We start from the raw sequence: 109,216 nt of genomic DNA, 5'->3' as shown, positions 1-109,216 counted from the left end.
TCTTGTGGGCCCCACACGCAGGGGCTCCCACGAGGGCCACCCCATGAGTGGGGTTGGACCCGACCCCCGACGCCGGCGCCGGCGTCGGCTGACGCGCTACTCACGGCCCACAATCAGTCTGACAAGCCGCCGCTCCCCCCAGGGTGCGGTGGTTTTGCCGTCTCCGGCCCAGGGGAGGGCGAAACCGATGCAATTCGCCGGCACACCGAAGTGCCCTCGCGAGTACCAGGAGAGTCATGTTGACGACTGCACGTACGTGCGTGCCCATCACCATTTCCCGACAGGAAATCGAGCGCTGGCCCAATACGCCCTCGGCTCGCGCATTGACCGACGCGGGGCCCGGATCGCGCACCATCACCTTCCGGCTCCCGGCTGTGGACCGAGCCGTCCCGGTCTGCCGGAGCCTCACGCGTTCATGGCTCGACCAGCAACATCTGACGGACGAAGACATTCGCCATACGGCACTGCTGATCGCCACGGAACTCGCCACGAATGCCATCGTGCACACCGGCAGCGCCGTCATCAGCGCCAACCTGCAACGAAATAAGAATCACTTACGGATCCAGGTACGTGACCAAGGGACGACAATGTCCGCCAAGCACTGGCACAACGCCCCCGGGTTCGGCCGCGGCCTTGGCATCGTCGCCAGCTCCGCCCGAGCGCTCGGCACACGCATAGAACGAGACGGCACCCGATCGATCTGGGCTACCGTCCCCCTCACCTGAGTCAGTGCCGATCATCATGCCGAATGGGTGAACCATCACCATCATGACAGGTCGGCGTCCCTTTTCGTAGGAGCAAAGGCACAGCTCGCGCGCATTGTCCGGGCCACTGGGGTCTTTCAGAATCGCCGTCATGAATCTTTCGGGGAACGTCGATGAACGTGACGGGTGGGACGCGTTGTCCGAGGGGGCGCGGCCCTCCGAGTACGTGGCGGAGGCATGGCTGAGAGGTCTCGGGCGGAATCGGGAGGCGCCTGTGGAGGTGCTCGTCCGTCTCCTTGACGCGGGGCAGGTGTGGTTCTTGTACCGCGAGGGCCTTCCTCCCGGTGTCCTGGACGCAGCTGTCGAGCACCCAGCCAGGAGGGTCCGGTTGACGGCCGCCGAATCGGGGCGGCTCTCGCCCGCACAGTGGGACCGGCTTCTGGCGGTCACACCCGGCCAGGCACTGCGCGAGGTGCTCGAAGAGATGGCAGCGGAACAGGCCGTACGCCGCCCGTGGACAACCGTGGGAAGGGGCATCGAGCGCCCGCCGCATCCCGATGCGCAGCCGCCCACGACGCCGACCGAGATCGCCGCGCTTGCCGACGCGGTTCCCGATGTCGGTCAGGACGACACGACGTACGCGCTGTGGTGGGTCGCCGCCCTGTACGAAAACCCGGACGCCATGCGGCAGTTGGCGGCATACCCGAAGCGATGGATCCGCCGCAGCGTGGCCCGCGCGCCGCGGCTGCCGGAGGACGTGGTGAGCCTTCTTGCCGGCGACGAGGACCGCGTCGTACATCTCTTTCTCGCCGAGTCCTGCGACGACGCTCCGGCGGAGATGCTTCTCGATGTGTGGACGTGGTGGTCGGGCAGCTTTTCGTTCCCTGGCCGCCCCCGCAACCACCCCAACTTTCCCCGGCGCGATCTGCTCCGCTTCGCGGACGACCCGCGGCCGCGCGTACGTCTGCTCGCGCTCGACGATTCCGATTCGCCGGACGAACTGGTCGAGCGGTTCAGCCATGACCCTGACCCCGACGTGCGCGCCCGCGCTGCCGCTGATCCGCGTCTGTCCACCGCATCCGCCGTCCGGCTGGCCGGAGACACGGAGTACCGCGTCCTCCAGCAGGCCTGGCGAAACGCGGTCCTGCCGCCTTCGGTGCTCGTCCCGCTGCTCCTCGACGAGCGCAGTGCCGAGGAGGCGTCCCAGAATCCGGCGATCCCCGTGGCCGGCATGCACCGGATGATCACGGCGGCCAGTTCGCCGAGCTGAGCTTCCGAGCTTGGCACGGTATCGGCGCCCGACGGATGAGCCGGACGCCGATACCTGCCGTCGGTCAGCTGTTAGAAGACGCCCGCGTTGAGGGCCTTCTGGAGCTGGCTGGTGGTGCTGGTGTCCCAGGTGTCCTGGGGCGTCAGTCCGAGGTGCTTGTTGAGGGCGGTGGTGGTGGCGGGGCCGGTGATGCCGTCGGCGGTCACGTGCAGATACGTCTGCAGGGCCTTGACGGTCAGCGGTCCGAAGGCGCCGTCGACCTCCAGTCCGGCGGACGCCTTGGTGTTCAGCACCCGCTGCAGGGCCGCGCAGGTGGCCGGCCCGAACTGGCCGTCCACATCGAGGAGTACCGGCACGACGACCAGCGCCTTCGGCTTGATCACGCCGGTGTGCCCGGCGAGAGCTGCCTTCATGACGGCGGCGGTGTGCGGGCCGTACTCGCCGTCCACGGTGAGCTTGTGCTTGGCCTGGAAGGTGCGGACGGCCTTGTCGGTGGCGGGCCCGAACCGGCCGTCGACGGTGAGGCCGGCCTTCTGGACGGTGTTGAGGTTCTTCTGCAGGGTCTTGACGGCGTTGCCCGTCGAGCCCAGGCGCAGGATGCCGTCGTGGCTCGGCATCGGGGCGGCGTTGTCGTAGGCGGGGCGGCCGTAGCCGACCACGCAGGCGCGGCCCCGGACCCTGCGGCGAAACGCGTCGGAGGTGTTGCCCTCCAGGGTGGTGATGGTGCCGTTGGAGTGGACGGCCTCGACCAGGCCGACGTGCTTGATCGAGCTGATGGAGCGGCCGCCGGAGAAGTCGAAGAAGACGACGTCGCCGGGGCGGATGCCGCCGATGCCGTAGTGCCAGCGGCCGTGGGACTGGAAGGCGCGGGCGTGGGCGGTGGTCAGGGCGAACTTGCCCATGACGGCCTTGAGGTTGTCGGAGTGTGCGGCCTCGTAGCTGATCGACATGTCGCACCACGGTCCCGAGAAGCCGTACCAGGACGTGATGAGGTTGTGGTTCGAGCCGGGCGGGTGCTCGGTGGTGCCCAGCAGCTTACGGGCGGCGGCGATCATTCCCTTTGCTGTTCCCATGGCGGCGTCAGAGCTCCATGTCGTCGGGGAGGGCGTCGAGGTCGGAGGTGACCTCGTGGTCGGGGTCCTGGCTGATGCCGGACTGGTCGGGGTCGACGTCGAAGATGCCGGCGCCGCCCTCCGGGTACGGCGGGGTCTGCTCGTTCTCGCTCATGAACACTGACTCCTTGTCGCTGTCTCGGGTGAGGGGCCGCCGCGCCTCCGGTCGGCCCGGCACCACCACCTGCTCGTGGTGAAGCCGGCACCGGGAGGCGGGGCGACCGCCTTGCACCACCGAGTTCAGCGGGCCCGGAATTGAATGGGCAGCCGGTTCCACCACCCTGATCAATGGCCGCACCGCAGGTCATGGGGCCGGCGGCCGGCCGCTGACCAAAGACGGTGCCCTTGTCGATGGCGGGGCGGCCGCAGAGCCCACCGGATCCGAGCGCGGGACCCGTCCTGGGAAAGGGGGAATCGCCCGGCGGAGATGGTGGGCGTGGCCTTCGGGGTGCCGGTGGCGCACCGGCGGTGACGGCCGGCCGCTCGCCGATGCCTTCACAGAGGACATCCGGGGCTTGGCGTCGGTCGCCCACGGAGCGGTTCACCTCGGGCAGTCCCCCCGGGGCCGGGGACGCTGGCTGGCCCTGGCTGACGCCGGTCGGACAAGCCCGGTGTTTCCGCAGGAGCCAGTGCTTACGAGGTCGTGGATCCTACGGTGACGGCTGCACGTGGCTGATCGTTTGCTCCGGATGTGATGAGGAGTTCGGCAGTCTCGGGGTGGGGGCCGTTGTTCGCCCAGTCCAAGGGAGACCAACCCGTTCCGGAATCTTCACGAAGGTTCGGGTCGGCGCCGTGCGCCAACAGCTCGCGCACTGTCTCGGTGTGTCCCCAGCACGCGGCCGCGCACAACGGTGTGCCCTCCGAACCGACTCCCCTGCTCTCGGTGTCAGGGGAGGCCCCGGCTTCCATGAGCAAACGTGCGACCTCGGCTTCTCCCTGCAGCCGCTGCTTCATGGTTGGCAAGGCTAGCGATCGTGAGCGGCTCGTCATCGCAGGATGTGATGAGGATCTGCCGATCATTTACGGGCAGAAGGCCGTCCGCGGCTGGGATTTCATCAACTGGTGGTGTAAATAAGTCAGTTGTTGCGTCTCATGCACGCGACAGGCGGTGATCGCGGTGGGTGTTCTGTCGCTTTGCCTGTGATCGCCGACCCCCCTCATGCACAGCGAAAGGCAACATGTATGGCGAACAACCGCATGATGCGCCACGGCGGACGGATGCTGGCGCTCTCGGCGGCTGCCCTGGGCGTGGTCGCGGCGATGGCCGCCCCGGCCTCGGCCGATGACCAGCCCACCCGGGCGCAGCTGATAGCCGACTGTGACTCGGGTGTGGGCAAGTGCACCTTCAACGAACCCCAGTTGGGCGAGGCGTACCTCGGAGACTTCCACCGGGTCTCCGACTCGCTCTACAACTGCAGCACCTCGGCGGCCACCCAGTCGATGACCTGGTCCGACACGGTCGGTTCCACGGACTCGGCGGGCGTGTCCGTGACCGTCGGCGGCAAGATCGCGGACCTCATCGATGTCAGCGTGACGGCGACTTACAGCCACACCTGGTCGAGCTCGCACTCGGAGACCAGCTCCATCAACATGACGGTGAAGCCCGGTGAAGTCGGCTGGATCTCCCGTGCGCAGGTGATGCAGACGGTCTCCGGCACCTGGCAGACCCACTACGACGACCGGAAGTGGGGCCACTACTTCTGGTTCGTCCCCGACGTCATCACGGGGCCTGCCCCGAACGGAACGGACGGCGAGAGCAACGCGGTGGTCGTCAAGTCCCGGAAGATGACCGCCAAGGAGAAGCAGTCCTGCTCCAGCCGGTCCGGTAAGGCCAAGACGTTCATAGTCCAAGGCTGACAGGGCCTACAAGCCTGACAGAGCCGACAAGGCCGACAAGGCCGATCCACCGATCGCACCCCCGGCTGCCTCGCGGACGCAAACCCGCGGGGCAGTCGGGGTAGTCGGAGCAGTCGGAGCAGCTCAGCGGGCGGTGAGCCGATCCCGATCTACAACGGCGCCGGCGAAGAAGCCCCCGCGATCAGCAGGCGAGGAGCCCCCGTGCCGTTCGCGGGCACGCTCCACAGGTCGCTGCTGCCGACCTTGCCATCGGTGGGGAGGGCATAGGCGACGGTGCGGTCGTCGAGCCAGGTGGCCTGGTCGTCGACGCTGTGGCGTTCGGCGAGTGCGGTCTCCTTGAGAGTGCGCAGGTCGAGGACGTACTCGTGCCAGAGTGAGGTACCGGACAGGACCCGCTTCTTGAAGGCGACACGGGTCTCGTCGGGGGAGAGCGACGGACACTCCACGTTCTGGATCAGTGTGGTGACCGTATGCCGGGAGAGTGAACCGCGTACCAAATACGTCTGGTTGGCGGTGTTGAGGGTGGCGTAGAAGGTGTCGTCGTCGGAGGCGAAGGTGACGCCCCAGAAGTTGATGTCCGAGGCGTGGTAGGGCTTGCCGTCCTTGACGATGGAGAACGTCTCCAGGCTGGGAGTCAGCCGCATCGTGCGGGTGTCCAGGATCGAGGTCCGGGTGGAGAAGAAGGCGGACGAGTAGGACTCGCCGGAGACGAACACGGTCCAGGCGACGAAGCGGCCGCTGGGCGAGACCCGGGCCCGGCTGGGCGTGCCCGCGAGCGGGAAGGTTCGCAGGGTGCGTAGGTCGGCGTCCAGGAGCAGGGCGCGGTTGCTCTGCTTGAGGACACCGGTGACGGACTGGAGGCAGACGCCTGTGCCGGCCGCCGCGTAGAAACGCGCGCACTTCAGGCTCGTGGCGATCCGTCCGCCCCCGGGGTCGGCGGACGGGACCGAGGCGACCGCGGTGCGGTGCGGGCCGGCGGCCGCGTTGAGGAAGGCCAGGCGGCCTTTCTGGCCGAGCGTCAACTTGCCTGCGGTGACGGCGGGTCCGCCCGCCTGTGGCTGGTTCGCCCGATCCGCGCGGGCGGCGGCGTGGAGGACCACACCGGTCCCCAGCCCCGCGAGGAGCAGCACCGCCGTGACGAGTATGAGAAGGCGGCGGCGCAGCGGTGTCATCCGGATCCTTGTGGGGGTGGTGGTCATCGGGCTTCTTTCGTCGGCCGCAGCACCATGCCCGCCACGGCCGCGCAGCACAGGAGGCCGACGGCTGCGCCGGCGAGCGCCCGGCCGTCTCCCCACGTCGTCCAGGCGGCGCCGAAGGCCAGCGAGCAGCAGAACCGGGCCAGCGCCTGGCTGGTGCCGACGATGGCGAGGCCGCTGGCGCGCAGCTGCGCAGGCACGAGGCCGGCGAGGGCGGCGGGGAGCACACCGTCGGTGGCCGCGTAGAAGGTGCCGTGCAGGGCGAGTACGAGACAGGGGAGAGCCGGCGTGGCCGGGGCCCACAGCAGGAGGGCGTAACCCGTGAGCAGACCTGCGTGTCCGGCGAGGAACACCCTGTGCCGTCCGACCCGGTCGGCCAGTGCGCCGACGGGCACGGCCAGCAGCAGGAACACCGCGGCGGTGCCGAGCGGCAGCAGCGGGAACCACTCCTCGCCGATGCCCACGCGCCGTTGCAGGAGCAGATAGACGAAGGCGTCGCTGACCGTGGTCAGGCCGAGCAGCGCGGCACAGCCCGCGAGCGCCCGCAGCCTCGGCAGGCGCAGCAGCGCCAGCGCTTCACGTAGGCGGACGGGCTGTCTGCCGTCCGGTGCGCCTGCTTCGTCCGTCCGCGCTCTTTGCCGTCTGCCGGGTACGAACAGCACCAGTACGAGCACGCCGAGCACGGCGACGCACGCGCTCACGCCGAACACGGCGTCGTAGCCGTCGGCGGCCGCGCGCAGGATGAGGAAGGCCGCCAGCGGGCCGAGCATCGCGCCGGTGGTGTCCATCGCGCGGTGTACGCCGAAGGACCGGCCCTGGTTCTCGGGCGGCGTGGACAGGGAGATCATCGCGTCGCGCGGGGCGGTGCGCAGGCCCTTGCCGGTCCGGTCCAGGGCGAGGACCGTGCCCAGCGTGCCGAGGCTGCTCGCGAGCAGGAGCAGCGGCTTGCACAGTGCGGACAGGCCGTAGCCGAGCCCGGCCATCAGCTTGTGGTTGCGCACCCGGTCGGCGAGATGGCCGCCGGTCAGCTGGACCAGCGCGCTGACGCCGTTGTAGACGCCGTCGAGGGTGCCGAACCCCAGCGGGCTGAAGCCGAGGGTGGTGACGAGGTACAGCGGCAGGACAGCGGTGACCATCTCCGAGGAGATGTCGGTGATCAGGCTGACCGTGCCCAGCACGAGCACGACGGGGGCGACTTTGGGCCGAAGGCCGCGTCTTCGCCCCGGCTCGGAGTCGGCCGCCGGCGGCGCGGAGCGGTCGGTGAGATACATGATCAAGGCTCCAGGTACGGTGCGATCAGTTCTGCCGGCTGCTCTCGTCCCGTAGCCAGGTGCCGAAGTCCTGTGCCCGGATGGCTTTTCGAGCCCCGCGCCGGGCCGTGACCGCAGCCGCGACGAAGACCACGACAGCCGCGAAGAGCCTCGGCTCCCTGCGGAGCAGCGCTTTGAGATCTGCCGTACTCGTGCGTGCCGAGGCCTCTTGCGGGCTCTGGTGCTGTTCGACCTGGGCGGTGGACACCGCGGCCCGGATCCGCCGTTTGATCAGATCCCGCCATGTGCGCGGCGGATGGACCACGACTCGGGCCGATTCGACCACCAGCCGCTCCTTGGGAGCGAAGGCCAGGGACGCGGCCAGGTCGTCCGCCATGAGCGGCGGCAGCGCGGCGATCCGGTCGTGCCCGGCCTTGGAGACGGCGATGACCCCTCGCCCGAACAAACCCTCGCGTACGGCCGGCAGTTGCTGCCACACCCGGTAGTAGGCCCGGACCCGCCGGGCGCAGGCGTCCAGCGGAATCTGCCGTTCGGGGGCGGTGGCGAGGATGCCCGAGGTGTCGTCGGTCAGGGGCGCGGTGAGCGCTCGTACGTCGGCGCCCGCGATCACGATGTCGGCGTCCACATAGACGCGGGGGAAGCCGCGCGCATGATCGTCTCCGGTCCGCAGGGCGGTGTGCTTGGAGGGGACGGGGATCTCGACCACCCGCACGCGTGGGCCGCGTGCGGCCGCGATCCGCGCGGTGTCATCCGTGCAGCCATTGCATACAACCACGATGTCCGTCTCGTCCTGGGAGGTTTCGCCCTCGGAGGTATCGGCCAGCAGCGAATCGAGGAGCCGTCCGATGACTCGCGCCTCGTTGTGGGCCGGTATCACGATGCTCGTCACCTGGGCAGTATGCCGTCGGTGTCGCTATTGCGATGTGTGTTTCGTCCAACTGTTCCCGCGGCTGCGTCCCGTGGTCTAGATTGAGGTTCGCCGGACCGGTTTGGGTGGGGAACTGGTATTGACTGTTTGTCACGGTTCGGCTTGTTGAGTGTTTTTGAACAGTCAGTAACCAGCATGCTGGGGGCATGAGGCGGTTGGGGACCGCTGATGCTTCCTCGCTTTCCGGTGCCGCTGAGTGAAGGGCACTTCGGTCAGGGGTAGCCGCGCATGTGGTGGGGGGAGCATGACCATTGAGGTCACGCATGAGCAACTGGTTGTGGAGCGCAGGAGTCCGGAAGCGCGCCGAAGACGTTGGGAACAGAAGTACCGGATCGTCCTGCTGGTCGCGGACGGATTAGCGGCCGCTGCCGCGGCCTTCCTGATCCACGCGGCCTATGGCCGCTGGACGGTGGCCCTTGCGCTGCCCCCGACGTGGATCGCGGCCATGCTCGCTCATCGCTCCTACGACCGCAGCGCTCTGGGCGTGGGAACCGAGGAGTACCGACGGGTGCTTCGGGGCGGTGTCGCACTGCCGGCCCTGGCCGCGTGTGCGTACTACCTGTTCACGCGGGACTCCGGACTCCTCCATGACATGACCATGGCCGCAGCGCCGGCCACCGCGATCGCCCTGCCGGTCCGGTACACGCTGCGCCGACGGCTGCACAGACGCTGGGCACGGGGCCGGGACCGGAGCGCGACGCTCCTGGTCGGGCCATCGCGCGGCATCATGGAGCTGGTCGCCGTGCTACGACGCGGCAGTGTACAGGAGCTCCAGACGGCCGGAGTGTGCCTGACCGATCCGGAGAACGCCAGGGACATCCGCAGGTTGGGGCTCCCCGTCCTCGGCGGCGTCGGGGACATGAACGACGTGGTCCGAGCCCTGGGCATCAGCACCGTGCTGGTGCTGCCGGCACCCGAGTACGACGCCTCCGTCCTGCGCCGGATGTCCTGGACGGCGGCCGTGCAGGGAGTCGACTTCCTGCTGGCCCCCGTGCTGGCCGACGTCTCCGCCTCCCGGCTGGCGGTACGGCCCACCAACGGGGTGCCGCTGGTGCGGATACAGGCACCGAACCTCTCCCGGGTCTCCCGGCTGCCCAAGGAACTGCTGGATCGTTCCTTCGCGGGGGCGCTCCTGGTCCTCCTCGCGCTGCCCATGCTGCTGATCGCCCTGATCGTGCGGCTCGACAGCTCCGGCCCCGCGCTGTTCAGACAGCAGCGGGTGGGCCGGTACGGCGACCACTTCACCATGCTCAAGTTCCGCACGATGCGGCAGGACTCGGAGGCCCTGAGGGCGGAACTGGAGCACCTCAACCAGAACAGCGACGGCCTGCTGTTCAAGGTGAAGGAAGACCCACGGATCACCCGGGTCGGCTCGTTCCTGCGGCGCAGCTCGCTGGACGAACTGCCGCAGCTCATCAACGTGCTCAAGGGCCATATGTCGCTCGTCGGCCCCCGCCCGCCGCTGCCCGAGGAGGTGGAGGAGTACACACCGGACATCAAGCGCCGGTTGCTCGTGAAGCCCGGCCTCACCGGGCTGTGGCAGGTCAGCGGCCGCTCCGACCTGCCCTGGGACGAGGCGGTCCGGCTCGATCTCGGATACGTGGACAACTGGTCGATGGGCCTCGACCTGTCGATCCTGCTGCGCACCGGGTCCGCGGTGGTGCGCGGAACGGGGGCGTACTGATGGACCGACGGAAGAGGAGTCAAGTGACGCAGACCACGGAGCCGTTGGGGGTCGCGGTCGTCGGGGCCGGCTACTGGGGACCCAACCTCGTACGCAACTTCCAGGCCGGCGAGCAGTTCCGGCTGCGCTGGCTGTGCGACCTCGATGTGGACCGGGCCCAGCGGGTCCTCGGCGGCTACTCGACCGTCCAGGCGACCTCGGACTACGCGGCCGTCCTCGCCGATCCCTCGGTGGCCGCCGTCGCCGTGGCCACGCCCGCCGGAACCCACCTGGACATCGCCCTGGCCGCCCTGCGCGCCGGCAAGCACGTCCTCGTGGAGAAGCCGCTCGCGGCGACCTACGCCGACGGGATGCGCCTGGTGTCCGAGGCGGAGGAGCGCGGGCTCACCCTGATGTGCGACCACACCTACTGCTACACGCCCGCCGTGGGCCGCATCCGCGAACTCGTCCGCTCCGGCGAACTCGGCGAGATCCACTTCGTCGACTCGGTCCGCATCAACCTCGGGCTCGTCCAGAAGGACATCGACGTCATGTGGGACCTGGCCCCGCACGATCTGTCGATCCTTGACTTCATCCTCCCCGACAACGTCGAGCCGGTCGCCGTCGCCGCCCACGGGGCCGACCCGATCGGCGCGGGACAGGCCTGCGTGGCCTATCTGACGCTCCAGCTCAACACGGGCGCCATCGCCCATGTGCACGTCAACTGGCTCTCCCCGACCAAGGTGCGGACCACCATGGTCGGCGGCGCCAAGCGCACCCTCGTCTGGGACGACCTCAACCCCGTCCAGCGTGTGGCGATCTACGACCGGGGCGTGGACCTGGCCGCGCCGCAGGAGATCGGCGCGGACGAGCGCAGGGAGATGCTCGTCTCGTACCGCTCCGGGGACATGGTCGCCCCGGCGATCGGTGAGAAGGAAGCGCTGCGCAGCATGGTCGAGGAGTTCGCCGACGCGATCAGGGAGCGGCGGGCGCCGCTGACCGACGGCCGGGCGGGCCTGCGGGTGCTGGACATTCTTGAGGCGGCGTCCCGGAGTCTGGAATTCCGGGGTGCGGTCGTCGGCCTGCGTGCCGGGCGTTGACAGTCCTATTCCACTGAGAGGGCAAGGCAGTTGAGCAGCGTACGAGGCAAGAAGATCCTGGTCACCGGGGGAGCGGGCACCATCGGCTCCAACCTCGTCGACCTCCTGGCCGAGGGCGGCGCCCGCGAGATCGTGGTGCTGGACAACTTCGTGCGCGGGCGGCGGGCCAACCTCGCCCAGGCCCTGCCCAGCGGCGTCGTGGAGGTCGTCGAGGGCGACGTCCGGGACGCCGCGACCGTACGGAAGGTCACCGAGGGCACCGACCTGGTGTTCCACCTCGCCGCGATACGCATCACCCAGTGCGCGGAGGAACCCCGGCTCGCCAACGAGGTCCTGGTCGACGGCACCTTCAACGTCCTGGAGGCGGCGGCCGAGGCCGGGGTGGGCAAGGTGATCGCCTCGTCCTCCGCGTCCGTCTACGGCATGGCCGAGACCTTCCCGACGACCGAACGCCATCACCCGTACAACAACGACACGTTCTACGGCGCAGCGAAGGCCTTCAACGAGGGCATGCTGCGCAGCTTCCACGCCATGTACGGACTGGACTACGTGGCCCTGCGCTACTTCAACGTCTACGGCCCCCGGATGGACATCCACGGCCTCTACACCGAGGTGCTGATCCGCTGGATGGAGCGCATCGAGGCGGGCGAGCCGCCGCTGATCCTCGGCGACGGCACGCAGACCATGGACTTCGTCGACGTCCGGGACATCGCCCGGGCCAATGTGCTGGCCGCCGAGTCGGATCTCACCGACGAGGTGTTCAACATCGCCAACGGCACGGAGACTTCGCTGCTCGAACTCGCCCAGGGCCTGCTGGAGGCGATGGGCGCGTCGGATCTGGCGCCGGTGCACGGGCCCGCCCGCACCGTGAACGGCGTCACCCGGCGGCTCGCGGACACCACACAGTCCGCCGAACGGCTCGGCTTCACCGCGCGGATCGACCTGCGTACGGGGCTGCGGGACCTGGTGCGGTGGTGGCGTGCGGAGCGCGCCGCCGACGCCGTGGCCGGGGAGACCTCGCGATGAGCGCCGACCGCATCCCCGTGATGATCCCCTGGCTCGGCGAGGAGGAGGCCAAGGCCGCCTCCGACGCGGTGCTGTCCGGGTGGGTCGCCCAGGGGCCCCGGGTCGCCGCCTTCGAGCGGGCCTTCGCGGAGCGGGTGGGCGCCGAGCACGCCGTCGCGGTCAGCTCGTGCACCACCGCCCTGCATCTTTCGCTCGTCGCGCTCGGACTGGGCCCCGGCGACGAGGTCGTGGTGCCCTCGCTGTCGTTCATCGCCACCGCCAACGCCGTGCGCTACGTCGGGGCCGAGCCCGTGTTCGCGGACGTCGACCTCGCCACCGGCAATCTCACCGCGGCCACCGTGGACGCGGTCCGTACCCCCCGTACCAAGGCCGTCCTCGCAGTCCATCAGGGCGGAGTACCGGCCGATGTGCACACCCTGCGTGCCGCCTGCGCCGACTGGGACCTTCCCCTGGTCGAGGACGCGGCCTGCGCCATCGGCTCGACCGTCGGCGGCAAGTCCGTGGGGCACGGCGCGCTGATCGCCGCCTGGTCCTTCCACCCCCGCAAGGTCGTCACCACCGGCGAGGGCGGCATGGTCACCACCGACGACGCCCAGTGGGCGGCACGCCTGCGCCGGCTGCGCGAGCACGGGATGAACGTCTCGGCGGCACAGCGCCACGCAAGCAACAAGCCCGTCCTGGAGAGCTACCTCGAAGTCGGCTACAACTACCGGATGACGGACGTCCAGGCCGCCATCGGCCTGGTCCAGCTCCAGAAACTCGACGCGATGACCGTCCGCCGCCGCGAGCTGGCGGCCCGGTACGACGCACTGCTGCAGGGCGTCCCCGGCCTCACCCCCGTACGCGACCCCGCGCACGGGCAGAGCAACTTCCAGTCCTACTGGGTGCTGTTGGCCGAGGACTTCCCGGTCGGCCGCGACGACCTGCTCGCCGCGCTCGCCGAGGCCGGTATCTCCGCCCGGCGCGGGATCATGGCCTCGCACCTCGAACCCGCCTACGAGGCCCACCCCCGCGCCCCGCTGCCGGTCACCGAGCGGATCAGCCGCGACTCGCTCATCCTGCCGCTGTTCCACACGATGACCGAGGCCCAACAGGACCGCGTCGTCGCCGCACTGCGCGAACAGGCCCGAAGATGAGCGGGCTCCTGATCATCGGCGCGGGCGGCTTCGCCCGGGAGACCGCACAGGCCGTACGGGACGCGGGCGACACCGTGCTGCTCGGGCACCTCGACGACAACGCCGCCCTGCACGGCACCGAGGTGGACGGCGTGCCCGTGCTCGGCGGCTGCGACCTGGTCCACGAGCTGCCCGACGCCCGGGTGGTGATCTGCGTGGGCAACCCCAGGGACTACGCCGCCCGTGCCCGTCTGGTCCGCAGGCTCGACCTGCCGGCGGACCGCTACGCCACCGTGATCCACCCGACGGCGGCGGTGTCGGCGACCTCGCAGGCCGGGCCCGGCTCGGTCCTGCTCGCGCACTGTGTGCTCACCGCCGCCGTGCGGGTGGGCGCGCACGTCGCGGTGATGCCGCATGTCGTCCTCACCCATGACGACGTGGTCGAGGACTTCGCCACGCTCGCCTCCGGTGTCCGCCTGGGCGGGGGCGCACGGCTGGAGCGGGGGGCTTATGCGGGCTCGGGGGCCCTGGTCAGGGAAGGCACGACGGTCGGCGCCTGGTCGCTGATCGGCATGGGGAGCACCGTTCTCGGCGATGTGCCGCCGGGCGAGGTCTGGGTGGGGAGCCCGGCCCGGCGGCTGCGCGAGGCGGCCGCCCCGGCGCTCGACGAACTTGCGACGCGAACAAGGGGGGGAGTCGTCATATGAACCGGATTCCGTTGGTGGACCTCAAGGCGGCCCACGAGGAAGTCGCCGACGACGTACGGGCCGGATTCGAACGGGTCCTGGCCCACACCGCGTTCGTCGGAGGCGAGGAGGTCCGCCGATTCGAGCGCGAGTACGCGGACTTCGGCGGTGTCGCGCACTGCGTGGGAGTCGCCAACGGCACCGACGCCGTCGAACTCGCGTTGCGCGCGGGCGGAGTCGGGCCCGGTGACGAGGTCGTCGTGCCCGCCAACACCTTCATCGCCACCGCGGGCGCGGTGGCCAGAACCGGGGCGCGACCGGTGCTGGCGGACTGTCTGCCCGACACTTACCTGCTCGACCCCCAGGCCGCACTGGACGCGGTCGGCCCGGCCACCCGCGCGGTCGTACCCGTGCACCTCTACGGGCAGTTGGCCGATGTGACGGAGCTGACCGGCCGGCTTCCCGACCGGGTACGGGTCGTCGAGGACGCAGCGCAGTGCCAGGGCGCCACCCGCGACGGACGCTCGCCGGGCAGCGGCGGGATCGCGGCCACCAGCTTCTACCCGGGCAAGAACCTCGGTGCCTACGGCGACGCGGGCGCGGTGCTGACCGACGACGAGGAACTGGCCGGCCTGGTGCGCGCCATCGCCAACCACGGCGGCGTCGCCAAGTACCGCCACGACGTACCCGGGTTCAACAGCCGCCTGGACGGGCTGCAGGCCGTCGTCCTGCGGGCGAAGCTGGCGCGGCTGGCGGACGGCAACGCGGCCCGGCGGGCGGCCGCGGCCCGCTACGACGCGCTGCTCGCCGATCTGGCGGCCGCCGGCCGGGTCGTGCTCCCGACCACGGCGCCGGGCAACGTCCACGTATGGCACCTGTATGTCGTCCAGGTCGCCGGGGCGGACCGCGACGACATCGTGGGCAAGCTCAACGCCGAGGGCATCGGTGCGGGCGTGCACTATCCCGCCCCGGTCCACCTCACGCCCGCGTACCGCCATCTCGGCCACGCCCGGGGCGACTTCCCGAACGCCGAGAAGGCGGCCGACCGGATCCTGTCACTGCCGCTCTACCCGCAGATCACCCCCGACCAGCAGCAACGCGTCGTGGACACGCTCGCCGACGCGCTCGGAAGCTGATCGGCCACCGGTTTCACGCTCCACCCCGACCGTCACGGGTCGGTCCTGCACAGCACCGCTGAGAGGTACACATGAACAGATGGAGCAGACGGATCCGGGGCAGCCGCCTCGCCGTCGTAGCAGCACTGATATGGGCGGTGCTCCCGCAGGCCGGGCCCGCGCTCGCGGCATCCGATCCGTGCGGAGCGGGCTCGAACGCGATCGTCTGCGAGAACTCCAAGCCGGGCAGCCCGAAGTCCGACTGGTTCTCACCCAACGCCTACGGTGACATCCAGGGTTTCACCACCAAGGAGAGCGTCCAGGCGGGTGACACCGTCCAGTTCAAGGTCCAGTCGAAGGTCTCGTACCACATCGAGATCTACCGTCTGGGCTGGTACGGCGGTGACGGTGCGCGCGAGATGTCGACAGCGGCCCAGGCCGCGGTGACCTATCCGGCCAACTACTCCACGAACCCGGCCAGTTGCACCAAGAAGAGCGGCACCGGGCTGGTCGACTGCGGCAACTGGCCCGTGACCGCGAGCTGGACGGTGCCCAGCGACGCCGTGTCCGGCCTGTACATCGCGAACATCACCCAGACGGACGGCGACGGCCTGATGCCGTACCCGTTCGTCGTCCGCAAGGACTCCAGCACCTCCGACGTCGTCGTACAGACCAGCGACCAGACCTGGCAGGCCTACAACGACTACGGCGGCCAGGACCTGTACGGCGGTGCGGGGCCAGCACCGGACGGCCGCGCCTACGAGGTCAGCTACAACCGGCCGCTGGACATCGGCGGCGACAACGGCATCTACGGCTCCGAGTACATGATGCTGTCCTGGCTGGAGCGCAACGGCTACGACGTCAGCTATCTGTCCGGCGTGGACGTGTCGGTCAACGGCGGCACCCTGCTGAAGAACCACAAGGTGTATCTGTCCTCGGGCCACGACGAGTACTGGACGCAGAGCCAGTACTCCAATGTCCTGGCGGCCAGGAAGGCCGGTGTGAGAGAGGCCTTCTTCAGCGGCAACGAGGTCTTCTGGAAGACACGGCTCGCCCCGAGCATCGACGGCACGAACACCGCGAACCGAACCCTGGTCTGCTACAAGATGACCAAGATGGCCCAGAACAACGGCATCGCCGACCCCAGCGGCGTCTGGACCGGCACCTGGATGGACCCGACCAGCACCGACTACGGGCAGGACTACCAGCCGCCGAACATCCTCACCGGCTCCATGTTCCAGGTGAACGGCTACCGCAGCGACGCGATCACGGTGCCCGGCTCGTACGGCAAGAACCGGCTGTGGCGCAACACCTCCATCGCGAACCTCTCGTCGAGCCAGACCGCCACCTTCCCGGCCGGCACACTCGGCTACGAGTGGGACAGCGACCTCGCCAACAGCACCAGACCCGCCGGGGCGATCGACCTGTCGTCCACGACCGTGGACGTCAACGACGGCAAGTACCGCCTGGACTGGGGCAACACCTACGGCAACGGCACGGCGACACACAATCTCGTCGAGTTCCGCGACCAGGACTCCGGGGCCCTCGTGTTCGGCGCGGGAACCGTGCAGTGGTCGTGGGGCCTGACCAACATCCCGACGTACAACCCCGCCGACACGGTGGTCACCGAGGACGCCCGCATGCAGCAGGCGACGGTGAACATCCTCGCCGACATGGGCGTGCAGCCGCTGACCCTGCAGAGCAATCTGAACGCCGCCTCGGCCTCCACCGACTCCACCGGCCCGGCCGTCACCGTGACGAGCCCGGCCTCCGGGGTGACCGTCCCGGCGCTGAAGCCGGTCACCATCACCGGCACCGCCAGTGACTCCGGCGGGGGCGTGGTGGCCCGCGTGGAGGTGTCCACGGACGGCGGAACGACCTGGAAGCCCGCGAGCGGTCTGACGTCCTGGAGCTTCAGCTGGACCCCGACGACCCCGGGCTCGGCGTCCATCAAGGTCCGCGCGGTCGACGACAGCGTCAACATCGGCGCCGTCACCACCATCCCGGTGACCGTCGGCCCCCAGGCCTGCCCCTGCACCGTCTGGCCGGCCTCGGCCGTTCCCGGCACCGTCAACGCGGGCGACGGCAGCTCGGTGGAGCTCGGCGTCAAGTTCCGTACCACGGCAGCCGGTTCGATCACCGCCGTACGCTTCTACAAGTCGCCCGCCAACACCGGAACCCACACCGGCAGCCTGTGGAGCGCCTCCGGCACCCGCCTGGCCACCGGCACCTTCACCAACGAGACGGCCTCCGGCTGGCAGCAGCTGAACTTCGCCACCCCGGTGAGCGTCAAGGCCAACACCACCTATGTCGCCTCGTACTTCGCCCCCAACGGCGGATACTCCTACGACGGCGGCTACTTCTCCGGCGGCGACGCGGGCCTGGCCCCGCTCACGGCCCTGAAGTCCGGCACCGACGGCGGCAACGGCGTCTACCGCTACACCTCGACGAGCGCCTTCCCGTCCTCGCAGTCCTCCGGCAGCAACTACTGGGTCGACGTGGTGCTGGACACCTCTGCCGCCAGCACCACCCCGCCCACCGTCACCTCGACCTCCCCGACGTCCGGGGCGACCGGCGTGTCGATCACGGCACCGGAGTCGGCCGTCTTCAGTTCCGCCATCGACGCCGACACCCTGACGTTCACCCTGAAGGACGCGAACGGCACCGCCGTGCCGGGCACCAAGACGCTCCCCGCGTCGAACAAGGCGACCTTCACACCGTCGACCGAACTGGAACTGCACACCACGTACACCGCGTCCGTCCAGGCCTCCGACGTGTGGGGCAACGCCATGGCGGACCCGGTGACATGGACCTTCACCACCAGTTCCACCCCGCCCGCGGTCACCTGTCCCTGCATGCTGTGGAACTCCTCCACCGTGCCGGCCACCACCGACATGACCGGTGACACCAACTCCGTCGAGTTGGGCACCCGGTTCACGTCCTCGACAAGCGGCTGGGTCACCGGCGTCACCTTCTACAAGGGCACCGGCAACACCGGCACCCACACCGGCAGCCTGTGGTCCGACACCGGCACGCTGCTCGCCACCGGCACCTTCACCGGCGAGACGGCCTCCGGCTGGCAGCAACTGACCTTCGCCACTCCGGTGGCCATCACCGCCGACACCCCGTACGTCGTCTCCTACCACGCGCCGAACGGCAACTACGCGGTGGACGGCGGCTACTTCACGGCAGCCCACCAGTCCTATCCGCTGACCGCCACCGCCGACACCACCGCCCACCACAACGGGCTCTACCGGTACGGCGCGGACTCGGCCTTCCCCAACAGCTCCTACGGCTCCGCGAACTACTGGGTCGGCCCCGTCTTCACCGCCGACAACCCCAGCGGGTCGCTGACGACGGCCACCGCCTCGGAGGAGGACGCGTCCACGGTGACGCACACCGCCGACGCGGGCAGCCCCCTCGTCACGACCCTGCCCGCTTCCGTCAAGCTGTCGTCCGTCAAGGCGACCGTGACCATCCTGCCCGGCCCCCACGCGGCCGCCGCCAGGAAGCTCCACGTCACGGCCGTCACCTCCTACGACCGGGCCACCCACAAGGTGTCCGTCCATCTGTCCTTCCCGCTGCCGGACGGCACCCGGTTCAAGGTCACGGTCACGGCGAAGGACAAGAACCGGCACCCGGTGAAGTCCCAGAGCTGGACCCTGACCAGCAAGACCGTCCGCAAGAAGAAGAACTGACCGACCAGAACCCACCGGTGGTGGTCTCCCGCGAAGTCCGACGGAGACCACCACCGGGGATTGGCTTCCTCATCGATGAGCACCGTCAGTGTTGTGATCCCCTGCTACAAGTACGGCCATTTCCTCGCCGACTGCGTGAGCAGCGTCCTGGACGAGCAGGACGGCGTTGACGTCCGGGTACTCATCATCGACGACGCCTCGCCCGACGACTCGGCGGAGGCCGCGCACAAACTGGCCGCCTCCGACCCGCGCATCGAAGTACGCGTCCACGCAACCAACAAGGGCCACATCGCCACCTACAACGAAGGCCTCCTGGAATGGGCCGACGGCGACTACGTCGCCCTCCTCTCCGCCGACGACCGGCTGGTCCCGGGCGCGCTGGTCCGGGCCGCCGCCCTGCTGGACGCCCATCCCGAGGCGGGGTTCGCCTATGGACGTCCCCTGCGCTTCCAGCACGGCGGCCCGCTCCCGTCGGCCCGTACACGGAGCACCGGTTCGGTCGTCTACCCCGGGCAGTGGTGGCTGGAGCGCCGCTTCCGCGAGGGCACCGGCTGCATCACCTCGCCGGAAGTCGTCGTCCGCACCAGCCTCCAGCACACGGTCGGCGGCTACGACCCGGCCCTGCCCCATGCCGGCGACATCGAGATGTGGATGCGGCTCGCCGCACACGCCGACGTCGGCTACATACGCGGAGCCGACCAGGCCTTCTACCGCGTCCACGGCAAGAACATGTCCACGACCGACTTCGGCGGTCAGCTCGACGACCTGCGCCAGCGCCTGGTGGCCTTCGAGTCCGTGCTCGCCAAGTGCGCCGACCGGCTGCCCCACGCCGACCGCCTGGCCGACGAGGTCCACACCCGGCTCGCGCGCTTTGCGCTGCGCCGCGCCTACCGGGCCTACGACCGAGGTCGCACAGCGGTCGTACCGGTCGATGAATGCGTGGCGTTCGCCGAGCAGTGCCTGCTGGGATACGCGGCACTGCCCGAGTACCGCGCGCTGCGGCTGCGCAGACGGATAGGTCCGAAGGCCATGCCGTATCTGCAGCCACTGGTGTGGTCCGCGGTGGCCGAGCGCGGGCGCGAGTGGCTCTGGTGGGAGTCGTGGAAGCGCCGCGGCATCTGATGTCCCGTCGGTTCAGCTCAGTTGGCCGCGGGAACCGGACCGGACTGCCGGCGGCGGCCCGGCGGCATCCCACGGCGCCTCATGGCGTACTGGTCGAGCCACAGCGCGCCGAGAACGCCGGCGGAGCCGCCCAGCAGGGCCGCGCCCGCCAGACCCCGGGCCTTGTCGCCCCGCACCTCGGAGGCGCTCGGCGAGGTCAGGACCGAGGCGGTGATCCGCCCCCCGGTCGGCACGTGCTGGGCCGTCTGCATCTGGTCGACATGCCGGGTGTACACGTCGATGATGCGGCGTACCGCCGTGACGGCGGCGTCGGGGTCGGACGCCTGCGACTGCACCTGCAGGGACGGGATCAAATAGCGAGGCGTCGCGCTGGTGCCGCTGTTGCGGGGGACGAGGTGGTAGGTGCCGTCGACGCCCGCCGCACGCAACTCCCGGGCGCCGGCAGGGGATTCCAGCTGCCGGACGACCGCGTAGGAGACCACGGCGAGCGGCGGCTGCAGATTGGTCAGCTGGTTGGGCTGGTTCTGCGTCACCGGCGGCTTGAGGACGACCACCGCGGAGCCGACGTACTGGCGGGCGGGCCGCACCACGTGGTACGCCCCGGCGGCCGTCAGCAGCAGCGCGACCACCACGACGTACCAGCGACGGAGCAGCGCATCGGCGACGTTCCCGGGCGACATACGAGTTCCTTCCGTCGCCCCCGATACTGGCAGGATGCGCGGTGGGACGCCACCGAATGGAGGGATGGTTCATGAGTCTTGGTGAGATATGGGCCATCCTGCGCAGACGTTGGTATTTCATGGTGCCCTTCACCCTGCTCAGCCTGGTCGGCGGCGGCTATCTGTATGTGACCGTCCCCGTCTCCTACCAGTCGCAGAGCTCGGTCGCGCTACTGGACTCCTCGGCCGTCTCCCGGCTGGCCCCCACCTTCGGCAACCCCATCTCGAATGCGGGTGGTTCGCTCATCGTCACGGCCGACGTGCTGATCAGAACCCTCGAATCGAACGACGCCGCCAAGGAGTTGAGCAGCCGGGGCGTCACGGACCCCTACACCGCCGGCTTCGCGCCGGCCAGCGAGAGCCCGCTGCTCCTCCTCAGCGTCACCGGAACCGACCGGGCGAAGGTGCTCAGGGAGACCAACGTCCTGACCACCTTCGCCGGTGAACAACTCAGCGCCCTGCAGGCCGCCGCCAAGGTCCCGCACGCGTACTTCGTGCAGACCGCGCCCGTCGTACTGCCGCAGACCCCGGTGGCGAAGTCGAAGAGCCGCTACCAGGACATCGCTGCCGTCGTCATCCTGGGCGTCGTCAGCGCGTTCTTACTGTCCATCCTGATGGAGGGCGTCGCGGTGGTCCGCCGCCGGCGTCGCGTCGCGAACAGCGTCGCCGTGCGGCCCAAGCAGGCCCGCGCGCCGAACCGGGTACGGGCTGGGTGGCTGAGCCGACGGGTCGACGCCATCGCGATCCTCACCGTCTATCTGGTGCTGGCCTTCTTCATCCCGTCGAACCTGGCCCTGCCCGCGCTCGGCGGAGTCGGCACCCCGGCCAATGTCTTCGCCCTGCTGGGGCTGTTGTGGTACCTCGCGACCTGGCTCGGCGGGCGCATCCTTCCCGCGCCGGGCACCAGACTCGTACGGGTCGCGCTGTGCCTGCTCGGGGCGGCCGTCCTGGCGGCCTACATGTCGGACGCGATGCGCGAGAGCTCGCACCAGGAGGTCCTCGGCGCCGACCGCGGACTCATCGGATTCCTGGTGTGGGTGTCCTTGGTCGTCCTGACCTCGGCGGGCATACAGGAGCGCGGCCGGCTGGACGTGCTGATGCGCCGGGTGGTGATCATGGCGTCCGTCGTCGCCGCGATCGGCTTCTACGACTTCTTCGCGGCCACCAACATCGCCGACTCCATCCACATCCCCGGACTCCAGACCAGCGTGGCCCAGGTGAGCGTCATGGACCGCGGCGCCTTCACCCGGCCCCGGGCCACCACGGCCCAGCCGCTGGAGTTCGCCGGCATGCTCGCGATCCTCCTGCCCTTCGCGATCCAGCAGGCCTTCGATCCCGTACGCCGCCACCTCCACGTGGCCCGCCGCTGGGGGCCGGTGGCGCTGATGGCCGGTGCGCTGCCGCTGTCGGTGTCGAGGACCTCGATCATCGGCCTGCTGCTGGTGGCCCTGGTGATGGTGCCGCGCTGGAAGCCGGCGCGACGCTGGGCCGCGATCGGCGTGATGACGGCCTCCGTCGCCGTCTTCAAGGTGCTCGTTCCCGGACTGATCGGCACGATCACGGGCCTGTTCGCGTCGTTCCTGTCCAACTCCGACAGCAGCACACAGGCACGTACGGTCAAGTACAGCGCGATCGTTCCCTATCTGAAGGAGCATCCGCTGTTCGGACGGGGCTTCGGCACCTTCACACCGGATCTGTACTTCTTCACGGACAACCAGTACATGCTGGCCCTGGCCGAGATGGGTCTGCTAGGGCTCGTCGCCCTGCTCGCCCTGTTCATCACCGGAATCCACCAAGGCGGCGCCGTCCGGCGGCTGGCCCGCACCGAAGCCGACCGCGAACTGGGCCAGGCGTTCTTCGCCTCGGCGCTGGTCGCCCTCGTCAGCAGCGCCACCTTCGACTCGCTCAGCTTTCCGATGTTCGCCGGCATGTTCTTCCTGATGCTGGGGGCGGGGGCCAGCTATCTGGGGTTCGTCCGGCGCGCGGCGGCCGCCGCGGTCCCGGCCCCGCACAAGCCCTCCAAGGCCCAGGTTCCCCAACTCGTGGAGGCCCGATGAGCCCCGTCGCCGTCGTCATCGTCACCTGGAACAGCGCCCCGGTGCTCCCCGGATTCCTCGCCGCGCTTCCGGATGGCATGGCCGGCCTCGACTGGCGGCTGGTCGTCGCCGACAACGACTCCGCCGACGACACCGTCGAGGTGCTCCGGACGCTGGCCCCCGATACCACCATCGTCCAGACCGGCCGCAACGCCGGGTACGCGGCCGGCATCAACGCGGCCCTTGGGGCGGCCGGCGAGTGGGACGGCGGATTCGAGGCCGTGGTGATCTGCAACCCCGACATCCGTATGCGGCAGGGCTGCGCCAAACGCCTCGTCGACACGCTCGGCGACGAAGTGGGGATCGCCGTCCCGCTCCTGTACGAAGACGGCCGGGACGCACCCCTGTTCTCGCTGCGCCGCGAGTCGAGCGTGTCCCGCGCCCTCGGCGAGGCCGTCATCGGCAACCGCCGGGCCGGGCGCTTCCCACGCCTGAGTGAACTCGTCACCGACCCCGCCGCTTATCAGCGACCCACGCGTGCGGACTGGGCGACCGGCGCGCTCATGGCCGTCTCGGCGAACTGCCTGACCGCCTGCGGTCCGTGGGACGAATCCTTCTTTCTTTACTCGGAGGAGACCGAGTACTGCCTGCGTGCGCGAGACCGGGGGTACGTCACGCAACTGGAGCCGGCGGCCGAGGCCGTTCACCTGGGAGGCGACTCCCGAGTATCGCCCCGGCTGTGGACCCTGCTCACGCTCAACCGCGTGCGGCTGTACGGGCGGCGCCACGGCGCCGTCGCCACCGCCTGCTTCCGTGGCGCCGTGCTGTTGCGCGAGACCTCGCGGGCCCTCCTCGGCCGGAAGGCCAGCCGCGCGGCGGCCGCCGCCCTGCTCAGGCCGGGCTCGCTGCGGGCCACTCCGGGGCCGTGACGTCTGGCGGGGGCGGCGGCACTGCCGTCAGACAGTGCCGTCCCACGTCGTGAAGAAGCTCTCCGGGTTCACCAGGTACCGCACGGTGGCGTGCGGCACGTGGCGCACTCTGTGGTTACGGCTGTACCGGTGGACGAGCTCCCAGTCCTCACGCGGAAGCACGTCCGGGGTACGCCGCAGACGACTGAAGCGCAAGGCCCCGTTGCGCCGCGCGACGAACGCGTTGGTGTCCAGGAAGGACTCCCGGGCTGCCCGGTGGCGGTCGAACGGCACGGACAGGATGTCCCGCTCGGTTCCGTCCGGCAGGACGCGGCGCAGCGCCGTGTAGACGCCGTCGGGCCCATGAGGAGACTCCAGGACCGCCAGCGCCCGTTCCAGATGGTCCGCTTCCCACAGGTTGTCGTCGTCCAGGAAGGCCACGTACCGCGAGCGACTGAGGCGGATGCCCACATTGCGCACGACGCCGGCAACGCCCGTGTTGCGCGCCAGCGAGACGGCGAACAGCCTTGGATCGTCCGGTAGTTCGGGGAGGCCGGCGCCGTCGTCGACGACGACGACCACCTGATCGCGAACGGTCTGGGCCAGGGCCGACCGGACGGCGGCCCGCAACTCGTCGGGGCGGCGGTGAGTGGCGATGACCGTGGCGACGAGCGCGGCGGGCATGGCGGCGGTGACGGCCGAGAGGCGTCGGGTCTCGGCTGCTTCGATGCGGCGGAGCCGCAGCGCGGAGGGGGCGAGGAGGACCTTGTTGCGGAGCTCGAAGAGCACGAGCCAGCCGAAGGTGCGCTTGAGCAGCTCCCAGGGGGCGCGGGCGATGCGTCGCATGATCCTCTTCCTCAGCCGGCCGGTTCGGGGGTGATCGGGGTGCCGTCGGAGAACCGGTTGCCGCGCCAGACGTTGCCGGCACCGTCGGCGTTCCAGGCGGTGACCGCTCCGTAGTGGCCGGCATTGCGGTGGTAGCGGGTGGAGAAGACGTTGTTCGTGACGGTGATCCCGGTGGCGCCGTCGCCACCCCCGTAGAGGGCGTAGGCGCCGCCGGCCAGGAGGTTGCCGTCGACGACGGTGTTGGAGACGTGTCCGGTGTCGGAGAACAGGCCGATGCTGGCGGACGCTCCTCGGTCGACGGCTACGGGGTTGAGCAGGGTGTTGTGACGGATGATCAGCCTGCCCTTGTTGCCGCCGCCGCTGATCACCGCGTCGGTGTGCTGCCACTCGCCGCCGGTGTTGCGGAAGGGCACGAGGTCGTGGACGTAGTTGTCGTGGATGTAGCCCTGGCCCATGGAGAGGGCGTTGCCGAAGACGGAGATGTCGCTCCAGCCGACCTCGATGGAGCTGGTGCCCATGTTGGACACGGCGTAGTCCACGCCGCCGTTGTCGGGTCCTTTGCCGGGGACGGCGGTGATGGTGGTGTGCAGGACCCGCAGTCCGGTGTAGCCGGGGCGCAGGTTGATGCCCCACCAGTTGGTGGACGTGATCTTGGTGTCGACGATGGTCACGTCGTTCGCGTAGATGTCGAGCGAACCGGTGATGTCCCACCCTTTGATGACGGTCCCGTCGGCCTTGACGCTCATGTTCCCCGTGGCGTGCGGCGTGAGGGAGATGCGGGGGCCGGTGCTGCGGGCATCGGGGAATCCTGCTTCCCGGGGTGCCGCAGGGGTGGCGTGAGCGGTGCCATGGCTGCCATGGGTGCCGGTGGGGGCTCCGGGGCCCCGGGCGGGAGGGGTGGGGTCGGAACCCGCGGAGCAGGCGGTGGCCAACGCCAGCGCCAGGACGGCGAGCAGACGGCGAAGCCTGGTCATACGGTCTCCACTGTCCGGGAGCCGAGCAGGAAGCGGCGGCTGGGCAGTACGCACACCACATAGCAGGCCAAGGCAGCCGTACCGGTGATGAACAGAGCGAGGGTACCGTCGCCGAGGAGCCACTTCGCGGAGAGGATCACCAGGGTCATCGCCGTTCCCCCGAACAGGGGCCAGGCGCAGGCCCTGGCGATGTGGCGGAGGCTGATCCCGGCCTGGCGGAGGGCGTAGAGGAAGGCGGGGACGACGAGGGCGGCGGCGACCAGGACGTGGCCCTGGGAGACGCCGACGATGCCGCCGAGGCGGGCGCCGACGACGAGGACGGGGATGAGGGCGACGACCCAGAGAGCCTGGACGAGGACGAGGGCGCGGCGCTGTCCGGTGGCGACCAGGCAGTCGTAGGCGAGTTCGCAGCCGATCCGGATCAGGCCGAGGGCCATCAGCCACGGCAGCGCGTCGGCGGCGGGCAGCCATCGGCTCCCGTAGACGAGCTGGACGACCGGGCCGGCGAGGCCGGCGAGCAGCACGCACAGCGGGACGGTGCCGGTGACCAGTACCCCCACGGCGCGGCTGAAACCCTGGGCGAGCGCCCTTGGGGAGTCGGCGAGGCGGGAGAACCCGGCGAAGGAGACGCGCCGAGCCGCCTCGGAGATGATGCGCACCGGCCAGCCGGACATGTTGAACGCCAGGACGTAGAAGCCGAGGGCGACCTGGCCGAGCGAGGAGCCGACGACCATGGTGTCCACATTCACGACGGCGAGCGCGAGGAGGCTCGCACCGGCCAGGGGGAGTCCGAACTTCAGCAGCGCGCGGGCCTGTTCGGGGTCCCAGCCGAACCGCAGGGTGCCGGGGGCGGCCAGCGCGCAGCCTATGAGGGCGGCGATGTTGCCCGCGACCGCGCCGCAGGCGAAGCTCATCGCGCCCCAGCCGGTGAAGGCCAGCACCAGGGTCACGGCCGTGCTGAGCACGAAGTTGAGCGCGTCGATGACCATGCGCTTGCCCTGGGCGAACTCCCGGGTCAGGAAGCCGGCCGGGACTTGAGCCACCCCGTCCAGCACCAGGCACAGGCACATCACCCGCAGTACGCCCGAGGCGTCGGGTGAGCCGAGCAGTCCGGCCACCGTCGGTGCCGAGAAGAAGATGGCGGCGTACAGCAGGCCGCTGGACGCGGTGCCGAGGGTCAGTACGGTCGGTGCGAAGCGGCGGGGGTCACCGTCCCAGCGGATGATGGCCAGGCCCACGCCCAGTTCGTTGGCGGAGAGCAGGACCAGGAGCACGGTCTGGGCGATGCCGTACACGCCCCACTCCGCCGGTCCGAGGGCGAAGCGTGCCAGCAGGATGCCCGTGCCGAAGTTGCCGAGGCGCATGACAACGGTGTTGATCAGGCTCCAGCGGGCCGCCGAACGGACCTTCCTGCCAAGGGAGTCGGGAGTGTGGGCGTCGTTCGCCTCAGAGGTCTCGCTGTCCGGTGTGCGAACGCTGTCCATGAGTCGACTCCTCGTCGAGCGGCTCGGCGGCAGGCGTCACGGCCACGGCGGGCCGTCCCGCCCTCGCCTCTGCGGCGGTCCCGTTGTCGGCGGACCGCGACCAACTGGGCGGCGACCGGAGGGCCATCGTCTGTTCCACGACAGGTTCCCCGGCCGCGGATTCGGGGGCGGAGTCCGGCTGTGCGCGTTCTTCCGGTTGCGCCGACGCGTGTGAGCGGCGGCGCGCCTCCACGTAGAAGACGGCGACCAGGCTCAGCACCAGGCCCAGGACACCGGCCATGACCATGTATTCGAGCCGGGTCTTGGTCTGTGCCACCGGGTTCTGCGGGGGCACGATGGTCGTCATGCGGATCATGGCCTTCGGCGCTACCGACTGCTGCTGCTGGAACTGCTCCAGCCGATCCTTGGCATAGGTCGTCAGGATGCGGTCCGAGGCCAGGACGGCGGTCTTGTCGGTGCCGGTGACGGTGAGCCACATGAGCGGACCCTGTGCGTTGTCGGCGAGCTTGGCCTCGAATGTGCCGGTGGCGCCACGGGACTTGAGTTCCCGGACGGAGACATCGGAGTTGAGGTTGCGGGCCAGGCCGTCGGCCATGCCGGTGAGCGAGGTCTGGGTGCTGAGGAAGGGGTTGCCGTCGTAGGCGACGGTGGCCTTCTGTGAGTTCAGCAGAACCACTGTGCTCTGCGACTGATAGGTGACCGGAACCACCAGGGCCACGGCGACCGTCAGGCCGGCCGTCAGCAGCAGCCCGGGCAGCAGGGCGTACCAGCGCCTGCGCATGACCCGGAAGATCTCAGCGAGATCCATGGTGGCCCCCCTCGCGACCAGACGTTCGACGAGCATATGTTGCAAGCGGATCATACGGGGAAGGTTCGGTCGGTGGGTCTCGGTCGGGTACTCGCGGTGCCTCCCTCCAGCAGTACGTCGGCGATGCGTTCGCTCGCGCGTCCGTCCCACAGTTCCGGCCGGCGCGGCGCGGGAGGCTCGTCCAGGACCCGGTTGACGATGGACACGATCCGCGCCGGGTCCCGGCCGGCCAGCACGTTGGTGCCCTGCTCTACGGTGATGGGCCGCTCGGTGTTGTCCCGCAGGGTCACACACGGCACGCCCAGCGCGGTGGTCTCCTCCTGAATGCCGCCGGAGTCGGTCAGTACGACGCGGGCGGAGTCCTGCAGGGCGATGAAGTCCAGGTATCCGGCGGGCGGTACGAGCCGGATGCCTCCCGGGACGCCGATGTCGGCCAGCCGTCCGGCCGCGCGCGGGTGCACGGGCAGCAGGAGCGGGCAGCGGCCGGCGATCTCGCCCAGGGCTTTCAGGAGCGCTGTGAGGACCTCGGGGTCGTCGACGTTGGCGGGGCGATGCAGGGTGACCAGGCCGTACTCGCCTCTGTCCAGGCCGTATCGGCTGAGGATGTCCGAGGCCCTGGCCCGTTCCAGGTTGGCCAGCAGGGTGTCGATCATGACGTTGCCGACGAGGTGGATCTGATCGTCCCGGTACCCCTCCGCGTGCAGGTTCTCGGCGGCGTCGGGGGAGGGGGCCAGCAGATAGTCGCTGACGCGGTCGGTGGCGACGCGGTTGACCTCCTCCGGCATGCTCCAGTCGCGGCTGCGCAGACCGGCCTCGACATGGGCCAGCAGCGGTCCTGCCTTGGCGGTGACCAGGGCGCAGGCCAGGGTGGAGTTGATGTCTCCGACCACGACGACGATGTCCGGTGACACCTCGTCGAGGAGTGGCTCGAACGCGGTCATCACGCGTCCGGTCTGCTCGGCGTGGGTGCCGGAGCCGACCCCGAGGAAGCGGTCGGGCGGACGGATGCCGAGGTCGGTGAAGAACACGTCGTTCATGGCCGGGTCGTAGTGCTGGCCGGTATGGACGAGGACCACCTCGGTGCCCCGGCGCTCCAGGGCGTCCATGACCGGTTTGATCTTCATGTAGTTGGGTCGCGCCCCGGCGACGCAGATGATCCGCGGCATGGTTCAGAGCACCTCGATCGTGGGTCCGGACGGCAGCCGCCGACGGCAGTCGAGGACGAACGGGGCGTGCTCGGCGATGAGTTCGTAGTCGAAGCTGTCGTGGTCGGTGAGCAGGACCACCACATCGGCGGCCGCCAGCTCGTCCGGTGCCGGTTCGACCCGGACCAGCCGGGCGTCCACCGGCAGGGTCTCGACCACGTGCGGATCGGCCGCCCTCACCTGGGCCCCCATGTCGAGCAGCAGTTGGGAGATGCGCAGGGCGGGCGACTCACGGGCGTCGCCGGTGTTCTTCTTGTACGCCAGGCCGAGCAGCAGGATGCGCGAGCCGTTCACGGAACGACGTCTTTCGTTGAACAGGTCGCTGATGCGGCGCGTCACGTACTCGGGCATATGGCTGTTGATGTCGTTGGCCAGCTCCACGAAGCGGAAGCTCTGGCCGAGTTCGCGCTGCACCCGCCAGGACAGGTACGAGGGGTCGATCGGCAGGCAGTGACCGCCGACGCCCGGCCCGGGCGTGAACTTCATGAAGCCGAAGGGCTTGGTGGAGGCGGCGTCGATGGCCTGCCAGACGTCGATGTCCAAGTGGTGGGCGAACATCGCGATCTCGTTGACCAGCGCGATGTTCACATGCCGGAAGGTGTTCTCCAGCAGCTTGGCGAGCTCGGCCTCCTTGGGCGAGCGCACCGCGACGGTGGTGTCGACGAGTTGCGCGTAGAAGTCCTGAACGGCCTTCAGGGAGGCTTCGTTGACGCCGGACACGACCTTCGGGGTCTGCTGGAAGCCCCAGACGGTGTTTCCGGGGTCGATCCGCTCGGGGCTGTAGCCCAGGTGGAAGTCGGTGCCCGCGGTCAGGCCCGAGCCGTCCTCCAGGATCGGGGCGAACAGCTCCTGGGTGGTGCCGGGATAGGTGGTCGACTCCAGGACGACCGTGGCTCCCGGGCGCAGATAGCGGGCCAGGGCGACCGCCGATTCCTGGATGTAACGGAGGTCGGGAGTGCCCTCGTGCAGCGGCGTCGGTACGGTCACGACGGCGACGTCGAATCCGCCGCAGTCGCGGGCCACATCGCTCGGGCGATAGGACCCGCGGTCCAGTGCCGCGCGGATCCGCTCGGAGGAGACGTCCTCGACGAAGGACACACCGGCGGCAAGGCTCTTGACCCGCCGGGAGTCGACGTCGTAGCCGATCACCTCGTGTCCGACCTCCGCGGCGCGGATGGCCAGTGGCAGGCCGACGTATCCCTGTCCGACCACGACGACGCGCATCAGTGACTCCTGTTCGCGGAGGCGGGTGACGGGGTGAGCCGGATCAGCTCGCGCGCCGTCATGAGGAGGAAGGCAGCATTGGTGGTGACATAGCGCCGGCCCAGGCGGCGCGGCTCCTGCAGCGCGCGGTAGAGCCACTCCATGCCCCACCGCTGCCAGGACTCGGGAGCCCGCTTGGTGACGCCCGCCAGGATGTCGAACGAGCCGCCGACCCCGTGCACGACGCGGGCTCCGGTCTGTGCGCCGTGGGCGGCGGTGAAGATCTCCTTCTTCGGCGAGGTCATGCCAAGGAAGAGCATCTGGGCGCCGCTGTCCGCGATCGCGTCGGCGATCGCCTCCTGCTGGGAGTCGTCGAAGTAGCCGTTGCGGCTGCCGGCGACCTTCAGGCCGGGGAAGCGCTCGGCCACCCGGCCCACCATGCGCTCCAGCACGTCCTGCTTCGCGCCGAGGAAGTACACGGACAGGCCCGCCGACTCGGCCTCGGCCAGCAGCCGCAGGAACAGATCGATACCGGCCACCCGTTCCGGCAGCGGGGCACGTAGTAACCGGCCGGCCCAGACCACGGCCTGGCCGTCGGCGAGGACGAGATCGCAGCCGGACACGGCCGCGGCGAGCCGGGGGTCGCGCCGCATGTTCACCAGCTTCGCGGCGTTGACCACCCCGATTTCGAGCTGTCTGCCGTCCCGGACCGCATCGAGGCAGCGCTCCACGGTCTCGTCCATGGTCAGCGGGTCCAGTTCGACCCCGAAGAGAGACTGACGCCCGCTCATATGCGGCCCCCCTGCCAGGCGTAGAGCATCCAGCCGAATTCGTACGGCCTGCACTCGCGGTCCACGAAGACCGGGCGGTACACCCGGTCCAGGGACTTCAGCCGGAGGCTCGGCGCGATCCGGGTGCCGAGCCCCCGTGCGGCCCGTACGGCCTTCTTCGGATCGCCGCGGTAGACCTTGCGCCAGGTGACGCCGAGCTGGTCGAGGATCAACGGCTCCCGCTTCTCCGGACGGGCGGCCAGTTCGGGTACGTCCGTCATCCACCGCAGGCCCCGGCGGATCGACCGGCCGAAGTCGGTGCCGCCCGCGTCCGCGAGATCGAACAGGGCGGTCGGCGCCATCGCGTGCTGGTGGACGCTGTAGACCGGGTAGCCCTCCACGACACGGCCGGTACGGGCGTCGTAGTGCCACCACCACTGCCCGCCGTCGCCCTGCAGCTCGCAGATGCGCGCCGCGCAGGCCTCGGACGCGGCCAGCGCCTCCGGATCGCCGTCTCCGTCGCCGCTCGCGTGGGCGCGGGCCAGGGCCTGGATCGGGTACGTCTGGTCGGCGAAGCAGCTCACGTGCGCCCGGTACCAGGGCACCAGGCCGGGCCCGGTGGCGTGCGGGAACAGCGGGCTGTCCCCGATCCGGGCCCGCAGCAGCCGGTCGCGGGCCGCGGTGAAACGTCTCTCCACATCGACCGTGTCCCGCGCCGCCGCAAGGGCGGACAGCACCCACGCCGCCTCGACCGTGTACTGCGGGCGGCCCTCCTCGTCGAGGGCAGTCACCCGCTCCACGGCGTCGGACAGTTTGGGGTGCCCGGTCTCGGCGGCGGCCCAGGCGATCAGCGCCGCGTCACCGAGATTGGTCACCGCGGGCAAGGACTCGACCAGCAGACCCGTGAACTCCTGGGCCGTACGCCCCCCGAGCACCGCGCGCTGGCGGTCCTCGGGGAGGAACTGGGCGCCCAGCGCGGTGATGGCCGCGTACCGGGTGCTGGTCCCGCGCCGCTCCGAGGTCCAGGAACCGTCGGGCGCCTTCCGTCCGGCCATGGTGAAGGCGAAGGCCTCGCCGCCGGGGAGCAGCATGGACGGAAGCCCCGACTCGGCGACTGTGAGCAGTCGTTGGGCGAGCGCGAGCAGCGGTGGCTCCTCATGACCGAGCGCCGCCAGACGTGTGGTGGTCATCGCTTGGGCACACCAACCCCCCTGTGGGTCCTTTACATGGACAGGCTTGTGATCGCCGCGTCGTGGACGGCAGCGCGGCGAAAGGTCGACGTCAGGCGTCGGAGCGGTGCTCGCTCCTGGCCTCAGGCACAGGTGTCCCCACCCGGCAACCCCCCCTGGGCACGACCGGTTTGCGTGCTCACTGTGCTAGGTCTGCACAGTTCGCACACATGTTATGCATGCGGATGTTCGAGGAGTGGCGTTTTGGGAGAAATCAGGGAGTCATACGCGCTCGACGAGTTCACCGTCCTTCTCGTCGTACAGCGCGCCCGTATCGGGACACTCCCATGCGCCGAACTCGCCCTCCCGCTCGACCAGCCGGGCGCCGGCCCGGCCGACCCAGCCGATCCGGCGCGCCGGAACGCCCGCCACGAGCGCGAAGTCCGGCACGTCCCGGGTCACCACCGCACCCGCCGCGACCAGCGCCCAACGACCGACGCGCACCGGCGCCACACACACCGAACGGGCCCCCAGCGATGCCCCCTCGGCCACCTCCACCGCCACGGCCTCCCAGTCGCCGCCGCGCTTCAGCCGGCCCTGCGGGTCCACCGAGCGGGGGAAGTAGTCGTTGGTGAGCACCGCGGCCGGGCCGACGAAGACCCCGTCACCGAGCACGGCGGGTTCGTAGACCAGGGCGTAGTTCTGGAGCTTCACGTTGTCGCCGATCCGCACGCCGGGGCCGACATAGGCTCCCCGGCCCACGATGCATCCGCTGCCGAGGCGGGCGTCCTCCCGTATCTGGGCCAGATCCCAGACCGTCGTCCCGTCGCCGACCGCGGCGCTCTCGTCGACCTGGGCGGTCGGCTGGATCCTGAAGCTCATCGGGCTGAACCTTTCTTCTCGTCGAGCGCCCTGCGCCAGGGGAAGAGGTCAAGATGAGATCAGGCGTCTATGAGTGATGGGGCGCGAACGGGTACCTGAGCCACCTGACAACAGGAGTGCCTTCACGAGATCACCCTACTTACGGGGGACTCGTGGACGAAGAGATTCCGCGCACGTACGGTCGGTTCCGGACAGCTGCGGGCAGCGTTGCGCGCACTGTGCGCCGAAAACGCGCCGCCTTCCTGCTGTCCGCCGCGTGCCTAGCGGACGATGCGTGCAACCGCTCCGTCCGCGGGGTCCCCGTACTTCGAGATCAGTTGCTCGTCGCTCATGCGGTCGACTTCTTCGTTCCGTGCGACGGGAAAGATCACGTGGGTGTCCGTGTCCGTCCAGTACTCGACGACGCGGTGTGTGGCGGTGGCTCGGCTCATGGGGGGCTCCCTTGCGACGGGTGGGGTTCAGGTTGCATCTGCGAAGATTGAGGGTCAAGAGGAAAGGGGGCTTCCGTTTCGGTCGGCGGAGGCGTAGGTTCCGTTTACCCCGCGTCGGCGCCTTGCAAGGTGTCGGCCCGCCGGTCCCGGGATGGCGGGCCACGCGGGGGCCAAGCGCCTGGCCGCCGTCGAGCGCGCCGGGTCGGAGACGTGCCGTACCTGGGCCGCAGACAGATGCCGGCTCTCGGGCAGGAAGACGCCGGTCAGGGCGGCCAGTTCGAGCGCGCCGGTCCCCAACAGTGCGGCGTGATCCGTCACCAGGCGGGGCGTCAGCTCCTCGCGGCACGAGTCGATCGCACCGCACGTGGCGAGACGGAACGCCGTTCCTCTTGTTGCGGTGACCGGATGACCTGCCGGACCTTTCGCCGTCCCGCCGCTGAAAAGTGCACCGCATCCGTCATGACGTGGGGCACCCACCGTTCGGCCTGATCTCCACTCCCTGGACGCCGAGTTGGCCAGAGCCGGACTACCGGAGATCCCGCACCGACGTGGCCCGTGCGACATCCCTGTGTCGCCTGCGCCAAGTCCGCGACCGCAGAGGCGAAGGCGCTCGGATGGATGTACGTTTGGTCGTAGTGGCTGCGTGACCGCCGTCGGCGGCCGGGCAAGGGGCGCCCGGTTCGTGATCGGCGTACCGGTCGGCGTACCGGAAGGGGCTCCGCATGAGACCGCGGCAGGCACCATCCCATGGTCCGAGGGGGAAGAGGGCAGTCTGGCCCGTCCCGCTGCTGTCGCTCGCGCTGGCGGGCGCAAGCCTGGGCGGAGGTTCCCCCTCGCACGCCGCGGTCGTATCGGAAGCACCCGCTTCGACGACGGGGAGTACGACCGCGACGGCGACCTGCGTCGACAAGGTCTACGGGGCAATGACCGGGCCGCAAAGAGTCGGCCAGCTCTTCATGGGCGCCGTCGCCGCCTCGAACCCCGACCAGAACCGGATCCAGGTGCTGCGCCAGAACCACGTCGGGTCGGTCTTCCTGGCCGGACGCAGTACGGCGGGTACGAAGGCGACCAAGACCCTGGTCGACGGTCTTCAGGCGAAGGCCGACACCGTGTCGGGGCACCGCGTGGGCCTGCTGGTGTCCACCGACCAGGAGGGCGGCAAGGTGCAGGTGCTGTCCGGCCCCGGGTTCTCGACCATGCCGAGCGCACTGGTGCAGGGAACCTGGTCGACCTCGAAGCTCCGTACCGAGGCCACCACATGGGCGAAGCAGCTCAAGTCGGCCGGTGTGAATCTGAACCTCGCGCCCGTCGCCGATGTCGTCCCGGCCAGCCTGGGCAGGAACAACGCACCGATCGGCCGGTACGACCGCGAGTTCGGCCACACGGCCGCGACGGTGACCCCTCACAGCAACGCGTTCGCCGCCGGCTTCGCCCAAGCCAACGTACTGGCCACGCTCAAGCACTTCCCGGGACTGGGCTACGTCCGCGGCAACACCGACACCACGGCGAACGTGGTGGACTCGGTGACGACGAGCAAGAGCTCGAGCATCATCCCGTTCAGCTCGGGAATCAAGGCGGGCGCACCCTTCGTCATGATCTCTCTGGCCACGTACAGCAAGATCGACCCGAAGCATCAGGCCGTGTTCTCCTCGACGGTGATCCAGGGACTGCTGCGCGAGACACTCGGCTTCAAGGGCGTGGTGATCTCGGACGACCTCGGGAACGCGGTGGCGGTGAAGGCGGTGGCCCCGGCCAACCGCGCCCTCAACTTCCTGTCGTCCGGCGGAGACCTGGTCCTGACCGTCGAGCCCAACCTGGTTCCGGCCATGGCCAAGGCCGTACAGATCCGGATGGCGAAGGACGCGACCTTCCGTGCGCAGGTCGACCAGAGCGTCCACCGCATCCTGGCCGCCAAGCAGAAGGCGGGCTTGCTGTACTGCGGCTGACAGCGGCGGCGGTTGCCGAGAGCCGGTCGGTCATCGGCTGAGTACGCGTGCGGTGATCTCCTCCGCAGCTTCGTGACACTCAGGACCGAACCCCAGCTACCCACGGGCTTTTACCCTACCGATCCCCTGCGGTCAAGTCACGACTCATCGGAACGTGACCGCGTGCCGCCGATGGGGCGTACTTGAAGTGCGGTCCTCACCGGAGAGGAAATCCGGAGAGGAAATCCGCAAGTGAATGGCAAGAGCGCCTTAATCGGTAGGAATCGGTAGGAGAGCAATTATGACCCGCATTATTCACACGCAGAACAACGGCCGTCCCAAGCGCCGGGGCTTTCGCCTCGCGGCGTTCGTCGCCTCGGCCGCGGTGATCACCGGGGGCATCGTCCTTCCGGCGTCCGCCGCGACCGCCGCCCCGATGCCCGCCGCGGGCGTCGTGAGCTTCGTCCACGGCGGCGGTGCCGGTGGTGACGGCGGCGACGGGGGCGGCGGCCTGATCGGCGGCGGCGGTGGCTCCGGCGGCTCCGGTGGCGGCAGCGTCCTGGGTGTCGGCGGCACCGGCGGCAACGGGGGCAACGGCGGCAACGGCATCCTGGCCGGCGGTGGTGGCGGCGGCGGTGGTGGCGGCGGCGACGGTCTCATCGGCGGCAACGGCGGTAAGGGCGGCAACGGCGGTACCGGTCTGTTCGGCGGCAACGGCGGCGGCGGTGGCGGCGGTGGCGACGGTGTCATCGGCGGCAACGGCGGCAAGGGCGGCAACGGAGGATTCGGCGTCTTCCAGGGCGGCAATGGCGGCAAGGGCGGCGCCGGTGGGTTCGGCGTTCTGCTCGGCGGCCTGGGCGGCGGCGGTGGCGCCGGCGGCGGCAGCATCTTCTGACCGCTCCACCCGTGGGGCGGGGGCCCGTACGGCCTCCGCCCCCACTGATCAACGCGAGCGGAGTCGGGCAAGCCGACGCAGCGCCCGCAGAACCACATCCTCGCTCAAGGAAAACGGAGAACCCCATGTCCAGAATTCGCTGGCGGCGGCCGCTCGTGCTGGCAGTGGCCTCGGTGGCCCTCGCCACCGGCACCGCGTGTGCCGCCCAGGCGTCGCCGGGTGTCGCCCCGGGCGTCAGCCAGGTGGCCCCGGCCGACCATGCCCACTGCGGCCAGGGCGGGGAGGGCGGCAAGGGCGGTGCGCCCGGTGAGCCGGGGGAGCCGGGCAAGCCCGGCGGGCGCGGCTGCTTCACGCTCGGCGACCTGCCCGACAAACCCAAGTCCGAGCTCACGGTCGTGGACAAGCTACGCATCGTGCTGATCGTGGAGTCCGGGCACGCGAAGAAGTCCGACGTCGCCAAGAAGTACAAGGTCTCGGAGAAGGAGATCGACACCTGGGTCAAGCAGGTCCGCGACGGTGACTGGGCCGCGCTGCTGAACCTGAATTCCCTCTTCGGCTCCTGAGAGGCATACCGGACGCCCCGACTCGATGCGGGTCGGGGCGTTCCTGTGAAGTCCCGAATTCTCGTAACGAAAAACAATTCTTCGAAAAGGGAAACATCATGCGTGTGCATTCTTGGAAGGCCCGTCTTGGACTCACCGTTTCCACGGCCCTGACCGCCGGTCTGGCGGCCGGAGCCATGGCGCCGACCGCGATGGCGGCACCGATGCCGCAGAGTCCTACGGCCACGACGGCTGCCGCCCGGCAGCTTCCCGCCGACGGCATCCAGCCGGGTGGCGCCGGACAGTTCGGCAGCGGGTCGTTCGGCTCCGTCACCGTGGGCAACGGCAGCCTCCGCATCGGCGACCAGGTGTGTGCGGGCAGCTGCAACGGGACCGTCAACGGGAGCAACGGCGGCACGGGCGGTATCTGTGCCGGGCTGTGCGAGGGCAGCGCCAACGGCGGCACCGGCACGACCGGCGCACCGGGCCGTGAGGGCGGCATCGGGGGCAAGGGCGGCATCTGTGCCGGGATCTGCGGCGGCAGCGCGAACGGCGGCACCGGCGGGACGGGCGGGATCGCGGTGGGCACCGGCGACGGTGGCAAGGGCGGCAAGGGCGGCACCGGAGGGATCTGCCTCGGCCTCGGCTGCGAGACCGGTGGCGCGGGCGGCAAGGGTGGCACCGGCGGCAGCGGTTGACACCCATCGCCGCGGGCCGACAAGGTGGCCGGGATTGGGGAGTTTTGCGGCTGATGGCAGGCCGCTCGGCGGGCACCGGGGGGTGGGGCAAGGAGCTCCCGAAGCCACGCCGGAGGAGCGAGATGGGGGAGTCATGAGGCCGCTCGAAGCGGGGGATCCCGCCTCTGTCGGGGAGGGCAAGTACCGGCTGGTCGGCCGGCTCGGCCAAGGCGGGATGGGTGTCGTCTACTTCGGCCGGTCGCGGTCGGGCCGGGCGGTGGCCGTCAAGGTCGTACGGCCGGAGCTGAGCACGGAACCGGGCTTTCGGCGCAGGTTCGCCGACGAAGTGGCCGCGGCTCGTCGCGTCGGCGGCTTCCATACAGCGCCTGTCGTGGACGCCGACCCGGACGGCGAGCCGGCCTGGCTGGTGACGGCCTTCGTGCCCGGACCCACGCTGCAGGCAGTGCTCGACCGGGTGGGCCCCCTGCCCGTGGACACGCTCACCGTGCTGGCCGCCGGCCTCGCCGAGGCGTTGGGGGCGATTCACCAGGCCGGGGTCATCCACCGCGACCTGAAGCCCGCCAACATCATCATCGCGGAGGACGGCCCCCGGGTCATCGACTTCGGCATCGCGCGGGCCCTCGACGGTACGGCCCTCACACAGACCGGGTTCCAGATCGGCACCCCCGGCTTCCTCGCGCCGGAGCAGCTCACCGGCGGCACGCTCACTCCCGCGGTGGACATGTTCGCCCTGGGTGTGGTGCTCGGCCAGGCGGCGGGCGCCGCTCCCTTCGGCGACGGGGCGTCGGCGGCCCGGCACTACCGCGTCGTCCACGAACAGCCGGACCTCACGGGCGTCCCCGGCCAACTGCGCGGGCTCGTCGCGGCCTGCCTGGCCAAGGACCCGCGGGAGCGGCCCAGTCCGGCGGAGTTCCTGAATCACCTGACGGTCCACCATCCGTCGGACGGTGTCTGGCTGCCCGCGGAGGCGACCGCGCTCGTACGGGGCCAGGACCCGGCGGCGTACGTCGCACCGCCGGAGCGTCCAACAGCCGCGCCCACCGACCCGCGCACGACCATGGCTGCCCCACCGACGGTTGCCGAGGGGACGGCCGTGGCCTCCCACCCCCGGACCGTCCAGCCACCGCCCGGCCCCGGCTTCGGGCCCGCGCCCACCTTCAGACCTGACCCTGGACCGCAGACCGGCGGCCCAGTCCCACCCGGCGGCTCCTTCGCGCCCGGCGGTCCCGGCCCGGTGGGCGGTGCCGAGGAGCGGCGCGGCCGTCGCGGGGCGGTCGTCGCCGTGGCGGCGCTGCTGGCCGCGGCGGCCACCGTGGGCCTGCTCGTGTGGCAGCCCTGGGCCGGTTCCGGCAAGACCGGCGACGATGCCAAGGGTGGCTCGTCGCCCCGGCGAGCGACCCCCGCGGCGTTTCCCGACGCCCCGCTGCTCGTCCGGCTGGACACGGCCCCCGGTTCGTCGACCTCGACATGCCACAGCGTGATCGGCCGCCGCGATTCCACCACGGACAACCCCAAACAGCTGATCGACGGCACGTGCGACGTCCTCCCGCAGTGGTCCCCCGACCACAGGTCGATCGCGTTCACACGCAAGACCGGGCAGGAATCGGCGGTCTGGACGGCGAACGCGGACGGCACCGGCGTCCGCCGTATCGCCGCCATCTCGGGCGGCCGGGTGTCCTGGTCCCCGGACGGCAGACAACTGGCCGTCCTGCGCCGGCAGGACGGCGTGCAGCAGCTGTTCGTCGTGAACGTCTCGGACGGCTCCGCCCAGCAACTGACCACCGGCACCGGGAAGGTGGAGGACCCGGCGTGGTCCCCCGACGGCAAGCACATCGCCGTCTGTCTGCAGAAGACGTCGGGCTGGCAGATCCACCTCGTCGATCCGTCGCAGCCGGGCGCCGAACCCCGGCAGGTGACCCACCAGTCCCGGCGGGCGCTCGACCCCGTCTGGTCCCCGGACGGCAAGTACTTCGCCTACACCGCCGGGGCGCCCGGCGCGGGGACAGGGGGAGACATCCACATCATCAGGACCGACGGCACGGGCGACAGGGCACTGGTGGAGACCTCGGCCCAGGAGATGGACCCGGTCTGGTCGCCTGACGGCAAGTGGGTGGCCTTCGTCCGGGGGCCCTTCGACCAACCGGCCGTCTGGGCCATCCGCACCGACGGTACGGGCGACCGCAAGCTCACCACCGGCAGCACGCCGGAGGGCCACCCTTCCTGGCGCTGAGCCACGGGGCACGGTCACGGGCGCCGGCGTTTGTCAGTGCACGACTGTCAGCGCGCGACTGTCAGTGCACGACGTCGAAGACCTGCTTCTGCAGGCCGTTGGCGTAGGCGGCGTGCTCGACCAGCTTCAGCTTCTGGGTGTCCTTGTCCGTGGTGCTGAACAGACGCTTGCCCGCGCCGAGCAGCAGCGGGAAGACCAGCAGGTGGTACCGGTCGATCAGGCCCGCGTCCGAGAGACTGTGGTTCAGGGAGGCGCTGCCGTGGACGATGATCGGGCCTCCGTCGGTCTCCTTCAGGGCGGCGACCTGGTCGATCGAGCGCAGGATCGTGGTCTCGCCCCAGTTCGAGACCAGGTCGGCGTCGGTCAGGGTGGTGGAGACGACGTACTTCGGCATCGTCTTGTAGTCGGCGAATTCCTCCATGTCCGGCCACACCGGGCTGAACGCCTGGTAGCTGACCCGGCCCAGCAAGATCGCGGTGGCTTCCTTCTGCTCCCGCCCCTTGATTTCGAACGCCTCGGGAAGGAACTCGACGTCCTTGAAGGTCCATCCGGCGTTCCGGTAACCGGGTTCGCCGCCCGGCGCCTCGACGACGCCGTCGAGCGAGATGAAGGCAGTGCTGATCAGAGTGCGCATCCTGGCTTCCTTGATGTCTGGTGTCCGGGTTTCCGGTGCAGTCCGCTGACCGGGCGGTGCCTGCGGCACGCTCCCAGCCTCCGTCCGACAAAAAAATTTGTCAAGGAAAACTGAGTTGTCGTATGATCGGGAATCCGGGTGCACGGGGGCGGGGGCGCTGGCAGCATGCAGCCCATGATCTTTTCCGATGCCGCCCGTGACTCCCTGGAAGGCCTTGCCCTCGGGGACGCTTTCGGGGAGCGCTGGTTTCCGCGCTTCCGTCCCGCTTCGGAGGCTTTCGAGGCGATCCAGGAGCGCCGGACGCCAGAGGAGCTGGCGTGGCACTGGACCGACGACACGGCAATGGCGCTCTCGGTCTGCCGAGTCCTGGAGACGCACGGCGCGGTTCACCAGGACGACCTGGCAGCGACGTTCGCCGCGACCTACCTCGCCGACGCCGCCCGCGGCTACGGATACGGCATGCACGAACTGCTGCCCAAGCTCGCTGAACGGCCGTCGAGTTGGCGTGTCCACACGCGCGGCCTCTTCGGCGGCCAGGGCAGTCTCGGCAACGGGGCGGCGATGCGGGTGGCGCCGCTGGGCGCGTGGTTCTGCGACGACCTGCAGGAAGTAGCCGAGCAGGCCGCGTTCTCCGCCGAGGTCACACACGCCCACCCGGAGGGTGTCGCGGGCGCGGTGGCCGTGGCAGTGGCGTCCGCACTGGCCGCGCGCAGCCGGAACCAGCCTGCGCCGCAGGGGCCGGAGCTGCTGCGGCAGGTCGCCGAGCGCACGCCCGCGGGGCCGATCCGCGACGGCCTGCGGGAGGCGGTCGGCCTGCCCGCGGCCACGCCCCCGTGGCGGGCCGCCGACATCCTGGGCAACGGTCAGCGGATCCGGGCGAGCGACACCGTACCGTTCGCGCTGTGGTCCGCCGCCCGGCACCTCGACAGTCTCGTCGACGCGTTGTGGACCACCGCGGAGGGGTTCGGCGACGTCGACACCACCTGCGCCATCACCGGCGGCACGGTCGCGGCACGGACCGGCCTGGCCGGGATCCCCCGGACGTGGCTGGAGCGTCGCGAACCACTGCCCGATTGGGTCGGCAGCGTGGAACGCGGAACGGGCTCGGCGGGATGAGGTGAGGTGGGCCGGAGGCGGTGCGCGAGGGGAGATGGGCGCTGGGCGCTGGGCCGGACGGGTGTAGTCCGACCTGCCCACAGCCGTGGTGCAGTGTGTCGAGGCCGGAGGCGTCGGCGGGGGAGCCGACGCCGGCCGTGCGGTTGCCGCGGTCCGACGGCTGCTGTCGACCCTCCTGCAGCGCGCAACTCCGCGAACTGGCCGGGCCTGGGGCGATCGGTGCCGAAGCAGTGCATGGTGCGTCTGTGGCAACCCCTCGTCACGGATCAGGCGCCCGCCGGTCACTCGCTGTCGATGTTCGGCCGGACCTCGACGATGGCGTCGGCGTCCTCCACCTCGCCCACCTCGTCGCGCCAGAGACAGACCCGTACGTGCTTCGCTCGGTGAAGACCGCGCGCCTTCCACTCGCTCATCAGGTCGGCGACGACGAGCGAGAGGGCGTACTGAGGGCCCTCGCTCGAATCGTCGGCGGTGATCGTGCCCTGCCACCGTTCGGGTTCGCTGCCGTAGGGGCGCCATCCCTCCGAGCCGTGCGGCTCGAACACCCGGTACGCCCAGTCCGTCTCGGTGCCCATAGCACCGATCGTGTCACTCAAGAGCGCCGTGCGCCGTATCGGATCGATGCCCACGACCGAGCGGCATGAGAAGCGGGCGCCGGTCGTCGGTCGGCTCACTCGGACAGGGGGGCCACACGGTCGCTCTCGACGTCCGTATGCGCGGGTCCGAGGGCGTACGCCCGCGTCACGCCCCCTCGGCGGTGAGCCGGCCGACGGCCCGGATGACCTGCCGTCGGGTGGCCGGCCGGCGGGCGAGGAAGGTCATCACCCGGTTCATGCGTCCCGCGATGACGCTGGGCGGCGGGTTCCTGCGGTCGAGGGCGGTCAACGCGGTGCGGACGACGTCGACGGGCGAGGCGAGCCTGGTCCCGGCGGCCCGTTCGGTGCCGACGACGTCGAAGAACTCGGTCCGGGTGGCGCCTGGGGACAGGGCCAGCACCCGCAGACCGGTGCCGGGGGACTCCTCCCACAGCGCCTCGGTGAGGCTCAGTACGAACGCCTTGGTCGCCCCGTAGAGCGCCATGCGGGGGTTGGGCTGGTAGGCGGCCATGCTCGCCACGTTGACCAGCACCCCGCGACCCGCCGTCCGCAGCTGCCCGATGAAGGCGCGGCTGATGTCCGCCACCGCGGACACGTCGACGGCGATCTCACGCCGCAGCCGTTCCGGATTCGCCTCGTGGAAGGGGCCGAATCCGGCGAACCCGGCGTTGTTGATCACGCTGGTGACGGGCAGGCCGAGCCGCCCCAGTCGCTCGGCCAGCTCCTGCCCGGGGTTGCCGGTGGCCAGGACCTTGTGGGACCGAACGCGGCAGCGTCGTGTCCAGGCGATCCTGGACACGGCGCTGCGGCTGTTCGCCGAGCAGGGCTACGAGCGGACGACGATCGCGCAGATCGCGCGGGAGGCGGGCTCTCGCAGCGCTCCCTGTTCCGCTACTTCGGGACCAAGGAGGACCTGGTCTGCGGGGACCAGGAGGCGCTCGGTGAGCTGCTGAAACAGACGGTGGAGCGACAGCCGGCGGAGGTGTCCCCCTGGGATGCCCTGCGGGCCGGATTCGAGGTCGTCCTCACCGCCAACCACACCCCGGAGCGGGTGCTGGAGCTGTCCCGGCTGATCTTCGCGACCCCGTCGCTGCGCGCCCGCTACGTCGAGAAGCGGCTGCGCCGGCAGGCCGACCTCGTCCCGGTCGTCCAGGCCCGCCTGGGCCCCGGCCACGGTCCCGGCCCCGACCGGACTGCCGGCGGGGCGCGTGGACCGGCCGTCGACCCACGCGCCAACGCGATCGTCGCGACCGCCTTCGCCTGCGTCGACACGGCCACCGAGCTCTGGGCCGAGCACGACGGACGCCTCGACCTCGCGGACCTCTACGACCAATGCCTCGCGGCGGTGCGCGACAGCGGCTGAGACGCGCATCCGCTTGCTCGCTTGCGGGGAAGGTCGGTGGGTCCGTACGGGACGGGGACGAGACCGGTCGCCGACTGCCGTCTTACGGGCGCCAGTCCGCCTCCAGGTCATGGGAGTCGGTCTTGGTGAGCTGGGTCAGTCCGGTGCCGTCGGCCCGTACCAGGTAGAGGTGTTCGGGGTCCGCGTCGTCGGTCCCGCCTCTGGTGAAGACCAGGCGGCTGCCGTCGGGGGACCAGGAGGGGTTCTTGTCGTTGCGGCGGGCGGCGGTGATGCGGTGCAGTCCGGTGCCGTCGGGTCGGACGAGGTAGAGGTGGGCGAAGCCCGAGGAGTCCACGCGGCTGAAGGCGATCCGGTTGTTGTGCGACCAGTCGGGCGTCCAGTCGTGCGAGCCGGCCGCGGTGATGGCCGTCTGCGCCAGGGTGGACAGCCGGATCCGCATCACCCTGCTGTGCCCGGCCGCGTCCGCGCGGTTGAAGGCCAGGTACTTGCCGTCCGGGGACCAGGTCGGATGGAGGTCGTCCGCGGCGGTGTGGGTGAGCCGGGTGGCCGGGGTGCCGTCGACGTCGGCCACATAGATCTCGCGCTGGGTGCCGACGGGCTTGGCGTAGGCGATCCGCTTGCCGTCCGGGGACCACGCCGGGTCGGAGGCGCCCTTGGTGCCGGGGACGGCCTTCAGGTCGCCGCCGGCGCTCTTCATCGTCCAGATGCCGTCGATGGCGCCACCGGATCCATAGCGGACGAAGGCCACCCGCTTGCCGTCCGGAGACCAACTGGGCATCACATCGCTGATGGTGGAGGTGTGGGTGAGCTGAACGGGCGTGCCGCCACTGGGGGAGATCGCGTAGAGGTCCTCGATGGGCGCTGTTGCGGTGTAGCGGGCGAAGACGATCGGGTGGTCCCCGGCCGCCCCCGCGTCTCCTGCGGCCCCGAGGGTCAGCGGCACGGCCATGACGAGCGCCGTGGCGCTCACTGCCGCCCGGCGCCGCGTTGTGCCGAATGTGCCGGTCCTGCGAACTCTCCGAGCACTTACGGTGGTTCTGCCGTCGTCGGTGCTGTGCTGTTGGCGCATCAAGGTGTCCACCCCGTTTTCTCCCGGCGACCCGCTGAGGGCCGCTTCGGCCGGTAAAGATCCCATCCGGTGGGGCTCCGGGGGAAGCGACGGCAGCTGTCGGTACGAGCCCTGTGACATGTTCCGTACCTCGCTGTCACATGCGATGCGGTGCGGTGCGGTGCGGACGCGCGGTGGCCACGAACTGCGCGAGTCGGGAGTTCATCTGATTCTGGCGTACGGAGCTGAACTGCCCCCTGCTGGGCGTATGATTACCGACCGTACACGGAGGGGTGGGGCCCATGGACCGTGCAGCTGTCGGGGTGTTGGTCGAGGCCGCCGCCGATGGTGACAAGGCGGCGTGGGACGCGCTCGTGGAGGAGTTCAGCCCGCTGGTGTGGGCCGTCGTACGAGGGCATGGGCTCTCGGACGCCGACTGCGATGAGGTCTACCAGGAGGTCTGGTTCCGCTTCGTCGTGACTTTGAAGGACTTCCCCGAACCGGAGGGGGCCGGGGTCTGGTTCGCGGGCGCCGCGCGCCAAGAATCCCTGGAAGCGCTGAAGAGCCCAAGGCGTGACGATCCGGGATTGCGCGACCGGAAGACCGAGGATCGCGTCCCCGAGGAAGCGCGGCCCGGTTCGGCATCAAGTGCCGCCGAGGCTGATCGCATCAGGATCCTGTGGGAGGAGTTCGAGCAACTCGGGCCTCGATGCAGGCAGTTGCTGCGCATTCTGATGACCTCCCCGCCGCCCAGCTACGCGGAAGTGTCCGCCGCGACAGGCCTCGCGGTGGGCAGCATCGGGCCGATGCGTCAGCGGTGTCTGCGCCGCCTTCGAGCCCGCGTCGATGCGCGGTGGGACGGCGTTGCCGGTCGCAATGACGGCAGTGGCGCTGTCGATTCTGGACGGTCTGCGCGTCGCGGTGGCTGTCCGCATGGCCCGGAGACGGTGGCCCATGACCCGATCGACGTCATGACGGGCGGCACAGCCCAGCCCTCTCCAGCCACAGACGGCGACGCGGTGTTTGCCGATCCATCGGCCCTGCCGGGCTGTCAGGTTCACCTGACGCTCCTGGACGAGGTCCCCCGTGCCGGGACATCCGTGCGCCTGGCCGTGCAACTCGTGGCCGAGGCCGCGCATCCCTGGGCCCGCCCGGGTGCCCGACCCCCACTGGACGTCGTGGCGAAGCCGATGAGTGCCGCGGAGGTGGTGCCGGCCACGATGTCGTACGGCTCTGGGACCACTGATTCCGTGCAGTTCCATGTCACGGCTGCGGAATCCGGCACGCACCGGATCCGGTTCACCTTTCTGCACCACGACACGGGTATCGTCCTCCAACAGGTGGAAACGGACCTTGACATCGCGCCTCGTGAACCCACTGGGTTGCGGAAGCCATGGTCGAGGCCGCGCAGGGGGAGGTCCTGACCCAGTGCCCCGCACCTTGACCACCCGGGTCGTCCAGGACCCCAGCGACGGTTTCCGATTCCTGCCGCACCTGGAGACGAAGCCGCCCGATCTCCGTGTCAGCTTCGATGTCCTCGGCGGCGGGCGGATTCGGGCCCGGATGTCGGGCGCGTCCGTTCCGGCGCTCCAGGGCACCGAGCACAAGACCGACCTGAGTGTCCGGCCCGATGAGGTCCACAGCGCGGCGGCCCGACTGTGCGCCCGCTGGAAGGAGATGTTCGTTGATTTCCAACCGGTCGACGATCAAGGCCGGACTCTGCGGGACCGGCGGCGCCCGTACGCAACAGTCGCCGACCTCAGCGCCGAACCAGAGGACGAACTGCGCCGGGCAGTGACCCATCTGGCCCGCGGCGGGGAATCTCTGCTGTTCGATGTACTGCTGCGCGGAGACGACGCATGCACCGAGCTGTTCCGCACGTATCTGCGGTCAGCCCTGTCCCGCGAGGGGTTGAGGGTGAGGTTCGACTCCGATCTGCATCTGCCCTGGCCCATGCTCTGTGTGGCCGATGAGTCCACCACGTCCGCGGCGCCTTTGAACGTTCTGTTCGCCCGCTTCCTCGGCCATCGGCATCAGATCGAGCACACGGGCGACGCGTATGCGTGGATCGGGCCGCCCCGTACGGCATCGCAGCGGCCCATGGTCAGCCTGAACCATGATGTCCGCGTGGGCCGTACCACCCGGGCGGACGAGGTCGCGAAGGCATTGACGGAGGGCACGACATGCATCGTGCGGACGACCTACGAGGATCTGGTCCGCGACTTCCAGGCCTCGGATCTGGACGAGCAGTTGATGTACTTCTGGTGCCATGGCGAGTTCATCGGCAACGGGCCCGAACCCCAGGTCCTGGCAATCAGGCTCACGGACGGTGTCCCTTTCGACGGCCACACCGTACGCGAACTGCGGGCACGCCACCGGCACGGCTGTTTCCGGCCGCTTGTTCTGCTGAATGCCTGTCATGCCGGAGTCTCCGGGGCGAGCACGGACCGCGCGTTCCTCGGACGCATGCTCATCGAGCACGGTGCACAGGGTGTGATCGGGCCTCAGATCTCGATGCCGCAGGCGTTTGCCGCCGAGTACGCACTTGAGTTCATCACGCGATACCTGCGTGGCGAGGCGACCGCCGGCCACATCGCATTTGAACTGGCCCGGCACTTCGCCGCCCGGTACCGCAACCCTCTTGGTTTCGCCTACGCACTGCATTGCGGCATGGACGCCAGTCTGGAACGGACGAGCGGAGGTGAGACATGAGCCGTGTCGCCGAGGTCGAGACCGTCGACCTGGACGAGACCGGCTGGCTGCTCGACGCGGGTTCCGGTGAGCCCGTACCCGAGCACCGGCTGCGCGAGTACTTCGCGGAGCGTCTCGCCCCGCCCGACTGAGCGACGGACATCCTGGTCTACGTCCACGGCTGGCAGACCTCCCCCCGCTCCGCCCGCCGCACCGCCGAACGGCTGTTGACCTTGGCGCGCGGCAACCTGGCGGCGGCCCCCGCCCGGTATCCGGCCCTGTCGGCCGAGGGCTTCAGCCCATGGTGCGTCGCGGTGCGCTGGCCATCGTCCAGTCCGGTCACCCCTGCCGGCTACCGCAGAATCCGGGACCGGGCGCACACGATGGGCGCACGCGACGGAGGCGGACACGCCGCGCACGTCCTGGGCGGACTCCTCGGCTATCTGAACGCCGAGCGCGCCGATCCTGAGGAGGCGCCCGTGCCGGCCAACCGCGACGGGCAGTACCTCCACCTCGTCGGGCACTCCTTCGGTTGCCGGTTCCTGTGCGAGGCGGTGCAGTGGGCGGCGGACGCTCGGCTCGTCGACACACTCGATTGGAGCGCGGCGAGCCACTTGCCTTCCCGTCCGTTCACCGCGGACAGCATGTTGTTGTTCCAGATGGCCACACGGCGCGACGCGTTCCTCTCGCTCTTCCGGCACCTCCTGCCGGGTGATGGGCACGACGGAGCTCCTCTGAGGGGCCCCGTCGTCGCCACGTACTCCCGCCACGACCGGGCGACGGGGTTCTGGCATCTGCGCGCCGAGCGCCAGGCCGGCATCGGGCATTCCGGGATCGGTCCAGCACCCACGCCTGTCTTCACCACACGTCTGCTGCCGCTCGACGAGCGGTACCCGCTCACGGCGCTCGACCACCGCTTCGTCAACCTCGACGCCTCCGACGTGTACGTCCGTGGTCGCCGCCTCAATCCGGCGGGGGCTCACTCCGACCATGTGCGCGCGGAGTCGGCCCACCTGCTGCTCACCCTCGCGGACTACTCGCGCTGACCGGCACCGGTCAGGAACGCACGTTTGGGCGCGTCGAGTCCCAAGCGTGCTGCGCCGGTCGGCTGGGCACGGGCATCACCCGTGGGACCGGACTTCGGGGGTGTACCCCCCGTCCGAGGGAGACAGTCCCCCCGTGCGCGGGATCATGCCGCGGCTCCCGACGGCTGTACTGGAACGGTCAGCCAGTCAGGGAAGAGACCGCTGCGCCGCTCCGGGTCGGGTGCCGTCGCGGTGGTCGTGGCTCAGGAGGAATCACGATGCACACATGGACGAGACGGCGCGTGCTGACCGCGGCGGCCATGACGGCGGGCCTCACCGTCCCGGCCGTCGCACCCGCGGCGGCCGTAGTGGGGCACCGGACCCCCCTCGGCGACGACGACATTCTGACGGCTCTGCAGGCCCTGCCCGGGCTGCGGGTGATCGAGGAACGGCAGGGCGCCGAGCCCGGGTACCGCTTCTTCGTCCTCGGCCTGCGCCAGCCGGCCGACCACACGAACCCCGCGGCCGGGACCTTCGAGCAGCGCCTGACACTGCTGCACACCTCCGTCGACCGCCCCACCGTCCTGTTCAGCACGGGCTACGAGGCGGTACTCACGCCCCGGCGGGCCGAACCGACCGTGCTGCTGGGCGGCAACCAGCTCCAGGTCGAGCACCGTTTCTTCGGCACCTCGCGCCCGGCGAACGCCGACCACTCCCTGCTGACCATCCGCCAGGCAGCCGACGACCACCACCGCGTCGTCCGTCTCTTCCGCCGGCTCTACCGCGGCGCGTGGATCTCCACCGGCAGCAGCAAGGGCGGCATGACCAGCGTCTACCACCGCCGCTTCCACCCCCACGACGTGGACGGCACGGTGGCCTACTCCGCCCCGAACAACGTCGACGACCGTGACAACACCGCGTACCTGCGGTTCCTGGAGAACGTGGGTACCGCCGACTGCCGCGAGGCCCTGCGGACAGTGCAGCGGCAGGCCCTGATGCGCCGCACCGAGCTGGTCGCCCGCTACGAGGCCTGGGCCGCCGCCGGCAACACCGCGTTCCGCATCGTCGGCAGTGCCGACAAGGCCCTCGAAATCGCCGTACTGCGCGCCCCGTTCATGTTCTGGCAGCGCAACACCGCCGCGGACCTCGCCTCCGTCCCCGGCCCGGAGGCCGGTACCGACGAGCTGTACGCGTGGCTGGACGACATCACTGGCCTGCCCCTCTATGCCGACGCGGCCCTGCGGCACTACGTCCCGTACTTCTACCAACTCGGCACCCAGCTCGGGTACCTCGCCTTCCCCACCCGCCATCTGTCCGACCTCCTGCGGTATCCGAACGCCGTCGAGCCCCGTACGTTCGTCCCGCGCGACATCCCGATGCGCTTCGACCGCGACGCCATGCCGGACATCGACCGCTGGGTCCGGCGTCACGGCAGCCGTCTCCTCTTCGTCAACGGCGCCCAGGACCCCTCCGTCGCCGAGCCCTTCCGGCCCAGCGCCCACGACTCCCGCATCCTGTGGGCCCCCGATGCCAACCACAGCACCGCGATCGCCGAACTGTCCCCCGCCGACCGTGCAGAGGCCGTCGGCATGCTCACCCGCTGGGCAGAGAGCACGCAACTGGCCCGGTCGATGCCCGAACGACGGCCGTGAACGGCACTCTGCTGGACGACACATGGCGCCCGCAGCGAGAGTAGAGTAACCGCACTCGGGGGGCGCACACATGGTGCGGATGGCAATCAGCCCGTCCGGGTTCTCATCCGCAGAGATTCGAGAACCTCTCCTACCTGGGCTACTCCTACGGCACGTACCTGGGCGCCGTTTATGCCCAGATGTTCCCCGAGCGGACCGATTGCTCCAACTCGGCAACACCCCGGCCAAGGTGAAGAAGACGTTCTGGGACCTGATCGCCCGGGCCGACCGCACTCCCATCGACGTCGGTGGCGAAAAGCGCAATGGGGACGACATCCGCGCCGGCCTGCGCGCCGAGTTCTTCACCCCAAGTCCGCCGCCGAAGCGGTCGTCGACCTCAAGAGGGCCGCCGACGGCCATGCCCCTCCCACCGTTCCTCCGTGCCGGACGACCGGCAGGGACCGCGCCGGTCCGCGGCTCCCGCCGCCCAGCCGCCGGCCGACAACGGCTCCGCCGTCTTCTGGACCGTCGTCTGCGGTGACACCGCAGCCTGGCCGCGCGACCCCGAGCAGTACCGGCCCGACGCGATCCGGGACAAGGCCAAATACCCGCTCTACGGCGACTTCGGCTCCAACATCACACCCTGCGCATTCTGGGACAGGCCGGCCGAGCCGGTCACCACGGTGGACAACAAGGTCGGCCTGCTCACCGTCCAGAACCAGTGGGACTCCCAGACCTCCCTGACCAGCGGCCTCGGTTGCACCGCGCCCTGAAGGGCTCGCGCATGGTGTACGTCAAGGGCGGCGAGGGCCACGGCGTCTACTCCGAAGACCCGCGCTCCTGCGCCAAACCGCACCATCAACGCCTACCTGAGCAACGGAAAGCTCCCGGCACAGGACGTCACCAGCATGACGTCCGGACGCCAGAGCCCCGGCGTGAACCAACGCATCGTCCCGACGCCACAGCACACACCGGAAGCCCCCCGCTTCTGGTAGGGAGAGGGGAAAGGAGAGGAGAAGCAGCGATGGCCGAGCGCGTCATTGAGGCGGATGGCATCGAGTTGTGCACCGAGTCCTTCGGTGACCCGTCGGATCCGCCGATTCTGCTGATCATGGGCATCGGGGCTTCGATGCTCTGGTGGGAGGAGGGCTTTTGCCGGATGCTCGCCGAGGGCGGGCGCTTCGTGATCCGTTACGACCACCGCGACACCGGCCGGTCGGTCACGTACGAGCCGGGCCGTCCCGGATACACCGGCGCCGACCTGGTCGGCGACGCCGCCCGCGTGCTCGACGCCCATGAGGTCCCGGCAGCGCACGTCGTGGGTGTCTCGGCCGGAGGGGCACTCGCGCAGCGGCTCGCGCTCGACCACGCCGATCAGGTCCTCTCACTCGTCCTGATCAGTACATCCTCCGCTGTGCCCGGCGACCGTGAGCTGCCTGCGCCGACCGAGGAGTTCACTCGGTTCGTCTCGGACGCGCACGTCGATTGGTCGGATCCCGACTCGGTGATCGACTACCAAGTGGCCTACGCGCGCATGCTCGCCGGTGACCGGCGCCCGTTCGATGAGACCGCCGCACGCAGCCTTGTCCGTCGCGACGTCGAGCGCGCGCACGACTTCACCGCGGTCCACAACCACGACTCGCTTGCGGACGGCGAGCTCTCGCAAGCGCCCTTGTCCTCGATCGCCGTGCCCACGCTGGTGATTCATGGGACCGCCGATCCGATGTTCCCGCTCCGGCACGGCGAGGCACTCGCGGAACAGATCCCCGAGGCAAGGCTGTTGACTCTCAAGGACGCCGGTCACGGGGTCGAGCGAGCCGACTGGACGACGATCGTCTCCGCAGTCCTGGATCACACGGCCGCAGAATAGATCCGGGCTACTGTCGCCGAGGGCGTGAACCCACGGACCGATCGACGCATCCACCTACCCACTGGCAGGCCTGGCTGGAACCGCTCGCCCCCTGTGGTCGTCTTGTGCGCTGACTGTGCACAAAACAGGAACGCGGGGGGCGTTGTGACACGGAAAGTGACGAAGGCCGGTCTCATGGTGGTGGCCATGGCGACGGTGCTCGGGGCCTCGGCCTGCGGCGGGGAAGCCGGCGCGGCGGCCGGAGGGAGCGGTGGGAAGCTCCCCGCGCACGGGAAGGGGGAGTCCGTGGCGCCCTCCGGGGACGGGGTGTCGTCCGGCTCGGCGCCGGCATCTCCCGGCGCCGTGGGGAAGCTGTCCGGGATCGCGCAGGCCGGGGTGTCGCCCATCACCCGGCACGTACCGTGGAACCTGGACATCCTGGACCAGCGGTCACGGCCGTTGAACGGGAAGCTCACCACCACCGCCACGGGCAAGGGCGTTCATGTCTACGTGATCGACACCGGGATGGACATCGCCCACAAGGAGTTCGGTGGACGCGCCCACCTCGGCGCCGACTTCGTGGGCCCGAAGGACTCCGGTGACTGCTTCAGCGAAGCGGGAACCGGCCACGGAACGTTCGTCGCGGGCATCATCGGCGGGGCGCGGTACGGGGTGGCGCCCAAGGCGGAACTCGTACGGGTCCAGGGCATCCTGTGCGAGAGCGAGGGCGGTGGCTCCCCGGCGGCGGCCGAGGCGGCCCTGGTGAAGTCGGTCAAGTGGGTCACCGCGCACGCGCAGAAGCCTGCGGTGGTGAACATGTCGCTCAACCTCGACCACCGGTCGGCGGCCCTGGAGTCCGCCGTGAAGAAGATGGTCGACGCGGGCATCCCGACGGTGGTGTCGGCCGGCAACTTCCATGACGACGCCTGCAAGCACTCCCCGGCAGGGGTCCCCGGCACGATCGTCGTAGCGGCCTCCACCTCGAACGACCGCGTGTGGAGCGACGGCGGCTCCTACGGATCGGGGTACGGACGGTGCGTGGACCTGTACGCCCCCGGCCAGAAGGTGACCGCCGCACTCGCCGGTGGCGGTACGACCACGGAGAACGACGGCGCGACGTCCTGGGCCGCGCCGCATGCGACCGGCGTGATCGCCCTGTACCTGTCGGCGCACCCGCACGCCACGGCCAACCAGGTCCACGTCTGGCTCGACCACACGGCCACCCGCGGTGTCGTGCGCGGCGTCTGCTCCGACACTCCCAACCGGCTGCTCAACACCGGCGGCCTCTGACCCGCGCCGGCCTTCCCGGACGAGGGCGACTGCGCCCACGCCACTGTCGCGTTCGCACGTAGGTTTTACCGTCCCGTGGTTGCCGCCCCCACGGGACGGTCGGATTCTTGGTCACCATGCCGTCGGGCAACTGGTTCTGCTGGTCACGGGGGGTGAACGGGTCCCTCCGCGTTGAGCGGGGAATGTTCATGCACCTCGAGTTCCGGCACCTCCGTGTCCTGCTGACTGTCGCCGAGGCCGGCAGCATCCGCAAGGCCGCCGCACGGCTGCAGCTTTCCCAGCCGGCCATGAGTGCTCAGCTGAAGCGGATCGAACACGAGTTGGGCGGCCCGCTCTTCATCCGCGGTGCCGATGGGGTGAAGCCGAACGAGAACGGGCAGTACGTCCTGCGCTGCGCCCGTGACCTCGTCGTCGGCTTCGACCGGCTTCGCGAGCACGCGCGCTCGGCGGCCGAGGCCGACAGACAGGCCACCGCCCCGCTGAGGGCGGGCGGAACCGCCGGCGCGCTGGTGTCGCTGCTGGTCTCCGCCCTCTTCGAACTCGTCCCGGAACGAAGGCTCACCATAGATGCCCGCCGCTCCGTGCACACCCTGGTGAAATCGCTGAGCCTGTCGAAATGCGACATCGCGGTGTTCGGCGAGTTCCCGGGCTTCCCTCTCTCGGTCGGCGAGTCGGTGGCGACGCGCACACTGCTCCGTGAGCCGGTCTTCGTCCTGCTCGCCGAGGACCACCCCCTGGCGCGCCAGGAGATGGTCGGTCTCCATGAGCTGGCGGGTGAGGACTGGGTCATGCCGGAGGCCGACGAGAGCGGTGTGCACGCGTACCTTCATCTCACCTGCCAGTCGGCGGGATTCACTCCAAGCATCGCCCATGTGACGTCGGACCTGTCCGTGGCGCAGGTCCTGGTCGCCGGCCGGCGTGCCGTCTGCGGGGTGTGGCCGACCGCCGATGTGTCCGCGCGGGGTACCGTACAGCGGCCGCTCGTGGACGTCCCGTTCCACCGGCGGCTGCTGCTGGCCTGGAATACGGAATCGGTTCCGCCCGAGCTCGCCGACGCGGCCGGCGAGCGTCTGCTGACCGCCTATCTGTCGCTGGTGCAGCAGCGGCCGCAGTATCTGGCCTGGTGGAAGGACGGGGGAGAGGAGTTCGCCCTCAGGGCGAGCAAGTGACCGGCTGGCGCACCCTCCCCAAGCCCTATAGCTCCGCAGCTATATCCCAGATGAAGTCACGTCAGGGACATGTCACCTGCTGAACACTTCGCGTCAACGTCCAAGGACGTCGTCACCCCACGACGAGCGAAGGAATCACCCCGTCATGTCCCGTCCTTTTCTTGCCCTTTCCGCGATGGTCGCCGCCGGTGTCATCACCACGGGTGCGATGGCCGTACCGGCGCACTCGCAGACCAACGCGGTGCAGCGCGGAAACTCCGTCCGCGACACGGCGATATCCCAGGCCAAGGCGAACGTGACCCGGCACGCCGACACCTTCGGGTTCGGCGCGGGACAGTCGCTCCAGGTCAAGGACGTCGTGATCGACGCCGACGGCACCCAGCACGTCCGCTTCGAGCGGACCTACCGCGGCCTTCCCGTCGTCGGCGGCGACTTCGTCGTCCACCAGAACGCCGACGGCTCGTTCAAGGGATCTGCCCGCGCCAAGGCCCACAAAGTGGCGCTCAAGTCCGTCGCGCCCGCCGTCGACGCCAAGGGCACCGCGGCCGGCGCCCTGAAGCGCACGCACGGGTTGGCGCGCAACGCCAAGTCCACCCCCGAGCTGATCGTATGGGCTGCCGACGGTTCCCCGCGCCTGGCCTGGCGCACCACCGTGCAGGGCGTGGGTGACAAGGGCCAGCCGCACGGCGAGGTCTTCGTCACCGACGCCACCACCGGCGCGGCGATCGAGAACTACGACGTCGAGCGCGAGGCGACCGGCACCGGCCACTCCGAGTACACCGGTGACGTCAGCATCGACACCACCCAACAGGCCGACGGCACCTTCGCCCTGGTCGACCCGGTGCGCGGCCACATCACCAAGGACGCGCACAATCTGTCGTCCTCGTCCCTGAAAAGCACCTCCGGCACCCTGTTCACCGACGCCGACAACATCTGGGGCGACGGCAGGAAGTTCTCCACCGACCGCGCCACCGCCGCCGTCGACGCACACGCCAACACCGCGGAGACGTTCGACTACTACAAGACGACCTTCGGCCGCAACGGCATCAAGAACGACGGCCGCGGTGCGACCGTCTTCGTCCACGTCGGCACCAACTGGGACAACGCCCAGTGGTCGGACTCCTGCTTCTGCATGATGACCGGCGACGGCAACGGCAGCACCGACCCCGAGCAGGTCGACCTCGACACCATGGGCCACGAGATGACGCACGGCGTCACCTCGGCCACCGCCAACCTGCGCTACAGCGGTGAGTCCGGCGGCCTGAACGAGGCCACCAGCGACATCCTCGGCACCATGGTCGAGTGGTACGCCAACAACCCGGTCGACACCCCCGACTACCTTTTCAGCGACCAGTCCACCCCGCCGTGGCTGCGCCGCTTCGACAAGCCGTCCCTGGACGGCCGCTCCGCCGACTGCTGGTCGAAGTCCGTCGGCCGCCTCGACGTGCACTACTCCTCGGGCGTCGGCAACCACTGGTTCTACCTCGCGAGCGAGGGCAGCGGCGCCAAGACCATCAACGGCGTCTCCTACGACAGCCCCACCTGCAACAGCTCCACCGTCACCGGCATCGGCAACCAGAAGGCCTCCGCCATCTGGTACCGGGCGCTGACCGTCTACATGACCTCCACCACGGACTACAAGGGCGCCCGCACCGCGACTCTGAACGCGGCGAAGGACCTCTACGGCGCCACCAGCCCCGAGTACGCCGCCGTGGCCGCGGCCTGGAGCGCGGTCAAGGTCTCCTGACGCACCGACGCACCGCCTGATCCATGGGAGCCGACCCGGACGACGACCCCACAGCCGTCGCCCGGGCCCCGGCGTTCCGGCGACGCCGTCCCCTTTCGACAGTCGGGCAACCGTTCCAGCGATGCATGGCCGATGCCAGGCGACCTCGTCACTCCGAGCCGTAGTACAGCCGGAGGAACTCCTCCATCGCCGCGTCGACGCCGGCGCGGTCACCGGTGGCGAGCAGGTCCAGCAGCAGACCGCGGACGGTGGCGAGTCCCAGCCGGGCGCGGTTGCGGGCCGCGGCAGGTTCCGCGCCCGCGTCGACCTCGGCGGCCACGAGTGGTTCCAGCCAGTCCGTCACGAGCCCTTCCAGGACCGGGACGGCCTCTGGGCGGCCCCGCAGCGCCTGCCCGCAGATTTCGAAGAACAGCCGCTCCTGACCGGCCAGCCGAGGGTCCGTCAGCTGCTGCCACAGCTGCCGCGCGGCATCGGCGGGTGAGAGACCGGGCTCCAGGCGGAGCCGGGACAGCAGCTCGCGCTGGCGTCGCTCCGACGTCCGGACGATCTCGACGAGCAGCCGCTCCTTGGAACCGAAGTAGTGGATGAGCATGCGGTGACTGACGCCGATCGCTGCACCCAGGCGGCGCAGGCTGAGGTCCCCGATGCCGTGTGCCACGACGTGGTCGACAGCCGCGTCCACCAGTTGCGCGCGCCGGTCCCGGTCCGATCCTTGCCCGGCCTCGGCCTCGGAATGTGAGTCGTCCGTATTCACCACAACGTGAGTGTACCAATTGGTACATGTCGCATGTACCGTGTGGTACATGAAGTCTGTCACCGTGTCGATCGACGTTCCGCAGACGCCCGAGCAGGTCTACGACTTCCTCGATGTCATGGCTCACCACGAGCGCTTCACCGACCACTATCTGACCGACTGGAGCTTCAGCGGCCCCGGCCGCGGCATCGGATCGTGCGCCACGGTCACCGCCGCGCTGGGTGGTACGAAGACCGACGTCACCGTCGAGGTCGTCGAGGCCGACGCGCCGCGGCGCATCGTCGAACGCAACGTCAGCGCGGCCGGCCGACGCCCGGCCCACGGCACTTACACCATCGAACCGCTGCAAACCGGAGGGAGCCACGTCTCGTTCACGTACGCCTGGGCGCGGGCTCCTCTCGCCGACCGGCTGCTCGCCCCGGTCGTACGGACCACGATGCGGCGAGCCAACCGCACGGTCATGCAACGCATGGCCACCGAGTTGGCTCGCCGAGAACAATGACAGGAGATCACCACGGTCGGTTCAGTACCGGTGGGCAGGGTGCAGCGGGGGCGGGCCGTCCTCGGGCCCCGTTCCCCAGCCGGACGGGTCGGTGCCCACCGTGAATGCCAGGGACCGTATGTGCCGAAGCGCATCTGTCGTCAGGTACGTTCGGCCGTACGGCGCGTTGTCGATCCGCGCCGACTGGATGTAGCGGCGGGCGTCCGAGGTGCCGGGTGCCGTCACCGTGAGCGCCCCGCGGGGGTAGTAGTGGCGGTCCAGCCGCAGGTCGACGCGTTCGAAGGCGGGCGTGGACAGGCCCCAGGTGTCATGGCCGGGCTGCACCGGGAAGATGCCGATCGAGGACAGCACGTTCCAGGCGGACATGGTGCCGAGGTCGTCGTTGCCCGTCATGCCGGTCGGGGCGTCCGTGAAGAGGGTCAGCGCGGCGTGCACGACGTCGGTGGTCTTCCACGGCTGGCCGGTCGAGAGGTAGGTGTACGGGGCGATGAGGTCGGGCTCGTTCTGCGGGTTGTACTTGTCCGCGTTGTAGTAGTCGTACGGGCCGTTCACCCACACCTCGCGAGCTGTCTTCGCGGGGTCCTGCACCAGCCGGTCGTAGGCGAAGAACGAGTCCAGCCGGTCGTTGGCCGCCTGCTCGCCGCCGATCAGACCGACCATCCCGGGCAGATCCTGCGGTACGAGCCACTGGTACTGCCAGGCCGTGCCCTCATGGAATCCCTCGCTACGTGCGGGGTCCGCCGGGCCGGTGAACGCGCCGGAGGCGTCGCGCGCGCGGAAGAAGCCGGTCGAGGTGTCAAAGATCTTCCGGTAGTTCTGGGACCGGGCGGCGTAGCGTGCCGCGTCGTCGGCGTGGCCGAGATCGTGCGCCATCTGGGCGAGCATGGCGTCCGACAGCGCATACTCCAGCGTCGCGGACGCCCCGTGGTCGTAGTCGGAGTCACCGGGCTTCACGTGCGGGCGGCCCTTGACGTAGGGCGCGAAGCCCTCCGCGATGTACTCCCTGTTGGCCTCACGGCCCACCGCCGGCGAGTCGGCGGGCGGCACTCCGTCCGCGTTCTTCTTCAGCGCGCGGTAGGCCCGTTCCTCGTAGCCCTTGAGGAGGCCCTGCTGGTAGGCGTTGGTGAGGAACGGGGTGACCGGATCGCCCGTCATGATGTTCGTCTCGACCGTGCCGTAGCCCCACTTCGGCAGCCAGCCGCTCTCCTCGTCGATCCTGATGACGGAGATCGCCATGTCCCGGGCCTCGTCCGGCGCGAGCAGGGACAGGAGCTGGGTCTGGGTGCGGTACGTGTCCCACAGGGACCAGTTCTGGTAGTACGTGAAGTCCCGGGCGCGGTGGATGTTCTGATCCCACCCGGTGTAACGGCCGTCGGCGTCGCTGCCGATGTTGGGCGCCAGGAAGGACCGGTACAGGGACGAATAAAAGGTGCGACGCAGGGTGTCGCTGCCACCCTGTGCGCGTACGGTGTCGAGCCGGCCTTCCCAGGTGTGCCGCGCGGCGTCGCGGACCTGGTCGAAGGAACGGCCGCCCTCGGCGCGGAGGTTGACGGCCGCGCCGTGCGCGTCGACGTACGAGAGCGCCGTCGTCGCCTCGACGGTGCGGTCCTTGGTCGTGTCGAAGCGGACGTAGGCACCGTCCCGGCCTGTCATCGAACCGGCGGTGACCGTGGAGCCGTTCCACGTGCCGTGGGCGATGAACGGGCGGTCGAAGCGGGTGATGGTGTAGACGGTGTACGGCTTGGTGTCCTGGCAGAAGCCGCTTCCGGTGATCGTGGTGCGCACGGTTCGGTTGTCGAGCACCTCGACCTTGCTGGAGACGCTTCGATGCAGCGACTGCCCTGCGTTCAGCAGGACGTTGGCCTTGTCGGTGGCGGGGAAGGTGTAGCGCTGGACGCCGGTGCGCGCGGTGGCGGTCAGTTCCGCGGCGATGCCGGTCTTCAACCCGACCTTGTAGTAGCCGGGGCTTGCCGTTTCCGTGTCGTGACTGAACTCGGCCTGATACCTGGCGTAATCCGTCTCCGTGACGTCGCCGGTCGTCGGCAGTACCGGCAGGTCGCCGCCCAGGCCGCAGCCGACACCGGAGAGATGGACGAGGGAGAATCCCCGGATGTGGTTCTGGGAGTAGTCGTAACCGGTGTTGTGTCCGGTGTCCGGCGAGAACTGCACCATTCCGAATGGCACTGCTGCGCCGGGGTAGGTGTTTCCCTCGTTCTCGGTGCCGATGAACGGGTTGACGAGATCGGTGAGTTCGCCCTCCTCGGCCGCGGCCGCCGGGGGTGCCGCGGGCGCTATGAGGGCGGCTCCGAGGACTGCGAGTGCCGCGACGGCACTACGTGTGCGCTGAGTCCATCTCATGGGCTTCGGCCTCCTCAGTTGGACAACGTTGTCATGACGGTCGTTCATCCTTCAGGCCGTATGAGTGGTCGTCAAGAGTGAGATACCGGAGGGAAGTTGGAATTCCGGGTCACGGGGCTCAGTCCGCTGAAGACCTCTCCGCTTCGACTGCAGGTGAAGTCGATGTCGAGGCGCCGTCTGGAACTGGCCCGCAGCCGCGCGCAGTGGAGGGCACGGTCACCAGCCCGAAACCGAGAACCGCCGCGAGCAGGTGGCCGACGGTGGTGAAGTCAGGCAGCGGCCCGGGCCACTCGGCACCGCCGAGGGGCCAGGCGAGCACGAAGACCGCCCAGGGAAGGCGGCGACGCCGGGGCAGGGCGAGTGTGCCGACCGCCATCACGGTCTGGGCACCGTAACTGACCCCGTAGTCCGAAGCCTGCCGGACGGCCGCCGGATACCAGCCGTGTCGAAGCGCGACGGTGACGACGACAGCGGTGAGCAGGGTGGCTGCGACATGCCCGCCGAGGAGCACGGCCACGGCGCGCGGCTTCCCCCACCGGCGCTCCACCCAGGCCAGGAAGCAGCAGACACCGAGGCCCAGGGTGATGAAGGTCCCCACGAATCCCAGTGAGATGACATCCGTGAGCGAACCGTCGAAGAACAGCACGCTGCCAAGCAGGGCGGTCACCGGATGATCGTGCAGATTGTCCAGGTTGGTGCTGAGGTGGCCCAGCAGGGCGGCCGCCCGCTCGGCGGACAGCCCGTAGCCGACCCAGGCGTGCCCGATGAGGAGTAGGCAGACGTAGGTGACTGTCAGCGGCGCACGGCGCGGGTACGCCCGCGCGGTTCGGAGCAGGCCGCCCAAGTGGCCCGACGGGTACTGAGAGTTCATGTTGGGAGATTGTCCCGGTTGATCGAGGCTGAGGCGCGTAGGGGCGGGCAGGCACCGGCACCCCGAGGTACTCGACAACGACGGGGTGCCGCCTGGGCGGAGGCGCGGTCAGCGGCTCAGGAGCAGGCCCGTTCCCGACACATCGGCGCGGATGCCGTCCTTGGCCACTGTCACACGCTGCAGGTGCAGGGAGCCCGCAGGCGGCTTCGGTAGCTGGAAGGCGAAGGAGAAACGGTCGGCGATCTGAGGGCGGGTGAGCTTGGTCAGTGCGCTGAACAGGGACAGGTCGAGACCGAGCCGTTCGAGCAGCCTCGGGTGGGCGAGTGCCGCGTCCACGAGGTTGACGCCGGTCAGTTTCCGCAGGAAGCGCGGTGCTCCGGTGAGTTGATGGAGCTCGTCCTCGTCGTGGAGCGCGGCACGTACCGCACTGTCGGAAACGCCCAGGCGGCGCACGATCTCCGGAACCGCCAACAGGGCTCGGATCTTCTGTGCCTCCCGGGTGAGACGGCGCGCTGAGGCGTGGGTCAGGTGGAGGCCGTCGGTGGGCCCGGTTCCGGGCCGGTATGTGGCAAGACCGTCGATGTCCAGCCGTATGCCGTCCACAGAAGTGGCGATGCCCCGGTCCCCGTCGCGCCGGACGTGTGCTTCGGCCCGAACGTGAAGATCGCGACCCGCGATGCGCAGGGCGCCGTCGGCTCGGACGCCGCCGGGGCCGTGGGCCGTGAAACCCACCTGCGAGGCGCCGAGTTCACGGTTCATGTCGGCGAACGACAGCAGCACCTGGCCGTGCATCTGCCGAATGAGCGCGCCGCGGATCGTGGTGGGACCGTCGCCGTCGATGCGTATGTCGTCCGCCGCTGCGGTGACCTGGGTGAGGGTGACCCGGTCGGCCGGGATGTCGGGCAGGGTGACCTGGACCGAGTCCAGGTGCCGTGCGGCCAGTTGTGTGAGGAAGGGAAAGCCGCCGATCCGTACCTCGGGGGCGGCGGCGAGGTCCAGTTCGTCCTTGAGCCGTTCGGAGGCCTTGTGCTCGGCGTAGAGCACCGCCCAGCGGTCGGCCAGCGTGACGAGGCAGGCCAGGGTGAGCACCCAGGCCAGGACTCGCACCACCGTGGGCAGGCCGGTGGCGCGGTTACGGCGCCGGCTGCCTCGCCTGTGGTTGGGCGGTGCCCAGGGCTCGTCGTACGGATCGCGGCCGCGCGGAACCATTGCGGGAGGAGGTCCGTCGGACCGGTCAGGATGATGCGTCTTCATGTGGGGGGTACGCATCGGTTCATTTGATCACATAGTGGCACCTGGTTCGCAAGTCGCATCTGAAAACGAGTCAAAAGAGCACGGTGGAGGATCGGGGGCGTCTGAACCGCCCTGGGTTCGACTGATGCCCAGTCAGACTCGGCCGACTATCGAACACTCCATCGCCATAAGCGGACAGAAAACGTCGAGGAGTTGTGAGGTGTGTGTCCGTGTCCTGTCAACTTCTGCCACCGGGTGTCACGCTCTTCGCATCCCCCCACAGGAACGATCGATGGAGACCGCATGACCCTCCATGCAAACACCCGGCCCACCGCCGCCCTCGTGGCCCTGGCCGCCGCAGCAGTGATTGCGGCACAGACCGGTGCGGCGCAGGCCACCCCCGAACGAGCCGAGGCCACCACCCAGGGCCACGGGACGTTCGACCGCGTCGCGGCGGTCAAGGCCGCGCAGCACGACGCGGCGTCGGCCGCCCGGACCCTCGGACTGGGCGCCGAGGAAAAGCTGATCGTGCGTGACGTCATCAAGGACGCCGACGGCACCGTGCACACCCGGTACGACCGCACCTACGCCGGACTGCCCGTGCTCGGCGGCGACCTCGTCACCCACACCGCCAAGGACGGCAAGCTCAAGGGCGTCACCAAGGCCAGCAACGCCCGCATATCGGTGGCGACCACCACCGCCACCCTCAAGGCGGCGGCCGGCGCCCGAAAGGTGATCTGGGCCGGAGGCAAGGGCAGTCCCGTACTCGCCTTCGAGACCGTCAAGACGGGTGTCCAGAAGGACGGCACCCCCAGCCGGCTGCACATCGTCACCGACGCCACCACAGGCAAGGAGCTGTACCGCTACCAGGCCATCGAGACCGGTACCGGCACCAGCCAGTACAGCGGCGAGGTCCCGCTCTCCAGCACCAAGACGGGTTCGGGCTTCGAGCTCACCGACGCCGACCGCGGCGGCCACAAGACCTACGACCTGCATCAGGGCGAGAGCGGCACCGGCGACATCGTCAAGGACGACGACGACAAGTGGGGCAACGGCAAGAGCGACGACCCGCAGACCGCTGCCGTGGACGCCGCCTACGGCGCCGCGATGACCTGGGACTTCTACAAGAAGGAACTCGGCCGCGACGGCATCGGCGGCGACGGCAAGGCCGCGTACTCCCGGGTCCACTACAGCAACTCGTACGTCAACGCGTTCTGGGACGACGGCTGCTTCTGCATGACGTACGGCGACGGTGAGGGGAACAAGAAGCCCCTGACCTCTCTCGATGTGGCCGGTCACGAGATGAGCCACGGTCTGACCTCGCGCACCGCCAAGCTGGAGTACAGCGGTGAGTCGGGCGGGCTCAACGAGGCGACCAGTGACATCTTCGGTACCTCGGTCGAGTTCTTCGCCAACAACAAGGAGGACGTCGGCGACTACCTCATCGGCGAGAAGCTCGACATCAACGGCAACGGCACGCCGCTGCGGTACATGGACAAGCCCAGCAAGGACGGCAACTCGCTGGACGCCTGGAAGCAGGGCGCCGGGGATCTCGACGTCCACTACTCCTCCGGCATCGCGAACCACTTCTTCTACCTGCTGTCCGAGGGCAGCGGCAAGAAGACGATCAACGGTGTCGAGTACGACTCCCCGACGTCGAACGGTTCGACGGTCGCCGGGATCGGCCGGGACAAGGCGTACAAGATCTGGTACAAGGCACTCACCACCTACATGACCTCGACGACCGACTACAAGGCCGCCCGTGAGGCGACCCTGAAGGCGGCCGGTGACCTGTACGGCGCGGACGGCACCGAGGCGAAGACCGTGGCCGCCGCCTGGAGCGCGGTCAACGTGGCCTAGCCGAACCGAGGGCCCTGCCTTCACTCAGGGGTTCCGGATCACTCCCGGTGATCCGGAACCCCATCGCCGACGCGTGGAGCGTGTATCGGACCTCAATGAGGCTTCCAGCTCCTGCTGCAGCTGCTTCAGCATGGTGGCGTCCGCGTCGGACTCATAGGTTTCGAGCCCCAGGATGTCGAGATCGCGCCGGAGGAGTGCGAGCGCCAGATTGCGCCAGGTGTAGAGGTCGTCCGGGCGTTGGCCGCCGTTCTTGGCCCATCTGCGGCAGCGTTGACGCAGTCCCAGGAGCGCGCCCCGGGTGGCGGCATCGGCGCACATGCCGCCCGTGGAGTACAGCCAGTCGTTCAGCTCGGCCGCGACCCTGGCGGCAACCTCCGGCGTCACGGCTTCGGCACCGCCATGCGACAGACGCTGGAGAACGGCGAAGGCATCGGGGTAGGACGCCAGACGGGTCTTGTGGTTCTCCAGCGCCCAGGCGCCCTTGAGGTCCGTCAGCCACTTCCGGCGTTCACGGCGAATCTGCACCAGCGTCAGCAGCCCGCTGACGCCGGCCACCAGAAGCGCAACCAGGCCAGAGATCAACGCCGTCACTACCTGATCGTTCATCGCGCCCGCCCCCCGGAGTCGTGCGGCCATGGGCTCGAAGCTCGACCCCGAAGTATGCACTGCCCAAGGGCTGTCGGGAATATTCGGCGAAGGCCATCGCCCAGGCAATAGCAGCGCGGCGACAACGCTCCCGGGGGACGCGACCGGCCACGAGTCCCCATGGGACACCGTGGCCGGTCGTGTGTGCTCAGCGGGTCACAGCTGTGGCTGCGGCATCCGTTTCCAGCTGAACGGGCCGAAGGTCGTGTCGGTGACCGCGTAGTTGGCGTTGGGGTCTGCTGTCAGCTTCAGCCATTCCAGCGGGGTGGTGCTGCCGTGCACGACGATCCGGTGGAAGTTCGAGACGTTGTAGTACGGGTGCTCGTTCCACGCGTTGTCACCCGGGTCATGGGCGCAGACACCGGCGCCGGTCGCCGGGTCCGTCTCGCCGGTGCAAGTCGCCGTCGGCGACAGCGGGTTGTCCGAGCGGTACAGGTGCGAGTCGCCGTTGAGCATCAGCACCGGGCGGCCGAATTCGGTCGTCTTCGCCGCGACCTCGCTGATGATCGGCTCGTAGTTCGTCAGGTGCTTGCTGGTCTTGCCTTCGAGGTCCCACATGTCGGCCTGCGCCGTGATGACCACCGCCTTGGCGTGCTTGGCGCGCGCGTCGGCGAAGGCGGCATCGAGCCAGCGGACGTCGGCCGCGGTCCGGCCGTTCCGCTCTTCGGTCTGTGCCTGAGTCGCGGTCGGCACCTTGTACCAGGGGTCGGTGTCGTTGTTCGAGCCACCCGGCACGTTGATGGTCACGAAGACGATGTCGTTCTGCGCCCACCTCACGTTCTCGACGTACTGCGCGTCGCCCGGGTGGCTCCGGTCGTAGTCGGTGGCCTGGGAGACCACGTTCAGCGTCCCGCTGCCGAGGGTGCGGCCCGGCTGGGCGAAGAAGTCCCGCCGGATGGTGGCGAGGTTGTCGAGGGGATTGCCACAGTGGTAGCTGACGCAGTCCGCCGTACTGGTCGACAGGCCGCTCGTGCCGACGTAGTCGATCGCGCCGGAGGCCGAGTCGTAGAAGCCCCCGCCCTGACCGGGTGAGGTGAGGCTCGACGCCTTGTGGCAGTCGGCCCACTCGTTGTCGCCCGGCGTGTAGACGAGCGGCTTGGTGAAGGAGCGCCAGGCGGACGCGATCGAGGCATCGTAGCCCTCGGTGCAGAACTCCTTGCCCGAGTGGATGTCGCCCACGTGGATGACGTCGCTGATCGTCGGGTCACTGTTGACGGTGCCGATGAACGCCGGGGTCTTCTGGAACTGCGACGTGTCGGCACTCTGGCCCGCGGGCGCGTACGCCGACATGCCGTACGGCGAGTCGCCGTACACGGCCAGCGTCAGCGGACCGCCGGCCGTCGAGGCCGTGGCGGTCGACATTACGGAAGAAGCAAGGCCGACGGCGACGAGCGTGACAAGCCCGCGCTTTGGCATGCGTCTCGACATGCGTCCCTCTTTCAGGTCCGGTTGAGGGGGGCGCTCCAGTGAACTGGACACTCAGGAAGCGCGACATGGCATCAATGGCGGCCGGGAGATGACCAGCAGGCGAACTTTCGGCGCGTTCCACCGCCGTCTCGCAGCCCGTTGTGGCGGCAAGCGCGCTGGGTCGCCGTCATGCGCAAGCTCACACCCGCGACGCACTCTGGAGTGCGCGCAGTCCCGCCAGCGCCGTCAGTACGGTGTCGTTGGCACTCCGGTTGCCGATGGTGAGCCGGATTCCCTCGCCGGGGTAGTGGCGCGCCTGGACACCGGCGTCGGTGAGTGCCGCGGCGCCCTCATCGATCGGATCGGGCGCGGCGAGCCAGAGGGAGTTGGTATGGCTCGGGTGTACCCGCCAGCCGAGGCCGAGGAGTTCGTGCCGGAGCCGCTCGCGTTCGGCGACGATCGTGTCCACGCGCAGGCGCAGCTCGCTTTCGGCCCGCAGTGAGGCCTTGACCGCCGCTGTTGCCACCGCGTTGATTCCGAAGGGCAGTTGTTGTCGGCGGATCCGCTCCACCAGGTCGGGGGAGCCGAGTCCGTAGCCGACGCGCAGGGCGGCCAGGCCGTAGGCCTTGGAGAAGGTGCGCAGGACGAGCAGGTTGGGGTGTGCGGCCAGCAGCGCGGGGGTGTCCGGCAGGTCGGCGTGGCGGGCGAACTCCACGTACGCCTCGTCCAGGAGCACGGTGACGTGCCGGGGGACCTGCCGCAGGAACGCCGACAGCGCATCTGCGGTGACGAGACTTCCGGTGGGGTTGTGCGGATTGCACAGCACCACGACGCGCGTGCGATGGTCGAGCGCCTCGAGCATGGCGTCCAGATCCTGGTGTCCGTCCGGCGACAGGGGTACGGCTACGGGGTGCGCGCCGGCCATCGTGGCCAGGAGGGGGTAGGCGTCGAACGCGCGCCAGCCGTGGACCAATGTGTCGCCGGGCTGGACGACCGCCTGGAGCAACTGCAGGGCCACGCCGACCGATCCGCTGCCGACCACGACGCGGTCGGAGGTCACCCGGCACCATGTGGCGATCCGCTCGGTGAGGTCGTCGGGGTGGAACTGCGGGTAGCGGTGGGCCTGTGCGACGGCCCGTTGCATCGCCTCGCGTACCGAGGGCAGTGGGGGATACGGGCTCTCGTTCAGGGCAAGCCGGTGCAGTACGGGGATGTCCATCGCTCAGTCCCGTCCCCCGTGCCAGCGGACGGCGACGGCACCGGCGAAGTCGCCCGCGTGGGCGAACCCTCCGAGCACCACCAGGTCGCCGTCCTCGACCTGCCGGGAGCGGATCCCGCGGTCCAGGGTGATCGGGATCGCCGCCCCGAACAGATTCCCGTACTGGTCGAAGGTGTTCAGGTGCCGTTCGGCCGGCAGTTGCAGCGCCTCTCGCCAGTTCCGCAGGAAAGTACGGTTGGGCTGGTTGGTGATGAGGACGTCGATCTCGGTGCTCGCCACCCCGAGCCGCCGGCACAGGTCCAGGACCACCTCGGGGACGAGGCGGTTCCCGCGTGCCAGGACCTTGGCGACGCTTGCGTCGGTGAACCCGATCCGCAGCTGGGACTCTCCCGGCTCCCAGTACTTGCGGCCGTCCTCGACCGCCACGGTCATGTCACCGGCGTACTCGCCGATGTGCCGGGTCTCCACATCGAGGACGGGCGAGTTTGCCGACGTCGTCACATACGCCACACCGCAGCCGTCGCCCGGGATCGCAGCCTGGGCGAGTTTGCGCACCTCGGACTGGGTGAACCATTGCCCCGCGGCGCTTTGCGCGTTGCAGATCAGCGCGGACTTCGCATCGGTGGAGGTGAGGATCTGCCGGGCCATCTTCAGCATGTACACGAAGGAGGCGCAGCCCGCGTTGGCCACGTCGACGAGCCACTCCGGGTTCAGGCCGAGCCGGCGTGCCACCTCGGTGCCGGCGCCCACGAACGGCAGGTCCGGCAGCTGGCTGTGCACCAGCAGCACGTCGACGCCTTGGATCTCTTCCCTGCCGTGCCGTTCGATCAGAGACTGTACGGCGCGTTCGATCATGTCCGCGTTGGTCTCGTCGGCGGCCACGTGGTGCCGTAGCGGCGGGACCTTGAACATGGGGTGGTTGCGGAGCTTGTCCTCGGCTCCGGGGTACTCGGTGTAGAACTCCGCGGGGACCGGCTCGCCGGGAAGGTAGCCGGCCACGTCTGTGAGGCTGACCGTAGTCACCGCGCCACCGCCTTCGCCGGAGCCACGTTGACCGGCAGGCCGTTGCGGTGGCGGTGTTCCAGGATGGCCTTGAGGTTGTTCATCTCCACGGTGTGGCCCGCGTAGAAGAGGTCCCAGTAGTCGCCGACCCACGGCCGGTCCGGGCGCGGCGCCTTCTCGGGGTGGGGGTTGGTGTCGTAGTGGGGGTGCCGGCAGTTGGTCCAGGTGATCACCGAACCCGGCTTGTCGAGTACCAGCCGGGCCGGTACGACACGCATCAGGTAGATCATCCACAGCTGCTCGCCCTGGTCCCACGAGCAGTGGTAGTCCACGGTCATGGCCTCGGGGTTGGCGACCACCTTGCAGTAGATACTGGTGTCGTCCTCCAGCCGGTCGTGACCGACCCACAGTCCCGGTGTGCCGGAGGGCGCGAAGCCCCGCAGGCTGCAGGTCCACTCCTCCAAGTGGTGGCCCTGGCGCAGATAGTCGTAGGCCGCCTCCGGGGGGCAGTCGACGTACTCGTGGATGGTGCAGTACTGCCCGTAGACCTGATGGTGGGGGTAGACCGCGTGGGTGAGCTCCATGCAGTGGGCGGTCAGTTCCTCCTTGCCCGCGTTCTCGATCCGGACCAGGCCGGGGATGTCAGCCAACGTGGACGAAGCCTCGCTCATCCGAACTCTCCTTGCTCTCGGTGCCGTTGGTGCTCTCGGTGTTTTCGGTGTTCTCGGTGATTTCGGTGAAGGACTGGAACGGAAGGAACGGCGGGATCTCCCGCGGGTCGCAGTCCACCGCGACGAACGCCGGGCCGCCGCTTGCGTTGCCGCGCAGCAGCGCGGTACGCAGCTGCGCCGCGTCGCCGGCTCCCGCAGCCTCCAGCGACGGGAAGGCGGCGGCCACTCCGGCGGCGAGGTCGGTCCGGGCGAACAGGTCGTCGCTGCGGACGCCGCCCTGGAGGAACTCCTCGCGCAGCGCGCACATGGCGTGGGCGTTGTTGTTGAAGATCACGAACGTCACGGGTGCGTCGTACTCCACGGCGGTGTGCACTTCCATCCCGTGCATGAAGAAGGCTCCGTCACCGGCGAGGACGTAGGTGCGTCGGCCGGTGGCGAGCGCGGCGCCGATCCCCGCACCGAAGGTGTAGCCCATGCCGCCCATGCCGACCGCCACCACGAAGCGGCCGTGGCGTGGTGCGGGGAGGAGATGGATGGCGCTGGCCCCCGCGTTGCCGGCGTCCACGAAGACGTGTGCGTCCTGGGGGAGCGCCGCCTCCACCGCGGCGACCGCCTGGCTGTAGGGGACGGCTCGTCCACGGATCTCGGAAGGCGGGCCGGGCATGGGTGTGGGAAGGGGGCCGGCATGCGGCGGACAGGGACGTGGGCGGGGCGGCAGGCGGGCGGTCACCGCGCGCAGCGCGTCGCGGAGATTCCCACCCAGTGCGATGCCTGCCACGAACGGCGGTTCGGGGCCGAGGCAGACCACTTCGGTGGCCGCCAGGGCGCGGTCGAGGCCACCGCGTGCCAGCAGCGGCAGCCGGGTACCGGCCAGCAGGCACAGGTCGGCCCGCCGCAGACAGTCTTCGACGTTGGCGTGACCCATCACCCCGGCCACGCCGGCGAATCGGGGATCACGGTTGTCGAAGACGTCCTTGGCGTCCGGGGTGACCGCCACCCATGCCCCGAGGCGCTGGGCCAGCTCGGCCAGATCCCCGCGCGCGTCGTGGGCGGCAACATCCTCACCGGCGATGACGAGGACGCGGCCGGCCCGGCGAAGGGCGTCCGACACGGCGCTGACGGCAGTGGTGTCGAGCCGCGCCGCGGATGTCGTCGTGGGGCCGCCCGGTGTCGGTGCCGCGCCGCGGGCGGGCACCTGGATCCGCGCCTGCTGCACGTCCTTGGGCAGCAGCAGCACGGCCGGCCCGCGTGGATCGGTCTGTGCCGCCGCAACTGCCAGGGGCAGCAACTCCGTGAGCGAGTCGGCGTCATCGACCCGGGCGCAGAACCGGGAGACGGGCGCGAAGACCTCCCGTGCGTCGAAGGAGCCCGCCCTGCCGCTGGAGTCCTGGAACGCCCCGTGGCCTTCCTGGCCGGTCGGCGGCTGACCCACCAGGGCCAGCACGGGCACCCGGGAGGCGTGTGCCTCCGCCAGGCCCGGTACGAGATTCATCGCCCCACCGCCCGAGGTGGCGGCAACGACGCCGAGGCGCCCGGTGGTGCGGGCGTATCCGTCGGCCATGGTGACGGCGGAGAACTCGTGCTTGGCGACGATGCCACGCATGGCGCCGCCGCGGTGCACGGCGTCGTACAGGTCCTCGATGTTCGCGCCGCCGACGCCGAACATGTGGGTGACGCCCGCTTTGGCGAGCTCCCCGGCCAGATGGTCGACCAGGCGTACGGTTTCTGCCTCGCGTAATTCCGGGGTCGAGGTGGTCATACGGGGCTGCTCTCCCTCTCGTGGTGCCGGTCGATGAGGCCGGATGGCGAGATGACCTGAAAGCGGTGCCGGTATTCCTTGGGGGTCAGTCCCAGGGTTCGTCCGAAGGAGCGGAAGAACGTCTCGGTGGCGGCGAATCCGCAGCGGCCGGCTATCTGGCTGATCGTCAGGTCGGTGGTCTCCAGCAGTTCGCGTGCGCGGGCGATGCGCGTCCGCTCGACGTACTGGCCGGGTGTAGTGCCCACCTCGCGCCGGAAGACCCGGGCGAAGTTGCGCTGACTCATGTTGGCCTGCCGCGCGATCTCGGCCACGGGCAGCGGGTTGTCCAGGTTGTCGAGAATCCACTCCTGTGCTGCCCGGATCGGCGGATGGTCGGCCAACTGGGCGTCGAGGACGGCGCTGTACTGGGACTGTCCTCCGTGCCGCTTGAGGAACAGCACCAGAAACCGTGCCGTCTCCAGCGCGAGCGCCGCACCGTGATCCGCCTCCACCAGGGCCAGTGCCATGTCGATGCCCGTCGACACGCCCGCGGAGGTCACGAAGGGCCCGTCCCAGACGAAGATCGGCTCGGCGTCCACCGTCACATCCGGATAGCGGCACGCCATCATCTCGCTGTACGCCCAGTGGGTGGTGGCACGTCTGCCGTCGAGGAGGCCCGCCTCGGCCAGCAGGAAGGATCCGCCGCATACGGAGGCGACTCTGCGCGACCGGGCCGCTGCCCGGCCGATCCAGGACACGAGCGCCCGGTCCCGGAGCGCGTTGTGCAGACTCCATCCGCCCGGCACGAGGAGCGTGTCGATCGGGCCCTGCCCCGCTTCCAGCGGCGAGGCCTCGATCACCACCCCTGAACTCGTGCGCACCAGCGGTGCGTCGGCGGATACGAAGTCGGTCCGGTAGGGCGTTCCCGAGGGGCCCAGGAGCCGGTTCGCGGTATCGAACACTTCAATCGGTCCGGTGATGTCCAGGGCCATCGCGCCCGCGTACACCACCACAACAACACGTCGCTCCAACACAGTCACAGCCTGTATCGAACGCCGTACTGGCTGCAATGACAGATTACTGACGTATCCGGCCAGCAAGCGGTGCGGAACGGTCAGGAACCGCGCTGGTAAGGCAGTTTGTGCGCCGAGCGGGCAGCGCTGGGTGAGACAGCTCACAGGGCGCCGGTTGTCCCGGAGTCGGCTTCCCATCTCCTCCGCGCGACCCCGGTTTCTTCCCGTACCGGAATCACCCGCGCCTCCCGTAGCCGGCGAGGGGTTTCCAGGCGTCAGAGTATGAGCAGGAGCCGTGTGTTCGAGACGAGCTTCCGGTTCACACTGGTGCTCTGCACGAAGATCGTGAAGTCGTCGTTGTGGTCCGGCTTGACGCGCACCTCCACGTCCGGCAGGCCGAGCAGAGCGCGGGCCTCGGGCCCCGTGTACACCCGGTCGGTCTTCTTCTCGAGCACCGCGATCTGCTTCCGTGCTTGGACCTTCTCCGACTTGCTCAGCTGGTAGTACGCACCACCGGTACGGTAGGTGTGCCCGCATTCGACGACCCAGTCCCGGATCGCCGCGTCACGAGACACCGGGATCAGCTCGTACTTCGACGGATCGACCGGGGTGAGGCCGGCCGCCTTGATGGTGTCCTTGTTGACCGCCTCAGCACCCGTGGAGAACACCGCCCGCGAGCCCCGGATGCCCTTGGTGCGGCCCACCATGAACTTCTCGGTGGCCTGACGGATGACCTGCCCCGCCTCCTCCAGACCCTGTGTGCTCGTGGCGTCCCAGATGGCGATGTTGTCCTTCGGGAAACCGCACTGCATGGCCTCGCGCTTGCCCATCTGGTCCGGCACGAGGACGGCCAGCGTCCAGTTGTCCCCCTGTGTCCTGCTCATCTCGGCCACAGCCTCGACCAGTTCACGCGGATCCCTGGCAGGTGCGTCCGGGCAGCGATGGCTTGCGTTCTCCTGCCCGTCGGTGAGTACGAACGTCAGGAAGCTGTGGTCGCCGTACAGTTGAGCCGTCTGCGCAAGCTCCCGCTGTGACTTCAGCGCGGCCGCCAGCAGAGCCGTCATGCCACCGACCCGGTACAGCTGCTTCAGCGACGGCATGCGCAGCACGTCCTTGTCGTAAATGACGCACTCCACCTTGTCCGCGAAGACGTACACGGTGACGCGGGTTTCCTGGTCCAGTTCCCTCGACCGGCGGGCAAGATAGGCAATCTGCTGGTCGGCGACCTCGACCACCTTGCGGCTCAGATGCGACATGGACGAACTCGCATCCAGCACGAGAGCAACGTGATTGATGTAGTTCTGGCTTCCGGACATGGCGGCTCCCCCTCTTTCTCTTCCCGACTCGATGCTCCTACCGTCTCACGCACCACTGACAATCGATCTTGACTTCCAGCTGGGATGGGGAGCGGCCGAAGCCCCGGGAGCGGCTACACTGCCGCGAAGTCGCGAGCCGACACGGCAACTGGCCGGAAAAGAACGGTGGGAGAGGCCATGGCATCGGGGGGATGGGGTCCTGGACCCGGCGCGGGGCAACCGGGCGGCAACGGACCGGGTGGTCAGGGCTGGGGCGCACCGCACGGGCCGACGCCCAACGGCCCCAACAGCCCCTACGGTCCCGACAACGGCGGCCACCCCTACGGTCCGCCCGCCCCGGGCCCGTACCCCAACCAGAACCCGTATCCGAACGCGAACCCGTATCCGTACCCCTACGGCCCGCAGCCCGGCGCGCCCGTTCCAGTCGCTCGCCGCCGCAGCTGCCTGTGGTACGTCTCGCCCGTCTTCCTCGTCGTCGCCATCCTCCGCTCCGCACACCGCGTGGCCACCAAGCTCTTCGTGCACGAGAGCGGGGACCGGATCGTGGACCGGACCGTGGACCGTGTCCAGGTGGTCCGCACGGTGCTCGGCGTGCTGGCCACCCTCGCGCTGATCCTGGCCTACGGCGTGGAGAAGGACCGCTGGGGGAACGCGGCGGAAGACGGCCTCGCCAACGCGTTGGCCACGCCGCTCGTGCTGATCGTCACCGGGCCGCTGGTCATCCTGGGATTCATCCTCTATGCGCCCCCGCATCTGCGACCGCACCTGCGTTCCCGGCTGAGCGCCCCGCTCAAGGCGGTCGGCTGGTACGTGCTGACCCTGGTCGTCCTCGCCACGACCATCTACCTCGCGGGCGGCACCAGTCTCAAGGACCACCTGCACGGCTGGCAGGTGCTGCCGTTCGCCCTGATCGTGACGGTTGCCATCTTCTGGGGGCTGCCCTTCCTCTTCCTGGCGTCGCTGTACTCCGCGCGCAGCGCCTTCAACACCGCCCATGTCCACCCGATGCTGCCGCCCGTGGTCACCGGCGTGCTGGTATGGGTGCTCGCCATCTTCAACCTGATCGGCAGCGGCACGCCGGCGGGCCCCCCGGTGGCCCAGTTCTGCTCACTGCTCGGCGGGCCGCTGTCGGTGACCGCGGTCTCGGCGTGGGAGATGCGACGCCTGCGCACCCGCTTCGGAGTCACCGTCCGGGGCTGAGCCGGAGCGGCGGCACCGCTGCGTTTCCGGCGTGGAAGCGGTGCTGCCGCCGTACTCACTTCACGAACTCGTCCACGGCGGTCAGCAGTAGAGATTGCCGCCGGGTGACGTCCCGAGGATCTGCGTGAACCGCTGGTAGGCGTCCACGCGGCTCTGCACCTGCGCCGGGTTCTTGCCGTCGCACTCGAGGGAGCCGTTGATGCTGCGGATCGTCTGGCCGAAGCCGGCGCTGTTGACCATGGCGTTGTGGGGCGTCATGCTGCCGGGCCCGGTCTGGGTGTTCCAGTACCAAAGGGCCGTCTTCCAGGCCACGGCGGCGTCGTTCTGCACCAGCCACGGGTTGTTGAGGAGGTCGATGCCGAGCGCGTCGCCCGCGGCCTTGTAGTTGAAGTTCCAGCTGAGCTGGATGGGGCCGCGCCCGTAGTAGGCCGCCTGTCCGGCCGGGCAGCCGTACGGCTGGCTCCAGTCGCAGTAGTGCGGGTAGTTGGCGGTGTTCTGCTCGACCACGTACACCAGACCGCCGGTCTCATGGCTGACGTTGGCGAGGAACGCCGCGGCCTCCTGCTTCCTGACCGTGTCGCTGCCGGTGTTCGCGAAGGCGGGGTAGGCGCTGAGGGCGGCGGTGAGGCCGCTGTACGTGTAGAAGGAATTCCGGTTCGGGAACATCTGGTTGAACTGTGCCTCACTGACCACGAAGGTGCCGACGGGGGTCCCGGAGCCGCCGTCGCAGGCATAAGGGTCCCAGTACCAGGTGCTGATGGTCGGGTCGTAGCCCGGGTTGTCGTGTTCGGCGATGTAGGCCTTGCCGTCGGTGTAACGCACGATGTCGCCGGTTGCGTACGACCGTCCGGCGACCCAGCTCGGGTAGCTCGAACACGCGGCGGCGGATGCGTCCGCGGCCGGCAGGAGGACCGGCACGGCGCTTCCGAGCACGAGTGCGGTGACGACGGCGGAGATGCGGCGCCTCGACACAATCAACTCCTTTGCGGAGCACGGCCGCACCCGGACAAGGACAGCGCGAATCCGGGCCTTGTGCACAGGTGCCGGTCGGACCGTCCATGGCGTGGGTGCGACCGTGGTGGGGGGTGTGGAAGCACACTCAACCGCTTTGGTCTGTACCAGTCAAGGGTGTAGACCAGTCAACTCGCTCCGCGGGCGACAAATGGAGTCGGGCAGCAGCTGCCCGCGTGGCATGATGTCGACGTGACTTTGATCCGAAAGGCCGATGCCGCGTAGGTCGCCCGGCGCGTTGCGCGCCCAGACGCAGTTGGTCCGGGGTGTTTCCCGGCGGTTCAGCCGGATTTCGGGGCTTGGGCGCAGTGCTCAGGCTGCTGTCCGGCGCCTGGAGGCCGACCGGTTCTGGCCCGGTTGCCTGCGCGATTCCTTCGACCAGTTCGAGCAGTTCCTGCGGTGCCCCGGGCGTCGGCTCTATGTGCCGCTCGCGGACTGTCCGTGCCATGATCCGCTGGCCGGCCGGGACAACGTGGAAGCCATCCTGAGGGCCTTGCCGGTACGTGCCCGCCGTGAGCTTCGGCAGATCGTGGCGCGACTCGACGAGGAATTCGAGCGGCGGACACTGCCGGATCCGATGGCGCCCGTCAACTCCGGGGTCGGCTGGTGGCACCGGCGTCTGACGGGACGGTAGCGATGGTGGCGGGCTCCGGCACGGAGAAGTCTCCAGCGTAATCCGCACATGTCGCACTGCCGAAGAGACCAGCCTGCGCCTTTGTCAGTTCCTAGGCCCCGCTGATCTCGGAGGGAGGCAGCGCGGCGAGGGCCTGTAGCGCGTTCAGGAAGCCGCGCCGATCCTCCTCCGGCAGGCGCGCCAGCAGTCGCTCCTCGCGCTGTTGGATCGCCGCCTGGACCGTGTCGCGCAGTTGGCGTCCCGCCGGGGTGAGGGAGAGGAGGCGCGCCCGCCGGTCCGCCGGATCGGGCTGCCGGCGGATCAGTCCACGTTCCTCCAGGTCGTCGAGGACGCCGATGATCCGCGTCTTGTCCGCACCGATGTCTCGTGCCAAGGCGGCCTGCGTCCGTACCGGTGGGTCGTCGAGCCTGAGCAGCACCGCGTACGCCCACATGGCCAGTCCGTGCCGGCGCAGCACCGGCAACTCGGCGGCCACCAGCGCGCGGCCCAGCGGGACGATCATCGCCGCCAGGTCGGGGCGCCCTTTGGATGCGGTGTTCCCAGCCATGGGGAAGAAGATACTCGTTGACCCATAGTAGGTACCTGCTTATCGTAAGCGCATGCGTATGAACTTAAGTGTCATGAAGGCTTTCGACGACCGTGCGGTGCGCGAGAGCATCGCCGTGGTCCGCCGGGTGAGTGTGAAGGACCTCAGTCGTCCGACCCCCTGCTCGGCCTGGAATCTGGGCGAGCTGCTCGCGCACATGGCGGCCCAGCATCGGGGGTTCGCGGCGGCGGCGCGAGCCGACGGCGGTGACCTGGCCCATTGGAAGGCCGAGGCGCCGGGGCCGGAGGCCGTCGCGCGATACCTTGCCGCCGCAGAGACCGTCCTGACCGCATTAGCCGAAGTCAGCGCGGAGGAACAGGAGTTCGCCCTCCCCGAGTTCGGCGCAGGCGCAACCTTCCCGGCGATCCGGGCCATCGGCTTCCACTTCATCGACTACGTCGTCCACGCCTGGGACGTCGCTCGTGCCCTCGATCTGCCCTTCACCCCGGACCCCGACATCCTGGATGCCGCGCTCCCCATCGCGCTGGCCGTCCCCGACGATGCCCGTCGCATGCGGCCGGATGCCGCCTTCGCCCCGAGCCTCCCCGAACCCGCCGACTCCGACGCTCTGACCCGGATCCTCTTGCACCTGGGCCGCTCCCCGTCCTAGGCGTGGCGGGCACACAGCGAAGGTCGAGAAGGGCGGGCGGAGGGCCGATCATCCCCGGCCCGGGTCATTCTGGTTGGTGTTCCGGGCCCCCGAATTCCGGGTTCGTACAGTCCGGGTTCGACCACCTTGGGTGCGGTGCCGGAGTCGGTGTCCGGCGCAGGCCGGACGCGGTGGCGGGGTTGGCGAGGGCTCGCTCCAGGAAGGGGAGGATGCCGCGTTCCAGCAAGGCTTCCCGCCAGGCTTCCCTGGCCCGGGCCACCTCCCCGTTCGCCTCGCCGTAGGCTCCGGCGTCCAGTGAGGAGCTGTCGCGCAGGGCGGTGAGCAGCAACCCGACTGCCGCGACGACAATCGACGCGGCGGTCACGGCGCCGAACACCCATCCCGCGGCCAGCATGGTCTGGGTGAACGCCGGCTCGGGGTCAAGCGCCTTCAGGATGTAGCCGATGATCAGGAATATCGCTGTGGCGGTTCCGGCGAGGACGGGGGCGAGGACCGCTACGACGGCGACGGCGCCCGCGCCGGTGGTCTCGGCGGCCTCGCCGGGGGTGGTGGCGAGGCCCATCGCGCCCGTGACGTCCGGCTCACCGGAGCCGGATTCACCGCCGGACGACGGCGTGGACGGCGGGGTGGACGAGCGGGTTGACGACCGGGTGGACGACGCCGGTTGGCGTAGTTCGTCCCGGACCGTCACATAGTGCTGGTACTCGGTCGCCGCGGCCGCCGTGACGAGCGTGGTGGCGTTGAGCGCCATGGTGCGCAGTTGTTCGATGTTCAGCCGCTGTCCCACAGCGGCCAGTTCCGGGCGGTGCGGTGCGGAGCGCAGCGCCTCGTCGAGTAACCGCTCATAGTCCTGGCGGTCCTCGTTCAGCAAGTGCTGATCAGCCACCCGCTCCCTCCGTATGCCGTCTGCCTGGCGGTTCTCGCCCGGCAGACGTTGCGGCGTGGTGGAGCCGCTCGTGGCATCGGGGTGCTGTGCCGTCGCCTTTTCTCCTGCCTCACTCCGCGCGGATGCCTTGCGTGCCATCGTCAGGTGCATCCAGGTCCGCAAGGCTGAAGTGGGCAGACGGCGCCCGGCAGTTTGCACGCCTGTGACGGTCGGCCTGGACGGTGCAGCGGGTGGCCGAAAGCCTGGAGACCGGCGAGAGAGCACGGCCAGGACGCGGCCGGTGAAGGATTCAGCAGCCGGCGTCATGCCTGCCCCCCTGGGTCCGACGGTCCCTGCTGTGCGGTGATGCCCGTGTCTGGCTGCGGAATGTGCGGGGGACTACCGCCTGGTCGTGTCATGTCGGGAATGCCATTGCTCTGGCCGAGACCGTTCGGCTGCTGCACCCGCCACTCGACCGCCTGTTGCTGCGCCTCTTCGGCCACACCGCCCATCGCGGCACGACCCGCGCTCCTGACCGCCAGCGGTACCAGCGTGGCGAGTTGTTGAACCACTGACAGCGCCCCCAGGCCGACCATGTAGGCCACGAGCGGGTTCACACTGTGCGGGTACGTCGCGGCGAGGACGCCTGTCGGGGCTCCGCTCACGAACAACCGCAGCACTGTGGCCACGCAATAGCCCCGCCAGCCGGGTGCGGGCAACTGCTCCTCGCCCGGCCGTACATCGGGCAGGCGTCGAGGCGGTTCGATCGTGTCCGGCTGGACGTTCCACGGCATCTTGTGGTGCCACTTGACGGACTTGATGACGTCGACCGCCTCCATGGTGGCGCCACCGGCCACCCCCACCCACGCGGCCATTAACCAGTCCATGCACCGAGATTAGAAGGGCGCACCGTGACAGGGAACGACATCGCCGGATTCGTACCAACCCCACGAGGATGTGAATTGGTTGAGGAGCCGGACCGTCATCCGTTCTCACACTCCTTGTGCCGTGCCCGCGACGCGGCCGGCCGCACAGCGGTGAGCAGGGTGAGACCGAGCCCGGCGAAGAGCAGACCGAGGGCCGTCATCGTGGCGGCCTGCCCGGCGGACGCGCCGGGGACGTCCCGCAGCCATGCACTGATCGCCATGGCTGCGACGGCCGGGCCGATCAGGGCCAGCCAGGCCGACAGCGCCAGGGCGACCTTGCGGGCCCATGGGCTGCCGTGGCGCATCCCGGCGATGGCGGCGACGGCGGCGGGCAGGCCCACGCCGAGGTCGAGCAGCGCGATGGTCCAGAAGTAGCCGGGGCCCTCCTGGTAGTCGGCGGCCGACGGGTGCGTGCCGGCGACGTCGAGGATGGCCGGCGCGTACCGAGTGAAGGTCACGATCGCCAGGAGCGGGATCAACACGCCGCCGGTGAGGCGTTCCCGTCGGCCGGGCGGCGTCCAGGTTGCCGGGTCGATCTGCTGCCAGGCGAGAAGGGCGGTGGTCCAGCCGAGAACGAACAACGCCAGCTGCAGGGGGAAGAACGCCTCGCTGTTGCCGTCGTAGCGCAGGTACTGCGGTCCCAGCACGTACTGCGGAACCATGTACGCCGTATACATGCTGGGTGCGAGGGCGAGCACGCCGCCCAGCGGGTGCCGGCGCAGTACGAGGACGGCGGCGCAGACGGCCAAGGGAGCGACGATCGCGACCGAGAAGACGTCCAGGGCCACGAGCTGGCTCATCAGCGCCCCGTGGCCGGGGATCGGGTAGCGGATCGCCGCGAAGCCGACGGGACCGAGCAGCGTACCGGCCACGAGCAACGCCGCGAGGACGAGCAGTCCACCGCCGAGCAGCCGGGCGAGCGTGTGCGCGCTGGTTCGCGTGTACGGCGTTTCGTACGTCCTGTGCCGGATGGGTAGATCGCTCATCGCACACCCCGTGTCCTCTCACGTCGGGCAGCCGGCCAGGCCGCCGGGCAGGGTTTGACGACCTTGAGTCCCTTCCGCCCGCCGACCGGGCGGAAGGGACTGGCCCACATGGGAACCACGCACGTCAAAGCGGCTCTGCGTGCTCAGGCCAGGGCGGCTGCGAGCACGTCGAAGGCGGTCCGCGGATCCGCCAGGGCGTGGTGGATGCCGGGTATCTCACGGTCGTCGAGGCCGAGCAGGCCGTAGACGGCGTGCATGGCGCCGCGCACCGAGTACTCAACGGTGAAGACCACGTCCTCCGGGATCTCCGTGAACTGGCCCAGGAAGGCGAAGTTCGCCGCGCCGCGCGGGATGACCAGCGGCCGGTCGTGTGTCGTGCGTGGGGCGAACTGGCTGGTGATGTAAGGCATCATCACCGGGATCACCGTGGTGGTCGCCGCGACCTGCTCCTCGATGTCCGACAGGCCCAGGTGGCCCAGCAGTTCGGTGAGGATCTCCCGGCCGGTGGCCTCGGCCATCGGCTTGCCGACGAAGTCGCCCTCGCGGTCGACGAACAGGCCGTAGCCCCACACGGTGTACACGTCCTCCGGCTGGCCCTCGAAGTGAGGGGCATGCGGCACGACGATCGACATCAGCCAGTTGGAGTCCTTGAACGTCATCAGCGCGCCGGTGCCGGGCAGGTTGCCGGACAGCTCCTCGATGCGGTGCAGCAGCAGCGGGCTGCGCATGGTGAGTGTGAAGGACTCCCACTTGGCCTCGTCCACGTTGCCGTTGAACGCCGTGGGCCGGCCGAAGTCGTCGGCCTTGCCGGCGATGGCCTCCCACAGCCGCCAGTCCCCGTCGCGCTTGTCGCGCACCAATTCGGGTGCGGCCGTGTCGCTGCCGTAGGCCGCGTCGGCGGTCATCGAGCCGAGGGTGAGGAACGCGTAGTCGTCGGCGCCGAGTTCGTAGGAGTCGCCCTGCCCGGCCCGGTCGAGGTGCAGGCGGATGGCCCGGCGGGTGCCGTCGCCCTCGGTGGTGAAGTCGACGTCGGTGACGCGCACTCCGTGCTCGCAGCGCACGCCGCGCTCCTCCAGCCAGACCCGTATCGGGCGGATGATCGAGTCGTACTGGTTGAGGCGGGTGCGGCGCACCCCGGCCAGGGTGTGCATGCGCGGGAACTCCTGCATGAAGCGGAGCAGATAGCGCTTGAGCTCGATGGCGCTGTGCCAGTTCTGGAAGGCGAAGGTGGTGCGCCACATCGTCCAGAAGTTGGTGGCGAAGAAGTGCGGGGAGAAGAAGTCCTCGATCCGGCGGGCCCCGATCACCGACTCGGGCAGCACCAGCAGACGCATGAGCTCCAGCCGGTCACGCGCGTCGAGACCGTAGTCGGCGGCGTCGAGAATCACGGCACCCTTGCCGATCAGGCGGGCCTTGGCGTCGGTGGGCCACTTGGCGTTGAACTCGGTGATCTCCTTGCGCACCGATACCGACTCGTCGGTCAGGGTGGGGATCGTCTCCAGGAGGTTCCACAGGCATGTGTACGCCTCCTCCTCCAGCATCCGGCCGCCCCGGGTGACGTATCCGCCGGGCTCCTCGCGACCGTCCATCGAGCCGCCGGCGACCGGGAGCTCCTCCAGGATGTGGATGTTCTCGCCCGGCAGACCGCCGTCCCGGATCAGGAAGGCCGCCGCCGCGAGGGAGGCGATGCCGCCGCCGACCAGGTAGGCGTGGGATGGGCGCGGAGCGTCGGTCATGACGTCCCTCCGTTTCTGCCGGCCCGGGATACGGGCGGCCGACTGTGTTCACAATCCCGTGCACCACACCGTCCGCCGTGCCGCGGGCAGTGCGATGCACAGCGCGTCTCCGCTGTGCTCAGGCCGATCGCGGCGAGGCGCTGGTAGTACTCAGTCAACTCGTGCGGTGATCACGTCGGCAGGGGCCGGTCGTCCCTGCCGGCATGCCGAGGGGCCCGGGCCGGGCGGTCGCTTTCCGGCGCCGACCGGTTGTATGTTCAGGCATCGGCCATATACCGGCTACCGATATATTCTGCAGACGCTGGCTGATCACGTGTCCCGGCTCCGAACGGCGGTCAGGACGAGGCATGGAGGGAAGCATGGAGGGAAGCGTGGAATCGAACACCACAGCTCGCCCGGCGTCTTGGGCCGGACGGCGGGCGGACGTTCTGGCCCTGTTGCTGGCCGGCGCGGCCGTCGGTTGGGCCACGGTCCTGTTGAGCGTGCGCACCGCTGATCCGGCCCCGCTCGACTCCGGCGTGACGGATGCCGATCTGGCGCGGCTGGGTGCTGCCGTGATGGCCGCCGTTGCGGCGCTGTCAGCCGGACTGTGGTGGCGCCACCGGGCCTCCGCTCATCATCCGGCAGCCGGCGGAGGCTGGGCACGAGCGGCGTTCGCCGTGTCTTCTGTTCATGCCCTGTTCCTCGTACCGGTGATCACATTCGCCCCATGGGGCTGGAAGGTCCCGTTGATCGCGTTCACTGCAGCGGTGCTCGCCGGCGGCGCGGGGGAGGCCGCCGCGGTGACAGCGTCGGCCGATGGCCGTATACGAACCGGTCGGCCTTCAGCCGGATTGCGGCATGCCAGGTCGCGGTGATGCTGGAGGAACCATGCAGTGATTAGCGCCCGCGGTGCCGCCGGTGGATCGCCGGGGGCAGCGCGTCGAGCTGCCCGCCAACGTTGCGTCGTCCCAACTACCGAGTGGCGCGGGCGTGTTGAGTGCGCTTGTGCGACGTGCCCGACACCGTGTCCGCAAAGCAGCGCGCGGCGTTCGTCGCGCTCGGGACGTCGTCCGTCCGGAGTGGAACGTGGTGGAGGCCGCGCGTCTTGTGGAGGCCCAGCATGTCAAGCGGCTGCTCGTGGTGGACGAGGCGGACCGGCTCCTGGGCATCGTCAGCCGTGGCGATCTACTGCGGATCTTCCTGCGCCGTGACGACGCCATCTGTGACGAGATCACCGCGGACGTGCTGCGGCGCTGCGGTTCCGTGGAGTTCCGCAGCATGATCCCCGTCATGGAGCACCTGTGCCGTGGTGTCGACGGCGTTGTGTCGGTCGCTGGCCACATCGACCACAGGACGGACGATGTCGGCTGTTCCCCCTCCACTTCTTGAGTCCGCCGGGTTTTACAGGGGCGGGTTTCACATGGGCCATCCAACGGGCTCACGGGTGCTCGGCCGCGACGCACCCATGGCCTGGATGTCGTGTCCGGCGACGTTCAGCAGCTGGTGGGCGAGGTCGTGCATGGCCCGGCCTGCCGCCAGTTCGTCACCGATCTCCGGCACGTTCGTGTCCGCCGGATGACAGTGCGCGGTTCCGTGGCCGGTGAACGCCGTGGCGCCGGTGTCGAGCACCACCTGTGCCTTGGTCGTTCCGTCGTCGTCTTCGAAAAGGTGGAGACGAACTTTCCATTCAGCCGTGTGCGACATGGTCTTCCTCCTCACTCCGGCCCATCGGTCACCGGTGGAAGCGGGCGGACCACAGCGGCTCCACCAGGTCCCATTCGGTGTCCCGCTGCGCGTACCTTCTCCGGTTCAGCGCCAGGCGCAGGGCTGCCCGTACGGCGTAGATCCCGGCGGCCACACCGAGCGCCGCCATGACACCCCACGAACCAGCCGTTGGCCTTCGCGGCGGCAACGTTCATCGGTGCACCGGTAATGTCTCCGTCCCGGTTCACCCACACCCGTACCGTGACACCCTTGTGTGTTCCCGGTTCGACGAAAGGGAGGACGAGCATCAGCACCCGGCCGAACCAGGATTCGAACTTGTCGGACGTACGCCTCAGCGGGTTCGTCCCATGGCGTGCGTCCCCCTTGTGGGGCCGGGGCGGACCGGATGCGGACGGCGAACCGTGTGCGCTCATGATGCGGCCTCCAGCACGTTGCTGGTCCGTTCCCCCTCGTCCACAGTCGAACAGCGGTGGGCTCCGGTCACCGGGCCGAAGGTCCCTGTGGACCGGCCGGCCTCCGGTCCCTTCTCCACAGGTCCACATGCGCCGCGGAGGGGATCGGGGTGATGCTCAAATGAGAGAACGCACCGCGTTCGGCACACGGGGCGATGTCCGGGCCGGTCACTCGAACGGAGCCGTCCACCGTCATTTCCAGCTTCTTACGAGACGGAGGGCGCCGCCATGCAACCACCGCAAGCTCACCCTGCGCCTGCTGCACGCGTGGCCGCCGCTGGCGCCGGAACCGCCCCGTGTCCCCGCGGAAGTCGATCAGAACTACAGGGCGAAGCGAGATGACGGTGCTCGGTTCGCGTGGTCTGGAGCGCGTGGAGAGCTATTTCCTGGGTGATGTCAGCATGCCCGTCGCGGCACGGGCGGAGGGACCGGTGGTGCTGGTCCGCGCCGCACCCCCGGAACAGGGGCCGTCCGCGGCACCCGCGAGCCGTGTCGTCGTGGCACTGAACCTGCACGGTTCCTCCGACACCCGGCTCGATTTCGCTCTGCCGAAGGAGCCGCGCTGCTGGTCGTGGGCCGACGCAGGCATCGTCATGGTCTGGCGCCCCACCTGGGTCCCGTGGCGCAGGCCGCCGTTCATCACGGGCGCTGCCCCGTCGCCGTCGTCCCTCATGACTGAGCCCGGCCCGCGCGGGCAGTCACCGCGGCCGGTACCCCGGACCGATGAGGAGGGCGGCCCGGGTGGCGCCTGGAGCACGCTCCAGGCGACGGTCCGAGCAGGTCGGCCAGCCGCCGGAACACGTCCGGGAACAGGTTGCCGCGCAGGGTCCCGCCCTCGACGACGAGAACGGAGCCGACGGTGGACTCGGTCATCCGCCGGGTCACCCAGGGCGTACCGACCTCGTCCTCACGTCGGCTTCGACGGAACGGCGATTGGTGGAGGTTCACCTCCGGGTAGCGGGGGTGGCGGCCGACCACGGTCTCGTGGAGCAGTCGGCGTACTTCCTGCTGCGGGGCGTGTTCGGCGAAGATCCTCAGGGGCCCGTCTCCCAGGGTGCGCAGCTCGGCGCCACGCTTCTTGGACCCGGCTCAGATGTCGCGAGCCCAGCACGACAGCCGTTGCGTCGCGGCTCTGCTCACACAGAGCGCGCACGGCGTCGCCCTCGGCGACAGAACCCTGCCTTCCGGCCTCGCCTAACGCCTCGCCCCATTCCTCCCAGGTCGGCATTTCACGCAACCTATAGCCCCTGGTCGGCACGCCTGAGTCGTGGACCGGACGCAACGGCAGCCGACGGCGGGCGCCCTCGCCGGCCCGGGGTCGGGATCGACGCCCACCACGATCGGCCGGCGATCACCGGGCCACGACACGGCAGCCTCCGGCCAAGGGCTGGTCGGGAGCCGGCGATGCGTGCGCGGACGCGCTTGCCGGGTGCGGCTCGGGCGTCAGATGCCTGATGGAGGCGTCGGGTCCCGGGAAGTACAGGGTCACCCGCGCGTCCTCGGCCCAGCGGACGTCGTACGACGCGCTGCCGTCCCGATGGTGGAGCTCCACGATCTCGCCGTCCCATGCGGCGACCCCGGCCGTGGTGCCGCGCACGACCATCTCGTCGCACATGCGGGCGCGCATCGAGGCGCCGTTTCCAGGAGCCATTGGTCCTCGTCCGGTCCCTGTCAGGCCCACCATGGGGGAACTTCAGGGACCGTGCCATGGGCTGTTCGGACTTAGCGGTACGGGCCCGTCCGTGCTGGACTGGAAGTGTCGGCAGGCTGGACAACCGCCGAGGAGGTACGGCGATGGCCACACTGGCACGCAGGCAGAGGTTCGCGTTCCCGGAGTTGCCGGACTGGTTCGAGAACCTTCCGGCCCGGTTCGCGATGCCCACGATGGGTGACCTGTACACGATTCGCATCGAGGACTTCATGGAGGACGACCGCTACGTGATGCGAGCGGAGCTTCCGGGCATGTCCCCCGGGGACCTCGACGTCTTCATCAGTGACGGCGTCCTGACCGTTCAGGCCGAACGCACCGAGAAGGACGTCACGAAAACCCACAACGAGATCCGGTACGGCACGATGAGCCGCAGCGTGACGCTGCCGCCGGGCGCCGACGAGGACGACGTCAAGGCCGACTACACCGACGGCATGCTCACTGTCAGCGTCGGCCTGGGCGCCGAGAAGGCGGAGGCCAAGCACATCCAGATCCAGCAGGGCAACTGACGGCAGTTGCCGGCAAGGTGGCGGGCTCGGGCAGGGGCCCGCCATCGTCGTGCGCTCCTCGCGCCGCCCTCACCGGGCCCCGTGGGAAGCGGCCCAGCGGCGTCGTACCGCTTCGTCGTGTTCGGTCTCCTCCAATGCCAGTTCCAGGGACGCCAGTCAGCGCCGTAGCCGGGGGATCCAATGTCGGCGTAGGGAGCGAACCCGCTGCCGGTTCCGTCCGGCTTCGGCGGCGAGCAACTCGGCGGCTGCCTGGTGAGCGACGCACTCCGCGGCGGCGCGGACCACGGCACGGTAGGCCGTCTCGGCGTGCGCGAGTGCGGTATTGGGCGGTTGGGCTCCGTCGGGGAGCGGACGGGCGCTGTCCAGGTCACGCCTGCGCGTACCGGCCACCACGCGCCCGGCAGCGTCGTACACCCCGGCGCAGTCGCCCGCCCGGGCCGCGGCATCCAGCACGCCTCCTCACCCGCGCGGTCAGCGCGATGATCGCGGCGTCCGACCGGGCCCGTAGCCGCCGGCACGCCTCGACGCCGTCGATGTCCGGAAGCGAACGGCACCGACGCCTCGTGGTCGGCCTGTGCTACGGCGTCGAGGACGCCTGCGCCTAATGGATGAGTCCCAGTGGTGACTGATGGCGAAGGTCAGCGAGCCTGATTGATACCGGCGCGGGTGTCAGTACCGTCGCGCCGGAACGACGCCGCTCTCGCGGCTGCGTTGTCGGTCACTGCTTTTCGGAAGCTCGGAGACGAACAGACTGTGAGTATCTCCAACGGATCTCAGGGCGGCGCCGCTGCAACAGAGGAGGAGGTGTACGAGAACGAATTGCCGCTACGGCGCAGCCAGCCGGGCAATGTGGCCGTGAAATGGCTGACCACCACGGACCACAAGACGATCGGAACGCTGTATCTGATCACGTCGTTCGCTTTCTTCTGCGTCGGCGGCGTGATGGCGTTGCTCATGCGCGCCGAGCTGGCTCGTCCGGGCCTGCAGATCCTTTCGAACGAGCAGTTCAACCAGGCTTTCACGATGCACGGCCTGGTCATGCTGCTGATGTTCGCGACGCCGCTGTTCGCCGGGTTCACGAACTGGATCATGCCGCTGCAGATCGGTGCACCCGACGTGGCGTTCCCGCGGCTGAACATGTTCGCCTACTGGATGTACCTCTTCGGGTCGCTCATCGCGGCAGCCAGTTTCCTCACCCCTCAGGGCGCCCCCGACTTCGGCTGGTTCATGTACGCACCCCTGTCGGACGCGATCCACACGCCGGGCCTCGGCGCTGACATGGGCATCATGGGACTGGCGTTCTCCGGCTTCGGCACCATCCTCGGCTCGGTCAACTTCATCACCACGATCATCTGCATGCGCGCCCCGGGTCTGACCATGTTCCGCATGCCGATCTTCTGCTGGAATGTGCTGCTGACGGCAGTGCTGGTCCTTCTGGTCTTCCCGGTCCTCGCGGCCGCTCTCTTCGCCCTCGAATGCGACCGGAAGTTCGGATCGCTCATCTTCGCCCCGGCCAACGGAGGTGCCCTGTTGTGGCAGCACCTCTTCTGGTTCTTCGGCCATCCCGAGGTGTACATCATCGCGCTGCCGTTCTTCGGTATCGTTTCTGAGATCATCCCGGTCTTCTCCCGCAAGCCGATGTTCGGCTACATGGGTCTGATCGCCGCGACCATCGCCATCGCCGGTCTGTCCGCGACCGTATGGGCCCACCACATGTACGTCACCGGCGGTGTGCTGCTCCCGTTCTTCTCCTTCATGACCTTCCTGATCGCGGTCCCGACCGGCGTGAAATTCTTCAACTGGATCGGCACGATGTGGAAGGGAAGTCTGTCCTTCGAAACGCCCATGCTCTGGACGACCGGATTCCTGGTCACTTTCCTCTTCGGCGGTCTGACCGGCGTCATCCTGGCCTCGCCGCCGATGGACTTCCACGTCTCGGACTCGTACTTCGTCGTGGCGCACTTCCACTACGTGGTCTTCGGTACGGTGGTCTTCGCGATGTTCGCCGGATTCCACTTCTGGTGGCCGAAGTTCACCGGCAAGATGCTGGACGAGCGCCTCGGCAAGATGACTTTCTGGACGCTGTTCGTCGGTTTCCACGGCACGTTCCTGGTCCAGCACTGGCTGGGTGTCGAGGGCATGCCCCGGCGCTACGCCGACTACCTGGCGTCGGACGGCTTCACCGCCCTGAACACGGTCTCGTCGATCAGCTCGTTCCTGCTCGGTATGTCGCTCCTGCCGTTCTTCTACAACGTGTGGAAGACGTCCAAGTACGGCAAGCCGGTGGGCGTCGACGACCCGTGGGGCTACGGCCGCTCCCTTGAGTGGGCGACCTCCTGCCCGCCGCCGCGGCACAACTTCGTCACCCTGCCGCGGATCCGCAGTGAATCCCCGGCGTTCGACCTGCACCACCCCAACATCGCGATGCAGGAGGCGGAGTGGTACCAGGGTCCCGGCGGGACCGCGGAGGCGAGGGAACTGCCGTGAGTGCCGAGATGGCGGCGGACGACGATGCGGTCCAGGCCGGCATCGCCAGGGTGGAGGGTTACCTGCTGTGGCAGGGCGAGGTCGAGCGAGCCCGCACGGAAGCAGAATCCTTTGCTGATGAACTGGATTGGCTGACAACCGCGCAGAGGGAAGTCGTGGTCGACCTCTTCACCCGTCGCCAGCTCGACCTTTCCCGCGCAGCCATCACCCGCACGGCTCAACGCGCACTGCAGCTCCGCCAGGAATACCAGCATCGCTATGACTGCCTCAGACGCCGGGGCTTCGCTACTGCCCTGGCCCTGCAAGCGGCCACTGTCTCCGTCGCTTCGCTGCTGCTGATGCGCTGAGAGGCACCGGCGACCGTCAGCAGATCCTCTTCACACAGACACCGCACGCCCCGGCGCCCGTGCACCCCGCAAGTGCCGCATCCGGCACGAGGCCCGGTTCATCGCAAGCCCGCAGGCCGCCGGGACCCGCCGCGCGGAGAATCCTGCCCCTGGCCGGACGCCGGTGCCAGTACCAGGCCATGTTGGAGGTGAGCCCGGTCAGCAGGATCCAGACGATGGCCACTGCCCACGTGCCCCGGGCGAAGGACAGTGCGGCGGCGGTCGCGGACAGTACGGAGACGACGGCGGCGTAGAACGCGAGACGGGGCATCTGGCGGCTCCTCTTCACGGGGCGGGTACGGGCACACCCGCCGCTCACCCACCCGTGGCAGCGCGACCACGGCGATACGGCGGAGGCCGGGAGACAGGCAACTATCGCATCACGGTGCAGCCGCCGTCCGGCCCTGGTGCAGAGGGGCCGTTCGGCCCTGTACGCCCCGCGTGCTCGGTGGTTGGCTGGCACAGCGGCCGGATGCGTCGGCCTCTGCGGCTCCTCGTTCCCCCGTCCGGGATGGAGACTGACCGGCGCATTCGGTACGCACCAGGGCGCTTCGGCGCCCTCGCATGCGGGGGTGGCCGCACCCTCGCCCGCCTTTGTCGAACGTGCGTGTCCGCCGCGGGACTGACACCCCTCAACCAGACGCCCACGCCGGGCGGTTCAGCCCTTCTTCGCGGTAACTGGGCAGGTTGTCCTCTGTCAGCAGGTTGACCAAGAGCGACACCCGGCCCACCTCGGTCAGCGGCGACTGCTCCGGTGACCACGGCTGCCCGCCCAGCGGCCCGTCGATGTCCCCGGCCCCGGCTCCAGGGAACGTACTCATGTGGCATCCACTCCCGGAAGCCTGTCCGTGCCGCGTTGTACTGGGTGGATTCGGCTAGGTTTGACCCGCTCCGTTGGTGGCCACCCGCACCGGTGGATGAGGGACCGGGCCGGATCGGCGGCGTGCCACTCGGCATGCGGTGGGCCGCTTGATCGATGACCATGGATCTGAGCCGGAACCCCCTGCTCAGGGTCCTGCGCTCCCTGGGAGGACATCATGAGCGATGCTCTAGCCCGGCTCCGCGAGGCCGGGGTGTCGATCTGGCTGGACGATCTGAGCCGCCGACGGCTGGTGGACGGCAGCCTCTCCCGGCTGGTGCGCGACCGGCATGTCGTCGGGGTGACGACCAACCCGACGATCTTCGCGCACGCCATCGAGGGCAGCGACTCCTACGACGACCAGATCGCCGACCTCGCACTGCGCCGTGTCGGGGTGGAGGAGGCGCTGCGGGCACTCACCACCTTCGACGTCCGCTGGGCGTGCGATGTGCTGCGGCCCGTGTACGAGGCATCCGGAGGTGTGGACGGGCGGGTGTCGATCGAAGTGGACCCGCGGCTGGCGCACGACACGGCGCGCACGGTCGCCGAGGCACGGGCGCTGTGGTGGCTGGTGGACCGGCCGAACCTGTTCGTGAAGATCCCCGCCGCCCGGCAGGGCCTGAAGGCGATCAGCGCCTGTCTGGCCGAGGGCATCAGCATCAACGTCACCCTGCTGTTCTCACTCGACCGCTACGACCAGGTGGTGGAGGCGTTCCTGAGCGGAATGGAGGGCGCCCGGGACGCCGGACACGACCTGGCCGGCATCGCGTCCGTGGCCTCCTTCTTCGTCTCCCGGGTGGACACCGAGATCGACCACAGGCTGGACCGGGTGAGCGGTGAGAAGGCCGCCGCACTGCGCGGCCGGGCCGCGATCGCCAACGCCAGGATCGCCTACGAACACTACGAGCGGTTCTTCACCTCCGAGCGCTGGCTGCGACTGGAGGAGGCAGGTGCCCGGAGGCAGCGACTGCTGTGGGCGTCCACGAGCGTGAAGGACCCGGCCTACGACGACACCCGGTACGTGACGGACCTGATCGCCCCGGACGTGGTCAACACCATGCCGGAGGCGACGCTGAATGCCGTCGCCGACCACGGCACCGTCCTGGCACGCAGCATCGGCGACACCTACGGCGAGGCGCACACCGTGCTCGACGAACTCGCCGGTGTCGGCGTCGACTACGCCGATGTCGTGCGGGTGCTGGAGGAAGAGGGCGTGGAGAAGTTCGACAAGAGCTGGGAAGAGCTGGCCGGGAAACTCACGGCCGCCCTGAACGAGCCGGTCGGCGAGCGCACGGAGAGGTAGGCAGGCGCGATGGCACAACCCACGTATCTCATCGTCGGGGCGAGCCTGGCCGGAGCCAAGGCCGCCGAGGCACTGCGCGCGGGCGGCTTCGACGGCCGGATCGTGCTCCTGGGACAGGAACAGGAGGCGCCGTACGAGCGGCCGCCTCTGTCCAAGGGTTACCTGATGGGCAAGCAGGACCGCGAGACGATCTTCGTGCACCCGTCGCAGTGGTACACCGACAATGCGATCGACCTGCGGCTGGGCATCACGGCCACTGCCCTCGACCCCAGCGGCAGGACGGTCACCGTCTCCACCGGTGAGACGGTCGGATACGACAAACTGCTGCTGGCCACCGGTGCGAGCCCGCGCCGCCTCCCAGTCCCCGGCGCCGACCTGGACGGTGTGCTCTACCTGCGCAGCGTGCAGGACAGTGAACGTATCAAGGACACCTTTCGGCACGCTTCCCGCATCGCGTTCGTGGGCGGGGGCTGGATCGGCCTGGAAGCGGCCGCCGCGGCCCGCGAGGCGGGCGTTGAGGCGACCGTCCTGGAAAGGGGTGAGCTGCCGCTGGGGCGGGTGCTGGGCCCGCAGATCGCGCAGGTCTTCGCCGACCTGCACCGAGAGCACGGTGTGGATCTGCGGGTGTCCGCACACGTCAGCGAGATTCTCGACCGAGGGGGCGGGAAGGCGGCTGGGGTGACGCTCGCGGACGGCTCCGTCATCGAGGCCGACGCGGTGGTGGTAGGCATCGGTGCCGCCGCAAACACCGCACTGGCCGCCGACGCCGGGCTCCAGGTGGACATCGGCGTCGTCGTGGACGCGGCCCTGCGCACCTCCCAACCGGACATCTACGCGGCCGGCGACGTGGCCAGCGCGTTCCATCCACTGCTGGGCAAGCACATCCGTGTGGAGCACTGGGCCAATGCCCTCCACCAGCCCGAGGTGGCCGCACGCTCGATGCTGGGCGAGCAGGCCTCGTACGACCGGGTGCCGTACTTCTTCACCGACCAGTACGACCTCGGCATGGAGTACGCGGGCCATGCCGAACCCGGCAGCTACGACGACGTGGTCGTCCGCGGCGACCTGGAGCGCCGGGAGTTCATCGCCTTCTGGCTCGCCAACGGGCGTGTGCTGGCCGGGATGAACGTCAACATCTGGGATGTCAACGACGCCATCCAGCGCCTCGTCCGGTCCGGCGGCACGGTCGAGCGCGCCGCGCTCGCCGACCCCGACGTGCCACTCGACCAGCTGATCCCCGCCTGACCGGGCGGCAGGGGGCAGGTGTCGACACAAAGAGAGACGGCCATGCGAACGAACATCGTCCGGCACGAGAGCATGATGGTGAGCTATGACGTGGTCAATGGGTGGACCGTCGTCGAGGTCGACGGTGAGGTGGACGCCCACACCGCCCCCATGATCCGCGAAGCGGTGATCAAGCTTGTCGACGAGGGACACCGTCACTTCGTCCTGGACCTGGGCTTCGTCACCTTCATGGACTCGATGGGGCTGGGCGTGATGGTGGCGATCACGAAACGCATCCGTGAACACGAAGGCTCGCTGCGTATCGCGTCCCTCTCCGCCCGGATGCTGAGGATCTTCGACCTCAGCGGCATGCGCCAGAGCTACGAGATCTGTCCGTCATCGCAGGAGGCGACCCAGTCGGTTCCCTCGCCCGGCAGCCTCGCGCACTGGCCGCATCCCACCGAGGGGACCGAGCCACCGTAAGGACCCATCCGCCTTGGTTTCTACTAATTGGTTCGGTTAAATTGGGGCTGGGTCGAGCGGCACGGTGAGGACCGGCATCAGCCGGGCCGTCCGTGCAGGGCGGGCGCCGCCGTGCCCGAGGCGGCCTGAGCCGTCGAGTCGGCGGATGCCCCTGCCGACTGCCGGTCAGCCGGCGACCCTTCCGATGCGGACCCGCCACACCTCCGGTCCCTGCTCCAGGTACTCCCAGGTGAACTGGTCGGTGTGCTCGGCGGCGAGTTGGTAGTACAGCGGCTTCGGGTCGTGGTCGTTGACGAGGACGAAGTGCTCGCCGGCGGTGAGCGCGCCGTAGGTGGCGAAGATGAGTTCGTGCCTGCGCGCGGGGATCTCCTGGCGGACGTCCAGTTCGGTGCCGGCTGTGGTCATGGTTCTCTCCTTGCTTGATGACGTGGGGGTGGGCGGGGTTTCGCCGGCCGGCAGGCGGGCGAGGTAGTGGAGCAGGCCGTTGATACGGTCGGCGGCCCGTGGGTGGTCGGCGTGCAGTACGGCCCAGGCTCGGCCGGCGATCCGGCTGGCCAGTTCGGTATGTCCGGTGCCGCCGAGAGCGCGCAGGGCGCGCACCAGCAGATCGACGACTGCCGCCATCTCCGTGTCCGTGCTCCTGCTCCCCCTTGGACTTGCGTCGCCGCTGGTCACGGAGTTCGCGTCGCGCTGGACGGGGATGTCGGGTCCAGTCATCGTCGGCTCCTCCTCGGCTGGCACAGCTCCAACTTGTTTTTACAATAGCACTTGTTTAAAAATGGGGCGGGAGTGGTGATGGCTGACCACCCGCGACGATGGACAGGAGAACTTGATGGGCGTCGAGACAGTGGCCGAGGCGCTGGAGCGTGAGCACCGCGAGATCGATGAGGGCATCGAGACCTTCGCCGCCACGCTCACCGGTGGCGAGCCCGATCCGCAGCCGCTCGCCCGTGCGGTGGCGGCCCTGCGCCGGCACATCTACCTGGAGGAGGAGTTCCTCTTCCCGCCATTGCGGGCGGCAGGTCTGGTCATGCCCGTGTTCGTGATGGTGCGTGAGCACGGGCAGATGTGGGAGATCCTGGACGCGCTCGACGGCGAGCTGCGCGACGGGGCCGTTCGGGCATCCGCCGCGGACCTCCTGCGCGACCTCCAGGAACAACTGGAGGCCCACAACGTGAAGGAGGAGCAGATCCTCTACCCGCAGACCGAGCAGGCGCTGACCGTGGAGGCCAAGGCCGGACTGCGAGAGCTGCTCGAAGCGGGGCGGACCCCCGAGGGATGGGTGTGCGAGGCGCTCCGGTCGTGACACTGCGTCCGCCGGGCCGAAATCGGGTACGGGACACGCCCGGTACTCGCCGTCCCTGAACGGCGGCTGTCCGATCGGCTCGTGCGGGGGTTCGCCGATAGACTGGGCACAGCAAGACACACCCTATGCAGCGCGAGCCGTCCACCGGTTCCGGGCCGGGGCGGCCGATCCGTTCGGAGGGGCCGTCATGGGCAAGCAGATCACTTACCGGCGAGTCTACGAAGAGAGCTCTCCTGCCGACGGCAAGCGTGTCCTGGTCGATCGAGTCTGGCCGCGGGGCATGCGCAAGGAGCAAGCGCACCTGGACGAGTGGCTGCGCGAGGTGGCCCCGTCCAGCGATCTGCGCAAGTGGTACGGCCACGAGCCCAGCCGTTTCACCGAGTTCCGCCGCCGCTATCTGGCGGAGCTGCGCGATGCCGGACACCGGCAGGCCGCTGAGCATCTGCGGGACATCGCCGCGCACGACAGGCTCACGCTGCTGACCGCCACCCGGGACGTGGACCACAGCCAAGCTGCCGTCCTGGCCGAATGGCTGGCCAAGAAGCAGTGAGACCGCGGGTCTCCCGGGTCCTGCCGATCCCGGGGCCGAACACAGCCATCCCGGGGCCGAACACAGCCATGAGGAGTTCACCCTCGCCGCCTCGGCGGCCACCAAGCACCCAACCTGAACCACGCGATGATGCACCGTAAGTCGCCGGGCACGGGCCCGGAGGCGTTGCTGACGTTGGGGCACGGCACCGCGGGACACGAACAACTGGCCAGGCTGCTGCACGGCACCGCTGTGCGGGCCGTCGTCGATGTACGGACGGCGCCCGGCAGCCGGCACAACCCGGACGCGGGGCGTGAAGCACTGCGGCGGTGGCTGCCGGGGGAGGGGATCGACTACCGGTGGGAACAGCGGCTGGGCGGCTTTCGGAAGGTGGCCCCCAACTCCCCTGACGTCTTCTGGGAGAACGCCTCCTTCCGGGGATATGCGGGCTACACCCGCCACCCGGACTTCCTGGCGGGCATGGACGAGTTGCTGCGGCAGGCGGCCGACGTGCGCACCGCCGTGATGTGCGCCGAGACCGTGTGGTGGCGCTGCCACCGGCGGATCATCGCCGACTTCGCCGTCCTCGCGCGCCACACCCGCGTGTTGCACCTGGCCCACGACGGCCGGCTCACCGAGCACCGTCCGACGGCGGGAGCCCGGCTGCGTGACGACGGGCTGCTCGTCTACGACCGCGTGTAAGAGGTCCTGACAGAAGCCGTTGACGGTGTTACTGCCGGCTCGGCAGATACGCGGAAGCGAGTGCACAAGAGACCGATGTCATGACCCGGTGTAGCGCCCCGGCCGGTGGTTGAGGGCGAGGACGATGTTGAGGACGATGGCGCCGACTGCGGAGAGGAGGACCTTGAGGGGGGCGACGACCGCGAGGGACGCGGCCACGACGAGGACGTCGAGGATCATCTGGATATAACCGGCGCGCAGACCGAAGCGCTCCTGCATGATCAGAGCGAGGATGTTGAAGCCGCCGAGGCTGGACCGGTGCCGGAAAAGCACGAGGAGGCCCACGCCCGCGAGCAGGTTGCCGACGAGCGCGGCATAGACCGGGTCGATGTCGATCTGGGTGATCTCGGCGGGGTGGACAGAGGCCATCAGGGAGACGAGGCCGACCGACAGCGCGGTGCGGATCGTGAAATCCCACCCCTTCTTCCGGACAGCCAGTGCGAAGAAGGGCAGGTTGACCGCGAGGAAGACCACCCCGAACGGAACGTCGACCGCGTAGCTGAGCAGGAGTGCGAGGCCGGCGGTGCCGCCTGTGACGGTGCCACTGGTCCGCAGGAGGAAGAGTCCGAGCGATGCGATGAAGGTTCCGGTGAAGATCCCCAGAACGTCCTCGATCAGACCGTGCTTCGTCCGGCCGATGGCGGTGGTACTCGTACCGGTCACTGCTCGTCTCCGGTGTGAGGCAGCAGCACGGGCACGGCGTCGCGGGGCTTGGGCGGCGTCGTGGGCGTGGCTGGATCGGTCATGGCGACCATGCTGGAAGCGAACCGGATGGATTCACAAGTTCCGGGCTTCGGGGTGGGACGGATGCATAACCGAATGGAGAATTCAGGGCAGAATGACAAGCGTGACGACGATTGACCCGCTCGATGCCCGAATCCTGCTGGCCCTCGACGATCATCCGAGCGCGACGATCTTGCAGTTGGCGAAGGTTCTCGGGGTGTCCCGCAACACCGTGCACGCACGACTTCAGCGGATGGAGCGCGTCGGCCTGCTGCTCGGCTTCAGCCAGCGCGTGTCACCGGCGTCCATGGGCTACACGCTTGTCGCGTTCGTATCCCTCGCGATCAGCCAGAGCGAGGGGGCCAGCGCGATGAGCCTGCTCGAAAACATTCCGGAGGTGATCGAGGTCCACGCGACCACCGGAGAGGCCGATCTGCTCGCCAAGGTCGTCGCGCGGGACACGGCGGATCTGCATCGCATCAACCAGACCATCCTCCGCATCGACGGGGTCGTCCGCTCAAGCACGGCCGTATCACTCTGGCAGGCGATGCCCAACCGGACCCGCGCCCTACTCGAATCGGTCGCACGCTCCGGCTCCTGACCTCCGGACCTCCTGAGGGAAGTGTCCCTCTCACGCCGGCGCGCCGCTGCCACCCGGGGGCCGGCGGAGCCGGTGCAGACAGATGACCGAGGCGACGACGGTCCGCTGTTCGGAGGCGTCCAGGCGAGGGTCCATTTCGACGACGTACTGCTGCAACCCGATCCACGAGTCGATGGTGCTCACCGTGACCCGGCCGAGAATTTCCGCCGCCGGGCCCCCTTCCGGATCGGTCTCCGTGAGATCCCATTCGGCGTACAGGAGACCCGGCCGCGTGAGGAGGAGTTGGCGTCCCTGCTCCGTCCGGAGGCCCAGCTGCCGGGTCTTGATGAGTCCACGGGCACCGGCGGTGCCGACCTCCCGGTCCGCGGCGTCGGTGAAGCGGAACTCCACCGGCCCGAACTGCTCGATACGGACGATGAATTCGCCGGACGTCTTAGTGACGTCGGCGTACGTGTCGTCGGGGTACGTGACCCAGGCGAGCGGGGTCCCCTTCACCGTGGACACGGCCATGGCGGGGCCCAGGTATCTGCGCCACCGTGAACGCTTCGGCTGCCCCACCACGACGGCTTCCAGCTCGAACAGACCGGGTTCCGTCATCGCTCTTCCTTCCCCCGCCACGGCTTCCCCTCGGCCGAGTGCGTCCACTGTGACCGAGAACCTGCCCGATTCCCATCCCTCCCCTCAGTTGCGGGACGACCTCAGGGGGACGCGGTCAGCGCAGTGCGTGCGGCAGTGAGGAAGGCGCGGTGCGCGGCCTGGGCGTCAGGGGCTGCGGCGCCGGCATCAAGGGCGCGATGCAGGGCTTCAGCGGCGATCGTCACCGCGTCGGGTCCTTCGAGGCGAACCACGTTGAGCGCTTCCAGGGTTGCTGCCATCGCCGTGTTGTATTCCCGTCGGCGGGGCGTTGCGTCCGCCGTGCCCAGCGCGCTCTGCCAGGCGTTCCGCAGACGGTGTGCAGTGTCGGCGCGGCCCAGGAAGGTGACGTAGGCAGCGCGTCGGACTTCGCGTTGCGCGGCGAGTGCCTGCGCGTTCAGGGTCTGGCCGGCCACGCTGAGTTGGGCGTCGGCCTGGAGCCTGCCCGCCTCCCAGGCGGCAGCTGCCTGCTGCCGGCCTGCCTCCCATGCAGCGTCCGCCTGACGCTGCCCGGCCGCCCAGGCCGCATCCGCCTGGCGGGCCGCGGCGTCCAACGCCCCCCGAACCTGGTGTTTGGCCGCCAGGAAGGTGAACCACCCGGTCACCAAACCGCCGCCGACCGCCGCTCCCGCAGCGATCAGTGCCGTCGCGGTTTCGCTGTCCACGTTGCCCCCCGTCACCGGACGTTCTGTTGTCCCTGCGCAGCGTCCCCAGCATGGGCCACTATGGTCGTCATGGGGGAGCAATCGCCACACTCCGGTGCCGATGGCGGCGTACGACCGGGACGGCCCATCGGGCAGTGGGATCCGCACGATCTGGAAGTGCATCCCGCGGGCGCCGCTACGGCAACCAGCGCTGACGGGGCACGAGTTGCGGTGCGTCGTAAGCTCCCCGGCTATGTGCCCCGCGAGCATGATCGTCTCCTGGCCGAAGCCGTGCACGACGCCGCCGAGGGACGCAGTCGGGCGGTGATCCTGGTCGGCGCATCGTCGACCGGTAAGACGAGAGCTTGCTGGGAGGCCGTGCAACCCCTCGCCGATCACGGTTGGCAGCTGTGGCACCCCTTCGACCCAACGCGCGCCCAGGCCGCGCTGGAAGGTCTGCACCGCGTGGGTGCCAAGACTGTGGTGTGGTTGAACGAGGCCCAGCACTACCTGGGGGATCTCCGGACAGGGGAACATGTCGCAGCTCAGCTCCACGACCTGCTCACTCGCCCGGAACGGGGACCGGTGCTGGTGCTGGGCACGTTGTGGCCCGAGTACGCCCACCAGTACGTCGAAGTGCCCAACCCCGGCGAACCCGACCCGTACAGCCGGACGCGGGAACTTCTGGCCGGCCGCACCATCACCGTGCCTGACACCTTCACTGCCCGGGCTCTTGAAGCCGCGGCCGCTCTGGCGGAAGGCGGCGACCAGCTCCTGGCCGACGCACTCACCCGCGCCCGCGATCACGGGCGCCTCGCCCAGGACCTGGCCGGAGCGCCTGAACTTCTGACCCGCTACCACACCGCGAGCCCGCCCGCGCGGGGCATGCTCGAAGCGGCGATGGACGCTCGGCGCCTCGGTGTCGGACTTGCCCTGCCCCAGGCCTTCCTCACGGATGCCGCCACCGACTACCTGAGCGACCACGACTACGACCTGCTTGCCGAGGACTGGGCCGAGCAGGCGTACGCCGAGCTCGCCCGCCCTGTCCACGGCAAGCAAGCAGCTCTACGCCGCGCCAACCCCCGCCCTTCACGCCGACCGCCCGGCAGCTCCGCCCCCGGCCCGGAATCCTGGCCGGTCACAGGGACCCTGTACCGGCTGGCGGACTACCTCGAACAGCACGGACGCGAAGCCCGTCGCCTACTGTGCCCCCCTGCTTCCTTCTGGCAGGCAGCCCATACTCACCTCGCCCGCTCCGACGACCTGGCCAACCTGGCAGCTGCGGCCGATGCGCGCTACCGCATGCAATGGGCCCACCATCTGTGGCTCAAGGCCGCCAACACCGGTGACGCACGGGCCCTGCTCGCCCTGGCCAGGCGGCGAGAGACAGCCGGAGACACCGACGGCGCCGAAGCGGCATACCGGCAGGCAGCCGAGGCCGGCAGCTCACAGGCCCTGCTTCACCTGACCCTTCAGCGCGAGGAGACGGGAGAGCCGGGCGCCGCCGAAGCGTTCGCCCGGCAGGCTGCCGACGGCGGCGACACCCGCCCCCTGCTTCACCTGGCCAGGAAACGGTATGCCGCAGGGCACAACGTCGCGGCCGATGCCGCCTATCGGCAGGCTGCCGAGTTCGGTGACACCCGGGCTCTTCGCGACCTTGCCCGCATACGGGAAGCGGCCGGCGACGGGGACGGCGCCGAATCACTCGCCCGGCGAGCTGCCGAGTTCGGTGACACCCGCTCTCTTCGCGACCTCGCCTGGATACGGGAAGCGGGCGGGGACCGGATGAAGGCAGAAGCACTCGCGCAGCTGGCCCTCGATGCCTCCGACTGCCAGGTTCTGCTCTCCCTGGCGCGCAGACGAGAAGAATCCGGAGACCTCAGCGGTGCCGAAGCGGCGTACCGGCAGGCGGTCGCAGCCGGTGACACCGAGGCGTTGTGTGCTCTCACCCGGATACGAGAGAACGCCGGAGACCGGGGCGAGGCTGATCGGCTGGCCCGCCGGGCGGCCGACGCCGGTGACACCCGGGCGTTGGTCCACCTCGTCCGGAAGCGAACGGAGGCCGGGGAGGAAGAGGGAGCTGAAGAGACCTGCCGCAGCGCCGCCGCCGCGGGCGACAGTCATGCTCTGGCCTACCTGGCCCAGGTCCGAGCGAAGAATGGGCGCCTGGCGGACGCCGCATCACTTGCCGAACAGGCGGCAGGTCTCGGCAACACCCAGGCGCTGCTCGATCTGGCGCGGTTGCGTGATGTCGCAGGGGATCTCGACGGTGCCGAGACCGCCTATCGGCGGGCCTTTGAGGCAGGAGAGTCCGACGCCCTGGTCTTCCTCGCCCAGATGTGGGGGAAGGCCCGCCGGTGGTCTGACGCAGAGGTCGTCGCCCGGCAGGCCGCAGACAGGGGTGACAACCGCGCGTTCGTCTCGGTCATCCAACTGCGTGTGGAGGCTGGAGAAGACCAGGGCGCCGAACTCCTCGCCCAGCAGATCGGCGAGCCCTTCGCGCTGCTCAACCTGGCGTGGATGAGGCAGGACGTCGGGGACATGGAAGGTGCTGAGAGGCTGGCCCGGTGCGCGGCGGACACGGGCCATGCGGAGGCGCTGGCAACTCTGGCGTACATCCGGGAGCGGCGAGGCGACAGGGAAGGGGCCGAGGACTTCGCCGTACGCGCGGCCGAGGCCGGAGATCTCCGAGGCCTGCTGGATGTGACCCGGATGCGCGAGGCGGCCGGCGACAAGGAAGGCGCAGAACGCTTCGCTCGACTGGCCGCTGACGCTGGTGACCCCCGGGCTCTCTTCGCCCTGGCCACTTCACGGATGCAGAGCAGACCCTACGACGACTTCGACATCGCGTACCACAGAGTGCTCGACGAGGCAGGCCGCGAGCCCGTCGTCCGACCCGGAGGGAAAGCGTTCATGGGCAAGGGGTCCTGGTGGTACGGACTTGAACCCGACGGGACGCTGTCGCCGCCGTGGTGAGCCACCCCTGTCAGTTGGACGAGTGCGAAGCGAGTCCACCGCCGCTTTGTCGCGGTTGATGGTCCGGTCCCGGATCGGCAGCGTCTGGGACAACGTCAGGGCAGGGTCAGGATGCGGGGGCCCTGGTCGGTGATGGCGACGGTGTGCTCGATGTGGGCGGCCCTGCTGCCGTCGGTCGTGCGCAGGGTCCAGCCGTCGATATCGGTGCGGTAGGTGTTCTGCCCGCCGGCCATGAGCATGGGTTCGAGGGCGAGGACCAGGCCGTGGCGGAGGGGGAAGCCGCGGCCGGGGCGGCCGCGGTTGGGGACATGGGGGTCTTCGTGCATGCGGCGGCCGATGCCGTGGCCGCCGAAGTCGGCGGGCATGCCGCAGCCCGCCTTGCGGGCGACGGTGTCGATGGCGTGGGAGATGTCACCGAGGCGACTTCCCACCTGGGCGGCGGCAATGCCGGCGTCGAGGGCTCGCCGGGTGGCGTCGATCAGGTCGAGGTCGCCGGGGCGCGGTGTTCCGACGGTGAAGGTGATGGCCGCGTCGCCGGTCCAGCCGTCGAGCCGGGCGCCGCAGTCGATGCTCACCAGGTCGCCGTCGCGCAGCCGGTAGCCGGTGGGGATGCCGTGCGACACGGCGTCGTTGACGGACGTGCAGATCACGGCCGGGAAGGGGACCGGGGCGAAGGACGGCCGGTATCCGAGGAACGGGGAGTCGGCTCCGGCCTCGGCCAGAACCGACCGGGCCGCTTCGTCCAGTTCTTGCAGGGACACCCCCACGCCGGCTGCTTCTCGGACTGTGGCCAGGGCGCGGGCCACCACGCGTCCGGCTTCCCGCATCGCGTCCAATGCGGCATCGGTCTTGATCTCCACCATGTGTCTGACTCCTCGCAACAGGCCGACCCAATACTTATACCGGTATTAGTATCACGGTCGTGGCGAGGACTCCCTCTGACACCGCGGGAACGGGAACGGGGCGAGCAGAGAGGACCGGCTGGACCTCGCCGTGGTCGAGCAGACGGAGGGGGCCGACTGGGCCATGCGGCGGCACGCCCGGCGCTCTTTGGGGTTGCGGGCATGCGGGCGGAGCTTGTTGTGCGGCTGTGCGGGCCGGCGATCGGTTGACTTCACGAGGAAGCGACTGCGGCTTTGGGGCGATTCTCGTGAGGGGCAGCCACCGTGATCAACAGGCGGGACGTAGTGCGGGCAGGCACACTGAGTGCTTTGGGGACGGGGATGGCGGGTGTGCTGGCACCACCCGCCGCTGCGTCACCCACCGAGGCGGCGGAGCGGGTCGGCCCCCGGGACTGGAAGCGGCTGGCCGAAGCGCTGTCATCGCGTTCTACTCTCTACCGGCCAAGCGATTCCAACTACTCGCCGCTGGCGCTGCCGTTCAACCACCGCTACGCCGGGATCCACCCCGCCGGAATCGTCGCCTGCGCTACCACCGGGGACGTCCGCGCGGCGGTCCGCTGGGCCCGCGACGTGGGGCTGCCCGCCGTGCCCCGCTCCGGGCTGGGCCACAACTACGCCGGGTACTCCAGCACCACCGGCCTGCTGCTCAACATGGCCCGGATGCAAGGCATCGCCGTCACCCCGCTGCCGGGCGCCCGCTCCCGGACCCGGACCTACGGGCCGATCAAGGTCACCCATGACGCGGGTACCGTCACCGTGGGAGCCGGGGTCACCAATGGCGATCTGCACCCGCTGCTGGAGGACCAGGGATTGTTCGTGCCGACCGGCCGCTGCCCCACGGTCGGGGTGGCCGGACTGGTGCTCGGAGGCGGTATCGGCTTCAGCGACAAGATGTTCGGTCTGACCTGTGACCGGCTGGTCTCGACGACCGTGGTACTCGCCGACGGCCGCGTGGTGGAGGCCGGTCCGGACTCGCACTCTGACCTGTTCTGGGCCTGCCGCGGCGGGGCCGGGAACAACTTCGGTGTCAACACCTCCTTAACGCTCCAGTACGAGCAGTTCCAGGGCAACGTGGGCTTCTACCAGTTGCGCTGGAGCCTGGACTCCGTGGTGCCGGTGATCGCCACCGCGCAGCGGATCGCCGTGGACGCCCTGGACGACAAGCGGTTCCACCTTCGCGTCGGCATCGGGACCCACGGGTTTGCCAGGGACGAGATCCGCGCCAATGCCAACGTCAACGCCATCGGCCAGTACTACGGCCCCCTTGAGGAGTTGCGCGCCATCCTGGCTCCGCTGCTCGCGATCGGCACGGCCGAGGAGCGCGCCCGCAACAGCGCGTCCGTCCGCGAGGTCACTCCCGGCCAGGCGAGCGTGCTGCTGAGCGCGACCACGCCGGTGGACCAGTTCGCCACCAAGTCGGCGGTTCTCACTTCCCGGACGCTCCTGACCGACAAGCAGGTCGGTGCCGCCGCCGAGCAACTGCTGGACTGGCCGGGCAGCGCCAACGAGGACGGGGCCGGGTTCGCGATGTTCGCCCTCGGCGGCGAGATCAACCAGGTGCCGCCGGACGCGACCGCGTTCGTGCACCGGAACGCCGTGTTCATCTTCGCTGCCGAGACCTCCTGGGCGGACTATGATCCGCCCAGCGTCGAGACCGCGAATCTGCGCTGGCTCCGCGAGTTCTACGACGACATTTTCGGTAACACGCCTCCCGCGCAGTCGTATCAGAATTTCCCGGATCCGACGCTGAAGGACTGGCGGCGGGCTTACTACGGTGCGAACTACGATCGACTGGTCAGGGTGAAGCGGAAGTACGATCCGAGCGACTTCTTCAGCTATCCCCAGGGGATCGGTACCTGACGCTCTCCAGTGGGCCCCGCTCGGGGACGATGCCTACGGCGTGCCGGGAAGCCGGACCGTGACGAGGAGACCGCCGGCGGGGCGGGGGACGAGGTCGAGGGTTCCGTCGTGCGCGCGGACGATGCTCTGCACGATGGCCAGGCCGAGGCCGACGCCGGCGTGCTCGTCGGTGCGTACGCGTTGCGTTCCACGCTGGAAGGGTTCGGTGAGGGTCGGTACCAGTTCCGGTGGGAGCCGACGGCCCGTGTTCTCGACCCGCAGCACGCTCGTGTCGCCGTGCGCCTCGGTGTGGACCGTCACGGTGCCGCCGGCGGGGAGGTTGTGGACGATGGCGTTCTGGACGAGGTTCGTCACCATCCGCAGCAGGAGCTCCGCGGAGCCGCTGGTCCGGGCCGCCCCGCCGGTGACATCGAGCGTGATCCCGCGCTGTTCGGCGAGGGGAAGCAGCGTTTCGGCGGCTTCTTCGGCGATGAGGGAGAGGTCGACGCTCTCGCGGGTGAAGCCTCCGCGGTCGCCGCGGCTGAGCAGCAGGAGGGCCTCGGTGAGATCGATCGCCCGCGTATTGACAGCGTGCAGGCGTTCGATGAGTTCACCCCGATCCCGCGTGGGGTCCTTGCGGGCGACGTCGAGCAGCGTGCGCGAGATCGCCAGCGGGGTGCGCAGCTCGTGGGAGGCGTTCGCGGCGAACCTCTGCTGCTCGGCGACGTGGGACTCAAGCCGTTCGAGCATCGAGTCGAACGCGTCGGAGAGTTCACGGAATTCGTCCTGGCGGCCCTTCATGCGGATCCGGTGGGACAGCGACCCGTTCCCGGCCATCCGTGTCGCATCCGTGATCCGTGCGAGTGGTGCGAGCATCCGGCCGGCGAGGATCCACCCTCCGACGAGGCCGAACACAAGGAGGAAGGCCATCGCCAGGGCCGCCGCGGGGGCGAAGGTTCGCACCAGAAGGTAGCGGTTGGGCGAGATCCCGAGCAGGCCCTGGCTGTTGTCGGGTACGTAGCGCAGCAGGAACATCCACACCACGGCCAGCAGGAGAGCGCCGGCGACGAGGAGGAATCCGGCATAGCTGAGGGTGAGTTTCAGCCGGGCGCTGAGACCTGGGCTCCTATGCATGCGTACTGCCGGGGTCGGAGGTGTCCCTGCCGGGGGCGATGGTGTCCATGCCGGTGTCGATCTGGTAGCCGACGCCGGGCACCGTGGCGATGATCCATGGTTCGCCGAGCCGTTTGCGCAACGCGGAGACGGTGATGCGCACGGCGTTGGTGAGGGGGTCGGCGTTCTCGTCCCAGGCCCGTTCCAGCAGCTCTTCGGCGCTGACGATCCCGCCCTCGGCGGCGACGAGCACCTCCAGCACGGCGAACTGTTTGCGGGTGAGCGCGACGTAGCGTCCGTCGCGGAACACCTCCCGGCGGAAGGGGTCGAGCCGCAGGCCCGCGATCTCGCGGACCGGGGGCCGGGCGTACGCGCGTCTGCGGTCGAGTGCCCGCAGCCGCAGGACGAGTTCCCGCAGCTCGAACGGTTTGGTGAGGTAGTCGTCGGCGCCGAGCTCGAACCCGGACGCCTTGTCGTCGATCCGGTCGGCAGCGGTGAGCATGAGGATCGGGATGCCGCTGCCGGAGGCGACGATGCGCCGGGCGACCTCGTCGCCGGAGGGGCCGGGGATGTCACGGTCGAGGACCGCGAGGTCGTAGGAGTTGAGGCTGAGCAGTTCCAGGGCGGAGTCGCCGTCGCCGGCGATGTCGGCGGCGATCGCCTCCAGCCGCAGACCGTCACGGACGGCTTCGGCCAGGTAGGGCTCGTCCTCCACGATCAGTACGCGCATGTCCGAAGCCTAAGCAGCACGACATATCGCCGACGTATGCGCAGCCGTGTGCCCACCGGACACACGCGGCTCAGCCCGCCGGTGCCGGCGCGCGGCGAGGCTGGTCCGACGGCGCTTCCGCCGTGGTGCGCCACCAGCGGCGCGACGCCAGGGCGGCCAGTACGGCGCCGGCGGCGTTGACCAGTACGTCGTCCACGGAGGACACCCGGTCCAGCCGCAGGACGTACTGTGCGGTTTCGACCAGGGCCGAGCAGCCCGCCCCGAGCGCAAGGACCCGCGGCACGGACGCCAGCGCCGCGAACCGCATCGGGGCGAAGAACCCCAGCGCCGCGAAGATCAGCAGGTTGCCGACGATCCCGACCGGACCCATCGTGACCAGGTCCCGCAGTGGTACCAGGCTCACCCGGGCGGGGGCGGTGCCGGCCTCGCCGCCCGGCATCATCGTCAGCCATACGAGGGGCACCGTCCCGTGGACCATGCCCACCTCGGCCAGCGACAGCCGCCAGGCCGAAGTCACGCCGGCGGCCCGCCGACGGCGCGCCAGAGCCCACACCACCAGCGCGGCCAACGGCAGCGCGACCAGCGTCATGAGCACCGCACCGTTGAACGTGTCGAAGCAGCCGTGCCAGCGCCCGGCCATGCACATCGGAGCGGACATCATGAGCGGCCGCCGCACGACGAACACGGCGCTCGCCATGCCGAGGACCGCCAGGCTGAGGAGCACGATCCTGCGCGTGCGGCGAGGCGGTGCCGGCAGGGATGCGTTGTGGGTCATGCCCCCATTGGAGACGGAGGGCCGTTGCGGTGGCGTATGCGATTTTCGATACGCCCGCGATACACCGCCGAGCATGAGCATCTGCTCGGGCTTGCCGCGGATGGCGGCGTTGACGTCCTCGGCCATCCCCCAAATGATCGTGGTGGGCTACCGCAGGAGGAAGAAAATCCTCCTGCCTGCGAGAGACTCTGTTCTACGGTGAGCCGGTGAAGAAGGATCGACGCGTCCGTCGCCTCGTCACGGACGAGGCCACCTGGTTGTGGACCGTACGGCAGCGAGTGAGACCTGCTTATGCCGACTGTCGCGTGACGCTCTCCTTGTTCACCGAGGGAGCCTTGAGAGGACCTGGGCGCCGATTGTCCCTGGTCTTTGCCCCAACCCCGACCGGAGTCATTTCCAACGGCTACTTCGAGTCGGGGACAGTGGTACGGCTTCCGGACCAGAGCTGGCTCAACCTCTACGAGCCGGGGACGGTCCGGCGCCTGCTGGATGCCGCGGCACCTGCTCTCGAGCTCCGGCCGGCCGAGACGAACCTCGAAGTGGACGGCTGGCTCTACTTCGACGAGGCCGTGGACCGTCGGAACGCCACCTTGTCGGACAATTCTCCGGCCATGCCGTCATGACGCGCGACCTGGGCCGAAGAGCGGGGGCACGCGGGCCTCGATGACATGGGGGCCGGGCTCGTTGAGGGCCTTGGCCAGCTGGGCGGTGAACTCCTCGGCGGTGGTGGCGCGGGCGGCGGGCACTCCCATTGCCCGGGCGAGTCCGGCGAAGTCCAGGTCCGGGCGGGACAGGTCCAGCAGGTCCCGGGCGGCCCGCCCGCGAGCCCGGCCGTCCGGGGTCGGTACCAGGCGGTCGTACTCCATCTCCAGGACGGAGTACGACTGGTTGGCGTAGACGACGATGGTGACGTCCAGGCCCTCGCGGGCCATCGTCCACAGCGCCTGGGGGGTGTACATGGCGCTGCCGTCGGCCTCCAGGCACACCACCGGCCGGTCGGGGCAGGCGATCGCGGCGCCCACGGCCAGCGGCAGGCCCTGGCCGATGGCACCGCCGGTGAGGGTCAGCCAGTCATGGTGCGGGGCACCGGCGGTGGCCGCGGGCAGCCACAGGCCGGATGTGTTCGCCTCGTCCACCACGATCGCCCCCTCCGGCAGCATGGCTCCCACAGCGGCGGCGACCGACTCACCGGTCAGATCGCCCGCGGGTGGCTCCGGCCTGGCCCGGGCCGCCGCGGCCGCAGTCGCGTGCGGCAGCAGGTCCGCCAGGTGCGCGAGGGCCTGTACGGCGTCGTCGCCCGGGCCGGCCAGGGTATGGACGTGGCAGTCGCGAGGGACGAGGAGGCCGGGTGTCTCCGGATAGGCGAAGAAGGACACCGGGGTGCGGGCGCCGACCAGCACCAGGTGCCGTAGGCCGTGGAGTTGGGCGCGAGCGCCCTCGGGCAGATACCCGAGCCGCTCGACGGTGGGCAGGCCCGCGCCGCGCTCCAGGCGCGCCGGAAAGGTCTCGCACAGCAGCCGGGCCCCGGTGGCGGCGACGCGGGCCGCCGCGCGCAGCGCCGGCGCGCGGGTGGCCGGGCCACCGAGCAGGATCGCGGTCGGTTCTCCGGAGCGCAGTGCGGCAGCGACGGCGGTCACCGTGTCGTCCGGCACGGGTGCGGGCGGCTGCAACGGCAGCGGTGGGGCCGGAGAGGCCCCGGGCGACCAGGAGATGTCGGCGGGCAGGATCAGCGTGGCCACCTGGCCGGGTGGTGCCGTAGCGGCGGCCACGGCGGCAGCGGCGTGGATACCGGCGGCCGGCGCGTCGCTGCAGCGGCATACCCAACCGGAGACGGCCCCGGCGAGCGCGTCGATGTCCGACTCGAGTGGCGCGTCGAGCGGTTTGTGGTGCGTGGCGTGGTCGCCGACGAGGTTGACCACAGGGGTGGCCGCGCGCCGCGCGTTGTGGAGGTTGGCCAGGCCGTTGCCGAGGCCCGGTCCGAGATGCAGCAGGGTGGCGGCGGGTCGGCCGGTCATCCGGCCGTAGCCGTCGGCCGCCCCGGTCGCGACGCCTTCGAACAGGCAGGGCACGGCCCTGACTTCCGGTTCCTCGTCCAGCGCGGCGACCAGGTGCATCTCGGATGTGCCCGGGTTGGCGAAGTACACCTCCACGCCGCACGCCCGCAGGGTCGCCACGACCGCTTCCGCACCGTTCACGTCTCGTCCCGTCCTCGCCTGGTGATGGTCATGCCCGTGGGGATGAGGAGCCGGCGGCTTCAGTCGAGCAGCACACCGGGATTGAGGATTCCGCCCGGGTCGAAGGCGTGCTTGATCCGGTGCATCAGCTCTACCCTGGCCGGGTCCTCCGACTCCAGGAAGTACGACTTCTTCGCCCTGCCGATCCCGTGCTCGCCGGAGACGGCGCCGCCCCGCTCCAGGCCCGCCCGGAACAGCCGCCGCAGCACCTCGTCGCGGCGGACGGGGTCCGGCTGGAAGACCGACAGGTGCACGTTGCCGTCGCCGGCGTGGCCGCAGCCGGTGACCAGCGACCCGGTGTCCTCGGCGGCTGCCTGGGCGGCGGCCAGCAGCCCGTGCAGCTCGCCGCGCGGCACGACCACGTCCACGATGTCGTCGGCACCGGCCGCCTTCGCCGTCCAGAAGGCTCGCTCACGGGCCTCGACCAGCCTCCTCGCCGTGGCCGCGGGCAGCACGAAGACGTCCACCGCGCCGTGTTCGAGCAACTGCTCACCGACCGCCTCGACATCCTCCTGGAGCCGCGTCACGGAGCGGCTCTCCAGCACGACGAGCAGATAGCCGAGCGCGGTCAGCCGCACGGACGCGGGAACGCCCAGCCCCGTCTTCTGGTCGTCCGCGATCGCCGCCATGGCCAGCAGGTCCACGTACTCCAGCGCGGCCGGCTCCAGGCCCCCGCCCGCCAGCGGCGGGACCGACCGGAAGACGTCCTCGGCCGACGCGAACGCCGCCAGTACGGTCGTGGAGTGCCGGGCCCGCGGCCGCAGCCGGAGCGTCGCCTCCGTGACCAGGGCGAGCGTCCCCTCGGAACCGACCAGGAGCTGGGCCAGGTCGTAGCCGGTGGACGTCTTGACGTACTTGCCGCCGCCGCGCACGATCTCGCCGGACGCCAGGACGGCTTCGACGGCGAGCACGTGGTGGCGGGTGACCCCGTGCCGTACGGCGTGCATCCCGCCGGCATTGGTGGCGATGGTGCCGCCGATGCTGGCGGTGGGCGCGCCGAGCCGCACGGGGTAGTGCAGGCCGGACTTGGCGGCCTCGTGGTCCAGTTGGTCCAGGGTGACACCGGGCTGTACGACGGCCACGTGGTTGACGGCGTCCACTTCCAGGATGCGGTTCATCCGCTCGAACGAGACCGTGATCCCGCCCGGCCGGGGCACACATCCCCCCGACATGCCGGTCCCCGAGCCGCGGGCGGTCACCGGGATCCCGGCCCCACCGGCGATCCTGAGCACGTCCGCCACCTCGGCGGCCGCGGCGGGCCGGACCAGGTACGCGGGCGTCTGCGGTACGGCGGTCAGCGACTCGTCACCGGCGTACTCAGGGGGGATCTCTGCCCCGGCCAGAACGTGCCGTGCTCCCACGGCGTCGGCCAGCAGCGCCTCGGTGTCCGCCATCGCACCCCCTCCTCGGCTCCCGCTCCCGCCGATCCTGGCCGCGCACCCACTCCACCGGAGGGGGCCGT

Annotated in this window: 103 protein-coding genes and 5 pseudogenes; 53 read left to right on the top strand and 55 right to left on the bottom strand. The window is 69.6% G+C overall.

The genetic code is table 11. The annotated features are described in order from the left end of the window. Nucleotides 1–260 precede the first annotated feature (260 nt). Nucleotides 261–725, top strand: coding sequence for an ATP-binding protein (locus AB0I54_RS21890; RefSeq protein ID WP_363297732.1), 465 nt, complete (start codon nt 261–263; stop codon nt 723–725). 367 nt (nt 726–1,092) lie between these two features. Next, nucleotides 1,093–1,974, top strand: coding sequence for a hypothetical protein (locus tag AB0I54_RS21885; protein WP_363297731.1), 882 nt, complete (start codon nt 1,093–1,095; stop codon nt 1,972–1,974). 71 nt (nt 1,975–2,045) lie between these two features. Here the strand turns inward: AB0I54_RS21885 and AB0I54_RS21880 are convergent, their stop codons facing one another. From AB0I54_RS21880 to AB0I54_RS21870, 3 genes and pseudogenes are all read right to left on the bottom strand, one after another. Beyond that, nucleotides 2,046–3,047 carry a peptidoglycan-binding protein gene (locus AB0I54_RS21880; RefSeq protein ID WP_363297730.1) on the bottom strand — a complete coding sequence of 334 codons (1,002 nt, stop codon included), beginning with the start codon at nt 3,045–3,047 and terminating at the stop codon, nt 2,046–2,048. A 7-nt stretch (nt 3,048–3,054) separates the two neighbouring features. Continuing rightward, nucleotides 3,055–3,201 carry a hypothetical protein gene (locus tag AB0I54_RS21875; protein WP_363297729.1) on the bottom strand — a complete coding sequence of 49 codons (147 nt, stop codon included), beginning with the start codon at nt 3,199–3,201 and terminating at the stop codon, nt 3,055–3,057. Nucleotides 3,202–3,719: 518 nt separating this feature from the next. Continuing rightward, nucleotides 3,720–4,028: pseudogene (locus AB0I54_RS21870) on the bottom strand (ankyrin repeat domain-containing protein); the annotation flags it as partial. Between AB0I54_RS21870 and AB0I54_RS21865 the strand changes: the two are divergent. Continuing rightward, nucleotides 3,994–4,161, top strand: coding sequence for a hypothetical protein (locus tag AB0I54_RS21865; RefSeq protein WP_363297747.1), 168 nt, complete (start codon nt 3,994–3,996; stop codon nt 4,159–4,161). The pseudogene AB0I54_RS21870 and the gene AB0I54_RS21865 overlap by 35 nt on opposite strands. Before the next feature lie 107 nt (nt 4,162–4,268). Continuing rightward, on the top strand, nt 4,269–4,943 hold the full coding sequence (locus AB0I54_RS21860; RefSeq protein ID WP_363297728.1) for a hypothetical protein: 675 nt from the start codon (nt 4,269–4,271) through the stop codon (nt 4,941–4,943). Between the two features lie 149 nt (nt 4,944–5,092). Here AB0I54_RS21860 and AB0I54_RS21855 read toward each other — a convergent pair whose 3' ends face one another. Genes AB0I54_RS21855 through AB0I54_RS21845 form a run of 3 tightly spaced genes read right to left on the bottom strand, consistent with a single transcriptional unit; the run spans nt 5,093 to nt 8,299 of the window. Next, nucleotides 5,093–6,115, bottom strand: coding sequence for a TolB-like translocation protein (locus AB0I54_RS21855; RefSeq protein ID WP_363297746.1), 1,023 nt, complete (start codon nt 6,113–6,115; stop codon nt 5,093–5,095). Between the two features lie 23 nt (nt 6,116–6,138). Beyond that, entirely contained in the window at nt 6,139–7,410 is a 1,272-nt protein-coding gene (locus AB0I54_RS21850; protein ID WP_363297727.1) for an MFS transporter, read from the bottom strand. A gap of 25 nt (nt 7,411–7,435) precedes the next feature. Then, nucleotides 7,436–8,299 (bottom strand): glycosyltransferase family 2 protein, encoded by an 864-nt coding sequence (locus tag AB0I54_RS21845; RefSeq protein ID WP_363297726.1) that lies wholly within the window; start codon nt 8,297–8,299, stop codon nt 7,436–7,438. A gap of 283 nt (nt 8,300–8,582) precedes the next feature. Between AB0I54_RS21845 and AB0I54_RS21840 the strand changes: the two genes are divergently transcribed. From AB0I54_RS21840 to AB0I54_RS21805, 8 genes are all read left to right on the top strand, one after another. After that, the gene (locus AB0I54_RS21840) at nt 8,583–10,022 is read left to right on the top strand and encodes a sugar transferase (protein ID WP_363297725.1); all 1,440 of its coding nucleotides are present in this window, start codon (nt 8,583–8,585) and stop codon (nt 10,020–10,022) included. Between the two features lie 23 nt (nt 10,023–10,045). Continuing rightward, on the top strand, nt 10,046–11,101 hold the full coding sequence (locus AB0I54_RS21835; RefSeq protein ID WP_363297724.1) for a Gfo/Idh/MocA family oxidoreductase: 1,056 nt from the start codon (nt 10,046–10,048) through the stop codon (nt 11,099–11,101). A 30-nt stretch (nt 11,102–11,131) separates the two neighbouring features. Beyond that, nucleotides 11,132–12,127: an NAD-dependent epimerase/dehydratase family protein gene (locus AB0I54_RS21830; protein WP_363297723.1), complete on the top strand. Its 996-nt coding sequence runs from the start codon at nt 11,132–11,134 to the stop codon at nt 12,125–12,127. Then, entirely contained in the window at nt 12,124–13,263 is a 1,140-nt protein-coding gene (locus AB0I54_RS21825) for a DegT/DnrJ/EryC1/StrS family aminotransferase (protein WP_363297722.1), read from the top strand. Before AB0I54_RS21830 ends, AB0I54_RS21825 begins: the two co-directional genes overlap by 4 nt. Next, nucleotides 13,260–13,949: an acetyltransferase gene (locus tag AB0I54_RS21820; RefSeq protein WP_363297721.1), complete on the top strand. Its 690-nt coding sequence runs from the start codon at nt 13,260–13,262 to the stop codon at nt 13,947–13,949. Before AB0I54_RS21825 ends, AB0I54_RS21820 begins: the two co-directional genes overlap by 4 nt. Beyond that, on the top strand, nt 13,946–15,064 hold the full coding sequence (locus AB0I54_RS21815; protein ID WP_363297720.1) for a DegT/DnrJ/EryC1/StrS family aminotransferase: 1,119 nt from the start codon (nt 13,946–13,948) through the stop codon (nt 15,062–15,064). Before AB0I54_RS21820 ends, AB0I54_RS21815 begins: the two co-directional genes overlap by 4 nt. Nucleotides 15,065–15,135: 71 nt before the next feature. Further along, complete coding sequence (locus tag AB0I54_RS21810; RefSeq protein ID WP_363297719.1) at nt 15,136–18,741, top strand: DUF4082 domain-containing protein; 3,606 nt, start codon at nt 15,136–15,138, stop codon at nt 18,739–18,741. A 75-nt stretch (nt 18,742–18,816) separates the two neighbouring features. Then, complete coding sequence (locus tag AB0I54_RS21805; RefSeq protein ID WP_363297718.1) at nt 18,817–19,863, top strand: glycosyltransferase; 1,047 nt, start codon at nt 18,817–18,819, stop codon at nt 19,861–19,863. A gap of 17 nt (nt 19,864–19,880) precedes the next feature. Here the strand turns inward: AB0I54_RS21805 and AB0I54_RS21800 are convergent, their stop codons facing one another. Beyond that, nucleotides 19,881–20,543: a hypothetical protein gene (locus AB0I54_RS21800; protein ID WP_363297717.1), complete on the bottom strand. Its 663-nt coding sequence runs from the start codon at nt 20,541–20,543 to the stop codon at nt 19,881–19,883. A 71-nt stretch (nt 20,544–20,614) separates the two neighbouring features. On the opposite strand from AB0I54_RS21800, the gene AB0I54_RS21795 reads away from it, so the two are divergent. Then, nucleotides 20,615–22,639 (top strand): O-antigen ligase family protein, encoded by a 2,025-nt coding sequence (locus AB0I54_RS21795; RefSeq protein WP_363297716.1) that lies wholly within the window; start codon nt 20,615–20,617, stop codon nt 22,637–22,639. After that, the gene (locus AB0I54_RS21790; RefSeq protein ID WP_363297715.1) at nt 22,636–23,547 is read left to right on the top strand and encodes a glycosyltransferase family 2 protein; all 912 of its coding nucleotides are present in this window, start codon (nt 22,636–22,638) and stop codon (nt 23,545–23,547) included. Before AB0I54_RS21795 ends, AB0I54_RS21790 begins: the two co-directional genes overlap by 4 nt. Nucleotides 23,548–23,574: 27 nt before the next feature. On the opposite strand, the gene AB0I54_RS21785 is transcribed toward AB0I54_RS21790, so the two are convergent. From AB0I54_RS21785 to AB0I54_RS21740, 10 genes are all read right to left on the bottom strand, one after another. After that, nucleotides 23,575–24,372 carry a glycosyltransferase family A protein gene (locus AB0I54_RS21785; RefSeq protein WP_363297714.1) on the bottom strand — a complete coding sequence of 266 codons (798 nt, stop codon included), beginning with the start codon at nt 24,370–24,372 and terminating at the stop codon, nt 23,575–23,577. Nucleotides 24,373–24,383: 11 nt separating this feature from the next. After that, nucleotides 24,384–25,346, bottom strand: a complete 963-nt coding sequence (locus tag AB0I54_RS21780; protein WP_363297713.1) for a hypothetical protein — start codon at nt 25,344–25,346, stop codon at nt 24,384–24,386. Further along, nucleotides 25,343–26,830 carry an oligosaccharide flippase family protein gene (locus AB0I54_RS21775; RefSeq protein WP_363297712.1) on the bottom strand — a complete coding sequence of 496 codons (1,488 nt, stop codon included), beginning with the start codon at nt 26,828–26,830 and terminating at the stop codon, nt 25,343–25,345. Before AB0I54_RS21775 ends, AB0I54_RS21780 begins: the two co-directional genes overlap by 4 nt. Beyond that, nucleotides 26,793–27,638: a chain length determinant protein gene (locus tag AB0I54_RS21770; RefSeq protein WP_363297711.1), complete on the bottom strand. Its 846-nt coding sequence runs from the start codon at nt 27,636–27,638 to the stop codon at nt 26,793–26,795. The genes AB0I54_RS21775 and AB0I54_RS21770 overlap by 38 nt, the downstream gene beginning before the upstream one ends. A gap of 50 nt (nt 27,639–27,688) precedes the next feature. Then, nucleotides 27,689–28,804: a UDP-N-acetylglucosamine 2-epimerase (non-hydrolyzing) gene (gene wecB, locus AB0I54_RS21765; protein ID WP_363297710.1), complete on the bottom strand. Its 1,116-nt coding sequence runs from the start codon at nt 28,802–28,804 to the stop codon at nt 27,689–27,691. 3 nt (nt 28,805–28,807) lie between these two features. Then, nucleotides 28,808–30,067: a nucleotide sugar dehydrogenase gene (locus AB0I54_RS21760; protein ID WP_363297709.1), complete on the bottom strand. Its 1,260-nt coding sequence runs from the start codon at nt 30,065–30,067 to the stop codon at nt 28,808–28,810. Further along, a complete protein-coding gene (locus AB0I54_RS21755; protein ID WP_363297708.1) occupies nt 30,067–30,837 on the bottom strand; it encodes a WecB/TagA/CpsF family glycosyltransferase in 771 nt (256 codons plus the stop codon). Before AB0I54_RS21755 ends, AB0I54_RS21760 begins: the two co-directional genes overlap by 1 nt. Further along, nucleotides 30,834–32,006, bottom strand: a complete 1,173-nt coding sequence (locus AB0I54_RS21750; protein WP_363297707.1) for a hypothetical protein — start codon at nt 32,004–32,006, stop codon at nt 30,834–30,836. Before AB0I54_RS21750 ends, AB0I54_RS21755 begins: the two co-directional genes overlap by 4 nt. Before the next feature lie 261 nt (nt 32,007–32,267). Next, the gene (locus AB0I54_RS21745; RefSeq protein ID WP_363297706.1) at nt 32,268–32,867 is read right to left on the bottom strand and encodes an acyltransferase; all 600 of its coding nucleotides are present in this window, start codon (nt 32,865–32,867) and stop codon (nt 32,268–32,270) included. 260 nt (nt 32,868–33,127) lie between these two features. After that, the gene (locus AB0I54_RS21740) at nt 33,128–33,298 is read right to left on the bottom strand and encodes a hypothetical protein (protein ID WP_363297705.1); all 171 of its coding nucleotides are present in this window, start codon (nt 33,296–33,298) and stop codon (nt 33,128–33,130) included. A gap of 923 nt (nt 33,299–34,221) precedes the next feature. Between AB0I54_RS21740 and AB0I54_RS21735 the strand changes: the two genes are divergently transcribed. From AB0I54_RS21735 to AB0I54_RS21715, 5 genes are all read left to right on the top strand, one after another. Beyond that, nucleotides 34,222–35,244, top strand: coding sequence for a glycoside hydrolase family 3 N-terminal domain-containing protein (locus AB0I54_RS21735; protein ID WP_363297704.1), 1,023 nt, complete (start codon nt 34,222–34,224; stop codon nt 35,242–35,244). Nucleotides 35,245–35,524: 280 nt separating this feature from the next. Next, a complete protein-coding gene (locus tag AB0I54_RS21730) occupies nt 35,525–36,118 on the top strand; it encodes a hypothetical protein (RefSeq protein WP_363297703.1) in 594 nt (197 codons plus the stop codon). Between the two features lie 125 nt (nt 36,119–36,243). Beyond that, nucleotides 36,244–36,681, top strand: a complete 438-nt coding sequence (locus AB0I54_RS21725) for a helix-turn-helix domain-containing protein (RefSeq protein WP_363297702.1) — start codon at nt 36,244–36,246, stop codon at nt 36,679–36,681. Nucleotides 36,682–36,779: 98 nt separating this feature from the next. Beyond that, nucleotides 36,780–37,358 carry a hypothetical protein gene (locus AB0I54_RS21720; protein WP_363297701.1) on the top strand — a complete coding sequence of 193 codons (579 nt, stop codon included), beginning with the start codon at nt 36,780–36,782 and terminating at the stop codon, nt 37,356–37,358. Between the two features lie 133 nt (nt 37,359–37,491). Next, a complete protein-coding gene (locus AB0I54_RS21715; protein ID WP_363297700.1) occupies nt 37,492–39,588 on the top strand; it encodes a protein kinase in 2,097 nt (698 codons plus the stop codon). 61 nt (nt 39,589–39,649) lie between these two features. Here AB0I54_RS21715 and AB0I54_RS21710 read toward each other — a convergent pair whose 3' ends face one another. Continuing rightward, nucleotides 39,650–40,222: a dihydrofolate reductase family protein gene (locus AB0I54_RS21710; RefSeq protein WP_363297699.1), complete on the bottom strand. Its 573-nt coding sequence runs from the start codon at nt 40,220–40,222 to the stop codon at nt 39,650–39,652. A 174-nt stretch (nt 40,223–40,396) separates the two neighbouring features. Between AB0I54_RS21710 and AB0I54_RS21705 the strand changes: the two genes are divergently transcribed. Further along, nucleotides 40,397–41,338, top strand: coding sequence for an ADP-ribosylglycohydrolase family protein (locus AB0I54_RS21705; protein ID WP_363297698.1), 942 nt, complete (start codon nt 40,397–40,399; stop codon nt 41,336–41,338). 281 nt (nt 41,339–41,619) lie between these two features. Here AB0I54_RS21705 and AB0I54_RS21700 read toward each other — a convergent pair whose 3' ends face one another. After that, nucleotides 41,620–41,913: a hypothetical protein gene (locus AB0I54_RS21700; RefSeq protein WP_363297697.1), complete on the bottom strand. Its 294-nt coding sequence runs from the start codon at nt 41,911–41,913 to the stop codon at nt 41,620–41,622. A 166-nt stretch (nt 41,914–42,079) separates the two neighbouring features. After that, the gene (locus AB0I54_RS21695; RefSeq protein ID WP_363297696.1) at nt 42,080–42,733 is read right to left on the bottom strand and encodes an SDR family NAD(P)-dependent oxidoreductase; all 654 of its coding nucleotides are present in this window, start codon (nt 42,731–42,733) and stop codon (nt 42,080–42,082) included. Here AB0I54_RS21695 and AB0I54_RS21690 point away from each other — a divergent pair. Beyond that, nucleotides 42,618–42,887, top strand: a complete 270-nt coding sequence (locus AB0I54_RS21690) for a helix-turn-helix domain-containing protein (protein WP_363297695.1) — start codon at nt 42,618–42,620, stop codon at nt 42,885–42,887. The genes AB0I54_RS21695 and AB0I54_RS21690 overlap by 116 nt on opposite strands. An 8-nt stretch (nt 42,888–42,895) precedes the next feature. After that, nucleotides 42,896–43,297, top strand: coding sequence for a hypothetical protein (locus AB0I54_RS21685; protein WP_363297694.1), 402 nt, complete (start codon nt 42,896–42,898; stop codon nt 43,295–43,297). A gap of 82 nt (nt 43,298–43,379) precedes the next feature. Here the strand turns inward: AB0I54_RS21685 and AB0I54_RS21680 are convergent, their stop codons facing one another. Then, entirely contained in the window at nt 43,380–44,267 is an 888-nt protein-coding gene (locus tag AB0I54_RS21680) for a hypothetical protein (protein ID WP_363297693.1), read from the bottom strand. A gap of 380 nt (nt 44,268–44,647) precedes the next feature. Between AB0I54_RS21680 and AB0I54_RS21675 the strand changes: the two are divergent. The 10 genes and pseudogenes from AB0I54_RS21675 to AB0I54_RS21630 form a co-directional block, all read left to right on the top strand. Beyond that, nucleotides 44,648–45,199: pseudogene (locus AB0I54_RS21675) on the top strand (sigma-70 family RNA polymerase sigma factor); the annotation flags it as partial. 574 nt (nt 45,200–45,773) lie between these two features. Then, nucleotides 45,774–47,057 (top strand): CHAT domain-containing protein, encoded by a 1,284-nt coding sequence (locus tag AB0I54_RS21670; protein ID WP_363297692.1) that lies wholly within the window; start codon nt 45,774–45,776, stop codon nt 47,055–47,057. Continuing rightward, entirely contained in the window at nt 47,054–47,188 is a 135-nt protein-coding gene (locus AB0I54_RS21665; RefSeq protein ID WP_363297691.1) for a hypothetical protein, read from the top strand. Before AB0I54_RS21670 ends, AB0I54_RS21665 begins: the two co-directional genes overlap by 4 nt. Before the next feature lie 81 nt (nt 47,189–47,269). Further along, nucleotides 47,270–48,082, top strand: a complete 813-nt coding sequence (locus tag AB0I54_RS21660) for a hypothetical protein (protein ID WP_363297690.1) — start codon at nt 47,270–47,272, stop codon at nt 48,080–48,082. A 257-nt stretch (nt 48,083–48,339) separates the two neighbouring features. Beyond that, nucleotides 48,340–49,713 (top strand): S28 family serine protease, encoded by a 1,374-nt coding sequence (locus AB0I54_RS21655; RefSeq protein WP_363297688.1) that lies wholly within the window; start codon nt 48,340–48,342, stop codon nt 49,711–49,713. A gap of 419 nt (nt 49,714–50,132) precedes the next feature. Next, complete coding sequence (locus AB0I54_RS21650) at nt 50,133–50,465, top strand: hypothetical protein (protein ID WP_363297687.1); 333 nt, start codon at nt 50,133–50,135, stop codon at nt 50,463–50,465. Nucleotides 50,466–50,716: 251 nt separating this feature from the next. After that, nucleotides 50,717–51,562: an alpha/beta fold hydrolase gene (locus AB0I54_RS21645; protein ID WP_363297686.1), complete on the top strand. Its 846-nt coding sequence runs from the start codon at nt 50,717–50,719 to the stop codon at nt 51,560–51,562. A gap of 156 nt (nt 51,563–51,718) precedes the next feature. Further along, nucleotides 51,719–52,831: a S8 family peptidase gene (locus AB0I54_RS21640; RefSeq protein WP_363297685.1), complete on the top strand. Its 1,113-nt coding sequence runs from the start codon at nt 51,719–51,721 to the stop codon at nt 52,829–52,831. A gap of 188 nt (nt 52,832–53,019) precedes the next feature. Next, the gene (locus AB0I54_RS21635; RefSeq protein WP_363297684.1) at nt 53,020–54,000 is read left to right on the top strand and encodes a LysR family transcriptional regulator; all 981 of its coding nucleotides are present in this window, start codon (nt 53,020–53,022) and stop codon (nt 53,998–54,000) included. A gap of 145 nt (nt 54,001–54,145) precedes the next feature. Next, nucleotides 54,146–55,747: a M4 family metallopeptidase gene (locus tag AB0I54_RS21630; RefSeq protein WP_363297683.1), complete on the top strand. Its 1,602-nt coding sequence runs from the start codon at nt 54,146–54,148 to the stop codon at nt 55,745–55,747. Between the two features lie 148 nt (nt 55,748–55,895). On the opposite strand, the gene AB0I54_RS21625 is transcribed toward AB0I54_RS21630, so the two are convergent. After that, nucleotides 55,896–56,504, bottom strand: a complete 609-nt coding sequence (locus AB0I54_RS21625) for a TetR/AcrR family transcriptional regulator (protein ID WP_363297682.1) — start codon at nt 56,502–56,504, stop codon at nt 55,896–55,898. Nucleotides 56,505–56,550: 46 nt separating this feature from the next. On the opposite strand from AB0I54_RS21625, the gene AB0I54_RS21620 reads away from it, so the two are divergent. Further along, nucleotides 56,551–57,003: an SRPBCC family protein gene (locus tag AB0I54_RS21620; protein ID WP_363297681.1), complete on the top strand. Its 453-nt coding sequence runs from the start codon at nt 56,551–56,553 to the stop codon at nt 57,001–57,003. Nucleotides 57,004–57,024: 21 nt separating this feature from the next. Here the strand turns inward: AB0I54_RS21620 and AB0I54_RS21615 are convergent, their stop codons facing one another. The 3 genes from AB0I54_RS21615 to AB0I54_RS21605 all read right to left on the bottom strand — a co-directional run bounded on the left by AB0I54_RS21615 (nt 57,025) and on the right by AB0I54_RS21605 (nt 61,441). Further along, nucleotides 57,025–59,361, bottom strand: a complete 2,337-nt coding sequence (locus AB0I54_RS21615) for a GH92 family glycosyl hydrolase (RefSeq protein WP_363297680.1) — start codon at nt 59,359–59,361, stop codon at nt 57,025–57,027. Nucleotides 59,362–59,479: 118 nt separating this feature from the next. Further along, on the bottom strand, nt 59,480–60,232 hold the full coding sequence (locus AB0I54_RS21610; protein WP_363297679.1) for a rhomboid-like protein: 753 nt from the start codon (nt 60,230–60,232) through the stop codon (nt 59,480–59,482). Nucleotides 60,233–60,340: 108 nt separating this feature from the next. Then, nucleotides 60,341–61,441 carry a DUF2993 domain-containing protein gene (locus tag AB0I54_RS21605; protein WP_363297678.1) on the bottom strand — a complete coding sequence of 367 codons (1,101 nt, stop codon included), beginning with the start codon at nt 61,439–61,441 and terminating at the stop codon, nt 60,341–60,343. A gap of 327 nt (nt 61,442–61,768) precedes the next feature. Between AB0I54_RS21605 and AB0I54_RS21600 the strand changes: the two genes are divergently transcribed. Next, nucleotides 61,769–63,325 carry a M4 family metallopeptidase gene (locus AB0I54_RS21600; RefSeq protein ID WP_363297677.1) on the top strand — a complete coding sequence of 519 codons (1,557 nt, stop codon included), beginning with the start codon at nt 61,769–61,771 and terminating at the stop codon, nt 63,323–63,325. Between the two features lie 24 nt (nt 63,326–63,349). Here AB0I54_RS21600 and AB0I54_RS21595 read toward each other — a convergent pair whose 3' ends face one another. The 8 genes from AB0I54_RS21595 to AB0I54_RS21560 form a co-directional block, all read right to left on the bottom strand. Next, nucleotides 63,350–63,961 (bottom strand): hypothetical protein, encoded by a 612-nt coding sequence (locus AB0I54_RS21595; RefSeq protein ID WP_363297676.1) that lies wholly within the window; start codon nt 63,959–63,961, stop codon nt 63,350–63,352. Nucleotides 63,962–64,126: 165 nt separating this feature from the next. Continuing rightward, on the bottom strand, nt 64,127–65,332 hold the full coding sequence (locus AB0I54_RS21590) for a hypothetical protein (protein WP_363297675.1): 1,206 nt from the start codon (nt 65,330–65,332) through the stop codon (nt 64,127–64,129). Nucleotides 65,333–65,576: 244 nt separating this feature from the next. Then, complete coding sequence (locus AB0I54_RS21585) at nt 65,577–66,596, bottom strand: histidinol-phosphate transaminase (protein WP_363297674.1); 1,020 nt, start codon at nt 66,594–66,596, stop codon at nt 65,577–65,579. Nucleotides 66,597–66,599: 3 nt separating this feature from the next. Next, nucleotides 66,600–67,595 carry a ketoacyl-ACP synthase III family protein gene (locus AB0I54_RS21580; protein WP_363297673.1) on the bottom strand — a complete coding sequence of 332 codons (996 nt, stop codon included), beginning with the start codon at nt 67,593–67,595 and terminating at the stop codon, nt 66,600–66,602. A 20-nt stretch (nt 67,596–67,615) separates the two neighbouring features. Then, nucleotides 67,616–68,269: an SRPBCC family protein gene (locus AB0I54_RS21575; RefSeq protein WP_363297672.1), complete on the bottom strand. Its 654-nt coding sequence runs from the start codon at nt 68,267–68,269 to the stop codon at nt 67,616–67,618. Further along, nucleotides 68,241–70,028 carry a thiamine pyrophosphate-binding protein gene (locus tag AB0I54_RS21570; RefSeq protein ID WP_363297671.1) on the bottom strand — a complete coding sequence of 596 codons (1,788 nt, stop codon included), beginning with the start codon at nt 70,026–70,028 and terminating at the stop codon, nt 68,241–68,243. The genes AB0I54_RS21575 and AB0I54_RS21570 overlap by 29 nt, the downstream gene beginning before the upstream one ends. Next, the gene (locus AB0I54_RS21565) at nt 70,025–71,041 is read right to left on the bottom strand and encodes a GlxA family transcriptional regulator (protein ID WP_363297670.1); all 1,017 of its coding nucleotides are present in this window, start codon (nt 71,039–71,041) and stop codon (nt 70,025–70,027) included. The genes AB0I54_RS21570 and AB0I54_RS21565 overlap by 4 nt, the downstream gene beginning before the upstream one ends. A 254-nt stretch (nt 71,042–71,295) precedes the next feature. After that, nucleotides 71,296–72,336 (bottom strand): vWA domain-containing protein, encoded by a 1,041-nt coding sequence (locus AB0I54_RS21560; protein ID WP_363297669.1) that lies wholly within the window; start codon nt 72,334–72,336, stop codon nt 71,296–71,298. 177 nt (nt 72,337–72,513) lie between these two features. Between AB0I54_RS21560 and AB0I54_RS21555 the strand changes: the two genes are divergently transcribed. Then, nucleotides 72,514–73,536, top strand: coding sequence for a hypothetical protein (locus tag AB0I54_RS21555; protein WP_363297668.1), 1,023 nt, complete (start codon nt 72,514–72,516; stop codon nt 73,534–73,536). A gap of 81 nt (nt 73,537–73,617) precedes the next feature. Here the strand turns inward: AB0I54_RS21555 and AB0I54_RS21550 are convergent, their stop codons facing one another. Next, a complete protein-coding gene (locus tag AB0I54_RS21550) occupies nt 73,618–74,508 on the bottom strand; it encodes a glycoside hydrolase family 19 protein (protein WP_363297667.1) in 891 nt (296 codons plus the stop codon). 277 nt (nt 74,509–74,785) lie between these two features. Here AB0I54_RS21550 and AB0I54_RS21545 point away from each other — a divergent pair, with 277 nt between their 5' ends. After that, a complete protein-coding gene (locus AB0I54_RS21545; RefSeq protein WP_363297666.1) occupies nt 74,786–75,181 on the top strand; it encodes a hypothetical protein in 396 nt (131 codons plus the stop codon). A gap of 91 nt (nt 75,182–75,272) precedes the next feature. Here the strand turns inward: AB0I54_RS21545 and AB0I54_RS21540 are convergent, their stop codons facing one another. Beyond that, nucleotides 75,273–75,728: a MarR family transcriptional regulator gene (locus AB0I54_RS21540; RefSeq protein ID WP_363297665.1), complete on the bottom strand. Its 456-nt coding sequence runs from the start codon at nt 75,726–75,728 to the stop codon at nt 75,273–75,275. 73 nt (nt 75,729–75,801) lie between these two features. Between AB0I54_RS21540 and AB0I54_RS21535 the strand changes: the two genes are divergently transcribed. Beyond that, nucleotides 75,802–76,377: a TIGR03086 family metal-binding protein gene (locus AB0I54_RS21535; protein WP_363297664.1), complete on the top strand. Its 576-nt coding sequence runs from the start codon at nt 75,802–75,804 to the stop codon at nt 76,375–76,377. 64 nt (nt 76,378–76,441) lie between these two features. On the opposite strand, the gene AB0I54_RS21530 is transcribed toward AB0I54_RS21535, so the two are convergent. The 4 genes from AB0I54_RS21530 to AB0I54_RS21515 all read right to left on the bottom strand — a co-directional run bounded on the left by AB0I54_RS21530 (nt 76,442) and on the right by AB0I54_RS21515 (nt 80,890). Beyond that, nucleotides 76,442–77,263: a hypothetical protein gene (locus tag AB0I54_RS21530; protein ID WP_363297663.1), complete on the bottom strand. Its 822-nt coding sequence runs from the start codon at nt 77,261–77,263 to the stop codon at nt 76,442–76,444. A 302-nt stretch (nt 77,264–77,565) separates the two neighbouring features. After that, nucleotides 77,566–78,129 carry a hypothetical protein gene (locus AB0I54_RS21525; protein ID WP_363297662.1) on the bottom strand — a complete coding sequence of 188 codons (564 nt, stop codon included), beginning with the start codon at nt 78,127–78,129 and terminating at the stop codon, nt 77,566–77,568. Between the two features lie 95 nt (nt 78,130–78,224). After that, nucleotides 78,225–79,154, bottom strand: a complete 930-nt coding sequence (locus AB0I54_RS21520) for a hypothetical protein (RefSeq protein ID WP_363297661.1) — start codon at nt 79,152–79,154, stop codon at nt 78,225–78,227. A gap of 143 nt (nt 79,155–79,297) precedes the next feature. Next, the gene (locus AB0I54_RS21515) at nt 79,298–80,890 is read right to left on the bottom strand and encodes an oleate hydratase (RefSeq protein ID WP_363297660.1); all 1,593 of its coding nucleotides are present in this window, start codon (nt 80,888–80,890) and stop codon (nt 79,298–79,300) included. A gap of 371 nt (nt 80,891–81,261) precedes the next feature. Between AB0I54_RS21515 and AB0I54_RS21510 the strand changes: the two genes are divergently transcribed. Together AB0I54_RS21510 and AB0I54_RS21505 are read left to right on the top strand one after the other, a co-directional pair. Then, entirely contained in the window at nt 81,262–81,747 is a 486-nt protein-coding gene (locus AB0I54_RS21510) for a hypothetical protein (RefSeq protein WP_363297659.1), read from the top strand. A 196-nt stretch (nt 81,748–81,943) separates the two neighbouring features. Further along, nucleotides 81,944–82,261: pseudogene (locus AB0I54_RS21505) on the top strand (CBS domain-containing protein); the annotation flags it as partial. 27 nt (nt 82,262–82,288) lie between these two features. On the opposite strand, the gene AB0I54_RS21500 reads toward AB0I54_RS21505, so the two are convergent. After that, nucleotides 82,289–82,576 (bottom strand): DUF1876 domain-containing protein, encoded by a 288-nt coding sequence (locus AB0I54_RS21500; protein ID WP_363297658.1) that lies wholly within the window; start codon nt 82,574–82,576, stop codon nt 82,289–82,291. Nucleotides 82,577–82,604: 28 nt separating this feature from the next. Further along, complete coding sequence (locus AB0I54_RS21495; protein ID WP_363297657.1) at nt 82,605–82,745, bottom strand: hypothetical protein; 141 nt, start codon at nt 82,743–82,745, stop codon at nt 82,605–82,607. Nucleotides 82,746–83,287: 542 nt separating this feature from the next. On the opposite strand from AB0I54_RS21495, the pseudogene AB0I54_RS21490 reads away from it, so the two are divergent. Continuing rightward, nucleotides 83,288–83,728 (top strand): annotated as a pseudogene (locus AB0I54_RS21490) (universal stress protein); the annotation flags it as partial. Between the two features lie 672 nt (nt 83,729–84,400). Here AB0I54_RS21490 and AB0I54_RS21485 read toward each other — a convergent pair. Further along, entirely contained in the window at nt 84,401–84,700 is a 300-nt protein-coding gene (locus tag AB0I54_RS21485) for a DUF1918 domain-containing protein (protein ID WP_363297656.1), read from the bottom strand. A gap of 143 nt (nt 84,701–84,843) precedes the next feature. Here AB0I54_RS21485 and AB0I54_RS21480 point away from each other — a divergent pair, with 143 nt between their 5' ends. Continuing rightward, the gene (locus AB0I54_RS21480) at nt 84,844–85,266 is read left to right on the top strand and encodes an Hsp20/alpha crystallin family protein (protein WP_363297655.1); all 423 of its coding nucleotides are present in this window, start codon (nt 84,844–84,846) and stop codon (nt 85,264–85,266) included. Nucleotides 85,267–85,422: 156 nt separating this feature from the next. Here the strand turns inward: AB0I54_RS21480 and AB0I54_RS21475 are convergent, their stop codons facing one another. Continuing rightward, the gene (locus tag AB0I54_RS21475) at nt 85,423–85,719 is read right to left on the bottom strand and encodes a hypothetical protein (RefSeq protein WP_363297654.1); all 297 of its coding nucleotides are present in this window, start codon (nt 85,717–85,719) and stop codon (nt 85,423–85,425) included. A 300-nt stretch (nt 85,720–86,019) separates the two neighbouring features. Here AB0I54_RS21475 and ctaD point away from each other — a divergent pair, with 300 nt between their 5' ends. Beyond that, complete coding sequence (gene ctaD / locus AB0I54_RS21470) at nt 86,020–87,753, top strand: cytochrome c oxidase subunit I (protein WP_363297653.1); 1,734 nt, start codon at nt 86,020–86,022, stop codon at nt 87,751–87,753. Beyond that, the gene (locus AB0I54_RS21465; RefSeq protein WP_363297652.1) at nt 87,750–88,100 is read left to right on the top strand and encodes a hypothetical protein; all 351 of its coding nucleotides are present in this window, start codon (nt 87,750–87,752) and stop codon (nt 88,098–88,100) included. The genes ctaD and AB0I54_RS21465 overlap by 4 nt, the downstream gene beginning before the upstream one ends. 16 nt (nt 88,101–88,116) lie before the next feature. Here AB0I54_RS21465 and AB0I54_RS21460 read toward each other — a convergent pair whose 3' ends face one another. Beyond that, nucleotides 88,117–88,410, bottom strand: coding sequence for a hypothetical protein (locus AB0I54_RS21460; RefSeq protein ID WP_363297651.1), 294 nt, complete (start codon nt 88,408–88,410; stop codon nt 88,117–88,119). A gap of 403 nt (nt 88,411–88,813) precedes the next feature. Then, nucleotides 88,814–88,967: pseudogene (locus tag AB0I54_RS21455) on the bottom strand (acyl-ACP desaturase); the annotation flags it as partial. A 209-nt stretch (nt 88,968–89,176) separates the two neighbouring features. Between AB0I54_RS21455 and tal the strand changes: the two are divergent. From tal to AB0I54_RS21440, 3 genes are read left to right on the top strand one after another with little or no spacing between them, the layout of a single operon-like run. Continuing rightward, nucleotides 89,177–90,301 carry a transaldolase gene (tal, locus tag AB0I54_RS21450; protein ID WP_363297650.1) on the top strand — a complete coding sequence of 375 codons (1,125 nt, stop codon included), beginning with the start codon at nt 89,177–89,179 and terminating at the stop codon, nt 90,299–90,301. Between the two features lie 9 nt (nt 90,302–90,310). Further along, nucleotides 90,311–91,546 (top strand): FAD-dependent oxidoreductase, encoded by a 1,236-nt coding sequence (locus tag AB0I54_RS21445; protein ID WP_363297649.1) that lies wholly within the window; start codon nt 90,311–90,313, stop codon nt 91,544–91,546. Between the two features lie 42 nt (nt 91,547–91,588). Beyond that, nucleotides 91,589–92,008, top strand: a complete 420-nt coding sequence (locus AB0I54_RS21440; protein WP_363297648.1) for an STAS domain-containing protein — start codon at nt 91,589–91,591, stop codon at nt 92,006–92,008. 165 nt (nt 92,009–92,173) lie between these two features. On the opposite strand, the gene AB0I54_RS21435 is transcribed toward AB0I54_RS21440, so the two are convergent. After that, the gene (locus AB0I54_RS21435) at nt 92,174–92,725 is read right to left on the bottom strand and encodes a DUF2249 domain-containing protein (protein ID WP_363297647.1); all 552 of its coding nucleotides are present in this window, start codon (nt 92,723–92,725) and stop codon (nt 92,174–92,176) included. A 115-nt stretch (nt 92,726–92,840) separates the two neighbouring features. Between AB0I54_RS21435 and AB0I54_RS21430 the strand changes: the two genes are divergently transcribed. The 3 genes from AB0I54_RS21430 (at nt 92,841) to AB0I54_RS21420 (ending at nt 94,545) form a co-directional block, all read left to right on the top strand. After that, nucleotides 92,841–93,314, top strand: coding sequence for a hemerythrin domain-containing protein (locus AB0I54_RS21430; protein WP_363297646.1), 474 nt, complete (start codon nt 92,841–92,843; stop codon nt 93,312–93,314). 187 nt (nt 93,315–93,501) lie between these two features. Further along, on the top strand, nt 93,502–93,864 hold the full coding sequence (locus AB0I54_RS21425; protein ID WP_363297645.1) for a DUF488 family protein: 363 nt from the start codon (nt 93,502–93,504) through the stop codon (nt 93,862–93,864). Between the two features lie 126 nt (nt 93,865–93,990). Then, a complete protein-coding gene (locus tag AB0I54_RS21420; protein WP_363297644.1) occupies nt 93,991–94,545 on the top strand; it encodes a DUF488 domain-containing protein in 555 nt (184 codons plus the stop codon). A 78-nt stretch (nt 94,546–94,623) separates the two neighbouring features. On the opposite strand, the gene AB0I54_RS21415 is transcribed toward AB0I54_RS21420, so the two are convergent. Next, nucleotides 94,624–95,247, bottom strand: a complete 624-nt coding sequence (locus tag AB0I54_RS21415) for a YitT family protein (RefSeq protein WP_363297643.1) — start codon at nt 95,245–95,247, stop codon at nt 94,624–94,626. Nucleotides 95,248–95,422: 175 nt separating this feature from the next. Between AB0I54_RS21415 and AB0I54_RS21410 the strand changes: the two genes are divergently transcribed. Continuing rightward, nucleotides 95,423–95,908, top strand: coding sequence for an Lrp/AsnC family transcriptional regulator (locus tag AB0I54_RS21410; RefSeq protein WP_363297642.1), 486 nt, complete (start codon nt 95,423–95,425; stop codon nt 95,906–95,908). Nucleotides 95,909–95,938: 30 nt separating this feature from the next. Here the strand turns inward: AB0I54_RS21410 and AB0I54_RS21405 are convergent, their stop codons facing one another. Then, nucleotides 95,939–96,505 carry a hypothetical protein gene (locus tag AB0I54_RS21405; RefSeq protein ID WP_363297641.1) on the bottom strand — a complete coding sequence of 189 codons (567 nt, stop codon included), beginning with the start codon at nt 96,503–96,505 and terminating at the stop codon, nt 95,939–95,941. 101 nt (nt 96,506–96,606) lie between these two features. Beyond that, nucleotides 96,607–97,206, bottom strand: a complete 600-nt coding sequence (locus tag AB0I54_RS21400; protein ID WP_363297640.1) for a hypothetical protein — start codon at nt 97,204–97,206, stop codon at nt 96,607–96,609. A gap of 60 nt (nt 97,207–97,266) precedes the next feature. Between AB0I54_RS21400 and AB0I54_RS21395 the strand changes: the two genes are divergently transcribed. Next, nucleotides 97,267–100,161 (top strand): hypothetical protein, encoded by a 2,895-nt coding sequence (locus tag AB0I54_RS21395; RefSeq protein WP_363297639.1) that lies wholly within the window; start codon nt 97,267–97,269, stop codon nt 100,159–100,161. A gap of 95 nt (nt 100,162–100,256) precedes the next feature. On the opposite strand, the gene map is transcribed toward AB0I54_RS21395, so the two are convergent. Next, nucleotides 100,257–101,024 (bottom strand): type I methionyl aminopeptidase, encoded by a 768-nt coding sequence (gene map / locus AB0I54_RS21390; RefSeq protein ID WP_363297638.1) that lies wholly within the window; start codon nt 101,022–101,024, stop codon nt 100,257–100,259. Nucleotides 101,025–101,384: 360 nt separating this feature from the next. Between map and AB0I54_RS21385 the strand changes: the two genes are divergently transcribed. After that, entirely contained in the window at nt 101,385–102,923 is a 1,539-nt protein-coding gene (locus AB0I54_RS21385) for an FAD-binding oxidoreductase (protein ID WP_363297745.1), read from the top strand. Between the two features lie 33 nt (nt 102,924–102,956). On the opposite strand, the gene AB0I54_RS21380 is transcribed toward AB0I54_RS21385, so the two are convergent. The 3 genes from AB0I54_RS21380 to AB0I54_RS21370 form a co-directional block, all read right to left on the bottom strand. Further along, on the bottom strand, nt 102,957–104,036 hold the full coding sequence (locus AB0I54_RS21380) for a HAMP domain-containing sensor histidine kinase (protein ID WP_363297637.1): 1,080 nt from the start codon (nt 104,034–104,036) through the stop codon (nt 102,957–102,959). Next, the gene (locus AB0I54_RS21375; protein ID WP_363297636.1) at nt 104,029–104,745 is read right to left on the bottom strand and encodes a response regulator transcription factor; all 717 of its coding nucleotides are present in this window, start codon (nt 104,743–104,745) and stop codon (nt 104,029–104,031) included. Before AB0I54_RS21375 ends, AB0I54_RS21380 begins: the two co-directional genes overlap by 8 nt. Nucleotides 104,746–104,815: 70 nt before the next feature. Beyond that, complete coding sequence (locus tag AB0I54_RS21370) at nt 104,816–105,520, bottom strand: VanZ family protein (RefSeq protein ID WP_363297635.1); 705 nt, start codon at nt 105,518–105,520, stop codon at nt 104,816–104,818. A gap of 206 nt (nt 105,521–105,726) precedes the next feature. Between AB0I54_RS21370 and AB0I54_RS21365 the strand changes: the two genes are divergently transcribed. Further along, nucleotides 105,727–106,143, top strand: a complete 417-nt coding sequence (locus AB0I54_RS21365; RefSeq protein WP_363297634.1) for a hypothetical protein — start codon at nt 105,727–105,729, stop codon at nt 106,141–106,143. Here the strand turns inward: AB0I54_RS21365 and AB0I54_RS21360 are convergent. Together AB0I54_RS21360 and AB0I54_RS21355 are read right to left on the bottom strand one after the other, a co-directional pair. After that, nucleotides 106,138–107,715: an acetolactate synthase large subunit gene (locus tag AB0I54_RS21360; protein ID WP_363297633.1), complete on the bottom strand. Its 1,578-nt coding sequence runs from the start codon at nt 107,713–107,715 to the stop codon at nt 106,138–106,140. The genes AB0I54_RS21365 and AB0I54_RS21360 overlap by 6 nt on opposite strands. Nucleotides 107,716–107,774: 59 nt before the next feature. Continuing rightward, entirely contained in the window at nt 107,775–109,148 is a 1,374-nt protein-coding gene (locus AB0I54_RS21355) for an FAD-binding oxidoreductase (protein ID WP_363297632.1), read from the bottom strand. Between the last annotated feature and the right edge of the window lie 68 nt (nt 109,149–109,216).

The organism is Streptomyces sp. NPDC050625, assembly GCF_040654755.1.
GTDB lineage: Bacteria > Actinomycetota > Actinomycetes > Streptomycetales > Streptomycetaceae > Streptomyces.
Note: the sequence above shows the minus strand (reverse complement) of the source record. Positions and strands in the feature narration are given on the sequence as shown.

What these genes read in the sequence shown, in the direction of transcription:
- AB0I54_RS21525 (WP_363297662.1), bottom strand. Translation starts at nt 78,129, where the DNA reads ATGGACTGGTTAATGGCCGCGTGGGTGGGGGTGGCCGGTGGCGCCACC.
- AB0I54_RS21535 (WP_363297664.1), top strand. Translation starts at nt 75,802, where the DNA reads ATGAAGGCTTTCGACGACCGTGCGGTGCGCGAGAGCATCGCCGTGGTC.
- AB0I54_RS21440 (WP_363297648.1), top strand. Translation starts at nt 91,589, where the DNA reads ATGCGAACGAACATCGTCCGGCACGAGAGCATGATGGTGAGCTATGAC.
- AB0I54_RS21435 (WP_363297647.1), bottom strand. Translation starts at nt 92,725, where the DNA reads ATGACTGGACCCGACATCCCCGTCCAGCGCGACGCGAACTCCGTGACC.
- tal (WP_363297650.1), top strand. Translation starts at nt 89,177, where the DNA reads ATGAGCGATGCTCTAGCCCGGCTCCGCGAGGCCGGGGTGTCGATCTGG.
- map (WP_363297638.1), bottom strand. Translation starts at nt 101,024, where the DNA reads ATGGTGGAGATCAAGACCGATGCCGCATTGGACGCGATGCGGGAAGCC.
- AB0I54_RS21760 (WP_363297709.1), bottom strand. Translation starts at nt 30,067, where the DNA reads ATGCGCGTCGTCGTGGTCGGACAGGGATACGTCGGCCTGCCACTGGCC.
- AB0I54_RS21585 (WP_363297674.1), bottom strand. Translation starts at nt 66,596, where the DNA reads ATGGACATCCCCGTACTGCACCGGCTTGCCCTGAACGAGAGCCCGTAT.
- AB0I54_RS21880 (WP_363297730.1), bottom strand. Translation starts at nt 3,047, where the DNA reads ATGGGAACAGCAAAGGGAATGATCGCCGCCGCCCGTAAGCTGCTGGGC.
- AB0I54_RS21385 (WP_363297745.1), top strand. Translation starts at nt 101,385, where the DNA reads ATGGCGGGTGTGCTGGCACCACCCGCCGCTGCGTCACCCACCGAGGCG.
- AB0I54_RS21750 (WP_363297707.1), bottom strand. Translation starts at nt 32,006, where the DNA reads ATGACCACCACACGTCTGGCGGCGCTCGGTCATGAGGAGCCACCGCTG.
- AB0I54_RS21520 (WP_363297661.1), bottom strand. Translation starts at nt 79,154, where the DNA reads ATGAGCGATCTACCCATCCGGCACAGGACGTACGAAACGCCGTACACG.
- AB0I54_RS21790 (WP_363297715.1), top strand. Translation starts at nt 22,636, where the DNA reads ATGAGCCCCGTCGCCGTCGTCATCGTCACCTGGAACAGCGCCCCGGTG.
- AB0I54_RS21720 (WP_363297701.1), top strand. Translation starts at nt 36,780, where the DNA reads ATGCGTGTGCATTCTTGGAAGGCCCGTCTTGGACTCACCGTTTCCACG.
- wecB (WP_363297710.1), bottom strand. Translation starts at nt 28,804, where the DNA reads ATGCCGCGGATCATCTGCGTCGCCGGGGCGCGACCCAACTACATGAAG.
- AB0I54_RS21705 (WP_363297698.1), top strand. Translation starts at nt 40,397, where the DNA reads ATGATCTTTTCCGATGCCGCCCGTGACTCCCTGGAAGGCCTTGCCCTC.
- AB0I54_RS21730 (WP_363297703.1), top strand. Translation starts at nt 35,525, where the DNA reads ATGACCCGCATTATTCACACGCAGAACAACGGCCGTCCCAAGCGCCGG.
- AB0I54_RS21575 (WP_363297672.1), bottom strand. Translation starts at nt 68,269, where the DNA reads ATGAGCGAGGCTTCGTCCACGTTGGCTGACATCCCCGGCCTGGTCCGG.
- AB0I54_RS21795 (WP_363297716.1), top strand. Translation starts at nt 20,615, where the DNA reads ATGAGTCTTGGTGAGATATGGGCCATCCTGCGCAGACGTTGGTATTTC.
- AB0I54_RS21645 (WP_363297686.1), top strand. Translation starts at nt 50,717, where the DNA reads ATGGCCGAGCGCGTCATTGAGGCGGATGGCATCGAGTTGTGCACCGAG.
- AB0I54_RS21740 (WP_363297705.1), bottom strand. Translation starts at nt 33,298, where the DNA reads ATGAGCCGAGCCACCGCCACACACCGCGTCGTCGAGTACTGGACGGAC.
- AB0I54_RS21375 (WP_363297636.1), bottom strand. Translation starts at nt 104,745, where the DNA reads ATGCGCGTACTGATCGTGGAGGACGAGCCCTACCTGGCCGAAGCCGTC.
- AB0I54_RS21865 (WP_363297747.1), top strand. Translation starts at nt 3,994, where the DNA reads ATGAGCAAACGTGCGACCTCGGCTTCTCCCTGCAGCCGCTGCTTCATG.
- AB0I54_RS21395 (WP_363297639.1), top strand. Translation starts at nt 97,267, where the DNA reads ATGGTCGTCATGGGGGAGCAATCGCCACACTCCGGTGCCGATGGCGGC.
- AB0I54_RS21615 (WP_363297680.1), bottom strand. Translation starts at nt 59,361, where the DNA reads ATGAGATGGACTCAGCGCACACGTAGTGCCGTCGCGGCACTCGCAGTC.
- AB0I54_RS21560 (WP_363297669.1), bottom strand. Translation starts at nt 72,336, where the DNA reads ATGTCCGGAAGCCAGAACTACATCAATCACGTTGCTCTCGTGCTGGAT.
- AB0I54_RS21370 (WP_363297635.1), bottom strand. Translation starts at nt 105,520, where the DNA reads ATGACCCACAACGCATCCCTGCCGGCACCGCCTCGCCGCACGCGCAGG.
- AB0I54_RS21480 (WP_363297655.1), top strand. Translation starts at nt 84,844, where the DNA reads ATGGCCACACTGGCACGCAGGCAGAGGTTCGCGTTCCCGGAGTTGCCG.
- AB0I54_RS21430 (WP_363297646.1), top strand. Translation starts at nt 92,841, where the DNA reads ATGGGCGTCGAGACAGTGGCCGAGGCGCTGGAGCGTGAGCACCGCGAG.
- AB0I54_RS21445 (WP_363297649.1), top strand. Translation starts at nt 90,311, where the DNA reads ATGGCACAACCCACGTATCTCATCGTCGGGGCGAGCCTGGCCGGAGCC.
- AB0I54_RS21655 (WP_363297688.1), top strand. Translation starts at nt 48,340, where the DNA reads ATGCACACATGGACGAGACGGCGCGTGCTGACCGCGGCGGCCATGACG.
- AB0I54_RS21590 (WP_363297675.1), bottom strand. Translation starts at nt 65,332, where the DNA reads ATGTCGACCGCCACGGCCTCGACGGCCGGCGGTCCGCTGACGCTGGCC.
- AB0I54_RS21840 (WP_363297725.1), top strand. Translation starts at nt 8,583, where the DNA reads ATGACCATTGAGGTCACGCATGAGCAACTGGTTGTGGAGCGCAGGAGT.
- AB0I54_RS21875 (WP_363297729.1), bottom strand. Translation starts at nt 3,201, where the DNA reads ATGAGCGAGAACGAGCAGACCCCGCCGTACCCGGAGGGCGGCGCCGGC.
- AB0I54_RS21780 (WP_363297713.1), bottom strand. Translation starts at nt 25,346, where the DNA reads ATGACCAGGCTTCGCCGTCTGCTCGCCGTCCTGGCGCTGGCGTTGGCC.
- AB0I54_RS21775 (WP_363297712.1), bottom strand. Translation starts at nt 26,830, where the DNA reads ATGGACAGCGTTCGCACACCGGACAGCGAGACCTCTGAGGCGAACGAC.
- AB0I54_RS21820 (WP_363297721.1), top strand. Translation starts at nt 13,260, where the DNA reads ATGAGCGGGCTCCTGATCATCGGCGCGGGCGGCTTCGCCCGGGAGACC.
- AB0I54_RS21500 (WP_363297658.1), bottom strand. Translation starts at nt 82,576, where the DNA reads ATGTCGCACACGGCTGAATGGAAAGTTCGTCTCCACCTTTTCGAAGAC.
- AB0I54_RS21745 (WP_363297706.1), bottom strand. Translation starts at nt 32,867, where the DNA reads ATGAGCTTCAGGATCCAGCCGACCGCCCAGGTCGACGAGAGCGCCGCG.
- AB0I54_RS21860 (WP_363297728.1), top strand. Translation starts at nt 4,269, where the DNA reads ATGGCGAACAACCGCATGATGCGCCACGGCGGACGGATGCTGGCGCTC.
- AB0I54_RS21755 (WP_363297708.1), bottom strand. Translation starts at nt 30,837, where the DNA reads ATGAGCGGGCGTCAGTCTCTCTTCGGGGTCGAACTGGACCCGCTGACC.
- AB0I54_RS21850 (WP_363297727.1), bottom strand. Translation starts at nt 7,410, where the DNA reads ATGTATCTCACCGACCGCTCCGCGCCGCCGGCGGCCGACTCCGAGCCG.
- AB0I54_RS21725 (WP_363297702.1), top strand. Translation starts at nt 36,244, where the DNA reads ATGTCCAGAATTCGCTGGCGGCGGCCGCTCGTGCTGGCAGTGGCCTCG.
- AB0I54_RS21515 (WP_363297660.1), bottom strand. Translation starts at nt 80,890, where the DNA reads ATGACCGACGCTCCGCGCCCATCCCACGCCTACCTGGTCGGCGGCGGC.
- AB0I54_RS21605 (WP_363297678.1), bottom strand. Translation starts at nt 61,441, where the DNA reads ATGGTTCCGCGCGGCCGCGATCCGTACGACGAGCCCTGGGCACCGCCC.
- AB0I54_RS21495 (WP_363297657.1), bottom strand. Translation starts at nt 82,745, where the DNA reads ATGGCGGCGCTCGGTGTGGCCGCCGGGATCTACGCCGTACGGGCAGCC.
- AB0I54_RS21715 (WP_363297700.1), top strand. Translation starts at nt 37,492, where the DNA reads ATGAGGCCGCTCGAAGCGGGGGATCCCGCCTCTGTCGGGGAGGGCAAG.
- AB0I54_RS21635 (WP_363297684.1), top strand. Translation starts at nt 53,020, where the DNA reads ATGCACCTCGAGTTCCGGCACCTCCGTGTCCTGCTGACTGTCGCCGAG.
- AB0I54_RS21815 (WP_363297720.1), top strand. Translation starts at nt 13,946, where the DNA reads ATGAACCGGATTCCGTTGGTGGACCTCAAGGCGGCCCACGAGGAAGTC.
- AB0I54_RS21420 (WP_363297644.1), top strand. Translation starts at nt 93,991, where the DNA reads ATGATGCACCGTAAGTCGCCGGGCACGGGCCCGGAGGCGTTGCTGACG.
- AB0I54_RS21735 (WP_363297704.1), top strand. Translation starts at nt 34,222, where the DNA reads ATGACCGGGCCGCAAAGAGTCGGCCAGCTCTTCATGGGCGCCGTCGCC.
- AB0I54_RS21610 (WP_363297679.1), bottom strand. Translation starts at nt 60,232, where the DNA reads ATGAACTCTCAGTACCCGTCGGGCCACTTGGGCGGCCTGCTCCGAACC.
- AB0I54_RS21700 (WP_363297697.1), bottom strand. Translation starts at nt 41,913, where the DNA reads ATGGGCACCGAGACGGACTGGGCGTACCGGGTGTTCGAGCCGCACGGC.
- AB0I54_RS21555 (WP_363297668.1), top strand. Translation starts at nt 72,514, where the DNA reads ATGGCATCGGGGGGATGGGGTCCTGGACCCGGCGCGGGGCAACCGGGC.
- AB0I54_RS21540 (WP_363297665.1), bottom strand. Translation starts at nt 75,728, where the DNA reads ATGGCTGGGAACACCGCATCCAAAGGGCGCCCCGACCTGGCGGCGATG.
- AB0I54_RS21665 (WP_363297691.1), top strand. Translation starts at nt 47,054, where the DNA reads ATGAGCCGTGTCGCCGAGGTCGAGACCGTCGACCTGGACGAGACCGGC.
- AB0I54_RS21425 (WP_363297645.1), top strand. Translation starts at nt 93,502, where the DNA reads ATGGGCAAGCAGATCACTTACCGGCGAGTCTACGAAGAGAGCTCTCCT.
- AB0I54_RS21620 (WP_363297681.1), top strand. Translation starts at nt 56,551, where the DNA reads ATGAAGTCTGTCACCGTGTCGATCGACGTTCCGCAGACGCCCGAGCAG.
- AB0I54_RS21600 (WP_363297677.1), top strand. Translation starts at nt 61,769, where the DNA reads ATGACCCTCCATGCAAACACCCGGCCCACCGCCGCCCTCGTGGCCCTG.
- AB0I54_RS21825 (WP_363297722.1), top strand. Translation starts at nt 12,124, where the DNA reads ATGAGCGCCGACCGCATCCCCGTGATGATCCCCTGGCTCGGCGAGGAG.
- AB0I54_RS21380 (WP_363297637.1), bottom strand. Translation starts at nt 104,036, where the DNA reads ATGCATAGGAGCCCAGGTCTCAGCGCCCGGCTGAAACTCACCCTCAGC.
- AB0I54_RS21785 (WP_363297714.1), bottom strand. Translation starts at nt 24,372, where the DNA reads ATGCGACGCATCGCCCGCGCCCCCTGGGAGCTGCTCAAGCGCACCTTC.
- AB0I54_RS21595 (WP_363297676.1), bottom strand. Translation starts at nt 63,961, where the DNA reads ATGGCCGCACGACTCCGGGGGGCGGGCGCGATGAACGATCAGGTAGTG.
- AB0I54_RS21570 (WP_363297671.1), bottom strand. Translation starts at nt 70,028, where the DNA reads ATGACCACCTCGACCCCGGAATTACGCGAGGCAGAAACCGTACGCCTG.
- AB0I54_RS21855 (WP_363297746.1), bottom strand. Translation starts at nt 6,115, where the DNA reads ATGACACCGCTGCGCCGCCGCCTTCTCATACTCGTCACGGCGGTGCTG.
- AB0I54_RS21770 (WP_363297711.1), bottom strand. Translation starts at nt 27,638, where the DNA reads ATGGATCTCGCTGAGATCTTCCGGGTCATGCGCAGGCGCTGGTACGCC.
- AB0I54_RS21410 (WP_363297642.1), top strand. Translation starts at nt 95,423, where the DNA reads ATGACAAGCGTGACGACGATTGACCCGCTCGATGCCCGAATCCTGCTG.
- AB0I54_RS21485 (WP_363297656.1), bottom strand. Translation starts at nt 84,700, where the DNA reads ATGGCTCCTGGAAACGGCGCCTCGATGCGCGCCCGCATGTGCGACGAG.
- AB0I54_RS21460 (WP_363297651.1), bottom strand. Translation starts at nt 88,410, where the DNA reads ATGCCCCGTCTCGCGTTCTACGCCGCCGTCGTCTCCGTACTGTCCGCG.
- AB0I54_RS21805 (WP_363297718.1), top strand. Translation starts at nt 18,817, where the DNA reads ATGAGCACCGTCAGTGTTGTGATCCCCTGCTACAAGTACGGCCATTTC.
- AB0I54_RS21630 (WP_363297683.1), top strand. Translation starts at nt 54,146, where the DNA reads ATGTCCCGTCCTTTTCTTGCCCTTTCCGCGATGGTCGCCGCCGGTGTC.
- AB0I54_RS21810 (WP_363297719.1), top strand. Translation starts at nt 15,136, where the DNA reads ATGAACAGATGGAGCAGACGGATCCGGGGCAGCCGCCTCGCCGTCGTA.
- AB0I54_RS21800 (WP_363297717.1), bottom strand. Translation starts at nt 20,543, where the DNA reads ATGTCGCCCGGGAACGTCGCCGATGCGCTGCTCCGTCGCTGGTACGTC.
- AB0I54_RS21355 (WP_363297632.1), bottom strand. Translation starts at nt 109,148, where the DNA reads ATGGCGGACACCGAGGCGCTGCTGGCCGACGCCGTGGGAGCACGGCAC.
- AB0I54_RS21405 (WP_363297641.1), bottom strand. Translation starts at nt 96,505, where the DNA reads ATGACGGAACCCGGTCTGTTCGAGCTGGAAGCCGTCGTGGTGGGGCAG.
- AB0I54_RS21710 (WP_363297699.1), bottom strand. Translation starts at nt 40,222, where the DNA reads ATGCGCACTCTGATCAGCACTGCCTTCATCTCGCTCGACGGCGTCGTC.